Genomic DNA, 112,441 nt, shown 5'->3' with positions numbered 1-112,441 from the left:
GACACCATATATAAAACTGACATGATGACGGGGACAATGAATTTCGAGGCCGACCCGATGACCGTCCAGAGACCTGCAAACACTGTGCGCGCAACCATCATTCCCCGGAACAACAGTGTTTACACGTCGGTCGATTTCGATCGCGAGGGCAAGCAGATCGGTTTCTTCCATGTGCCTCAATCGCCGCACGACGATGCCTGGGGCACGGTCCGCGTTCCGCTCGCCGTCATCAAGAACGGTGACGGTCCGACGGTCCTGATCGAGGGTGGCAACCACGGCGACGAATATGAGGGGCCGATCGCGCTCGGCGAGCTTCTGCGCGAGATCGATCCACGGGATATTGCCGGACGCATCATTGCGATTCCGGCCATCAACATTCGGGCCGTCGAGGCCGGCACCCGCACCTCCCCGGTCGACGGGTTGAATTTCAACCGCAGTTTCCCGGGCGATTTCAACGGCACGCTGACAAGCCAGATCGCGGCTTACGTGCATGACGTCCTGTTTCCGATGGCCGACTACTTCCTGGATCTCCATTCCGGCGGTTCGTCCCTGATGATCCTGCCGAGCGCGATCATCGAGCCCTCCCCGACCGCGCAAGGGCATCGCAAGAACATCAAGGCGACGCTCGCCTTCGGGGCGCCGACCGTTGTCATGGTCGACAATCTCGGTGAAACCCGGACCTCGACCGCGTCCGCCAACCACCAGGGGCTGATCGTCATCGGCAGTGAGATGGCCGGCGGCGGCCTTGTCAGTCCGGATGCGCTGGCCATCTGCCGTAGGGGCATCCGCAATGTGCTGAAACATGCAGGCGTTCTGAATGGCGCGCCTGACATCGCCCCTGGCGCCAACGCGCGCGTGCTCAAGGTTCCCGGAAGCGAAGGCTATCTGCTTTCCGAGGAGGACGGTGTCTTCGAACCCTTGAGCCCGCTCGGCAGTGCCGTCAGCAAAGGCGACCTTGCCGGACGCATTCACTTCCTCCACACGCCGTCACGCGCGCCCATCGATCTCCTTCACCCCATCGACGGCATCGTTTTCGCCAAGCGTCAGCCCGGCCGCGTGCGTCCGGGGAATTGCTGCTTCGTGCTTGCCAACGAATATCCGGAGGCACTGACCGATGAGCCATGAGGACATCATGGCGGCTGCCCGGCGCATTGCCCCCTTCATACGGCGAACCCCGGTCGTCAAGCTCGACCATGCCACGGGCGCAAACCTTCAAAATGATGTCTATTTGAAACTGGAATGCCTCCAGGTGAGCGGCTCCTTCAAGATTCGGGGCGCCACGAACCGGGTTAAAACGCTCGAGCCAAGCCGGATCGAAAACGGACTGATCGCCGCATCCGGTGGCAATCACGGCCTGGCCACCGCCTATGTGGCTGCCCGGGCCGGCGTTCCCGCCACCATCTACCTGCCGAACAATGCAAGCCCGCTGAAGGCGGAAAAGCTGCGCAAATGTGGGGCTGACGTTCGCTTCGAAGGCAATGTCTGGGATGAAGCGCATGAGGCGGCATTGGCCGAGGCAAAGGCGAGCGCCGCCTTCTACATGCATCCCTTCGCCGATGCGCAGATCGTGTCCGGTCAGGGAACCGTGGCGCTGGAGATGGTCGATCAAATTCCCGATGCCGACATCTACATCGTCGCGATCGGCGGTGGCGGGCTCATCAGCGGCATGTCCGAAGTCCTGAAGCACGCCAAACCCGAAGCCAGGATCATCGGTGTCGAGCCGACCGGTTCACCGACCCTTCACGCCTCCCTGGCTGCCGGCCGTGTGGTTCGCTTGCCCGAGATAACGACGAAGGTGGCGACCATGGCCTGCGGCCGCACGGACGAAAGCATCTACGAGATCGTCGCCAAGCACGTCGACGACATTGTCCTTGTCGAGGATGCGGACATGCAGAAGGCCGCTGAATTGCTCTGGTTCGAATTCGGCATCGCCGCCGACCTCAGCGGCGCGGCATCGCTGGCCGCCTTGATGAGCGGCGCTTTCAAGCCACCGCGCGGCGCCCGCATCGCCGGGCTTGTCTGTGGCGCCGGTGTCGAGGGCCTGAATGGCTGAGGTTGAGCAAGGCCGGTCCACGCAGACGCGGCCCTGACATGAATACGGCACGAGTGCCGCGAAATACCGCCGGAATGCCTGTCACTGGGACGGTCGTCGTGCGGGACATGAAAAAGAGGCGAAGAATCGTCCTGTCGCAACAAGAGGAGAACTGAAACATGCGCATTTCCCTGAAAGCATCCATTGCTCTGCTCGCACTCGCCATCGCGACGCCCTCGCTTGCCGCGGAAAAGGTTTTGGGGCTTGCGGCAATCGACCTGCAGAACTCCTTCTTCGTCCGCATGAAGGAAGCGGGCGACGTGGCTGCCGCCGACTATGGGGTGAAATCCACTTGGCAGAGCGCCGAGGGCAGTCTGGAAAAACAGGTCAGCATCATCGAGAATTTCATCAATCAAGGCGTCAGCGCGATCCTGATCGATCCGATCGACAAGAACGCGGTCATTCCGGTCATCCAGAAAGCCACCGCCGCCGGCATTCCGGTGATCACCATGGGCAACAAGGTCGAGGCCGGCTCGAACTACTCGACGCTCTATCCGGACTACGACAACATGTCGATGGTTGCCCGCGCGCTCGGCAAGTCGCTTGGCGGCAAGGGCGAAGTCGCCCTGCTCGTCGGTTCGCGTGGCAACTTCGTGTCCGACACGCGCGAAAAAGGCTTTGTCGAAACCCTGAAAAAGGAGTTTCCGGACATCAAGGTTGTCGGCATCGAGCCGACCGGCTGGGACGCAGCCAAGGCAACCAATGCCGCCCAGACCTGGCTCACCACCTATCCGGATCTGAAGGCCATCGGCTGCATCTCCGACAGCCTTTGCCTGGCCGCCGATTCCGTTGCCAGCTCGATGGGAACTCAGTTGCTCTACGGCGGCTATGACGGCGACGCCGAGATGAAGCCGCTGATCGACGACGGCAAGATGGTGATGGACGTGCTGACCGGCGCCTATCGTGTCGGCTACTGGAACATCGCCGTTGCCGCTCGTCTGGCCAACGGCGAAAAGCTGCCGCAGGATCTCTACATGCCGACCTATTTCGTGACCTCGGATGCGACGGCCGCGAAGCTCAAGGCGGATGGCCTCACCTTCGAATACATCAACACCGACAAAGAGGCGGTGGAAGCCAAGAACTATACCGAGCAACTCGGTCCCAAGGTTCCGGCGACCGCCATGACCCTGGCAAAGTAACAGCCTAGAGCGGCTCAAGCGCCGGATGACGTATCATCCGGCGTCCCCTTTTCCTGACGATCGCCGTCGCCGCTCCGTGGTGACCGCGCATGATGCTCGATAAGAGGACCGACCCATGTTCCAGTCCTGGACCTCTCCGTTACTGCGGCGCAACGAACCGGTTCTCATCGCGGTGCTGCTGGTCGCCATCGCCGTCTTCGGCTGGATCGATCCGCGTTTTCTGTCGACCGGCAATCTTGTCAGCATCGCGCAGCAGAGTGCGGTCATCGCCCTCATCTCTTTTGCCATGACGGCCGTGATCATCGCGCGCGGCATTGATATTTCCGTCGGCAGCAATCTTGCCTGTTCCGGCATCGCCGCGGGTCTTGCCTACACGGCAACCGGCTCGGCGAGCTTGAGCCTTCTCGCCGCGATCGGTGGCGGTGCCGCAATCGGTCTGCTCAATGGAACGTTGATCGGCTTTGCCGGCATCTCCCCATTCATCGCAACGCTCGCCACCATGGCGTTTGCGCGCGGCCTGGCGCTCAGCCTCTCCGGCGCATCCAGCATCGCGGTCGCCGATCCGGTCCTGCTTTTCGCGGGACGCGAGACGATCGGCCTCCTGCCGGTCTCCGTCATCATCGCCGCCATCTGCCTGGGCCTCTGGTGGTTCGTGCTCAATCGTACGGTCTACGGACGCTGGATCTATGCGGTCGGCGGCAATGCGGGCGCGGCGCGGGCCTCACTGGTTCCCGTCGACCTCGTGCGCATCTCCGTCTACCTGATTGCCGGTGCGACGGCCGGGCTCGGCGCGATACTCACCATCGGTCGTCTCGGTTCGGCACAGCCGCTTGCCGGCACCGGGCTCGAATTTACAGCCATTACAGCCGCGATCATCGGCGGCACGAAACTGTCCGGCGGCCAGGGCTCCATCTGGGGAACGGCGATCGGGGCGCTGCTGCTGGGCGTCATCAACACCGGCCTGTCCTTCCTGCAGGTGCCGCAGATCCTGATCTATTTCGTGACCGCGAGCCTCATTCTGGTGGCCGTTCTTACCAGCCAGCCGGAGAGTGTCGCCGCCCTGTTCAAGACCGGTGGCCGCAAGTCCACCCCGTCGCCCCGCAACATCGCCGCAACACCGGTCGGCAAACACAGCATCGCCTTGCGCGGGCTTGGCAAGTCTTTTCCGGGCGTCAAAGCACTCGACGGTGTCAGCTTTGCCGTCTCGGCCGGTGAGGTGGTGGGACTTGCCGGCGAGAACGGGGCCGGGAAATCGACGCTGGTGAAGTGCATTTCCGGTCTGCATCGCCCGGACGAGGGTGAGATCATCATCGACGGCAACGCCGTCCAGTTCCACTCCCCCAGCGACGCCAGGGGCATCAGCGTCATCCATCAGCATTTCAGCCTTTCGCCGGACCTGACGGTGGCCGAGAATCTCTTCATCGGCCGCGAACCGCATACCCGCCTGGGATTTCTCGACCGGGCTCGGATGCGGCGCGATGCAAAATCCATCATGGACGAGCTGTCGCTCGATATCGACATTGGCGCGGAGCTGCGAACACTTTCCGTCGGGCACCGGCAGATGGTGGAAATTGCCCGTGCCGTTCTGTCCGATGCCTGGTTCTTCATCATGGACGAGCCGACCAGCGCGCTCTCCAACCGCGAGCGCGACCAGCTCTACGACCTGATCGACAGGCTGAGAGCTCGCGGCGCCGGCATCCTCTACATCTCGCACAAGATGGAAGAGATCTTCAGCCAGTGCGACCGCGTCGTCGTTCTGCGTGACGGGCGCTTCATCGGCGAGCGCCAGACCCGCCAGACCAGCGAGGCCGAGATCGTCTCGATGATGGTCGGGCGCGATGTCGGCGACATCTTCCCCTATCTCGAAGCGCAAGTCGGCGAAACCGCGATCGAAATCAGCAACATCTCCGATGGCAAGCTCTTGAAGTCGGCCACGCTCAGCGTGTGCAGGGGCGAAATCGTCGCGCTCGCCGGCCTGATGGGAAGCGGCCGCTCCGAGGTGCTCAGGCTGATTGCCGGCCTCGAGACCATGCATGGCGGCACGCTCAGAATTTTCGGCGGGCAGCAGACCGGCGGCGACACCAAGGCCGCCAATCGCGCCGGCATCGTCTACATACCGGAAGACCGGCACCTGGAAGGATTCGTCGGCACGATGTCGATCAGGGACAACCTGTCCCTCGCCTGGATTCGCGACAACAGTCACTTCGGCCTGCTGAGACCTCGCCGCATCCTGGCACTCGCCCGCGATCTCATCGGCTCACTCGGCGTGCGGCCGGCCCAGCCCGACAAAATGACCATCGAGCTTTCGGGCGGCAATCAGCAGAAGGTCGTCATCGGCAAATGGCTTGCCACCAAACCGAAGATCATCCTGCTCGACGAGCCGACACGGGGCGTCGACGTCGGCGCGAAGTCCGAACTCCATCACCTGATCGCAAGATTGAAGGCCGAGGGCGCGGCGATCCTCATGGTGTCGAGCGAGTTGCCCGAGGTTCTCGGCGTTGCCGACCGCATCGTCGTCATGCGCGAAGGCCACTCTGTCGGCACGCTGGCTCGTGGGGCGACGGAAGAAGACGTGATGACGCTGGCCTTCGGTGATCGCACGATCACGCCACCAGCCTGCGCACCCCGGCCAGCATCCAACCTTGCACCATGCCTGTAAGGAGAACCCTTTGAGCAAGCTGAAGATCGCCATCGTCGGTGCCGGCTACATGGGTCTCCTGCATGCGCAGGTGGTTGCCGCGAGCCCTGTCGCGGAACTGTCGGCATTCGTTGATCCGAATGCTGCCACGGGGAGCAAGGCCGCGTCGGATTTCGGTGCCCGGCATTTCCGCGATGCCGCCACCGCGCTGGCCGCCAATGCCGCCGACGCCTATATCGTGGCGGCACCCGACGCGCTGCATGAAGACGTCTGCCGCACGCTGCTCGATGCCGGCAAGCCGGTGCTGCTCGAAAAACCGATGGCTCACGATCTTTCCGCTGCCAAGGCGATTGCCAGAGCGGCGGAGAGAAACGGCGCGCGCCTGTTGGTCGGCCACATCCTGCGGTTCGACCCGCGCTATTGCGAGGCCGCGGCAGCGGTGAAATCCGGGCGGATCGGCGAGCCGATCCACGGCAGCAGCGGCCGTTTCACCAATCGCGAAGTCGGTCTTCGCATGAACGGAAACTCGAGCGTCTGCTTCTACCTCGGCGTGCACGACGTCGATGCGCTGCAATGGATCTCAGGTTCGGACATCATCGCCGTCTACTCTCGGCCCGTCGCCAAGCTCATGCCTTCGCTCGGGGTTCGCTCCGAAGACGCGATCTTCTCCACCGTCGAGCTGTCGAACGGAATGAGCGGACAGCTCTATTTCGGCTGGACGCTGCCACCGACCGTTCCGACCGGCATCTGGGCACGCACGGAAATCATCGGCACGGAAGGCATGATCGACCTCGACGTGCGCGACCACGGTCTACGCATCCTGTCGCGTGGACAGTGGTCGCAACCCGACGCCCTGCACTGGCCGACCGTCAATGGCCGTATCACCGGGGATCTCTTCGAGGAGGTCCACCATTTCATTTCGGCGGTTCGCGACGACACCCCTTTCGTGATGCCGGTCGGCGACGCCCTGCGCGCCGTCGCCGTCAATGATGCCATCCTGCGCAGCGTCAAATCAGGCCTGCGCGAACCGGTCGAAGATTGGCACATCCGATGAGAGGATCCTCATGACCCGCCAACAGAACATCTGGTGCAGGCGCTTTCTCGACCTCTCGCCGTTGATCCTGCTGGTCATCCTGCTGGCGATCTTCGCGCTCATCGACGCCCGCATCGTTTCAACCGCCAGCCTCATCAACATCGTCGCCCAGGCGACCCCGATCGCCATCCTGGCGCTTGGGGCTCTGATCGTTCTGCTGACGGCGGGCATCGACCTGTCCGCCGGCGTCGGCGTCGCCTTCTGCGCCGTCTTCATCGCCAGCCTGATCGACGGCGGCGCCGGCCTGCCGCTTGCCCTGCTCGTCGGCTTTGCCGTGATGGTGGTGATCGGCCTCGCGAACGGCGCCGTTATCGCATTGTTGAAGATACCGCCCTTCGTGACGACACTGGCCACAATGGTCGCGCTGCAGGGCGCAACGCTTGCGGTTGCCTCCAAAGGCGTCCTGATGCTGAAGGATCCGACGCTTCGCGCGGTCGGCATCGAGCGCAGCTTCGGCATTCCCAATGTCATCTTCGCAACACTGCTGATCGTCGCCGTAGCAGCAATCCTGATGCGGCACAGCCGTTTCGGGCTGCGTACCTATGCGCTCGGGTCGGATGCCGGGGCCGCGGAACTTGCCGGCATCCCGGTGACGAAACACACGATCCTCGTCTATTGCGCCTCCAGTATCTTCGTCTTCCTGACGGCTGTGATCATGATCAGCCGGGTGCCTGTCGTGACGCCCAATATCGGTGGTACCTCGCTGCTTCTGGACGCGATCGCCGCTGCCGTGCTCGGCGGCACCAGTATCTTCGGCGGACGGGGAACGGTGTGGGGCGCGGTCGTCGGCGCCCTGATCGTCAGCCTGCTGACGACGGCGCTTCGGGTGTTCGGCACGGACCCGTCCAGCCTCGAACTCTACAAGGGGGCAATCATCATGGTCGCTCTCCTGGCCGATTCCGGCATGACCTACGCCAAGGCCCGGCTTGTCGAGGCAGCACGATGAGCGAGCCAGTTCCGGCATTGCCGATCCCGCCTGGGTCCAGCTTTGCGCTGATGACCTCGCCGGATACGGAAAGACACGCGACAGCCGGCGTGCATAAACCCGTCGTCATTCTGCCGCTCGGCGCTGTCGAGCAACATGGCCCCCATCTGCCGCTCGGCGTCGATTGCTGGCTTGCGGAAGCGGTTGCGCTCGCCGCGGCGGAAGGACAGGCCTCCATGCGTGTCGCCGAACCTTTCGCCTATGGCTCGTCCGAGCATCATCGCTCCTTCTCCGGCACCATGAGCCTCAGCCCGCAGACCTTCATCGCCGTTCTCGTCGATCTCTGCACCTGCCTTGCCGAAGACGGCTTCCTGCCGGTCATGCTGAACGGCCATGGCGGAAACCGCGCCGCGATCCAGGTGGCGATCACCACCCTTGGCCAGCGTGGCATCGTCACCGCGGGTTTCTCGTATTTCGATCTCATCGCCGACGTGGCGGCGGAGGCCCTGCCCGATGCCGCTACAGGCACCGGTCACGCTTGCGCGCTTGAAACCTCGTTGATGATGCATGTGCTTGGCGACAGCGTTCGCCGCGATCTCATCCCGCCGGGCGGCACCCCGCCATCCTGGCCGGATCCTCACCTTTACGCCGCGCCTGCCGTCACCGTCTGGCGCCGTTTCGAAGCCATCCGCGGCAACGGCGTCATCGGTACGCCGTCGCAGGCGGGCGCGGAGGCCGGCAGCAGACTTTTCATCGCAGCCGTGGAACGCAGCCGCGCCGCCATTTTGAACATCCAATCCGAATTCGGCCAAAGGAACGCATGATGACAGTCCATTTCAAATCTTCTCTCGAAGGCCCCAACCTGCGCGGCATGGCGATCGTCTCGGAGCCGGAAGCAGCCGCCCGCATCGGCATCAACCGTATCGGCGGCGAGTGGATTGCCGGCAGCTCCGGCAAGTTCCTGAAAATCGACAGTCCGTCGACGGGCGAGCACCTCGGCTATCTCTCACTTTCCACCCGCGCCGATGTCGGCCGCGCGGTGAAAGCCGCCGAAGGCGCACGCGAGGCCATGCGCAAGATGGGAACCTTCGCACGCGCTCAACTGTGCATGCGCATCGCCGACGCGATCGACAGGCGCGCCGAGGAACTCGCGCGCCTGCTCTGCCTGGAACAGGGTAAACCCTTCCACAGCGAGGCAAAGGCCGAAGCATCGGCGGCAGCTCTCGGTTTCCGCAATGCGGCAGAGCAGATGAAGTGGCTGGAGACGGCGGCGTTTCCGCTTGCCGATGCCAACAAGCGCGCCTTCAGCTTCCTGCAGCCGAAGGGTGTCTTTGCCATCATCACACCTTGGAATTTCCCGCTCGCCCTGCCCTGCCTCTATTATCTCGGACCGGCCATCGCAACGGGCAACACCGTCGTCTGGGTGCCGGCGCCGACGACGTCGCTGATTGCCACGGCACTTGTCGAATGCTTCATCGAGGCGGGCCTGCCGGACGGCGCCATCAATCTCGTTCTGGGTGACGGTGCGGAGGTGGGCGACGAGGCGGTCGTTCATCCGGGCACCCATGCCATCGGCTTCACCGGCAGTTCTGTCACAGGCGCGACGATCGCCCGGCGTGGAGCGGGCAAGCCGCTTCTGCTCGAAATGGGCGGCAACGGTCCGACCATCGTGCTGGCCGATGCCGATATCGACATGGCCGCCGCCCAGGTCGGGGCCGGCTGCTTTGCCAATGCCGGGCAGATCTGCACGGCCACCGAACGCGTGCTGGTGCATAAATCCGTCCATGACCGTTTCATAGAAGGTCTCGTGAAAGCGGCCGCGCAGGTGAAAATGGGCGACCCTTTCGATCCCGCGACGACGATGGGTCCGATCAACAATGCGGTGGCCGTCGACAAGGTACTCAGCCACATCGCGGACGCCCGCGCGCGTGGCGCCGAGATCGTCACCGGCGGCAATGTGGCGTCGGGTTTTGCCACCAATCTCTATTTCGAGCCGTCGATCGTCACAGGACTGACCCGGGAAAGCCTGCTCAATGTCGAGGAATCCTTCGGGCCGATCGCACCCGTGCTGATCTTCGAGACCGATGAGGAGGCGATGGAACTTGCGGCGTCCAGCCCCTACGGCCTGTCGGCCGCGGTCTTCACCAGCACCATCAAGAACGCCTTTGCCTTTGCTGAAAGCCTGAAGGTCGGCATCGTCAACATCAACGAGATGAGCTGTTATTGGGAGCCGCATATTCCTGCCGGCGGCGCCGCCGGGACGCAGAGCGGCCTCGGCCGCACCGGGGGTCGGCACACGCTGATGGAAATGTGCGACCTGAAGACGATTACCGTGGATATCACCCGCTGACTCCAAGGCCCGCGCCTTGTGCGCGGGCTTGCCCTCGAGCTGTCAGGTGGACCGGCGCAGGCTGTCGGCCATTTTCTCGCCAATCATGATCGAGGTGAGATTGGTGTTTGCCTGGCAATCGAGCGGCATGATCGACGCATCGATAACCCGCAGTCCTTCCAAACCGTAGACCCGGCATTCCGGATCGACCACGGCCTCGCCGGGCCTTCCCATGCAACAGCCTCCGATCCCATGCTGCGCATCGGAAGACTGCGCCAGCAGGAAATTGTCGACCTCCTCGTCGCTTGCCGTTTCGAGCCATGACAAAGGCAGATCGGAATCCCCCAGCAGGACGCGCTCGGCGATCGCCTGGATCGGCGCCTGCCGGGCAATCTCGCCAAGGTGGCGATAGGCGATACGCATGCGCTGGAGATCCATTGGATCGTCCAGCATGTTCTCTTCCACGAGCGGCTGGTCGAAAGGGTTGGCGGAACGCAGTTGCACGGTGCCGCGGCTCTTGGCCTCCATCAGGATCAGATTGACCATCGCCTCGCCGAACTGGGCGCTGTCGGACTCCACGCCGATGCCGCCATGGTTCATGGCGACGTAGAGAATGTCGTCGCGCTCAGCGCCCGGCACGCCCGAACTCATCCGCACACAGCAGTTGGTATGCCGCGCGTCGACATCGGTCGCCTTGAATCCCGGCTTCAGCTTCAGTTCGATGCGGCAATAAGGATGGTCGAAGAAACCTTCGCCGACCGGCAGGTCGGCAAGCACCTCGATGTCCTTTCGTTTCAAGAGAGCCGCAGGACCGATGCCCGAGCGCTGCAGGATGACCGGAGAGTGGATGGCGCCGGCCGAGACGATGACCAGCGGCGCCTCGAATTTGCGAACTAGCCCGGCCACGATGGCCAAAACGCCGATCGCTTTCCTGCCATCGAAAAGCACCTTGTCCACCGTCGCCTGCCCGATGATGGTAAGGTTCGGCCGGTCGCGGGCAGCTTCCAGATAGCCGTCATTGACCGACACGCGCTTGCCGGCTCGACTGTTGATGGGATAGGTGCAAGCCCCTTCGGCATCCGGAGCATTGAGATCGTCATGCCAGGGATGGCCGAGAGCCATCGCGCTTTGGCGCATGGCCTTGTCGACGCTGCCCCAGCTTTCGACAGGCGCGCGGTAGATCGGAATCGGGCCGCCGCTGCCGTGAAAATTGGCCGCGATCGGGTCATCCTCCAGGCGGCAGAAGAAGGGCAGCACGTCGGCTCCCGACCAGCCCTTGCATCCGATTTCCTCCCAGCGGTCGAATGCATGGAGCACACCGCGAATGGCAATCTGCCCATTGACGGCCGTCGAACCGCCAAGCCCCTTGCCGCGCCAGTAGACCCGGTGTTCCTGCCGCTTCGTGCGACGAGCCATCAGGTCGGGATACATGTATTGTTGCTGAAAATGGTCGGGAAGAAGCAGGTTGAAGGGATTTGGGCTCGCCATCTCGGCAGGTTGCTCGCCGCTCCGGTAGTCCGGCCCCGCTTCCAGCAAAAGCACGTTCGTGGCAGCATCTTCGGTTAGCCGGGCAGCAAGAACAGCTCCGGCTGCGCCGGCTCCGATAACGATGACATCAAAGGGCATGCCGCACTCCCTACATCCGATCAATGCACGGCTGACTCGACCGCGACATCATGTTGATTTCATTTGCGCACGATCATCTGCTGGCATTCAGGCTCAGCGATGTACGCCGGAACCAACCACCTTAGCCGCGCTGCACGACTGCAAGATCATCATGATTTGTTTTATATGTAAATATGATTTCGTATATGAACTCCCATCTACTCCATATGGCGCGACGAACCCCGGTGCTCTCCGTCACTGCCGGCGATTCTCACACCGTCATCGTCCATCGCCTTTTGATAGCGATCGGCTCTCGACAAAAGCGGTATTTGGCGTGCTGCCCCTTCCGAGTCGCGCCCAGGGAACAACTGCTTCCATGGAAAGTTAGTCCATGGCTACACCGCCGGTGAGCTTTCATGACAATCCAAGGGAGACAAATCATGGCGACTGCAAAAAGAGCGACGACAAAAGGACTGGAGGCTTTGTTCCTCGATGGGCTGAAGGACATTTACTACGCTGAAAAGAAAATACTCAAAGCCTTGCCGAAGATGGCAAAGGGCGCCGAATCCGAGGAGGTGGCCGCGGCCTTTGAGAAACATCGCATGGAAACCGAAGGCCAGGTCGATCGGCTCGAGCAAGTGTTCGAACTTATGGACAAACCGGCCCGCGGCAAGACCTGTCCGGCGATCGACGGCATTCTTGAGGAAGGGTCGGAAATTCTCGACGAATACAAGGGTGACCCGGCGCTGGATGCAGGACTGGTCGGCGCGGCACAGGCCGTCGAGCACTATGAAATCGCGCGTTATGGCACGTTGGTCGCGTGGGCTGAACAGCTTGGCAAGAGCGACGTGGTCAAGCTCCTCAACGAGACATTGAAAGAGGAGGTCGCGACGGACGAAGCGCTTTCCGGGCTGGGCGAAGGCGGTGTCAATGAGCGCGCCCTGCAGCAAGCTGCCTGACTGGGCGTCGTCGCGCCGGCGCCAAGCCGCCGGGCGACTTCGCGACCCGGCCTCGCGCCCTCTTCGTCGGTACCCTTCAGATGCAATCAGACCCACCCCGATACTTCGGGGTGGGTCTGCTGAAATCACACGCGATCAGCGGTTTTTGTGGCTTTGTTCGCCAGCTTTCACATGCTGTTCGTGGGTTCCACCACGCATGCCGGATCCATCGCCCTGCTGCCGTTGACCACCACCAGAGGCCTGCTGTTGCTGACGGTTTTTGTTGTCGGCGTTCTTGTGGCTCTGCTGGCCTGCCTTCACGTGCTGTTCGTGGCTACCACCTTGATTAGGCATTGTTCTTCTCCTTCACAATCCGCGAGGCGACAACCGCCTCGATTGCCTAAGACGAGTCAGGCGCGAACGTTCCCTCACGTAATATTTTGTGAAGACCATCAGACAAAGCCCACGGCGTTCGAAGGCGCCCGAGATGGATGCCGGATTTATTTCTGGCGTTGGCAACGAGTTCATCTTGGCCGTGACCGACGTTGCCGGCGGATCTCATGCCTGTGCCCACCAGGAGGAAAATGCATGTCATTCCGATCCGAGAGATTTACAACCACTTTGACCTATAGCGACGATGAAAGAGCGCAGTCCGCCGCAGCGCTCTATCAATACAACATCGCACAGACCGGGATCGACGACCGAGCTGATATCGGAGCGGAGCTTCGCGACCAGTCAGGAAAGACCTGGGGCGGGCTTTGGGGCAGGACGGAGCTTGGGCTCCTGTTTCTCGACATGTTCTTCCTGCCTGAGCAGTTGCGTGGCCAATCCTTTGGCTCACAACTTCTCACGACGATCGAGGAAGAAGCCATCCGGCGGGGCTGCAAGAAGGCCGTCGTGGAGACGAGCAGTTTCCAGGCGCCGCTATTCTACATGCAGCACGGGTTCGAGGAATTCGGCAAAGTCGAATTCGGGATCCCTGGACATGCCCGAGTCTTCCTTCGGAAAGATCTGCTGTAAGTCTTGGGACAGGGCGCACGGATGGCCATCGGCTAGTTGTTTCAAACGCCAGATGCTCTGGAACAAATCGACGAGTGCGGAGTTAAACGCGTCGCGACGCGCAGTCTTGCAGCGACGTGTCGAATAGAGTGCATCCCGCCGGAGAGGCAATGTGCGTACTGGACATTTCAGAAAGCCGATTATCATTCAACCTGGCCGGATAGACCGCGACAGGGTTGTGGTTTCGGTGTCGGACGCAGCCGAAGTGCTGCTGCGGGACTGGCCAAAGCCGACATCCGAGAGGCGTCTTGCCGCGATCAGAGCGTGCCTTGCCGTCATGCGAGGCGAAAAGCCTACAAAGACCGCACGACAGGCGTTCATCGTTGCGGCCAAGGACGCCAAGATTCTGCTGAGCGAGCAAGTCTGACCGTGGTGGGTCGCCTCGCCGGTGCCTGCAAGTGCGACTCTGCCGAGATTGGTTCGAAAGGGAGAAATCATGATCAAGGTTTCAAGTCCCACGCCTGCCGCGGCCAGAAGCGAAGTGCAGGCAGGAGCAACGCAGGACAAAACGCCGGGGTTCGATCCCGCCATTGCCCCGCTTGAGACAGACGCCGAAGCCGCGGACACGCAAAATCCGGTCGCTGGGACAAGTCCGCCGCGCACTCGCCCAAATTTCGAAAACGATGCCAGCTTTGCCAATGCCATGCGCCCGGTCGAAGGCGAGCCGGAACTGCGGCCCGGCGGCAACTGGCCGGTGTTGGTAATTGCAGCTGTCGTTTTGATAGCAGCCGTGGTTTTCCTGACGGCAAGCATGCTGCGCTGAGAATGATCCCGACGATGCGGCTCCACGACCTATTCCTGGAGGTCTGGTGCGCCCTTCATGCCTGAGAGTTCGGTCATTGGGCACAGCAGCCGCGGTCGCGCGGGATCGGAGATGTCGAGCTTGTCCCAAGGGATGCGGTATAGACCGTCGCGGCGGCGCAATCGGAAAAGATCCAGCACCGCCACACCTATGGCCGAGGCCGAAAGACGCTCGAAAGCGGCGTAGACCCCGACGTGGAATTCGGTGACGACGAAATCGTCACCGTCCCGTTCGGCGCGGATCTCCTCGATATAGCCGACATTCTTGCCGCGTTGCGAGAGTACGCGTCGCCCTGACAGATGCTCGAGATTGACCGTGGTCATCATCAAGCTCCCGGAATGCGCCCGATGACATGGTCGCGCAACCAGTCCTGCCAGGCGAAGATCGACGTTTCTCGCACGTCGATGTCGAACTCGATATCGATGCCGATATCTTTCACCTTCTGCCAGGCGATCCGATGCGGCTCGCCATGTTGCCTGCCACCCAGCTTGACCGCGAGCCGCGCTATCCAGCGCCCAGGCCGTGCGCCGAGACGACGCGCCAGGGTGATGGAGCCGAGCTCGATCGCAATGATCCGAGGCGGCTTGCCGGGCCGCAACTCCGCCACCAACCCGTCGACCTTGCCGATCTTGACCTGCTCGCGGTCGACCACCTGCTTGTCCAGGAGATCACGCAGCAACTTCATCATGTGCCTCCGAATATCTGCAGCGGGATGGTCACCACCGCCAGTACGAAGCCGAGCGCGATGATGAAGATGACGGCGGCATTCGACAAAATGCCATTGCGATGCTCGCCGACATAACGTTTGTCGTTCAGCAGAAACAGGAAAGGAACGACCGTCAGCGGCAGGCTGGCTGCCGTCAGCGCCATGGAGAAGATGGTGAGCCTCAGCGGATCGAGACCAAGCGCGATGGGAATAGCCGCCAAAAGCAATGATATCGTGTAGGTGGCGCTGAAACCCGGATCGTCGCGCGGCTTGCGATCCTCGCCCCAATTCCAGCCGAAACCCTGGGCCACAAGATAGGCCTGTTGCAACCCGACCTCTAGTGCGGCGCCGAAGCAGGCAATGCCGAGGGAGGCAACAAACAGCACGAAGCCCCAGAAGCCGAATATAGGTATCAGCATCAACGGCAACTGGTGATAGTCATCCACTTGGGTGACGCCATGCGTGGCGAGCACGAGAGCGGCCACGATCAACACGCCGATCGAGATGGTCCCCCCGAAAGTCATGCCCAACCCCGCTATGGCCCGATTGGCTCCGAGATAGCTTTTGTCCCACCGGTCCTCGATGGCCCCCGAGGAATAGAACATGAAGAGGTAGGGCGATATCGAGGCGCCGAGAATGCTGACCGCCATGAACCAGTAATTGGCGGCATCGTGGACCGGCAGCGAAGGCACGGCGCCCCTTGCGACTGCCGTCCAATCGGGTCTCAGCATCACCGCTCCGACGACGAAACACAGCGTCACCAGACCGAGAATAGATACGCCCTTCTCGATGAAGCCGAACGTGCCTTTCCAAAGCAGCAGCCACGCCAACAAAGCCACCGGCAGTGCCCACCACTGGAAGCCTATGCCGGTGGCAAATTCGAGTGCAATGGCGACGCCGCCGATCTCGGCGGACAGCACCAGGAAATTGACCAGCAGGGCGGCAAGCAACGGCCATAGAAAGACGTTGAAGCCGAATCTCTCGCGGATACCGTCGGAGATTGTGTGATGGCTCACGGCCGCGAACCGGCCGGACATTTCGACAAGGAAGATGATGCAGATGGTGCCGAGCACCACCGCCCAGATCAACTGGAAGCCAAACATCGCGCCTGCCTGCGCCGCCGTCGCCATGGACCCAACTTCGAGGAAGCCGCCGACGCTGGTGACGACGCCGAGGGATATTTCCATGAGCTTCTTCATGGCTTTGGCGCGAAATAGTTGGCGTAGGCGGTAGCGAGCGAACGCGACGCCAGCCGTAGATCCTGTTGCGCATCTTGGACTTCCGGCCGGTCGCCCGCCTGCAATCCGGCCTCTGCACGTGCCACCGCGACCGACAAATCGTTGACTGCCTTCGTCAGCGAAGCTTGCTCGGCGGGTTCACTGGTTTCGGCGGACCGGATTTGCGCCCCGGCATCGGCAAGCGTCTTGCCGATCGATTGCAGCGTACCCGCCGTGTATGCGGTCGGCGCCGCCCCTGCCGCCCAGGCGTCCAGCGCCATCAACACGGTCTGCGATGCGGAGGCCGCTGTTCGTGATTGCTGCTCGATCTGATCGGAAGATGAGCATGCCGACAACATCATCGACAGCAAGCACAAGCAGTCGAGCCTGAGATAGCGGCGTCTAACGATCAAATCAGGCGTTTGGTGCGCCACCGAATAGTCTCCCCCGACCCAACAAAACCGTGGCCGGCGTAAATCTGATCTAGAGCATTCGTCGGGTCCGTCAACGACCGCGCCCGCCGATCCGGAGCACGAGGCGGCGAGCCAGGTCCCGATCGGTTTCAATTGCCGCATCAGCGTAAGCTGAAGGTCAGGCGGGGCGATCCCCGTTCGGAGCGTCTTGGATTCTGTATTCGTGAATGAGGCCGAGAACCTGAGTTCTGACTGTGTCGCGCGCGTCGGGCTGGATGAAAAACATCAGCCGTTCGACCGCTTCAACGACTGCTTCGGGCAGATCCGAACCCGCATCGGTGAATTCGCTGCCATGCTCGTACATGTTGTCCGTCAGTTTCTTGTCGAGGTCGGAAAGGATGCCCATCATCCACACTCCAGATCCGTGCTGTATCGAACTCACTTCGGCACCGTCACCGCGACGTCGCCTCGCCTGTTGCTGCCGGCCGTCGATCACTGCTGCCCCGGCATTTCCGTGTTTTCCCTGGGATTTTTCTGGACGCCGGCAGCCGGGGCGGTATCCGCGGGGGCATTGCCGCCCTGGTTCTGCTCCGGCGCGCGTTTCAGCGGCGAGGTCTGCCAGCCCATATCGACGTAGAAAAAGCCCACGACGAAACCGACAATGATGACCGCCGCTATCACCAGCGAGATTATTGCGTTGCGTCGCTCCATAGGCCTAGCCACCACTTGGCTTGGGAGATGCCGGCTGGGTTGGCTGCGTACCTTGCTGGTCGCCGCCGGTGCTGGTCTGCGGCGTCGGGTTGGTGTCCGTCGTGGGATTCTTGTCGACGGGCTGGCTGTTCGTAGTATCCGTCTTGGACTTGGCTGGATCGGCATTGTCGTTGCACCCCGCCAAGGCGAGCAATGCCGCTGACATCAAGAACACTCCCCTCATGCTGATTTCTCCTGGCTGAGTCCGGGCGAAGCCGCCTGCCAATGACCTATCCGGTCGAACCGCACCGAGAGCCCCTGTTTGACCGCGCTTCTAGCCAGCAAATGGTCTAGCTCGGCGTCTTCGATCGGACTTCGTACGACTTGGCGAATGGCCTTGCAGGCAAGTTCCGTCGAGACGAAATCATATCTCCTGCTCCTGGCGACGACATATTGTTCGACCAGCATTTTCACGCGCCTGAGCGCGATTTCTTCGGCGTATTGCATTTTATTCCTCCTGCGCCCCGAACTGCCGAACGGGTTTGTTGTTCCCTCCTGGATCTCAAAACATCACCGTCGCCATCACGAAAAGCCCGCGCCTCCCGGACAGGGCACGCGCGGGCTGGACCAGGCTGAGGGGACCCGATCATGCAGCATCAAAAAGGGGGAGCAACGACGCTGCACGGACATCGAACTCGCATCGACCTGAGTTGTTCCACCTCTCCACGCCGCATCGTTCATGGCTCGGATGGCCGCGCATCAACCCGCACGGAACAATCAACCCCGATAGTGGTTCGGCCGAAGCGAGGTTCGGAGGACGTGATGAAGAATGAAAAGTTGGCCGTGGTGACGGGCGCCTCAAGCGGCATCGGCAAGGAACTCGCCAAACTGTGCGCAAGGGACGGCTACCATCTGATCATAGCCGCTGACGAACCTGCGATCCGGCAGGCCGCCGAGGCGCTCGGTTCGCATGGTGTGACTGTCGAAGCCATCGAGGCCGATCTGGCGACCGAGGAAGGTGTCGATCGTTTGATCGCCGGGATCGGCGATCGCGATGTCGACCTGTTGTTCCTGAATGCCGGACGTGGGCTCGGCCGTGGTTTCGTCGATCAGGATTGGAAAAAAATCCGCCGCATCATCGACACCAACATCACCGGGACCGTCTATCTCGCGCATCAACTCGGAGCCAGGATGGCACGCCGCGGCCGAGGCCGCATCCTCTTCACAGGATCGATCGCTGGTTTCATGCCCGGCACTTTCCAGGCGGTCTACAACGGCACCAAGGCATTCATCGATTCCTTCTCGATCGCACTGCGTCATGAGTTGCAGGACACAGGGGTCACAGTCACCGTGCTGATGCCCGGGGCAACGCAGACGCGGTTCTTCGAACGCGCCGAAATGATGGATACCAAGGTCGGCACCGATGAAAAGGACAATCCCGCCGATGTCGCCAAAGCAGGCTACGAGGCGATGATGGACGGTGAGGAACAAATCATCAGCGGTTGGAAGAACAAGCTGCAGGTCGCCGCAGCGCATGTGACGCCGGCAGGCACGCTGGCCGAACAGCATCGCAAGATGGCCGAGCCGGGTTCAGCGTCCAAAGACTGACCTTCGGCCTTCAAGCAAACCAAAAAAAGTCCGGCAGAGTCTTCTGCCGACCTTCTCCAAGCAGGAGCACCATCATGAAAGCGCTCACATGGCACGGCAAAGGCGATATTCGATGCGACCAGGTGGCTGATCCCACCATCGAGGATGATCGCGACGTCATCATCAAAGTCACCTGTTGCGCCATATGTGGCTCGGACTTGCATCTGATGAACGGATATATGCCGACGATGAAGTCGGGCGATGTGCTCGGACACGAGACGATGGGCGAGGTCGTGGAAGTCGGCAGCGGCCATTCGAAGTTTAGAAAGGGCGACCGCATCGTGGTGCCTTTCAACATCTCATGCGGCGAGTGCTGGTTTTGCCAGAAGGGGCTGTTCTCGCTTTGCGACAGGTCCAATCCCAATGCCAAGCAGGCTGCCGAAGTGATGGGACAATCCCCGGCTGGCCTGTTCGGCTATTCGCATCTGGTGGGCGGCTATTGGGGAGGGCAAGCCGAATATCTGCGCGTTCCTTTCGCCGACGTCGGTCCGATAAAGGTGCCCGAGGGAATGGACGACGAACAGGTGCTGTTCCTCTCCGACATCTTTCCCACCGGCTATATGGCAGCTGAAAACGCCGGCATTGAGCCAGGCGAAACCGTCGCCATCTGGGGTTGCGGTCCGGTTGGTCAGTTCGCCATCCAGAGCGCATGGATGCTCGGCGCCGGCCGCGTCATTGCCATAGACAAGGTGCCGGAGCGGCTGGTGATGGCTCGCGAGCACGGCAAGGCCGAGACGCTCGACTTCAGCAATTCCGATATCTACGACGCTTTGATGGCGATGACCGATGGCCGCGGTCCGGATCGCTGCATAGACTGTGTCGGGACCGAGTCGGATCCCGCCGCCAGTGCCGACTCCATGCTCGACAAGGTCAAGGCTGCCGTCTATCTCGGCACCGATAGGCCGCATGTACTGCGCGAAGCAATCTACTCCTGTCGCAAAGGCGGCACCATCTCGGTGCCCGGCGTCTATATCGGCCTCGTCGATCATATTCCGTTCGGCGCCGCCATGAACAAAGGACTGACCTTCCGGATGGGTCAGACGCACACGCAACGCTATCTCGAACCGCTCCTCGCCATGGTGCAGAAGGGCGACATTGATCCCTCCTTCGTGATCACGCACCGGGCAGACCTCGAAGCGGGACCGGACCTCTACAAGACGTTCCGTGACAAGCAGGATGGCTGCATCAAGGTGGTAATGCGACCGCATGGCTGAGATGTCGGCATCTCGCGCGGGGTCCACCTTGCGCGGATTCCCGCCAAGGATAGCACCGACGCTGCCGAGGCACCTGGAACTTTCGACCGTGGCGGCGGTTGACCCGCAGAATAAACTCAGGGCGACGAGACTGTCGTGCCCGCCCGCTGCGAAGGAAGCTATCGCCATGAGCAATGAGAATTCCACATCCAAACCCAGCGTCCGGTCTCCGAACGCCGATGCTCTGCCGCACCCGAGACGGGACGCCAGTGACACGGATGCCGGTGCCAAGCCGCTGACGCCGAAAACCGCCGGCACGTCCCGGCCATCGGCCCCGCCGCTGGACAATCCGGTTGCCAATCGAAACGCGGGGCGGCCGCGTCAGGCGAGCACCACGCCTAGGCCGACGGACAAGCCCCTGGACTGATCGAAACCGGCCTCTTGAATTCATAACGAGTGTTTGTCGGGACGAAGCGATGCCAGGTCGGCCAGGGTGTTGAGAAGTGCAGCGTCGCCTGCCGGCTTCGGCACGAATTTGCAGTTTCGGAAGGGTGTGGGAACGTCGCGCGGCCCAAATCCGGTCATGAAGGCGAAGGGGATGCCGCGAGCCAGCAATGTTTCGGCCACGGGCAGACTTGTTTCACCGTTCAATTGAATGTCCAGCAGCGCCACGTCGGCTTTGCCTGCATCGATAAGCTGACGAGCCGCGGCGGCCGACGAGACCGGGCCAATCACCGGATAACCCGCCGCACGCAGGCGTGACGCGATGTCTTCGGCGATCAGCCATTCGTCCTCGACCACCAGAACGCGCGGCTTGTCGTCGCTCACGGCGCCTCCTTGTGGTTTGCCGGAAACGCGATCTGGACGCTGAGGCCGTCCTTGTGGAACGCGGTTTCGACGTGGCCGCCGAGCCTGTAACCGATTTCTCCCTGCAATAGGGTCAGGCCAAAGCCGTTGTCCAACGGCGCCTTTACAAGAGGGCCGTCCTTTTCTCGCCAGCCAAATGTGAAACTGTCGTCCTCGATCGACCATTGCACACTGACCTTGCCATCGGTTTTTGACAAAGCGCCGTATTTGGCCGCGTTGGTGGCCAGTTCATGAATGGCCATACTCAGGGAAAGCCCCTGTTGCGGACCTAGTTTGACATCCTCGCCATCGAGTTCGATCCGCTCGATGCCGAATGGTTCGAGCTCCTGCTGGAGCAATTCCCTGACCGAGGCTTCCTTCCATCTCTCCCGGGTAAGCAGGCCGTAGGCCCGCGACATGGCATGCAGGCGACCGATCAGCGCGTCCGCGAACTCCTCCTTCGTATCAGAACTTTCCCGCGTGCGGCTTGCAATGCTGGCAATCACCGCAAGCATGTTCTTGACCCGGTGGTTGAGTTCCGAGATGAGCACCTGTTGATGCTCTTCCGCCTGTGCCAGCGTGGTGACATCGACAAGTGTCACCACCACGCCCTGGATCCTGTTTCCCTTGTCGCGATAGGGATTGATGCGGACCATGTGGAACAGGCCCCTGGCATCGCGTGCCAGATGGTGATTCAGGATCTCGCCCGTCTCGAACACCTTGTCGATGTGCTGCTTCAACTCGGGATAGTCGAGTTGGCTCGACAGATCCGTCAGCGGCCGGCCGACATCGGAGGGGCGCAGGCTGAAGAAGGATGACGCCGCCGGCGTGAAGGTGCGGACTACAAGGCTGCGGTCGAGGAAAATAGTCGCGATGTCGGTGCTTTCGAACAGGTTGCGCAGATCGCCGTTGGCGTGGTCGAGCTCTTCTATCTTGGCCGTCAACTCGGCGTTGATCGTGTTGAGCTCCTCGTTGAGCGACTGCATCTCCTCCTTCGAGGCTTCGAGTTCCTCATTGGTGGATTGCGCCTCCTCATTGACGGAGACGAGTTCCTCGTTCGACGATTTGACCTCCTCCAGCGCGGTCTCGTATTCCTCGATCGTCGATTGCAGGCGCTCTCTGGTGTCGCGCAGTTCCCTCTCGAGATCGGCGGTGGTGTCACTGTCACGGCTGCCGCCACCTTCGTTGGACCGGGCCTGGGTCGGCCCCGACGGTTCGAACAGGACGAGATAAAGCGGCTCGCCATTGCCGCGTTCGGCGAGGGGCTCGATCGTCAGCCTGATCGGCTGGACCCGTTCGTCGTCTTCCTCCACGGTCAGGTTTTCCCGCACCACTGTGCGGCGTGTGGTCGTCGCTTCGCGCAGTGCGGCGCGGAGGTCCAGCCGCAGCCCACGCCTTGCCATCGTCAGCAACTGCCGGCTGGGAATCCCTTGTGACGCTTCGAGATATCTGCCGGTCCTGGCCGAATAATAGACGACATCGCCGTCGGCGTTGACCAGGACATGCGGCGGCGCGAATCGTTCCAGCACCTGCGCCTCGACCGCCTGCCGCATGGGATAGCCGACAAGTCCCTTCTTCGAGACGGCGCTTTCCGATGGGAAGAGGTTGGAATGGCTTTCCCCGAGCAGGGCCGGCAGTCTGATGTGCGGTGAGGCATGCTCCCGCGCCTGGAAGATGCGATGTTTCTTGTCGATGGTGGCGAACAGATCGTCGTGCTGCCCGACGCTTTCTGAGGTGCCGAGGAAAAGGTAACCGCCCGGCTTCAGCGCATAATGGAAGACAGGGATGACGCGGCTTTGGATGATCGGGCCGAAATAGATCAGCAGATTGCGGCAGGAGACCAAGTCCATGCGCGAGAAGGGTGGATCGCGAATGACGCTGTGCGGCGAGAAGATGCACAGTTCGCGTATCTCATTGCTGAGGACATAGCTTTCGCCATCGCCGTTGAAAAACCGCTGTTTGCGTTCGGGAGAAAGACCTTGCAGCAAGGCTTCCGGATAGCGTGCCGCCCGCGCCACCGCCAGCGCCGGCTCGTCTATGTCGGTGGCGAATATCTGGACGCGCGGAACGACCGTAAGCGTCTCCATGTGTTCGCGCAGCAGCATGCCGATGGAGAACACCTCCTCGCCCGTGGCGCATCCGGGAACCCAGACCCGGACAGTGTCGCTGGCTGTCTTGCCTTCGAACAGTTGTGGTACGATTTTTCGCTCGAGCAACTCGAAGGCATCGGGGTCGCGAAAGAAGTTGGTGACATTGATCAGCAAATCGCGAAAAAGGTTCATCACCTCGCGAGCATCCTTTTTCAGCCAGTCTATATAGCCGCTGATGGAATGGACCTGGGCGATCTGCATGCGTCGCTTCACGCGGCGCAGGAACGTCTTGGTCTTATAGCCCGAGAAGTCATGGCCGGAGTGGCTGCGCAGAATGGCGTAGATTTGTTCTCGCACCTTGTCGATGTCGGGCGTTTCATCGCCATCGTCTTCCGCCAACCCGTCCAGCGTGTCGAAGCCGCGGGCGAAAGCCTCCAGCTTCGCCCCGATCTCCTCGGCAGTCACTGCGACATCGACGAGCCCACTGGCAATAGCGCTCTGCGGCATGTCGGGATTGCGCGGCCCGTAGCCGTCCGGCGCTTGCGCGACGATAAACCCGCCCCGCTCCTTGATGGCCTTGGCGCCCAGGGTTCCATCGGAATCACCGCCCGACAGGATAACGCCGACGGCATATTCGCCCTGGTCTTCACCCAGTGCGCTGAAGAAGATATCGATGGGCTTGCGCTCCTGGGTAAGCCCATTGGGCCGACGCAGGTGCAGCACCCCCGATTCAATGGCCAATGTCACGTTTTGCGGCATCACATAGACGTGGTCAGGTTGAACCACCGTGCCATCCTCGACCACCGAAACAGGCATCTCGGTGTAGCGGCTGACAACCTCATGCAACAGACTCTCCCTGTTGGGGCTGAGATGCGTGATGATGACGAACGCCATGCCGGGCTGGCCGGTCACGCCCTTGAAAAGGCCCTCCATCGCGGGAATGCCGCCCGCGGACGCGCCTATGCCCACGATGGGAAATCTAGTCGATCGGGCAGTCACGGCATGTCCCCCTTTCGCCGACCCGACATGAAGTCTCCTCAAGGCCGGATCGAACAGGACACAACCATATAGCGCGCAAGACGGATGGAACAAGACGTCAGGGATGACGTTGAACCCGATATCAATGGTGGTTCAATGGCAAAACGATCTGCTGACATAAAACTCCCGACGCCGGTGGTATCAGGAGCGCCTGGATCGCTCGAAGGTTCCCATGCGGGGCCCGTCCCGGATCGCATGCTGACGCTTGCGAAACGGTTGCAGGCGGCCTCGGATGACAGAATTCGCAAAGCAAATCCTCTGCATTCTAATCTCCGTTCCAAGAAAGGATGACGACGTGCGCGACCTGCGGGGGCTGCATATTCTGATAGTCGAAGACGAATGGACGATGGCGGGAGATCTTGCGCGGTTTTTCAGCAATATGGGCGCCATAATCCTTGGTCCCGCTGCAACCGTCGAACAGGCTTCCAAACACACCGGGACGGCCGAAGCTGCAATCCTCGACGTCAATCTCAATGGCCGACGCGTGTTTCCAATCGCCGATGAGTTGATGCGCCGGGGTGTCCCCTTCGTGTTCTTCAGTGGCGATGACGACATCGCCATTCCCGATCATCTCCGCTACGCCAGCAATTTGCGGAAATCCTCGGGCAGCCAGGCGGTGTTCAACGCACTCTTTCCCCCGCAGGCATCCGGGCGGGCGACCCCCGGACCGGACCCGTCCGACGACGTCTTCGCGCTTTTGCCCAAACTGCGACTTGCGGCGCGCCTTTTGCTGGGAGACGTCGACGCATCGGATCGGCTCGTCGAGAGGACGCTCGAGCAAGCGATCCGGGATGTCGACCGCAGACAGCTTGGTCAATCCACTGAAAACTGGCTCAACGGCATCATGCGAGAGATGGCGAAAACCCGCGGCGCAAAACTGATGCATTAGTTTTACCTTCCAAGGCCTCTCAGGCTGAAGTTCCAAGCCCCGGGGGCGTCATTGTTCACCACATCTCGAAAACTTGGCCGTACAGATAGGCCGCTTGACCGGCGTCATCAGCCCTTCTGATTGCGCTCGACGAATTTGTTGAAACGGCTGGCTTTCCCCTCACCGGTCTTGGCCTGATACAGAAAGGCCAGATCATTCTCGTCGAATATCCGGAAGAACTCGTCCCATTCGATGGGCTCGAATGCTTCCTCGGGCTCGCCGAAGTCGATCCGCAGTATACCGCCCTCGCCTTTGGTGCGCACCACCGCCGGCCGGCCGTCCCGCTCCTCGGCCCATTTGCGAATTTCGTCATGGTTGGTGGTCGTTTGCGACTGAGACATTGAAATCTCCTTTGATCGGCGTTGCCACATGGGACGCGCGGGCTGTCGGGCGTCCTAACAGCACAAGGGCGTCAATGTTCCAGCACAGCGCGGTGATCGCGGCGCCGGCTCCCAACGAAGCCGGCCAAAGGAACTTTGTTGAAGCAAAGGGAACAAACCTTTTGCCGAAAAGTTCGGGGCGCCGAGGTTACTTGTCTGAGGAGTCGTCGTGAAACGCATATTGGTTACAGGAGGCTGCGGCTTCATCGGCCGGCATGTCGCACAGGAACTCGTCGAGCAGGATTATTCGGTTCGCATCCTCGATGCCTTGCTGGAGCAGGTGCATGCGGGCGAAGCCGTCGCGCTTCCCGCCGGGACCGAGCTGATCAAGGGCGATGTCCGGGACCGGGAGGCGGTCGCCAATGCGCTGGAAGGCGTTGACGCGGTCATTCATCTGGCGGCGGAAGTCGGCGTCGGACAATCGATGTACGAGATCGCGCGCTATGTCGGCGCCAATGATCTCGGCACCGCAACGCTGCTCGAGGCGCTGATCAAGCACCCGGTCGAACGGATCGTCGTCGCCTCGTCGATGAGCGTCTATGGCGAAGGGCTCTATGCAACGCCAGACGGCCGGCGTATCGACAATGCTCGGCGCAAGGCAAGCGACATCAGGAGCGGGCAATGGAACCCGCTGTCGCCAGGTGGAGACGCCCTCTCGCCGCTGCCGACGGACGAAGAAAAGCCGGTCGATCTCGCCTCCATCTATGCGCTGACAAAATACGCCCAGGAACGCGCCGTGCTGATCTTCGGCGAGGCCTATGGCATCGATGCGGTCGCGCTGCGCCTGTTCAATGTCTTCGGCGCCGGCCAGGCGTTGTCGAATCCCTATACCGGCGTGCTGGCCAACTTCGCTTCGCGTCTCGCCAACGGCCAACGGCCAATGATCTTCGAGGATGGCGAACAGAAGCGCGATTTCGTCCATGTGCAGGACGTCGCCCGCGCCTTTCGCCTTGCTCTGCAGCAACGCCAGGCAAAGGGTCATGTCATCAACATCGGCAGCGGCCGCGCCTACGCGATCAGCGAAGTCGCGCGATTGCTGGCCGAGGCCATGGGGACACCGAACCGCTCGCCGGAACTGCTCGGCAAAGCCCGCTCCGGCGATATCCGCAACTGCTTCGCTGATATTTCCAAGGCCCGTGAGCTGCTCGGTTTCGAGCCGGTGCGGCAACTGGAGAATTCGCTCGGCGAGTTCGTTTCCTGGGTGCGTAACACGTCCGCCGTCGACCGCGGCGCCGACATGAAGCGCGAGCTCGAAGAACGCGGGTTGGTCTCATGAACACACGCAATCGACGCGACGCGCCGGTCGCCATCATCGGCGGCAGCGGCTTCATAGGATCGAACCTCGCCGACAGCCTGTTGTCGGATGGCGAGCCGGTACTGGTGATCGACAATCTCAGCCGTCCGGGCGTCGAGCAGAACCTTGAATGGCTGGCGCAAAAACACGGCGGTCGCCTCACGGTGGAGACGGTCGACGTGCGAGACGCCAACGCCCTGGCGCCTGTCTTGATGGTTTCGAAGGCAATTTTCCATCTGGCCGCGCAAACCGCCGTCACCACAAGCCTGGTCCAGCCGGGCGAGGATTTCGACATCAACCTTCGGGGAACGTTCAACGTTCTGGAGGCGGCACGACTGAGCGGCGAGCGTATCCCGGTGATCTTCGCCAGCACCAACAAGGTCTATGGCAGCCTGCCTGACGTCGCGGTCCGCGAGGACGGCGATCGCTATGTGCCTTGCGACAGCGTCATCCAGGCGCACGGCATCAATGAGGCTCGGGGCCTGGACTTCTGCACGCCCTACGGTTGCTCCAAAGGCGCGGCGGATCAGTATGTGCTCGACTATGCCAAATCTTACGGCATGCCGACGGCGGTGCTGCGGATGAGCTGCATCTATGGACCGCGCCAGTTCGGAACCGAGGATCAGGGCTGGGTCGCGCACTTCCTGCTCAGCGCGCTGACGGGACGCCCGATCACCATTTACGGCGACGGCAGGCAAGTGCGCGATATCCTGCATGTCTCCGATGCCGTTGCCGCCTACAGGGCCGTGCTCGATCGCATCGAGACCATCAAAGGCCAAGCATTCAATCTTGGCGGCGGCCCGGAAAATGCGGTCAGCCTGCGCAGGCTGTTGAGCGAGATTCATAGCCTGACCGGCCATGAGCTTTCAATCCGCCATGATGGGGAACGCACCGGCGACCAGCCCTTCTTCGTCGCCGACACCCGCAAGATCAAAACCGCGCTTGGCTGGATGGCCCATGTTTCATGGCGCGAAGGCGTCCGCGACCTCGCCGACTGGCTGCAGCGCCATCGGCTCGAGCCTCCCCCTGAAGCCGTGAGGTACGTCGCATGAAAATCGCTTTGGTAAACCCATTCTGGACCTACGACGACAGCATCTATTTCGGCTGCCGCCAACCACATCTGCCGCTGGAACTCGGCTATTCGAAGGCCCTGCTCGAAGCCGCCGGACATGAGGTGCTGATGCTGGATGGGCAGTTGCAGAGGCTCGATAATTCCGGTCTCTGCGAGCGGGTGGCTGATTTCGCCCCGGCTATGACCGTCGTCAGTACCGCCCCGACCTATCTGTTCTGGCGCTGCGCACCGCCGGAATTGCGTGTGCCGGCCGATTTCCTCAACCGTCTCGCCGGGCGCGGTGGACGCACGGTCGCGGTCGGGCCGCACGGCTCGGCGACGCCTGCGCCGACCTTGCGCAAGCTCGGCGTCGACATCGTCGTGCGCGGCGAATGTGAAGAAGTCGTCGAGCAACTTGCCCGGCGCGATGATTGGAGCGCCGTGCCCTCAACCGCTTATCTGCGGGATGCCAGGGTGGTTTCGAACGGAGGCGTCCACGCCAGCTCGTTTGTCGATCATCCGCCACTCGAATGGCCAGCGGACTGGATCGCAGCCCATTCGCACCACCATCACAGGTTCGATGACAATCAGGTGGGGTTCGGTGCGGAAGTCGAGGCATCGCGCGGCTGTCCCTACAATTGCAGCTTCTGCGCCAAGATCGATTTCCGTGATGCCTATCGCCGTCGAAACCACGAAGCGGTGGTAGCGGAGATCGATCGGCTGATTGCCCAAGGTGTCGGCTACATCTACTTCATCGACGAGATCTTCCTGCCGCAAAAAGCGTTGCTGGAAGCCTTGGTCGATCGCGATGTGAAATTCGGCGTACAGACCCGCATCGATCTGTGGAAGCCCGAGCTGCTGGAATTGCTGGGCGCCGCAGGCTGCGTCTCCATCGAGGCCGGTCTCGAAAGCCTGACCGTCGAAGGTCGGGCAATGCTGGCCAAGCGCTGCCGGCTGGGTACCGAGGAACTCGCCGCGCTGCTGGTCGACGCCAGACGTCACGTTCCATTCGTTCAGGCCAATCTGATCGGCGTGGTCGAGGATGATCCCGCCCTGGTCGAGCACTGGCGAACCCACCTGATCGACCACGGCGTATGGGCCAACGAACCTGTGCCGCTTTATCCGTATCCGAGTTCGCCCAGCTACCGCGAGCTTTGGGGCGAACCCGACGACCTTGCTTGGGAACGCGCCCATGACCACTACCTCGCATCTTTCCAGAAATTCAGTGACATCCAGGAGAGGCGGCCGCGGCCGCTGGCGGAACTGGAGGCGACATGTTGCGGACACTGACGCCGCGCTCGCGGCGCATCCTGATGACCGTCGATGCCGTGGGCGGCGTATGGCGCTATGCCCTTGATCTGGCAGGGGAACTTGTGAACGGCGGCGACAGCGTGGTGCTTGCCGGCCTCGGTCCGCAACCGTCAAGGCAGCAGGCCGAGGAGGCGGAGGCTTTCACGACGCTGATCTGGTTGAATACGCCGCCGGATTGGATGACCAGCAGCGGCGGCGACCTCGACGCGCTGCCGCGGGAATTGCTTGCGCCCATGCGCGACCACGCCATTGACCTAGTCCATTTCAACGCGCCGACGCAGGCATCGGGATTCGATGCGCCATGCCCAGCCGTGGTGGTCTCCCATTCCTGCGTGACGACATGGTTCCACGCCGTCAGGAAACAGGCGGTGGATGGCGCATGGGCCTGGCAGAAGGAGCGCAACAGGCGCGGCTTGGATCGGGCCGACGCAGTCATCGTGCCGAGCCGCAGCCATGCCGACATGCTTGAGACCTGCTATGGCCCGATCGCGCGTCTGAGTGTGGTCGGAAATAGTGCAAGTCCGGTGCCGAAGACCGAAAAGCGCCAACCGCTCGTCTTCGCCGCTGCCCGCTGGTGGGACGAGGGCAAGAATGCGGCGGTGATCGACCAGGCCGCGTCGCTGACGCAATGGCCCGTTTTTGCCGCCGGTTCGATGCACGGTCCCAACGGCGGGCGTACCAGCTTCAGCTATGCTGTTCCTCTGGGAGCACTGCCGTCTCACGAGGTGCGCTCCTTGATGGCGCGCGCCGGCATTTTCGTGTCGCCATCAATCTATGAGCCATTCGGTCTGGCCGCGCTGGAAGCTGCCATGTCGGCGACGCCCCTGGTGCTTTCCGACATCGCAACCTATCGCGAACTATGGGACGGGGCCGCGATGTTCTTTGACGCGCGCAATTCGCACGACCTCGCTGCCTGCCTCAATCGTCTCTCCACTGATGCCGAGCTCAGGCGAGAGCTCGGTCAGGCAGCCATGCGACGAAGCCGCCGGTTTACACTGGCCAGGCAAGCGGCGGCCATGCGAGGCGTCTACGACAAGGCGGCCCTGGCCATGGCGGGGCGCTGACCATGCGCTTTCTGTTCTACACCCACTCGGTCGTTTCCGACTGGAACCACGGCAATGCCCATTTCCTGCGCGGTATCATGCGGGAACTGGTCGCGCGCCGGCACCAGGCGGTCGCGCTGGAGCCGTCCGACGGCTGGAGCCGTTCGAACCTGCTGGCTGAGAAGGGATCCTTCGCCATCGAACGCTTCCGCAAGGATTTCCCAGAACTAATGCCGGTGACCTATGATGCCGGGTTCGATCACGAGGCCTGGATCGCTGAGGCCGACGTTGTGATCGTTCATGAGTGGACGGATCCGGAGCTTGTCGCACGCATCGGCCGTGCCCGGGCCGCTGGCGGCAACTTCATCCTTCTGTTTCATGACACCCACCACCGGGCGGTATCGGCGACCGAGGCAATCTCGGCGCTGCGGTTGGAGCACTATGACGGCGTTCTCGCCTTTGGCGAGGCCTTGCGCGAGAGCTATCTGCGCGCCGGCTGGGGCAAGCGCGTCTTCACCTGGCATGAAGCCGCGGACGATCGCCTGTTCAAGCCACACCCGGAGATCCACCCCACGTCCGATCTGGTCTGGATTGGAAACTGGGGCGACGATGAGCGGACCGCCGAACTCAAGGAATTTCTGATCAAGCCGGTGCGCGATCTCGGTCTCGATGCCACCGTGCACGGCGTACGCTACCCCAAGCCCGCACTTGCGGATCTGGCCACCGCCGGACTGCGCTATGACGGATGGATCGCCAATGCCGACGTGCCGAAGGCGTTCGCCGCGCATCGTGTCACCGTCCACATCCCGCGGCGCCCCTATCGTGAGGGTTTGCCTGGAATTCCGACGATCCGCATGTTCGAGGCACTCGCCTGCGGCATTCCGCTGATTTCAGCACCATGGTCCGATGTCGAGCAGCTGTTCAGGCCCGGCGTCGACTTCCTGTTCGCCCACAATGGCTCGCAAATGCGGCAACACCTGCGGGCGGTGTTGGCCGATGCGGATTTCGCGGCTTCCCTGGTGACTTCGGGTCTCGAGACCATCCGCTCGCGGCACACCTGCCAGCACCGCGTCGACGAGTTGTTCGGCGTGCTCATGGAATGCACAACCGAACATACCATCAACAAGACCACCGCAAAGGAAGCCGCCGCATGAAGATGGCATTCTATGGATCGAGCCTCTTGTCGTCCTACTGGAACGGTGCCGCGACCTACTATCGCGGCTTGCTGAAGGCGCTTGCCCAACTGGGCTACGAAATCACCTTCTATGAGCCCGACGTCTACGACCGGCAGAAGAACCGCGACATCGAGGCCCCTGACTGGTGCACTGTGGTCGTTTATGAAGCGACCCAGCACGCGTTGATGCAGGTCGCGGCACGCGCCGCCAGCGCCGACATCGTCGTCAAGGCGAGTGGCGTCGGTTTCGAGGACGAGGCGCTGCTGCGCGCCGTTCTCGACCATGCCCGCAGCGACGCGCTGGTGGTATTCTGGGACGTGGACGCTCCGGCAACCCTTGCCCAGTTGCGCGACGAACCGGACCATCCGCTCCATGGCGCCCTGCAAGAAATCGACCTTGTGCTGACCTATGGCGGCGGCGACCCCGTCGTCTGGGCCTACCGTGCCATGGGGGCGAACGAATGCGTGCCGATTTACAATGCGCTCGATCCTCAAACGCATCACCCGGTCGCCAGCAATGCGCGTTTCGCTTGCGATCTGGCGTTCCTCGGCAACCGGCTGCCGGATCGTGAGGCGCGTGTCGAAGCATTCTTCCTCGATCCCGCAAGCCAGTTGCCGAAACAGCGCTTTCTGCTCGGTGGATCGGGCTGGGGGGACAAGCCGCTTCCCGCCAATGTCGGCTGGCTCGGTCACGTTGGCACCCGCGATCATAATGCCTTCAACGTCACTCCCAAGGCCGTGCTGAACATCAGTCGCGACAGCATGGCCGTAAACGGTTTTTCACCGGCCACGCGTGTCTTCGAGGCAGCCGGCGCCGGTGCCTGCCTCATCACCGATGCGTGGCTGGGCGTGGAACTGTTCCTGAAACCAGGCGAGGAGATCCTGGTGGCGCGCGACGGCGGCGATGTCGCCGAGATCATGCACTCGCTGACCTCCAGTCGCGCAAAAGCAATCGGCCAGGCCGCACTTTGCCGCGTGCTGGCCGACCATACCTACGCGCTGCGGGCGGACGTGGCCGATGCCGTCTTCAAACGTCATTTCGAGCAGGGGACCGTGGAGGCAGCGGAATGACCAAGCAATTGGACATCGTCTTTCTCGGCCTGTCGCTGTCCTCGTCCTGGGGAAACGGCCACGCCACGACGTTTCGAGGCCTGCTGAAAGGTCTGCACAAACTCGGCCACCGCGTGACCTTTCTGGAGCGCGACGTGCCGTGGTACGCCAACCACCGCGATCTGCGCGATCCGGATTTCTGCGCCTTGCGCTACTACGAAACCACAGCGGAATTGCAACGCGACTACGCCCGGTGCCTGGAGCAGGCCGACATCGTCGTCATCGGCTCCTTCGTGCCGGAAGGGCGCGTGGTCATCGACATCGTCGCTTCATTTTGCAAGGGGCGCTTCTGCTTCTACGACATCGACACGCCGGTAACCGTGGCGCAGCTTTCAGCCGATGATTGCGATTACCTGAGCTGGCGGCAGATTCCGTATTTCGACGTCTACTTCTCGTTCACCGGCGGGCCGATGCTTGGCCGTCTGGTGGAGGAGTTCGGCGCGCGCCGCGCCGAACCGCTCTACTGCTCGGTCGACCCGGAACGGCACCACCGGACCGGCGATCCGATCCGCTGGGATCTCGGCTATCTCGGCACCTACAGTGCCGACCGGCAGGCAACGCTGAACGCGCTGCTGCTCGAACCAGCACGGCATATGCCGGACCGCCGTTTCGTCGTAGCCGGCTCGCAATACCCATCCGACATCATCTGGCCGGACAATGTCGAACGCATCGAACATTTGCCGCCGGCCGATCATGCCGCGTTCTACAGCCGTCAGCGTTACACGCTGAACGTCACACGCAGTTCCATGATCGCTGCCGGATGGTCACCCAGTGTGCGCCTGTTCGAAGCGGCTGCTTGCGGCACGCCCATCATCAGCGATCGCTGGCCAGGGCTCGACAGCTTCTTTCCCGCATCGGCGATCCACAACGCCGGGGAAACGGACGATGTCATCGAAATCCTCTTCGGCGAGTCCGAGCGCACACGCCTCGCCATGGCCCGCCGGGCCCGCGAACGCGTCCTCGCATCCCACACCGGTGCGGCCAGAGCCCGCGAATTCGTGACGGCGTTGACACAGCCAAGGGCGGCGGCCCTCAATTTCGACATCGGAAGCGCAGCATGACCGGCATACAGGAGAAAACGACGATGCGACAAAAAAGAAACGCGCAAAGGGCAAAGGCAGTGCTTGTTGCCGGCGGTGCGGGATTCCTCGGTTCGCATCTTTGCGAAGCATTGCTCCGCGACGGCTGGCGCGTGATCTGCGCCGACAATTTCCTGACTGGGCGCATGGAAAACATCATCTCGATCATGGATCAGCCGGGTTTCCGATTGATCGAGCAGGACATCTGCCGGCCATTGGATCTCGGCGAGCCCGTGGATCGCATCTACAACCTGGCATGCGCTGCCTCGCCGCCGCGTTACCAGGCCGACCCGATACACACCACGCGAACCTGCGTGATCGGCACGCTCAACCTGCTCGAACTCGCTGTCCGATATGGCGCGCGGCTGCTACAGGCCTCGACGAGCGAAGTGTATGGCGATCCGGAGCAACATCCCCAGAGGGAGGACTATGTTGGCCATGTGAACTGCACCGGCCCACGCGCCTGCTACGACGAGGGCAAGCGCACCGCCGAAACGCTTTGCTTCGACTATCTTAGAGCCGGCAAAGCCGACGTGCGCGTCGCGCGCATCTTCAACACCTACGGTCCGAGAATGGATCCGGCGGACGGCCGCATCGTCTCAAACCTGATCATGCAGGCGTTAGAAAAACGTCCTCTGACGATCTTCGGCGACGGCTTGCAAACGCGGTCCTTCTGCTATGTCTCCGATCAGATCGATGGATTGAGGCGACTGATGGATATCGATCCCAATCCGGGCAAGCCGGTCAATCTGGGCAATCCCGGAGAATTCACCATCGTGCGACTGGCGGCACTGGTGAAGGCGATGACCGGCACCAAATCGGATTTGAGATTTCTGCCGCTGCCGCAAGACGATCCTCGGCGCAGGCAGCCCGATATTTCGCGTGCAAAAGCGCTGCTCGGCTGGACGCCGAAGGTGCCCCTCAATGAAGGGCTCAAGCTGACGATCGATTATTTCGCGGCGCTCGAAGGCAGTCGCATCGGCGATCAGATGACAGGCTTTGCCAAAAGAGCGAGGCCGGCATCCGGCGGGCTACAGAACCTTCCGGCGTGATGCGAGACGGCCGCCGAATCTTTCCCGAGATCGCGCGGAACATCCGCCCCAGCTTGTGGTTCGGTGGGAGGACCAGATACGGAGGATCATCCTCATGCAACCCAAGCGACCCACGAGGGATATCGACCAGATGGCCGAACGCGAGACGGCTGCCTATCTGCGGCGCGCCTCGATCACCTATCTCGAGTGCTGCGTCAGCTTGATGATGACGCATCTGCAGCGCGAGGAAGTGGCCGCTATTCTCGAGAAGGAAGCAGACATGCTGCGAAGGCTGGACTGATCGGAACGATCATATCAGGCATTCGTCCAGGAATCCTATCAGTCGCATCCTATATCGGTCTGCCGTCGCGGCGAGCCTTGCTTTTTCCCGGCCATTTTCGGATTGCGCAGCCGTGCTCCAGAGCCCGAGCTGGAATGCCAAATAGCACGGTTCGAAAAAGCCGATGTGGCAGTTGTCGATGGCAAGCTTCATTCCTTGGACCAGGGTCCTCACATCGCTGTCGGATAGCCCGTACTCGACACGGGCGCCGGCAATGTCCCACTCTATTGGCTGGCAGCCGATCAAATCGTGTGCCCGGCAATGGTCGACGGCATCTGTCTTAAGCACCCTGCCGTCGGCGCGAACGAGAAACTCCCATGGTTGGAGCTTTCCATCGATTTCAACGCGCTGCAGCCCGCTCGCGGGGGCCTGTTTCGAGAGCCAACCGCGCAAGGCTGCCGCGCGTTTTTCGCCCAAGGCTTCCGACGTATTGGAAACAGCCATCTCCGCGAGTGCAAGCAATGATGCACCCGGTTCGCAAGTTCGAAGATTGAGCGCACGCCAGGCCAGGTAATTTGTGAACTCCGCGATCAGTCTTTCCCTGGGTAGCGGCGCCTGATCCATCGTGGTGCCGTCAATCCACCGTTCAACCAGAAAGCCATGGCAAAGCGCGACAACTTGCGATCCGAACTCGGCTTCATGCAACATCGTCGCGGTTCGTTTCTTGCGCCGTCCGGTTTCGCCGAGGCCCGCGAATTTGACGAGCCAGCGGTCACGCCCGGCGGACGCCAGGAATTTACGCCGCTCGGTACCGCGAGGGCTCGGCGGCCAGCGCCCTTCGTCGGCGTAGTGGGCGGCCCGCCACTCGCCGCCAGATAGCTCGGTCAGGCCTAATTCCGGCCTGCCGACCGCCTCGGCCACCCAATCGCGCAACGTGGGAATTTTCGAGCTTTCGGAGAAGGTGCATTCAAACGCCGTCGCCACATGCTTCGGACAGCGCGACCATGTCTCCCGAGCCTCCCGCGACGCTTCGATGCCCGGGCCGCCTGAATGGCTGGGAAACAGGTGAATGCGGTCCGTATCGATACCCAGTTCACGCAGCCACATGATAACGGCATGCATCGAACTGCCGGACAGGCCAGGACCCTCGTCGACAACGGCGAAACGCGCCGACGGATTGTTCATCCAAGTGGCGATCGACTGCGGATCGGCGTTGATATACCTGCGGAAGGGATGGCCGATCGGGCGAACGCTGAACGGTGCCGGCGCACCAATCGAGGCCGCCACCATAGCTGCCAGCCCGAGGCCGATGCTGCGGACGCCGATCACACATGTGTTCGCATCGAGACCCGACTTCTGCGCCGCGTCCAAATAGCTTTCGGGATAAAGCGCATAGTGCGCATAACCCTCGGCAGAGCCGGTCACAACCTCGGCCTTGCAGTCGAGCCCGGCCAGCTGTTTGAGAAGTCCCGGATCGATGCCACCGCCGACGCCGAAACCGCTTTGCCACGACTTCGCCACCTCTGCCGCAAGTCCGACCAACAACCTGGCGCCTTGCTGTTGTCGCGGCGAAAAGATGTCGATGCCGCTGGTTTGGAAATCGACATCGGCAAGCGCCTGAACCAGCTCCGACACGCTGATGAATAGTCCGACCAATGCAGCATGGCGTTGGACGCCATGAGACATCCGATCCAGGCTTTCGGCCATTTCGTTTGCTGCTTCCCGAAGCTGCTCTGCGCTCTCGGTCTGCCTGTGGTCGCCGTAGACGATCATCGATCGGTTTTCCAATGTTGCCGTGCGGCAACGCATCGAATGCAGCTTCGATCCATGCAGTCTCGCGCAATTTTTCGATGGGCGGAGGAACATTCCGGCACGCTGATGGTTCGGCGCCAGGAACTTACCTTTGAACAACATAGGGTGGCGGTTTCGTGGGATCGAAAAAGGTTCGTGTTGGTATCGTTGGGGTCGGCAACTGCGCATCCTCCCTGGTGCAGGGCCTCTCCTTTTATCGTCACGCGAAAAGCAACGAACCAATCCCTGGGCTGATGCATGCCGACCTAGGCGGCTATCATGTCGACGACATTGAGATTGTCTGCGCATTCGATGTCGCCAGGAGCAAGGTTGGCCGCGACGTCGCGGAAGCGATCTACGCCGCCCCGAACAACACGTTCCGCTTCGCCGACGCGCTGACAACCGGCGTTCGCGTCGAGCGCGGGCCGACGTTGGACGGGATCGGTAAATATCTGCGCGACGAGATTGAAGAAGCTCCGGATCCCGTAGCCAATGTCAGCGAGATCCTGCGCGACAGCAACGCTGACGTGCTGGTTTCCTACCTGCCGGTGGGTTCTGAGGAGGCAACTTGCTTCTATGCCGAATGCGCGCTCGAGGCCGGCTGCGCCTTCGTCAATTGCATACCAGTTTTCATCGCCTCACGCCCGGAATGGCGCCGGCGCTTTGAGCAGCGAGGACTGCCGCTGGTCGGCGACGATATCAAGAGCCAGGTCGGCGCGACCATCGTGCACCGGCTGCTGGCCAATCTCTTCCGCGAACGCGGCGTACGCATCGACCGCACCTATCAGCTGAATTTCGGCGGCAACACCGATTTTCTCAACATGCTGGAACGCGAGCGGCTGGAATCGAAGAAAATCTCGAAGACACAGTCCGTGGCCAGCCAGTTCGATGTTCCCCTGGAGCCAGGCAATATCCACGTTGGGCCCAGCGACCACGTACCGTGGCTGACCGATCGCAAGTGGGCCTATATAAGGGTGGAAGGCACGACTTTCGGCGGCGTGCCGCTCAACGCCGAGCTCAAGCTGGAAGTCTGGGATTCGCCCAACTCGGCCGGCGTGGTGATCGATGCGGTACGCTGCGCCAAACTGGCGCTCGATCGCGGCATGGCCGGAGCGCTGACCGGTCCCTGCAGTTATTTCATGAAGTCGCCTCCCGAACAGTTCACCGACGCCGAAGCGCGGCAGCGCACGCTTGCGTTCATCGCCGGCAAGGACGAGCCTTTGCTCGATGCCGCGGAATGACGACGACCTTCTTTCTGATCCGCCATGCGGCACACGACAATGTCGGCTCCTATCTGGCAGGCCGTATGGACGGCGTTTGCCTCGGGGATGCTGGTAAGGCGCAGGCAACGCAGCTTGGCTGCCGCATGGCCCGGGAGCCGATTGCAGCGATCTTGTGCAGCCCGCGCGAGCGGACCCGGGAGACGGCCCTGCCAATCGCGCTCGCCTGCGGCGTCGGGGAAATCGCGATCTGTGCCGAACTCGACGAGATCGACTTCGGCGACTGGTCGGGAAAGACCTTCGATGAGTTGAGCGGCAACGCCGGCTGGCGAGCCTGGAACGACCAGCGGCAGGAGGCCAGGACACCAAACGGCGAAACCATGCTGGATGTCCAGCAGCGCGTCGTCGCGGTGATGAACGCTGTCCACGAGCAGCATCAGAATCAGTGTGTCGCCCTGGTCAGCCACGCCGATGTGATCAAGGCCGCCGTTTGCAAAGTCCTTGGCTTGCCGGCCGGCGACTGCTTTCGCTTCGACATCGATCCCGCCTCGATCACCACGATCGTGTCGGGCGACTGGGGGGCGAAGCTGATCCGATTGAACGAAGTTGCCTGACGAGGATTTGCCGGATGCAGATGGTCATTTTCGGTCTTACCGTCACGTCTTCATGGGGTAACGGCCATGCCACCTTATGGAGGGGACTGATCAGAGCCCTCGCCCGGCGCGGCTGGTCCATCACCTTCTTCGAACGCGACACACCCTACTATGCCGGAACGCGCGATGTTGATCATCTGGACGGCGGCAACATCGTGCTCTATCCGGACTGGGAGGATATCCGCCGGGTCGCGGAGCAAACGATCAAACGATCGGATGTCGTTATCGTCACCTCTTATTGTCCCGATGCCGTGGACGCCTCGCGGCTGGCGCAGCAGGCAGGGCGCGGACTGCGGGTCTTCTACGATCTGGACACTCCGGTCACGCTTGCCCGCATCGAACAAGGTGAGCGTCCACCCTATTTCGGCCCCGAGGGTCTTGCCGATTTCGACCTCGTCCTGAGCTACACAGGCGGCTCGGCGGTCGACGCGCTGAAGGCGGTTCTGGGCGCGCGTCACGTGGTGCCGCTCTATGGGCATGTCGATCCGGATCAACACCGGCCGGCTACGCCGCGGGCCGAGTTCAAGGCCGATCTCTCCTATCTCGGAACCTACGCGCCCGATCGCCAGGCGGCCGTCGAGAATCTGCTGGTTCGCCCAGCTGCGCGCTTGGCGGACCAGCGCTTCATCATCGGCGGCGCACAATATCCGCAGGAATTCCCGTGGAGCGACAACATCTTCTTCGTCAGGCACCTTCCGCCGGCCGATCACCCGGCGTTTTTCTCATCCTCTCGTCTGACACTGAATGTGACCCGCGAGGCGATGGCGCAAAAGGGCTGGTGCCCTTCGGGCCGGTTGTTCGAAGCAGCGGCATGTGGAGTGCCTATCGTAACCGACACATGGCCGGGCCTAAGCAGCTTCTTCGAACCCGGCAGCGAGATCCTGCTGGCCCACGACACCGATGACGTGGTCGCGGCGCTCGCCTTACCCGCAGGAGAACTCGATGCTATCAAAACCCGTGCGCGCCAACGGGTTCTCGACGAACACACTTCTGGCCGGCGCGCGGCGGAGCTGGACCAGATTCTAAACGACGCCTTTCAAAGATCTCCCGGCGAACCGATGATGGAAGCAGTCTGATGTTGGGCATTGTGCCCGCTGCCGGGCGCGGCAGCCGCATTCAACCGCTCGGCTTCTCGAAAGAGCTGCTGCCGGTCGGCAGCCGGATCGATGGACAGACCGAGCGTCCCTGCGCCGTGAGCGAGTATCTGGTGCGGCGGATGGTGCACGCTGGCGTCGACAAGATCTGTTTCATCATTGGATCGGGCAAATCCGACATCCTCGAATATTACGCTGCCGGCTATGGTGAGGCCGCGGCTCTCTTCGTGGTGCAGCCCATTCCCGTTGGACTTTGCGATGCGATTTTTCGGGCAGCGCCTCTCGTCGCGTCCGATGAGGTCGTCCTGGTCGGCCTTCCCGACACGATCTGGTTTCCCGAGGACGGCTTCTGTCATTTGCCTGACGATCAGCTTTCATTTCTGCTCTTCCCGGTGGATCGTCCCGAATTCTTCGACGCCGTCGTTGTCGATGACCACGAGCGCGTGATCGAAATCCAGGTCAAGCAACAGGACGCCGCCACGAACTGGGTTTGGGGTGCGTTCAAGATGCCGGGCCAGATCCTGCATCAGCTTGCGGCACTCTGGCGTGAACGGGAATGCCGTGACGAATATATCGGCACGTTGGTCAACGCCTACCTTGCGGCCGGAGGTCAAGCCTCCGGCATCAAGGCTGGGTCCGCCTATGTCGATGTCGGCACTTTCAACGGCTATCGCACGGCCCTGCGGCTGCTCGAGGACGGCGCCGCACCCGTCCATCACCAACCCGCCACGATTATGCCAGGTGCCCGTTCGCATGTGCCTGTCGTTCCCGGCGAAGGAGCCTGATCATGCTGCATTCCCATGCCGAAATCCGCCGCCGTATCGATGCTCTCGGCCCATGGTTCCACAACATGGAACTGGCGGGTGTCGAAACCGCTCCCAACCATTTTCTCGGCAATTATCCGCTGATCAAATGGCGCAAATTCGCCGAGGCCATTCCCGCCGATCTGACAGGCAAGACGGTGTTGGATATTGGTTGCAATGCCGGTTTCTATTCCATCGAGATGAAACGGCGAGGTGCTGCCCGTGTCCTCGGCATCGATTTCGATGAGGCCTATCTGGCGCAGGCCCGCTTTGCCGCCGAGATCGCCGATTGCGAGATCGAATTCCAGAAACTTTCTGTCTACGACGTCGGCGCCCTGCGCGAAACATTCGATGTCGTGCTGTTCATGGGGGTGCTTTATCACTTGCGCCACCCCTTGCTCGCGCTCGACCTTATCCGTGAGCATGTCGCCGGTGACCTGATGATCTTCCAGTCCATGCAGCGCGGCAGCACAGATCTGCCCGAGATGGAAGAGAACTATCATTTCTGGACGCATGACCTGTTCGACAGGCCGGAATTTCCCAAGCTCCATTTCATCGAGCACCGCTATGCCGATGACCCGACCAACTGGTGGATACCCAACCGCGCCTGCACCGAAGCGATGCTGCGCAGCGCCGGTTTCGAGATCGTTCTGCACCCCGAACAGGAGGTCTATTTCTGCCGCACCGCCGGCGACGCGGCCAGTGGGGGGCCCGTCTACCCCTCGAAAGGACAGCGCCATGATTGAAGCCGCGATGATCTGGAACGAGCCCAACAACAAATCGCATTGGGATCCCGAGCTCGATCCCGATTGGAGCCGCTTCGCCAGGATGGCAATCCTGGCGGCGGACGCAATCGCCTCTGAAAACCCGGCTTTGACCAAAGTGCTCGGTGGCATCTCGCCGATAGATCCGGGGTTCATCACCCGCATGAAGGAGTTCGGCGTGCTGGACCATGTCGACGCCGTCGCCGTGCACGGCTTTCCCCTCGACTGGAATCTGTGGCAGATCCAGGAATGGCCGCAGAAGATCGGCGAGATCGCGACCGTCACCGATCTTCCCATCTGGGTCAGCGAAGTCGGCGTATCGACCTTCGGCGCCGAGGAAATCCAAGTCTGGGGGCTCAAGCGCACAGCTGAATTGCTGCTCGGCAATGCGCCACGCATCCAGTGGTACAGCCTCTACGATCTTCCGCGTGAATGGGAAGCAACGACGCGTCACCGCGAAGCCGAGGGCTCCTCTTACTATCGGCATTTCCATATGGGGCTGCTACGCCAGGACGGCACGCCAAAGCCCGCGCTGGAGGAATTCCTGCGCCATACACCCGCAATGGGCCTGGTGCAGTGGTTTCATTTCGAAGACCCGCGGCTGGACGATGCCGTCGCCTGGATGAAGCGGCTGGGTGTCACCAATATGCGTACCGGGCTTTCCTGGGCGGACAGTTTTCGGCCGAATGCGCTGGACTGGTTCGACAGGCAGATGGAAGCACTCGCCGATTTCGATGTGACGGTCACCTTCTGCTTCACACCTCAGCACCGCGGAATGATGCCCCACCACACCAGCCCGCCCCTGGTGCCGGAGGAGTTCGCTGAATTCTGTTCAACCATGATCCGCCGCTATGCGCCTGGCATGACATCCGCCTCGCTCCCCACGCAGCGGGCCTCGGCCGCGTGAAATGTCATGCTGCCCATGCATCAGATGCAGGACTTCGCGACGCCGTTGACAGGTGGAGATACGGCGCGGGGCAACGAGACTCGACCAGGCGAGACACTCACCGTCCTCAATGTCGCCTACCCTCTCGCGCCCGTCGGCCCCGACGCTGTCGGCGGTGCCGAACAGGTTCTGTCGATGCTCGATCGGGCACTGGTTCAGGCCGGTCATCGATCTATCGTCATTGGCTGCCGAGGCTCCAGAACGAGCGGCACGCTTGTGGAAATACCGGCCGAAAACGGCGTACTCGACGAGGCGGCGAAGAGCCGCGCGCAACAGGCCCATCGCGAGGCGATCGCGGCTGCCCGTGCCCGATGGCCCATCGACGTGGTTCATCTGCACGGCATAGATTTCGACGCTTATCTGCCCGACGATGGTCCGACCTTGGTGACCCTCCACCTGCCATTGGATTGGTATCCGGCCGCGGCATTGCGCCCGACGCGCGGTGACCTCTGGCTCCATGCGGTCTCGCCCACCCAGCAGAAAACCGCGCCATCAGACGCCCGGCTGACGGCGCCGATTCCGAACGGCGTTGACATCGAAGCACTGACCCTGCTGCAGTCGAAGCGCGACTTTGCCCTTGTTCTAAGCCGGGTTTGTCCGGAAAAGGGCGTCCACCTGGCGCTCGACGCAGCCAAACAGGCAGATGTGCAACTGGTCATCGGCGGCAAGGTCTATCCCTATGAAATGCATACGCGGTACTTTCGCGATGAGGTCCAACCTCGCCTCGATGGCCGCCGCCGCTTCCTTGGTCCGCTCGGCTTCATCGCCAAGCGACGCATTCTCAATGCAGCGCGCTGTCTGGTCATTCCGAGTCTCGCAGCCGAGACCAGCTCGCTTGTGGCCATGGAGGCCCTCGCCTGCGGTACCCCGGTGGTCGCCTTTCCAAATGGTGCGCTTCCCGATGTCATAGAGCACGGCAGAACGGGCTTTCTCGTCGACACGGTCGACGAGATGGCCCAAGCCATTCTTGCGGCGCCCAGCTTGGATGCCGAGACATGCAGGGCCGAAGCGCGACGGCGGTTTTCGCTGGAACGGATGATCTCGTCTTACATGGACGCCTATCAGGCGCTGGCACACCTTGGCAGTGGTCGCCGGCGCTTCGCGGCGACGCCGTGAGCTAAGCTGTGCTGCGCAGCGAAATCATCGGTGACCTCGCACAATTGGACGCCTTGACGCCGCACTGGTGGAAACTGTGGCAGCAGAGTCCCTCGGCGACGCCGTTTCAATCTCCCGCCTGGCTGGTGCCGTGGTGGCACGCATTCGCACCTGGTGAACTGGCGACGGTCGCGGTCTGGCGTGGCGACGATCTGGTCGGGCTGGCGCCATTCTATCTCGAGCATGGGATATCCGGTTCGAAGCTGCTTCCGGTCGGCATTTCGCTCAGCGATTATCTGGACATTCTGGCTGTCCCTGGGAGCAAAGCCGAGGTCGTCGACATTGTCGCCGAGTCGATCCTCTCGATCGGGTGGGCGCAATGGATCTTGTCGGACTTGCCGCAGGACAGCCTCTCCCTTGCGATGACGCATCCCGAGATGGATTGGCCGACCGCCCATGCCGCCTGCCCCGTGCTCGCCCTCGCCGGCGACGAAACGCTTGCAGGCTGCGTCCCCGCAAGACGCAGACGCCAGTTGCGTCGGGCGCGTCAAGCCGCATCAAGATGCGGCCGGATCGCGCTGTTGTCGGCAAGCGGCAGTCCGCAAACTTTCCTCGATCAATTGATCCGCCTGCACAATATGCGCTGGGCCGAACAAGGAGGCGGTGTGTTGGCCAACGCCGCCGTCGAGCAATTCCATCGGCTCTCACTTCCCTTGCTCGACGCTCACGGTCTGGTGCGATGCTGGCTGTTCGCGATCGATGGCGGAACCGTCGGCGCCTATTACGGATTTCACCACCGCGGCCGTGCCTATGCTTATCTCGGTGGTTTCGACCCTGCTTATGCCGAGGAGAGTCCAGGTGCGATCCTGATTGGCCACGCAATCGCGGAAGCGATCCGCGAAGATGCGCGCGAGTTCGATTTTCTGCGCGGCCAGGAGGCCTATAAATATGGCTGGGGCGCCGTCGACAGGTGGACGATGCGCAGGGTCTGGACGCGGAGTTGATGCATGAGTGTAACCGCACCGAAAGCCGCCCGGCGCACGACATCGGTCAGGCTGGCGGTTGAAGACTGCATGGCCGATGGCATTTGCGCCGAAGGTGTTCTCGTCAGGCTGGCGCTCCACCTGCCGCCCACAATTGGAGCGGCGGAATTGGCGGAGGTCGTGCTGAAGGTCCAGCCGGCGGATGCCGGCGACGCAGCAAGGCTGCGAAAGGTCGCCGGACTGCTGCGCTGCAAACCAGACGTCTTCGCCATGTTGCGGGCAACGGGTGGCGCCGTTCGGCATGAGCGCGATGAGGACGAGACGAATGTCGCTGTCGTCATGCGGCTGGCCTCCAGCTTCGATGCCGCGGCAGCGATTTCGGGAGCCGCGAGTGTCCAACTGGCATCCCTCGGCGATGAGGCAAGGCTCACAGTCACGACCAACGAAATCGTCGCATGGCTGGAAGCGCGAGAATTCACCGGAAGGGAACGGAGCATTCTCGACATCGGTTGCGGCATCGGCCGTTTCGAGCGCGCGCTGTGCAAATCCTTCAAGCGCATGGTCGGCATCGACATATCGCCGAGGATGATCTCCATCGCCTCCGAGCAATGCGCCGCACTCGGCAATGTCGAGTTGCGACAAACCTCCGGTCTCGATCTGTCCGAATTCGCCGACGCCAGTTTCGATTGCGTGCTGGCGGTGGACAGCTTTCCCTATCTGGTTCTGGCCGGCATGGCTGATCGGCATTTCGACGAAATTGCGCGCGTTCTGAAACGGCCGGGCTGGCTCGCCTTGCTGAACTATTCCTATCGCGGATCACTTCTCTCAGACCGCGATGATATCGGCCGTCTGGCGCAAGCTCATCAATTGCGGGTCCTCATCGACGGCGAGAAGCCGTTTCGGTCGTGGGATGGCAGCGCCTTTCTGCTCGCTGGGTGAAGCGGAACATTACAGCGCGATGCCAGTTCGGACGTCGAACAACGGGCACCGACGAGTGTACCCTATTTGAAGGAGGATAATCATGGCATCCGGCGGTAAAAAACAATTCGGCCGCAGCAGCCAGGCAAGAGTGCCGGCGCCGGCGCGATGACCTCCCTGGAGAGGGACAAGATCGAAGAAAACGCGGTCTTGTCGAATCGCAACAAGAAGCAGCATGGCCAGGAGCGCGGGCTGGACGGCAATCGGATCAAGCCCGATCAATATCAGGATCACGCCGCTGACCGATTGCCTAGGGATTGAACGCCACCGCCGCGCGTCCATGGCCCGGGACGACGAAGGAGCAGCAAGGAAATAAATCTGTGCAAGGGGCCGCTGGTGAGCTTCTTGGCGGCGGACACCGCCTTGTAATGCCAGGCGCTTATCACCACACTAGGATCAAGGGACCCGCTATCAAGAGAATGTGATGTCTCGTTCGAGCGACGATACCCCGGATCCGCATGTCGAGATGGCTGTGGATCAGGAGATTGCTTCCCTGCTGGCCGCCATAGAGCAGGAAAAAATTCCAGACCGCCTGACCAAGCTGGCGATCGAATTGCAGAACGCGCTCGTCGGGAAACGTCGGCGCGACGTGAAGAACTGACTATCTCCGGCCGTCGACCTCGACATCGAGCTGACCATCCGACAGCTGGTTTCGTCTTTCCATCAATGTCTGCAGCGAACTCTCCCCCAGGAATTCAAGGATGTTGGCGCGCGCACGGTTCAGGCGGCTTTTGACCGTCCCGACCGCGCAACCGCATATGTCGGCGGTTTCCTCGTAGCTCACTCCCAAAACACCGATCAGCATCAGGACCTCGCGTTGGTGTTCAGGCAGCCTTTGAATGGCGCCGTGAACTTCCTTGCTCTGAACGGTCCATTCCTGGGTGGCTTCCGAAATTGGTCTCGAAGACGCGCAGTCGAGCAAGCCTGGCGATTCCCGGGCAGCGATCTTGACCCGGGTATAATAAGTGTTGCGCATGATGGTGAAGAGCCACGACTTCATGCGCGTACCGGGTTCGAACTTGTCGATGTTGGCGAGACCCTTGGTCAGTGTCTCCTGCACGAGATCGTCGGCGTCGTCGGGGACGCGGCAGAAGGTGCGCGCGAATGCCCGCAGAGCAGGTATCAGGTCAACGATGGAAACTTCATTGGTTTCCTGGTCGGCCAAAAGGCAGCCTCCGGATGACAATGGTCCAGCTCCCAGAAGAAAGAGTGTGTGAACGCAGCCCCAGCTAAATGCATGGAAGTTTGGTTCGTTCCTCCTGCTGGAGGCAACTCTTCATAAATTCTGCGCAGGCGGAGATATCTGTCATCCGATTGGCGCGCACCATCGCCGCAGCAGTCACGGCTCCACCGACAGCGGTGTCTTCAGCGTCCATTTTTACGGGAACAAAGCCGCTCACCGGCAGTTTGATGGCTTGACCACTTCAACCTTCCGGTATCGATCGAGGACCTGTCATGGCCAAATCCGCTCGCCCCTCCGCTCGCCAATCGGCAAGTGGACTGGATCAGAATAGCGCGCGCGGAAATGGCGGCGAGTTGCACCAGATCGCGGGGGACGAAACGCCTGCGCTCACGACGGCGCTCGGAACGCCTGTCTCCGACGACCAAAACACATTGCGGATCGGTGAGCGCGGACCATCGCTGATCGAAGACTTTCACTTTCGCGAGAAGATTTTCCACTTCGACCACGAACGCATCCCGGAAAGGGTCGTTCATGCCCGCGGCTATGGCGCGCATGGTTTTTTCGAGACCTACGAGTCACTTGCCAAATACACACGTGCCGACATTTTCCAGCGAGTTGGCGAAAAGACGCCGGCATTTGTTCGTTTCTCGACTGTTGCCGGCAACAAGGGCTCGTTCGATCTCGCCCGCGACGTGCGCGGCTTCGCGGTCAAGCTCTACACCAAGGAGGGCAATTGGGATCTGGTCGGCAACAACATCCCGGTCTTCTTCATCCAGGACGCCATCAAGTTTCCCGATCTGATCCACGCCGCCAAACAGGAGCCGGACCGTGCCTTCCCGCAGGCACAGACGGCGCACGACAATTTCTGGGACTTCATCAGCCTGATGCCGGAATCGATGCACATGGTGATGTGGATCATGTCGGATCGCGCGATCCCGCGTTCCTTCCGCTTCATGCAAGGCTTTGGTGTGCACACGTTCCGCCTCGTCAACGCGAAGGACGAATCCACCTTCGTCAAGTTCATCTGGAAACCGAAGCTCGGCATGCAATCGGTGGTCTGGAACGAGGCGGTCAAGATCAATGGCGCCGACCCCGACTTCCATCGCCGCGATCTGTGGGAGGCCATACAGGCCGGCAATTTCCCGGAATGGGAGTTGACGGTGCAACTGTTCGATCAGGCATTTGCCGACAGTTTTGACTTCGATATCCTGGACGCAACGAAGATCATTCCGGAGGAGATCCTCGAGCCAATTCCAGTCGGTCGGCTGGTGCTCGACCGGATGCCGGACAATTTCTTCGCCGAGACCGAGCAGGTTGCATTCATGACGCAGAATGTGCCGCCCGGAATCGATTTTTCCAACGATCCGCTTCTGCAAGGCCGCAACTTCTCCTATCTCGATACCCAATTGAAGCGACTGGGCAGCCCGAACTTTACCCATCTGCCGATCAATGCGCCGAAGTGCCCGTTCGCCCATTTTCAACAGGATGGGCACATGGCCATGCGCAATCCGGCCGGTCGCGCCAATTATGAGCCGAACTCATGGGGACTGGGACCGCGCGAGGATCCGCAGCGTGGCTTCCGTTCTTTCGCCGATGCCGAGGAAGGGCAGAAAGTACGTCTGCGCGCGGAGAGCTTCGCCGATCACTACAGCCAGGCCCGGCAATTCTTCAACAGCCAGACACCACCGGAGCAGCGTCACATCGCGATGGCGCTGACATTTGAACTGAGCAAGGTCCAGGCGCCGGCGATCCGCGAGCGCATGGTTTCGCATTTGTTGAACATCGATGAAACGCTGGCGACCACGGTAGCCGACAAGCTCGGCATCCGTGACATGCCCCAACCTGCCGAAGCCGCCGTTTCACCGCGCGATGACTTGCCGCCGTCGCCGGCGCTCAGCATCATCCAAAACGGGCCTGACAGTTTCGAGGGCCGCAAAGTCGGTGTCATGCTTAGCGATGGAGCCGATGTCGCGCTGTTCGAGGAACTTCGTTCCGCCATCGAAGCGGAAGGCGCGGTGATGGAGGTGGTTGCGCCCAAGGTGGGCGGCGTCGAAGCCGCCGACGGCACTCACATCGAGGCAAGGCACATGATCGACGGCGGTCCGTCCGTGTTGTTCGACGCGGTGGTGCTGCTCCTCTCCGAGGCGGGCGCCGAGTTGCTGGTCAAGGAGGCCGCTGCGAAGGATTTCGTGTCTGACGCGTTTGCGCACTGCAAGTTCATCGGCTTCACCCCGGGGGCCGAGCCGCTCCTGGCCAAAGCAGGCGTCGCTCCCGATGCCGATGAGGGGCTGATAGCATTGGATACGGCAGCCTCGGTCGAGACATTTGTGCAGTCGTGCCGCAAACTGCGGCTCTGGGCAAGGGAGGCGGCTGTAAAGCTTTGACGCGATAACAGCCGGCAAGATGCCGGCTGCCGCAATCTGGGTGGTTCGCCTCCTAGCCTTCTGGCACGGCGCCCTATGATTAGCTGCTCTTTCTAGCTGCTTGTTCTCGCTGCTTTTTCAAAACTTCGTCGGTTCCGACCAGCTTCTTCGCTCCACCCGGAATTGCTGTGGATACGACCGCAGGCGGATCGCTGGCCGGAAAAGAATCCTCCAATCCTGCCTGTAACTGATCCTCGAGTGTTTGGGGTTCTTCGGAGCGGCCGTGCGTTCTGCGACTTTCTATGTTCTCCAGCGGCTGTTTCTTTTTTGGCGAATCGTTCGCGTCTCGAATCAAGGAATATAACTGCTCGATCGCTAATTCCTTGATAGTTTCGAAGTCCGCACGATCGTCTTTTGCTTCTTCGATGCGATTGACCATGGCTTTCTCGAACCGCTCAAGACTTTCACTCCCACAGGCATGGGAAAGACGCAGCAAAGCCTCGTGCAGCATTAACGGAGCGAAATGGGCCGACGCCTCAAGCCTGAGTTGTCTTAGACGATCCGGAGTGGCGGCCTGCAACTTTGACATGGACATCTCCTCTCCCACAAGCGTCTCAACGAGAATTGACCGCCGATGTTCCACCGCGCCTGAACATCCTTCCCGCCCGGCGAGCTACAGGAACCAGCTTGCCACCAGTCCCGCCGACGCCGCAAAAATCGCCAGGGTCGTCACGCCGCCCAGGATGTTCGTGCTTGTGCTGTTGACCTTGTCGCCCATGATTTTGCGGTTGTTGGTCATGATGAGGATGAGAAGCAGCAGAGGTGGCGTTGAAAATCCTTGCACAATGCCCGACCAGACCAGGGCCTTCATCGGGTTGAAGCCGAAGAAATTGAGGCCCACCGCCACCAGCGTTATGATCCCGATCACGATGTAGAATTTGGGAGCCTGGCGGGGTTTGGAATGCAGGCTATTCTTCCATCCCATCGCCTGAGCGAAATCGAAAGCGGCGCCAGCGGTCATGATCGGCACGGCCAGAAAGCCAACGCCAATTACACCGGCCGCAAACAGAATGCTGGCAGCGTCGCCGGCAAGCGGCCGCAGCGCTTCGGCCGCCTGTGCCGCTGTCTCGATCTGCGTCTGCCCGGCCTTGTAGAGCGTCGAACCTGTCGAAAGAATGATGAAATACATGATCAGATTGGAGAACGTCATGCCGATCAGGATGTCGCGGCGGGATCGGCGCAGTTCGCTCTCCGTGGCGCCTTTGCGCTCTTCGAGGCTCGTTCGACCCTTGGCTATCTCCTCCTCCACCTCCTGATTGGACTGCCACGTGTAAAGGTATGCGGAGAGCGTGGTCCCGATGATGGCCACGAGGATGGACAGGTATTCGCGGCTGAATTCGATTTTTGGCAATAGCGTGCCGCGCAGAACGGAGGCTGCATCCGGTTTGGCAAGCACCGCGGAGACCACATAGGCAAGCAGAGCCAGAGCCAGCCACCGGAACACATTTCGGATCAATTTATACGATCCGAACACCTGCAGGGCAAAAATGACCACCGCAACGGCAATGACGACCAAGGGAGCAGGCAGAGGAACGAACAGCACGATGGCCGCCGACATGGCGCCAAGATCTGCGGCTGCCTCGATCGTGTTGCCAATCAGCACGCCCACCAGCACGGACCATAGCAGCCAACGCGGATAGAAGTCCGATATGACCTTGAAAAGCCCGCGACCCGAAACCTGGCCTAGTTTGGATGAAAGATAGACGACGACATACATCATCGGCAGCGTGACAGGTGCCGTCCACAGCAGGTCAGGCCCGAACCGCGCTCCGGCGCTCGCGTAGGTACCGATGGCCGAGCAGTCGTCATCGGCCGCGCCGGTGATCAGACCAAGCCCGAGAGCCCGAACGACGCCGCCCTTTTTTTGCCCGCTTGCCCTTTGGCCCTCGTCAGGTGGCTTGTTCATTGAAGGCGCGTCTTTACCGAGGCCACGCAAGAAATCATGACGAACATTCCAATCGGACGGCGATGAAGCAGCCGTTTCAAGCTGCATTGAGATCGAGGCTCGAACCTCTGGTCAGGCTTTTTGTTCCTGGACCAGTCCCGGCCCGCGACGACGTTTCATCCGATGCGGGTTCTTTCGGCGGAGCCGGACATCCAAGCGAATGCTCCGCTCCACTGAAGAAGGGTGTCGGAGCCTGTCATTCAGGCGACTTGGCACAAAACTTTCCCCGAAAGAAAATCCCGCGGCGCCAAAGTCGAGTGTTCGGCCCAGCCCGTTCATCCGCTTGGTCAGCGGCTCGTACCGCCGCCGATCGCCATCCGTAAGCCGAGGCCGATGATGAGACAGCCGGCGAGCCGCTGCTGCCAAAGCCTTGCGCGAGGGTGCCGCATGACCCATGCGCCGGCCGCGCCCGATGCCAAGGCATAGGCTCCCAGCACCAGCACACCGGTTATCTTCTGTGTTGCGCCAAGCAGCACCAGCTGCAACGTGACGGAGCCCCTGTGCGGATCGACAAACTGCGGCAGGAACGCAACCATGAACATCAAAGGCCAGGGATTGCTCAGCGGCGGCGAGCGGCCGCAGGGCCTTGAGGTCACCTGTGGGAATGGTTGCCGAGGATGAAAGCAGCAGCCGGACACCCAGCCAGACGATGTAGGCCGCCCCGGCCCATCGAAGCAGATTGAACGCCAGGGGCGAGGCGTGGACAAGCGAGGACAGGCCGAATGCAATCAGCGGAAGCTGCACAAGTCCGGCGCCCAGCGTCATGCCGAGCACCGTGAACAGCGCCACGTCGCGCCCCTGTCCAATGCCGCGGGCCATCACCAGCATGCTGTCGGGACCTGGCGGCACCTGCATGAGAATGACGGTTCCGACAAAAGCTATCCACAATGAGGGATCGATGGGGCATCTCCGTTAGCGCTGCCGATGACATCAAAGCGGCCAGCCGTCATCCGGGTTCCGCGGCAAATGAAAATGTCCCATCGCGAAGAACCAGGCATGAACCGTCAGATGGAACGCGGTGCCAGTCCTGGAAGTTGAAAAAAGCCGGAGCCGTTCCTGAACCGGTTTTGGAGGCCTACCCGTGCATGAACCAATAAACGCCTTCCCGCTCCCGCTGGACACGTCTCCGATGGAGGCCAAGCTTGCCGATGAAATCCCCCGGGATGGAAACCGCTGGCAGTACGAGCCCAAATGGGACGGTTTTCGCTGCCTGGCTTTCAAGAGCGACGACACCGTTGACCTGCGCGCCAAATCCGGCAAGCCGCTCGGCCGCTATTTTCCGGAAATCACGGACATTTTGCGTGACCTCAAGCGCGGGCACTTCGTCATCGACGGCGAGATTGTCATTGAGGTTGACGGTGAGCTTTCCTTCGAGGCGCTGCAGATGCGCCTTCACCCGGCACAAAGCAGAATCCGCAAACTGAGTTCGCAGACGCCTGCCAGTCTGATCCTCTTCGACATGCTTGCCAGGCCGGGCGGCGAGGTCATCACGGGCAAGCCACTTGTGGAACGGCGGCGAGCGATCGAGGACTTGGTGACCTCCTCGAACAGTCCAGATCTTCGCCTGTCGAAGTGCACTTATGATGCAGCCACGGCGGCTCGATGGCTACACGGCTCCGGCCATGCATCGACCGACGGCATCATGGCCAAAGTGCTTGATGAGCATTATCTGTGCGGCGAACGTGCGATGGTGAAGGTAAAGCCGAGGCGCACCGCCGATTGCGTTGTCGGCGGTTTCCGTTATCTCGCGGACAGTCGTGAGGTTGGCTCGCTGCTCCTCGGCCTCTACAATGACGACGGCAAGCTCGATCACGTCGGCTTCACGTCGACCATTGCCAGGACCGACAGAGGAGCGCTCACGCGCCGGCTGGAAGGGCTGCGGTCAGAGCCCGGATTCACCGGCAAGGCGCCCGGCGGCCCGAGCCGCTGGAGCACGGAGCGCAGCGGACAATGGGAATCCTTGCAGCCTGAACTGGTGGTGGAGGTCCGCTTCGACCACGTTACCGGCAATCGGTTCCGCCACGGCACCAAACTGCTGCGCTGGCGCCCCGACAAGGCGCCACGGCAATGCACGTTTGAGCAGATCGAATAGACCGCTCCTGGAAGATCGCTTCCACGATTTATTGTGACGAAGGAACCAACTCGGGATTCACCGGTTCGGACACCATCCACCGGAGCTACCCCGACATGCCAAATGCAGCAGAAATTCTCATCGATACGCTCGTCGCCTGGGACGTGGAGGTGGTGTTCGGCTTGCCGGGAGACGGCATAAACGGCGTCATGGAAGCGTTGCGGACGCGGCGCGACAAGATTGCCTTCGTTCAGGTCCGGCATGAAGAGTCGGCTGCCTTCATGGCATGTGCGTATGCCAAGTGGACAGGAAAGCTGGGCGTGTGCCTTGCGACGTCCGGTCCCGGCGGAACACATCTTCTGACCGGCCTCTATGACGCCAAGCTCGACCAGGCTCCGGTGCTGGCGATTACGGGCATGCAGTTCCACGATCTGATCGAGACGTTCACGCAACAGGATGTCGATCTGACGCGCGTGTTCCACGATGTCTCCGTTTACAATGCACATGTCGCCGACGCCGCGCATATGGAAAACGTCGCCAGCCTTGCCTGCCGAGCCGCGCTGGCGCGCAAGGGCGTCGCCCATCTTTCGATTGCCAGCGACATCCAGGAGCAGGAGAGCGATCCGTCGAAGCGCTCCAAGCGCAATCGCCCGGCGCACACGCCGCAGGATATGTTCGCCGGTCACAGCGTACCGCTGGAGGTTGAGCTCGACAAAGCCGCCGCCATTCTCAATGACGCTTCGCGGGTTGCGATCCTGGCCGGACGCGGCGCCATCGGCGCGGCCGCCGAACTCGAACACACGGCGCGCCTGTTGCAGGCGCCTGTCGCGAAGGCCTTGCTGGGCAAGGCGGTGCTGCCGGACGACCATCCTTACACCACCGGCGGGATCGGCATTCTTGGAACCCTGGCTTCGCAAGAGGCGATGGAGAGCTGTGACGCGGTGCTGATTGTCGGTTCGACCTTTCCCTATATCGAATACTACCCGCAGCCCGGGCAGGCCCGTGGCGTCCAGATCGACAGCGATGCGCAGCGGATCGGCTTGCGCTTTCCGGTCGAGGCCGGCCTTGTCGGCGACGCGGCCGAGACATTGCGCGCGCTCAACCAACGTCTGACGCAGAAGCCCTCCGATGAATTCCTGCACCGTTCCCAGGAGACCTTGAGAAAATGGCGCGAGATGATGCGGCAGTCGGAAGACATGCAGGCGCAACCCTTGAAGCCACAAGCGATTGCCCGGGCGTTCGGACAAAGATTGGCCGACGACACAGTGCTGGCCACGGATTCCGGTCAGAACACGGAGTTGGCCGCACGCCATGTCGATCTTCGCAGCGGCCAGGCATTCGGGGTGTCCGGATCGCTGGCGTCGATGGCTTGCGGTCTCGCCTACGCCATCGCTGCCGGCATCGCGTTCCCCGGTCGACCGATTGCCGCCATCGTCGGGGATGGCGGCTTTGCCATGCAGCTTGGCGAATTCTCGACGGCGGTGCGCTACAAGATCCCGCTGAAGGTTCTGGTGATCAAGAACAACATGCTCAATCAGATCGCCTGGGAGCAGATGATGTTTCTGGGCAATCCGCAATTCGGTTGCGAATTGCAGCCGATCGATTTTGCCATGGCGGCGGAAGCAATGGGCGCAAAGGGTTTTCGCATCGAGCGGGCCGATCAGATCGAGACGGTTCTCGACCAGGCTTTCGCCACGCAAGGCCCAGTCGTGATCGAAGCGCTGGTAGATGCCTATGAGCCGCTGATGCCGCCCAAAATGCCGGCAGACTACGCCAAGAACTTCCGCCAGGCCCTGCCGCGGACGCCGGGACACGAACGCATAGAAGAAAACATCGCCCGGGAGCCGGCGAAATCGATGATGGACGCCTAGAGGCACGGAGGTGAGAACAGCGCCTCAGTGGCTTCAATCTGGATCTTTCCAGATGAACCGGAGCTCCGGTGCTCTTCCGGCTGACGGATGCGGATCATGAGCTTCGACGCGCTCTTTTCGACCTCGATCTGCTATGGCAACGGCGCCCCGCAAGCCGGTTGGACACTGGCGCTTCCCATCACGTTGCCGCTCCTGGCAGTCGTGTCGCTCTATACAGCGGGCGCCAGCCGACTGTGGCGACGGAGCGGACGCGGACGTCGCTTGCGATCACGGCAGGACTTCCAGTTTGCTGCCGGCTGGGCCGTCCTGGCGTTCGCCCTTGTAAGCCCGATCCATCCGTTGGGCGAACATGTGTTTGCGGCGCACATGATCGAGCATGAATTGCTGATGGCGGTCGCAGCGCCTCTGCTGGTTGCCTCCCGCCCGACAGCGGCGATGATGTGGGCACTGCCGGTACAGCTGCGCCAGATATTCGGAGCGGCCGGACATGCAAATACGCTTCGGGCGATCTGGTCGTTCATCAGCCGCCCTGTGGTCGCGACCGTCCTGCACGGAGCCGCGATATGGATTTGGCATGTCCCGGCGCTGTTCGAGGCTGCCCTCCAGCAGGGTTTCCTGCACTATGCCCAGCATGCGAGCTTCCTCGGTACCGGGCTTTTGTTCTGGTGGGTGCTGCTGCCTCGCCCTGGCCGCGAGCACGCTTGCGGCAATGCGGTGATGCATCTCTTCTTCACCTCGCTCCACACCGGGCTGCTCGGGGTTTTGCTCGTCGTCTCGCCAAAGCTGTGGTATCCGGCTAATGCCGTCGGCTCGGATCTGTGGGGGCTCAGCCCGCTCGAGGACCAGCAACTTGCAGGCTTGATCATGTGGATTCCCGCTGGCCTGATCTATGGCGGAGCCGCACTGCTCTCGGTCGCTTTCTGGATTCAAACGAGCAGCCGGCGGCATCAGGCTCCCCAGGAGTTGCGCATCGTCTAACCCGCACCGCTTCACGTCGGTTTTCACCGGGCGGTGTTGCCAAGCATCCTTTTTCAGCCAGCTGCGTTATGGCCTTGGCAACGATGGTGGATCCTTCATGGCGAGGTGCATGAGTCCGTTGGCCCGCTCTCGCAGGCGGACATGACCGCAAATGTCGCTTGCCTTTACATGTCCAACGCAAATCCTGACTGGCATTGTTCCGGGAAAGGCTGCGCAACCGCGTTTGAGGTGGGTCAGCGCAGCGTCGACGTTGCGGCGATCGGCAATCGGCCCTCCATGCACACGGTGCGAACGCCCGGAGAATCCTTGATCTGATCTGGTCTTTCAGCGCAGTCGCGGCGGCCACGTGGCTGCTTGTCATGCTGGTCTTGGCGGCAGCGCTTTTGCGTCGCCGCCTCTCCGAGACAACGCGCTCGCCGCTCGAGATCGATTCACATCAGGAGCGCCGATTTACCCGCGCTGTCGGCAGCGCCGTTGCGCTGACCGTTCTGGTGCTCGTCATGATGACGATAGCGAGTTTTTTCGCCGGCAAATCCATTGCTTCGCTGAGCGGAACGGAAACGCTTGCCGTGCGGATCACGGGGCACCAATGGTGGTGGGAGGTCCGGTATGCCGGTAATGATCCCTCGCAATCGATCGTCACGGCAAATGAAATCCATGTCCCGGTTGGCGAACCGGTCAAGGTCGAACTCGATTCGCTCGATGTTATTCATAGCTTCTGGGTGCCGAACCTTGCCGGTAAGCGCGATCTCATTCCGGGCCGGCCAAGCCAGCTTACCCTCATCGCCGATAAGCCCGGCATCTATCGTGGCCAGTGTGCCGAATTCTGCGGCTATCAGCACGCCCATATGGCCATCACCGTCATCGCAGAAAGCCGCGAAGCGTTCGACGCATGGCAATCCAGGCAAAACGCCGTCGCATCCGCGCCTGGCGGCGAGGAAGAACGCCGCGGCCAACAGGCATTTCTTTTCACCGGCTGTGCGCTCTGCCATACGATAAGAGGCACGCCTGCCAGCGGAACGGTCGGTCCTGATCTTACGCATCTCGCCAGCCGACGTGCACTGGCCGCAGATACGCTGGCCATGACCCCTGGCGCGCTCGCCGCCTGGATTGCCGATCCACAGTCGGTAAAGCCCGGCGCCAAGATGCCGCGCATTGCCCTTAGCGCCGACGATCTCAACGCGGTCGTCGCCTATCTCGGAAGCCTCGAATGAGCGGCTTTGGGAGAAAGCCGGCCGAGCATACCCAGGAGGGCCTGAAAGGCATCCGTGACACCGGCCTCGAAGAGGTGAGACTGCGCGCCTTTCTGGGGCATGCCTGGCGAACGCCGAAAGGTTTCTACGGCTGGCTGGTCACGGTCGATCACAAGCTGATCGGACGGCGCTATATCGTGACGGCTTTCCTGTTTCTCATCCTTGCGGGTCTATCAGCGCTCGCCATGCGTTTCCAGCTTGCCCAGCCTGAGGCCGGCCACATCGGCCCCGATCTCTACAACCAGCTGTTCACCATGCATGGCACGACGATGATGTTTCTGTTCGCCGTGCCGGTGATGGAAGCTTTCGCCATTTCCCTGGTGCCGCTGATGATCGGCACTCGCAATGTCGCCTTTCCGCGGCTCAATGCATTCAGCTACTGGGTCTATCTTTCCGGCGGGCTGATGATCTGGATCGCCTTCGCCTTCGAAACCGGTGCGGATGCCGGCTGGTTTTCCTACGTACCGCTCGCCGGACCCGAATATGGCATCGGCAAGCGCCCCGATTTTTGGGCGCAGATGGTGACCTACACTGAAGTGTCCGCGCTCGCGGTAGCGGTCGAGATCATCGCGACAGTGTTCAAACAACGTGCTCCCGGCATGTCGCTTGACCGCATCCCGCTCTATGTCTGGTCCGTCCTCGTCACGGCTTTCGTCATCCTGTTCGCCATGCCGGCCGTGATGGTCTCGAGCACAATGCTGATCCTGGACCGCCTGGTCGGCACGAAATTCTTCGATCCCGCTGCAGGCGGCGATGCACTGCTGTGGCAGAATCTGTTCTGGTTCTTCGGCCATCCCGAGGTCTACATCATCTTCATTCCGGCGACCGGCTTCGTCTCCGCGATCCTGCCGACCTTCGTTCGCCGCCCGATCTTTGGCTATCTCGGGATCGTCCTGTCGTTGATCGCGATCGGTTTTCTTTCCTTCGGCCTGTGGGTGCACCACATGTTCGCTACCGGCCTGCCGCAGCTCGGCGAAAGCTTCTTTACCGCTTCCTCGATGATGATCGCCATTCCGAGCGGCATTCAGATCTTCTGCTGGATTGCGACGATCTGGGGCGGCCGGCCGATCTTCGCCACGCCCATGCTTTTCGTGCTCGGCTTCATCTTCACCTTTGTGATCGGCGGCCTGACCGGGGTCATGGTCGCCTCGGTGCCGCTCGACCTGCAGGTACACGACACCTATTTCGTGGTTGCCCATTTCCACTATGTGCTGGTCGGGGGCGCCGTCTTCCCCCTGCTCGGCGCCGTTTACTACTGGTTTCCCAAGATCACCGGACGCATGCTGTCCGAGAGGCTCGGCCGCTGGAATTTCTGGCTCGTCTTCCTCGGGTTCAATCTCACCTTCTTCCCCATGCATATTTTCGGTCTGCAAGGCATGCCGCGCCGCGTTTATACGTATCCGCCGGCGAGCGGCTGGGGCGAGATGAACCTCTTCATCAGCCTCTCTTCACTGGTGGTGTTCGCCGGCTTTGCGCTTTTCTTCCTGAACCTCCTGCTCAGCCTTCGCAACGGCCGCATTGCCGGAGACAATCCCTGGGGCGCGAGCACGCTCGAATGGGCGACGACGTCGCCGCCGCCCTCCTACGATTTTTCGCGGCTGCCCGTGGTAACTCACCTCGAACCGCTTTGGGCCGAGCCCGATACGCTTCCCGTGGTCGAGGGTCTGCGTGTCGACGCACGCGAGGTGCTCGCCGGCACGGTCGCCGATGCGGTGCCGCAACTAAGGGTGCCATCGGCTGACAACTCCATCTGGCCGCTTCTGTCGGCCATTGCGGTGGGCGGTGCATTTCTCCGTTCGATATACACGCCATGGGCGGTGGTCTGGGGAGCGATCCCGGTTTCGATCGGCTTCATCTGTTGGTTCTGGCCGAAAGGCGAGCCGGAGGACGAGGAATGAGGCACCGTCCCGTCGCCGACGTCAGCCACCTGCCCACATATGATTTCGGGTCGGCGAGCCCGATGTGGTGGGGAACCCTTGCCTTCATTGCTCTCGAGGCAACAGGTTTTGCCTTGGCGATAGGCACCTACTTCTATTTGGCCGTGCTGGCCCGGCATTGGCCCATCGGAGCCCCGGCGCCAGATTTGCTGCCGGGCACGGCAGTGTTGATCATTCTGGTTGCGAGCGTCGTGCCCAACCACCTGATCGAGTTTTGGGCGCGTCGCCAGGATCTCGCGAAAGTTCGCCTTGGCATGGTCGTCATGTCGGTCGTCGGGATTCTTCCGCTGATCGTTCGCATCTGGGAATTTCCGGCTCTGCGGATTTCCTGGGATCAGAACGCTTACGGATCGATCGTGTGGTTCCTGCTTGGACTGCATACCACGCATCTTCTTACCGATGTCGGCGACACGATCGTCCTGGCAGTTCTCATGTTCACGCAAAAAGGCAAGGCGGGCCGCCGCTTCAGCGACGTCTCGGACAATGCGTTCTACTGGGACTTCGTCGTCGTCTCATGGGTCGTGCTCTATCTTGTTATCTATTGGGCTCCGAGGATGTGAGATGCAGGCGATCCGTACCGGCGTTTCCTGGGCAGGCCTGGTCAGCGGGCCAGTTGCATGGGCAATAGCCCTGCAGCTCGATTACTCCATTGCATCCTGGCAGTGCCATGCCGGCTTTCGTCCCACTGCCTTGTTCTCATTGATAGGCGCCGCTGTCGCCCTGGCAGGCACGCTCCTGTCGTGGCACGCCGTTCATGACCGCGGGCATGGTACGATCCCGCCCCGGAAGGCGCGCACGCGCGCGTTCCTTGCCAGGACTTCGGTGGGATCGGGGCGCTGTTCACGCTCATCTTGCTGGCGCAAGTGGTGGCAGGGCTGATCTTCAGCGGGTGCGAACTGTGACGACGCCAAAGACGCGGAGATTGGCCATCCGCCGCCGGTACGCGCTTTGGCCTGCCACGGGCATTCCATTCCCAGCCGTCATTTCTCGGGCGGTCGTCGTTGGCGCTTTGCACCGAGCTGCGGGCGAGCGAAATCCAGAGGTGTGAATATCTCACGCGAGCGGCCGACTGCATCGGCTGTCACACGTCCAATCCGAGCCGCCCCTTCGCTGGAGGCTATCGCGTGCCGACACCCTTCGGCGATGTATACTCGACCAACATCACACCAGATCTCGAAACGGGCATCGGACGCTAGTCCGCGGACGAGTTCGTGCGAGCCGTCCAGAAAGGTATCAGGCGCGACGGAGCCGATCTCTACCCCGCCATGCCCTATGACAGCTTCGCCGCAATGAGCCGCGAGGACGTGCTTGCGATCCGGGCCTATCTCCTTGCGCAGCCGCCGATTTCCCAGCCGCGGCCGCGAAACATTCTGCCTTTTCCATTCAACCAGCGCTGGACGGTTGCGCTGTGGAAGCTCACGAACCTCCAAAGCGGCAGTTTCACGCCTGATCGGAGCCGGACCGCCGCATGGAACAGGGGAGCCTACCTTGTCGAGGTGCTCGGCCACTGCGGTGCCTGCCACACGCCAAGGAATGCGACGTTCGGCATGGATGAAGACCACAAGCTTGCCGGCGGCACCGCCGGCATCTGGCAACATCACCAGCGACAAGATCGCAGGCGTCGGCGGCTGGGGCAACGAAGAGTTGTCTCGATTCCTCAAAACCGGCGTCGTGCCCGGGAAGGCCTACGCAGGCGGGCCGATGGCGGAAACGGTCATGAACAGCCTGCAGCATCTTTCCGACGACGACATCCAGGCTATTGTCGCCTATCTCAGGGACGTGCCCGCCCAACCGGGAGACGAGAAGCAGCCGCGTTTCACATGGGGTAACGCGGCCGCGGCCGCGGCCGACGGCGATGCTGGAACCGAAGGGATGACGCAAGGCAGCGGAACCGCAACCGGCGATGATCTCTATCGATCGCTCTTTTCGACGTGCCATGGGGCGAACGGAGGCGGATCATCAGACGGATCCTATCGGTCCTTGACCAGTAACAGCACCCCCGGCGCGGCCACGCCCGAGGATGTCGTCATGACCATCCTTGAAGGCGTAAAAGCTGGTGACGTGGCCGGGCGTCAATCGATGGCGGCCTTCGGCGGCTGGCTGGATGATGGCCAGGTGGCAGCTCTTGCAAATTACGTCACCGCGCGGTTCGGAAATCCCGACCTCAGCGTCACCGCGGCCGATGTACGCCAGATGCGGGCAGGAACGACAACCAGCCAGACAATCATCATTCTGGCGGTTCAATCACTTGTAGCGGGCGCCGCCGTGTTGATGCTTGGCCTGCTGCTTTTGCTGGCAAGACGCCTGCGCCGTAGGGCGACTTAAGCGAGCCTCATGTTCGCGCATAGAGATAGGCGGTAATGTCGCGCGCCTCTTGAGGCGACAGATTTGTATTGGGCATGGCCGTCTTCGGGTCAACGTCCCGCGCCCTGCTGATCCAGCGCATCATCGCATCCGGGGTGGCTCGCGACGGCCCGGTATATCCTCTTTCGACGACGCCTTGCAGGGACGGACCGACGGTGCCACGGGCGCCGGGCACTCCCGGGATTTCGTGACATCCGCCACAGCCGTTGCGGATCATTGCCGGGACGGCCCGGTCAGGGTCGCCCCCGATGGCCTGTGCAATGGTGGTTTCCCGGAGATTGTCGCCGCGGGCCAAGTTGATGGCGCAAACCACCGGAACAATGACGACCGCCGCGGATACGCCTGCCACCCAAGGCAGCGCGGATGGCATCAGCCTGACGGGTTGTCGGCTCATCCGCGCCTGCTGCCGCCGCAAGACGCGGCCCGGTGACCGCTGCAAGCGCCCTCAAAAGCCCGATCATCCCCGGATCTTGCTGTAGACAGCTCAACCATCGCGACGAAAATCATACCAGTGGGCCGAACACGAATGTGGCCAGCAGAACAAGGAAAATCACAGCGATAACTGCGATCGCCCACATGACGATCCTTCTTGTCCCCCGTTGCTCTTGCTTGCGAGAGATATCTTCTGACACAGTACGAAATCCTTGCTGCAAAATTCAACTGTTGGGCCGCGTCTTGGAATTGGCCGCGGCCCGGGCCTCACGCGCTTACCAGCCCTGCTGACCGTACCAGTCATCGATATCGCGCCGCACACGGTCCTTTTCGAGGCCATAACGCTCCTGGATCCTGCCTTCGAGTTGATCGCGCTTGCCGGCGATGCGGTCAAGGTCGTCATCCGTGAGTTTACCCCACTGCTCCTTGACCTTGCCTTTCACCTGTTTCCAGTTTCCTTCCACGCGGTTCCAGTCCATGACACCGTTCTCCTTCGGTTTGAAAACGTCTAACCTCGGAGAGCAAACGCAAATCAACGACGGATGTTCCTGGAACTCGACGCTCGTCTTGCTCTCACAGGCCACGACCCATTCCTTTACGCTCAGCCTGCGCCATCAATTGAGGTCGTCCTACTCGAAGGCGACGCCATGACCTTCGACCCAAGACGCCTCCAAACCTTCCGCAACAGTTCCGCCACCAAGCAGGCGCAAGCGCTTTTCATCCTGTCGCCGCCGTCCGTCTACAGGCACAGTTATCTTAAGCCAGCGTAGTCCGATGATGTCGCTTTCGGGAAACGGCGAAGCTGGTCTTAATGACCGACTTGAGGCGCAAAGCCGCCGTTCGGCTTGAGATAAATTCGGTCAGCGAAATGGCTGGATCAGCTTCCTGAATCGATTTGAGCGGACCGCTTCGTAACCTGTTGACAAATAATGATTATGTTAGTCTCTGAGGGTCAGTGCTTCCTGCACAAATCAATATGTTAGGGGCTGGACTGGAGCGGCGGCCTCATTTTGTAAAAATCCGGGCGTTGGCAGCTTAGCCAGCTAAGCAGCGACGCCACCTAAATAGGCGCTGATAACCGCTTCATTGCTCGCGAGATCGCTGCCTGGTCCCTCAAGAACAACGCGTCCAGCCTTGAGAACGTAGCCGTAGTCGGCGAATTTCAAGGCGACTTTGCTATTCTGCTCCACAAGCAGGATGGTCACGCCTTCACGATTGAGGCGCTGCACGATGTTCATGACTTCCTTGATCAGTTGCGGCGCCAGACCCATGGAAGGCTCGTCGAGCAACAGCACCTTGGGCGCGGCCATGAGGGCTCTGCCGATCGCCAGCATCTGCTGCTCGCCTCCCGAGAGGTTCCTTGCATCGCCATTCTGTCTGCGCGCAAGGATGGGGAAGAGCTCAAAAACATGATCCAGCCGCCTGCGGCGCTCGGCGTCGTCGGCAAGCGTAAACGAGCCCAGGTCAAGGTTCTCCTTGATCGTCATGTCGCCGAAAATACGCCTTCCCTCCGGGACGTGGACGAGCCCGCGATGCGGCAGGCGATGGGCAGGGACCTTGGTTATGTCCTCGCCCAGGAAGCGGACACATCCGGAGGATGCGGCAACGAGGCCGGACAGCGTGCGCAGCGTGGTGCTCTTGCCCGCACCATTCGCGCCAAGCAGGGCGACGATCTGGCCGCGTTTGACCGAAAGGCTGACACCATGAAGGGCTTCGATGCCGTCATAGCGCGCGACGATGCGGTCCGCGGAAAGAACGATTTCGGCGTCCATCATTCCTCCGTGCCGAGATAGGCTTCGATGACCCTGGGGTCTGTTCGCACGGCCTCCGGCGGTCCGTCGGCGATCTTCTGCCCATAGTCGAACACCACGATCTTCTCCGACACCTGCATGACCAGGCCCATATCGTGCTCGATCAGCAGGACGGTGACACCGGTTTCGTCACGGATGCGGCGGATCAGGTGCACAAGGTCCAGCTTCTCGCGCTCGTTCAGGCCGGCGGCGGGCTCGTCCAGCAGGATGAGCTCGGGCGTCGACGCCAGGGCTCTTGCGAGTTCGAGCCGCCGTTGTTCGCCATAGGAAAGACCACCGGCACGGCGATGCGCATGCTGCTCGATGCCGACAAAATCGAGCCAGCGCATGCCAGCCGCGCGGATCGCCTCCTCCTCGCGCCGCTGTGCCGGCAAGTGCAGGATCGCCGACATGATGCCGTGGCGGCTGCGGCAATGCTGGCCGGACATGGCGTTTTCCAGAACGGTCATTTCCTTGAACAGCCGGATGTTCTGGAACGTACGGGCGAGGCCGAGCGCGGTGATGCGATGCGGCGGCAAGCCGGTGATTGGCCGGCCGCCCAGACTGATCGAGCCGCCCTTCGGCTTGTAGAAGCCGGTCAGGCAATTGAAGAGTGATGTCTTGCCGGCCCCGTTCGGCCCGATAAGACTGTTGATGGCGCCTTTCTCAACTGAGAACGAAATGTCGTGAAGGACTTTCAGTCCTCCGAAACTGAGGCGCAGATCGCGGACTTCCAGCAGCGCCATGGTCAAACTCGCTTGTCCGGCCACAGCCCGTTCGGCCTGAAGAGCATGATTGCCAGCAGCGCAACCGCAGTCACCAGCGGACGATAGGTCCCCGCGCCGCGCAGCACCTCCGGAAGCAGGGCCACGAGAACAGCACCAAGGACGACGCCGGGAATGCGGCCCATGCCGCCCAGGACGACGCCGAGAAGGATGAGCAGCGATTGGTTGAAGGTGAAACTCTCCGGCGAGATGGCCGTCATCTTGGCTGCGTAGAGGCATCCGGCCACGGAAGCGATCACAGCGCCCATCATATAGGCTTGCAGCTTGGCCGTGACACGGTTGATGCCGATGCCAGCGGCGGCGTCCTCATCGTAGCGAACGTAGAACCAGGCTCGTCCCATTCGCGATCGCTCGACGCTCAGACAGACGAAGGCGGTGAGCAGCGCAAGCACCAGGAACGCATAGTAGAAGTGCTGCACCTGCATCAACCTGAAGCCGAATATCTCCGGGCGCTCGATGCCGATGAGTCCGCTCGCGCCACCGGTGATGTCGAGGTTGCGGGCGATGATGCGCACGATTTCGCCGAAGCCCAGCGTCACGATCGCCAGATAGTCGCTGCGCAATCTCAATGTCGGAGCCCCGATGATGATGCCAGCCACGCAGGCTGCCGCCATGGCGACCGGGATGGTGAGCCAGAAATTGAACCCGAATTCGGCGGTCAGGATGCCTGACGTGTACGCGCCGACCGCGAAGAAGGCGGCGTAGCCGAGGTCGAGCAGGCCTGCATAGCCGACGACAATGTTGAGGCCGAGGCACAGAACGACATAGAGCAGCGCCGTGGTTGCCACCTCCGTCACATAGCCGTTGGCGAATTGCGGCAACACCAGCGCGACGGCGAGTGCCGTCAGGCCGGGCAGCACGACGGACCAGCGCATCAATTGCGGTTGCACGGCGGTCGGCATGGTTCTGACTTCGTCGATCATCACACCCGCTCCACGACAGAGCGTCCAAGAAGGCCGGTCGGCTTGAACACAAGGAACAGGATCAGGGTCCCGAAAACGAAGACGTCACGCCACTCCGATCCGACGAAGGGCAAGGACGAACCGAAAGCCTCGAGCAGGCCGAGCAGCAAGCCCCCGAGCATGGCGCCCGGCACGCTGCCGATCCCGCCTATGACAGCGGCGGTGAAGGCCTTGAGCCCCATGATGAAGCCCATGAAAAAATGGACACTGCCATAATAGGCGCCGGCCATGACCCCACCGCCGGCAGCGAGCGCCGAGCCCATGAAAAACGTCAAGGCGATCACCCGGTCGACATCGATGCCCATCAGGCGGCTCGCCCCCATGTCGATGGACACGGCGCGCATCGCCTTGCCGTACATGGTGCGGGAGACAAAGGCCTGCATGCCTGCCATAAGAGCAATGGAGGCGGCCACCAGAACCATCTGCGTGTAGGTGATATGAACGGTGGAAATGTCGACACCGGCAAAACCGAGGTCGGTGTTGAAGGCGTAATGCCGCCCGCCGGTCAGGGCGAGTGCCGTGCCGTTCAACACCATCGAGGCACCAAGCGCCGTGATGAGGATGGAGAGGCGCGGCGCATTGCGCATCGGCCGATAGGCGAAGCGTTCAATGATGACGCCGAGCAAGCCGACAGCCAGCATCGACACAAGCAGGGCGCAGACCACGCCCAGCCAGCCATTGCCGACCCATATGCCGACAAAGGAGAACACGATGAGGCCGACGAAGGCGCCGTTCATGTAGATGTCGCCATGGGCGAAATTCAGGAGCTTGATGACGCCGAAGACCATGCTGTAGCCAAGCGCGATCAGGGCATAGAACGAGCCGACGATAAGACCGTTCACCAGTTGCTGAATAAGCAGGTCGAGCGTCATTGATGCTCCAGGGCAGAATTGAAAAAGTCTTGTCTGGGCGCAGCGTCGGCGCACCAGACAATCGGCGGTGACGCCGAGGCCGCCACAAGGCCTGCCTCGGCATCAATCCGGTTGGCCTTTATTCGACAGCCACCCACTTGCCGCCCTTTGCAATCACCGGGCGGAAGTTCGAGGTCTGGAGCGTGTTCTTGTCGGTGAACTTGATTTCACCGGCGAGGCCCTTGAAATCGCTCGCCTTGAGCGCCTCGATGATCGCTTTCTGATCCGCCGACTTGGCCCGCGTGATCGCATCGACGATCAGGTCGCCCACATCGTGGGAGAGCGCCGCATAGGCGCCGGCGTCGCGGCCATAGGTTTCCTTGTACTTGGCCTTGAAGTCGGCGGCGCCGGACAAGAGGTCGACAGTCGGCGGAGACAACAGGTACACGCCCTCACCGGCCGACCCGGCGATCTCCAGATATTCCGGTGAATTGTTGCCGTCGCCCAGCACGATGCCGCCCTGGAACCCGGCCTGCCGGAGCTGCTTGGTGAGCAGAGCGCCACCGGCATGGTAGGCGGTCCAGAAGACAGCATCGGCGCCGCTCGACTTGATCTTGGTGACGACCGCCGAATAGTCCTGCTCGCCGGCCGTGGTGGTCTCCTTGGCGGCAATTTCGCCGCCAGCGCTCTTGAAAGCTTCGGCGGTCAACTTGGCCAGGTCGGACGAATAGGCATCGCCTTCGTCCACGAACGCGAACTTCTTGTAGCCATTCTTCTTGAAGAGTTCGACGGCTGTCGTCGCCTGCATGTCGCCGGTCGAATTGGCGAGGAAGGCATTGCCCTGATTGGCGGCGACCAGCTTGGTCGAGTTCGCTCCGATGATGACGAACGGAATGCCGGCGTCACCATAGATCTTTAATGTCGGCAAGACGGCGCCCGAGCAGTAGCCGCCGACGATGGCGGTCACGCCTTCCGAGACAAGCTTGCTGCCTGCGGTCACCGCCTGTTGCGGATCGCAGGCGTCGTCGGCGGTGGTGATAGTGATCTTGTCGCCGTTTACGCCGCCCTTGGCGTTGACGGCATCGATCGCCATCTTCACGGCGTTCTCCATATCCTGCCCTTCACTGGCCAGTTGGCCAGTCATGGGGGCCACGATGCCGATCTTGATGTCGGCAGCCGCGGCCATCGTGGTCAGAGCCAGCCCGGCAAGGGCGGTGGCGCAAGCTAGCCTCTTGAAGGAAACAACCATCAATTCTCTCCATTTTCCCCTGTTGGTGCATCCAGGCGGCGTGCCCGAAATGCATTGTTTCGCCCCTCGGTTAGCTGCGGAGCGGTTATGTTGAGCAGGATCGCCAGCCGGCCACACGATTGTCACCGGCAAGGACTGACCCGGCAGATCAGTGACTGCCGCTTGAAGCCCGGGCATAGGCTCCCTGATAACGGTTCTCCTGGATGCTCTGCATGATCTCGGCCTCGCGGGCTTCCTGCGCCCGGACGGCCGCCAGCAAGGCCGCGGCACCGTCGATTGGAAATGCCACGACGCCATCCTCGTCGCCGACGACGATGTCGCCAGGACCGACGACCATGCCGCCTATGCAGACGGGAACATTTATGGCTCCCGGACCATCCTTGTAAGGTCCGAGATGGATGGCCGACCGCGCGAAACATGGGAACGGATTGCGGCCGATGGCACCGGCATCGCGAATGGCGCCGTCGATGACAATGCCTGCGGCGCCGCGCGAAGCCGCGACACTTGTCATGATTTCGCCGACCAGCGCGCGCCCCTCATAGCCACCGCCGTCCACGACAATGACGTCGCCGGGCTGCAGCAGATCGAGCGCACGATGGATGAACTGGTTGTCGCCGGGGCGGGTCCTGACCGTCAGCGCCCTCCCCGCCATGACGCCGCTCACCCGATGAAACGGCCGTAACCCGACAGCCCCGGGGACACGAGCGAGATTGTCGCTGATCAACGCCGTCGCAAGGGCGCGGAACGCGTCGATCAGTTCGCTTTCCTGAGATCCATCCGCCATCGCCTACACTCCTCGCCGTCGTCACTTTATGAATATAATATCCAATCACAATTAATTCAGTGGAGTCAACCGGCTTAAGATGGTTGGCAGAAAAAAGCCAAAAGTGGCTTAGGAACGGCAAACAGCTGCAGAACCGACCCAACAGATCCACTTATCCGGGGCTTGCAATGGCGTCGAAGTTCAAGATAGATTGGATAACATATCCATAAATGCGTATTGTGAAAAAGGGATTGGGTTGTGAAGCACGCAGGAAAAGTCGTGATCGTCACCGGGGCGGCACGAGGCCTGGGCCTTGCCTGCGCCGAGCGCTTTCATGCCGATGGCGCCAAGGTGGTGCTTGTCGACATACAGGCCGATCGCGGGCGCGAGCATGCCGAACGTCTTGGTGAGCGTGCCGCATGGCTATCGGCGGATCTCTCCGAATGCACGCAGGAAATGGCAGCTGATATTGTTGCCAAGGCCACGGAGCGATTCGGCGGCGTCGACGTCCTCATCAACAATGCCGGCATCATCCATCTGGACGATTTCGTCGACTTCCCCGAGGAGGCGTTCGACCTGGTTCAGCGGATCAATCTCAAGGCGCCCTTCCTGCTCGGGCAGGCCGCGGCAAGAGCCATGATCGCACAGGGACGCGGCGGCTCGATCATCAACATGTCCTCGATCAACGCCATTCTGGCCATCCCCAATTCCGTCGCCTATGCCGTGTCCAAGGGCGGCATCAAGCAATTGACCGCGGTGATGGCCGTCGGACTGATCCCGCACAATATCCGCGTCAATGCCATCGGCCCCGGCACCATCCTGACCGACATGGTCAAGAGCTCGGTCATGGCCAGCGAAGCGCAGCGCCAGACCATCCTGTCGCGCACGCCGAGCGGCCGCTGTGGCGAGCCATCGGAGATTGCCAGCGTCGCTTCCTTCCTGGCCAGCGACGACGCTTCCTACATTGTCGGCCAGACCATCTATCCGGACGGCGGCCGTCTGATCCTGAATTATACGGTGCCGGTGAAGGACTGACCGCCCATGGTTGTCGGTACGCCCCACATCAGTCTTGCGGGATCGGGCGCGCTGCTGCTCGATGGAATGCAGGGGGCTTTCAACGATGCCACCCAGGAACTGGTCTGGGCGGTAGCGAATGCCGCGCTGAGCCTCGAAGGGGTGCGCGAGGCCGTTCCCGGCATGAACAACCTGCTGGTGGTGTTTGACCCGCTCGCCACAGACGCCCACAGCGTCGGAGATCAACTGATGTCGCTCTGGTCCGCCACCGATGCCCACCCGGTGACCGGCACGCATCATACGATTCCCGTTCACTACGGCGGCGCGCGCGGCGAGGATCTCACCGGCTGGGCCGCGCATTGCGGCCTGTCTGTCGACGAGACCGTCAGGCGCCACGCGGCGGCCCGCTACACCGTCGCCGCCATCGGCGCCATGCCGGGTTTTCCCTATCTATCCGGTCTCGACCCGCTGCTTGCCTGGGCAAGGCGCAGCACGCCTCGCCTCAAAGTCGCTGAGGGCGCCGTCATCATTGGTGGCGCGCAGGCGGGAATCATGCCGATGACCGCGCCGTCCGGCTGGCACATCATCGGCCATACCGACGTGAAGCTGTTCAAGGCCGAAGCGGAATTGCCCGTGCTGCTCAGGCCCGGAGACAAGATTCGCTTCGCAATTGCAGGGATCGAGGCATGATCGAGATCCTCACCACCGGCCTGCCGAACACGGTCCAGGATCTCGGCCGGCCCGGTCATCTGGCGCTGGGGGTCAGCCATGGCGGCGCCATGGACAAGCAGGCACTGGCGATCGCCAATCTCATGCTGGGCAATGATCCTTCGGCCGCCGGGATCGAGGTCACGCTTCATCCGTTCCGGCTGCGCGCGCATATCGACACCGCCGTCGCCATCACCGGCGCTGATTGCGCCGTCAGCATCGGCGACCGGCCCTGCCCGCCCTGGTGGGCCATGACGATCCGCGCAGGCGAGACCCTTGTCCTCGAGGCACCGCGCGCCGGTGCTCGTTCCTACATCGCCTTTGCCGGCGGGATCGATCTGCCGCCCGTCATGGGGTCGCGCGCGACGGATGTGAAAGGCGGTTTCGGCGGGTTCGCTGGACGCGGCCTGTCGCGCGGTGACCGGCTTGCGCTCAAACCTGCGCAATGCCGCCTTCCCGCGGGCGGCATCGGCGCAGCGCTGGAGGAGCGACGAGGCGCGGCGGACGCCTTGGCCTCGGCAATCGAATTGCGGGTTCTGCCGGCCGCCGAGTTCGACGCCTTCACGCCGGAGGCCCAGGCGGCCTTCGCCGGCAGCGAATGGCGCATCACCAACGACGCCAACCGCATGGGATATCGCATTGCTGGAGAGACGCTTTCGCTCCTCTCACCGCTCGAATTGCTCTCGCACGGCATCGTACCAGGCACAGTCCAGGTGCCGCCGTCCGGCCAACCGATCATCCAACTTGCCGATGCCAACACTTGCGGCGGCTATCCGAAGATCGCTACGGTGATCGAAGCTGACCTCTGGCGGCTGGCGCAAGCGCCGGTCGGCGCGCGCCTGCGTTTCTCAGCGGTCTCGATAGAAGCGTCGACGGAAGCGCTTCGCGCGAACCGGCAGCAAAGTCACGACTTTATCGCCGCCCGAAACCTTATGGCCGGCGAGCAGAGGACTCCATGAAAATTCGCCCCTTCACCATCGAGATTGCCCAGTCTGAAATCGACGATTTGAAGAAGCGCATCTCGACCTGGCGCGAGCCGGACCAGTTGCAGGCGATAGGCTGGGCGCAGGGAACGGAGCACGAGGAACTGCGCCGACTAATGCAGCACTGGCGCACCGGCTTCGACTGGCGCAAGCAGGAAGCCGCCTGGAACATCCATCCGCACTACCAGACGGATATCGGCGGCGAAACCATCCATTTCATCCATGCGCGTGCCGCTGTGGCGACCAACAGAACGGTCATACTCACCCATGGCTGGCCAGGCAGCGTCTTCGAATTTCACAGGCTGATCCCGCTTCTGACCGATCCGCTTTCGCATGGCGGAAGACAGGAGGACGCCTTCAACGTCGTGGCCCCCTCGATTCCCGGCTATGGCTTTTCAAGCCGACCGACCAGGCCTGGTCTCAACCTGTTCACCGTCGCCGACCTTTGGGCCGAGTTGATGAGCCGTCTCGGCTACAAACGATATCTCGCGCAAGGTGGCGATCTGGGCGCCGGCGTGTCGACCTGCCTGGCGCACGCGTATCCAGACAGTCTCGCCGGCGTGCATCTGAACTTCATCCCCGGCTCATACTCACCTCCTCACGATCCAGGCCCGGATGGCGACCTGAGCTTGGAAGAACGCGCCTTCCTGGAACGGAAAGCCGGATGGGCGGATCTTCATGGCGCCTATGCTCATATTCAAGCGACGCGCCCGCAAACGCTTGCCTACGGGCTGACGGATTCGCCGGTCGGACTGGCGGCGTGGATGATCGAAAAATTCCGCGACTGGAGCGATTGCGATGGCGATCTGGCCAACGCCGCTTTTTCGCGCGACGACATGCTCGCCAACATCTCGCTCTACTGGTTCACCCGGACCGTCGCTTCGTCGATGCGGCTCTATTGGGAAACGCGCGCCCGTCCGCTTGCATTCGCGCCCGGCACGGCGATCAACGTCCCGCTTGCAGTGGCTTTGTTTCCCAAGGAATTGCCGATGCCGCCAAGGAGTTGGGTCGAGCGCGTCTTCAAGGACATCCGCCAGTGGACAGCGATGCCGCGCGGTGGTCATTTCGCAGCCCTCGAGCAGCCCGCTTTGCTTGCACAGGATCTAAGAGCCTTTGCCGGTGGTCTGGATTTTTAAAGGCAGCGTTTGCGCGCAGCCAAGCCCGAAGGCCAGAAATGACCAACACCACGATCACCATCGATGCCCTGCATGAGCGCGTCGATGCAATTTTCCGCAAGGCCGGACTGAACCCCATTCAGGCCAGCGCCATTACAAGGGTCATCGTCGCGGCGGAACGCGATGCCTGCAAGTCGCATGGCATCTACCGGATCGAAGGCGCCCTGCGGACGATCAAGGCCGGAAAGGTAAAACCGGACGCGCTGCCCGAGTTGCTGCCGCAAGACGCTCCCGCCCTCGTCAAAGTGGATGCGAAGCATGGTTTCGCCAACCCAGCCTTCGAACTGGGTCTGCCCGTGCTGATCGAGCGGGCACGGTCGTGCGGCATTGCCGCACTCGCGATCAACGATGCGGTGCATTTTTCCGCCCTTTGGGTGGATGTCGAAGCTTTGACACAGGCAGGCCTGACCGGCCTGGCCATGTGCCCGAGCTATGCCACCGTCGCTCCGACCGGTGGCAACGGACCGTTGCTGGGCACCAATCCTTTTGCCTTTGGCTGGCCGCGAGAAGAGCAGCCTCCCTACGTTTTCGACTTCGCGACCTCGGTTGCCGCGCGCGGCGAGATCGAGCTCCACCGCCGGGCCGGCAAGAAGCTGCCGGAAGGCTGGGCCATGGATTCGGACGGCAGGCCAACGACCGATCCCGAAGCTGCCTTGGCGGGCGCCATGCTTCCCTTCGGCGGGCACAAGGGCTCCGCCATCGCGACGATGATCGAGCTGCTCGCCGGGATCATGATCGGCGACCTGACCAGCCCCGAGGCGCTCGAGCTGCTTGGCACCACGACGCTTTATCCGTCGCACGGAGAGTTGGTCATCGCTTTCTCGCCGAAAGCCTTCGCCGCCGGCCGGCCCGGCAATCCGCTGGGCCGTGCTGAAGCGCTGTTCGAGGCGATCTTGGGCCAGGGTGCGCGCCTGCCCTCGCAAAGGCGGTTCCTAGCCCGCGAGACGTCGGAGCGCGACGGTATCGTCCTATCGCACCAGGAAATGGAACAACTCGATCGTTTTCTCGAACGAGGGCTCGACGCGGTCTGAATCGGTATCGCCAGGGCCAAGACCAATCACAGGAGGAGAAAAATGCGCTGGACGAAAACATTCACGGTCGTCGGCTGCCATGCCGAGGGCGAAGTCGGCAATGTGATCACCGGAGGCGTCAAGGACGTTCCGGGCAAGACCATGTTCGAAAAGAAGGAGTATCTCGAAGCGCATATGGACGACATTCGTGGGCTGCTCTTGTTCGAGCCGCGCGGTGCGCCCTACGTCAACGGCAACATCATCCTGCCGCCTTGCGATCGCTCGGCGGATCTCGGCTACGTCATAATTGAAAGCACGGAATACCCGCCCATGTCTGGCTCAAACACCATCTGCGTCGCCACAGTGGCGCTGGAAACGGGGATGGTGCCGATGAAGGAGCCTGAGACATTGCTGCGCATGGAAGCGCCGGCCGGCATGATCGAGGTGCGCTGTCTCTGCGAGAACGGCAAGGTGAAGCAGGTGGAGTTCACCAATGTACCGGCTTTTGCACTCCACCTCGACACGCATGTCGAGGTGGAAGGGCTCGGCACGATCACCGTCGACACCTCCTATGGCGGCATGACTTTCGCCCATGTCAATGCGCGCGCACTCGGCTTTTCCATAACACCCGACGAGGCCCACCAGATGTCGCTGATGGGCCAACGCATCAAGAAGGCGGTCAACGAACAGCTCGAGGTCGTGCATCCGGAGAACCCGAAGATCCGCGACGTGTCCAACGTGATTTTCGAAGGTCCGATCGAGCGCGTCGACGGGCGCGTGGAAAGCGTCAACGGCACGGTGTGCCTGCATGGCAGGCTCGACCGCTCGCCGACAGGCACCGGCACCACCGGGCGGCTGGCGGTAATGTCGGCAAAGGGGCAGATCGCCAAGGGCGAGCTGTTCCGCAACAGATCGATCATCGGGACCCATTTCGATTCCCGCGTGATCGCCAATACGCGCCTCGGCGATCGCGACGCTGTCGTGGTCACCATCGCCGGACAGGCCTGGATCACCAGCATCGGCCAATATGGCCTCGACCCGACAGACCCTTATCCACGCGGGCATCGCCTCAGCGACGTCTGGTTCTGAAACGGACGCGGCCGTGCTCAGGCCGCGAACGCTCTGACCCTGACGCCGCTCGCCTCCAGCCGTCGCCGAACGCGCGCGGCGATGGCGACGGCTGCCGGCGTGTCGCTGTGGACGCAGATCGAATCGATCGGCGTCTGCAGCATCTGCCCGGAAAGCGTCTCGATGGCGCCTTGCTTGACCATCCGCACGACCCGTTCTGCCGCCTTCTCGGCGTCGTGGATGACAGCGCCTTCCAGCTTGCGCGAGACAAGAAAGCCTTCCTCCGTATAGGCGCGGTCGGCAAAGATTTCGGACCTGACCGTCAGGCCCGCGTCGCGCGCGATCCTGTCCTGGAAGCCGAGCGCAATGGACAGGCAGATCAGGCCGGGATCGACGGCCTTGACCGCGCGCGTCACCGCTTCGGCAACGCCACGGTCGGTCTGGGTAAGGTTGCCCAGCGCGCCATGCGCCTTCACATAGCGGATCGGGTGGCCGGCATAGGCGGAAAGCGCCTGCGCCGCGCCGATCTGGTAGGCGACCAGCCTTTCGATCTCATCCATGGAATGCGGGATGATGCGGCGTCCGAACCCCCACAGATCGGCAAAGCTCGGATGCGCGCCAACGGCGACGCCCTTGTCGCGCGCCATCGAGAACGTGGCCGCCATGATCTCGGGGTCGCCGGCATGAAAGCCGCAGGCCACATTGGCTGAACTGACGATGTCGAGGATCGCCGCATCGTCGCCGAGCCTGTAGGCTCCAAAACCCTCGCCCATGTCGGAATTGATATCGACCTGCAATCCTTGGGCCGCCATGGCGCTTTCCTCAGTGGTTCGAACCGTCGCCTTGCTTCACACCAGCTCGTAGAGCGGCGTCCCGTAGCCGACGACCGCTCCGTCCTCGATCAGCGCTGCACCCAGCACACCGTCTGCCGGCGCAACGATTGCCTTCAGGCATGGGCCGACCTGCAGGACGCCGACCGTCTCGGCCTTGCGAACCGTCTGGCCAGGTTCGGCGATCGGACGACCGGTCGTTGGGTGATCGAGACGGAACACGCCGACGCCGGGCGCGCGCACGCCCTTGAAGACCGTTTCGGCCTTCAGGGCTTCGACCGGGGGTGTCGAGGCAACAACGGATTGCATGTGCAAGCGCAACGAAAACCCGGCCTCCGACACTTCGATCTCGCCGATGCCGGCGCTAGCGCACCAGGCGGCCAGCCTTTCGATCTCCTCAACCGTCATCGCCGCCTCGTCCCTGGAGCAGACCGCCTTCAATGAGACGTTCGAGATGATGGATATCGAAGCCGCCGGCAGCGAAGCCGGGCTCGTCCATCAGGAGGCCGTGCAGCGGCGCGTTGGTGGCGATGCCGACGGCCTCCATCTCGCCCAGCGCGCCACTCATGCGCCGGATCGCCTCGGCTCGCGTCACGCCATGCGCCAGCAGCTTGGCCACCAATGAATCGTAGTGCGGCGGCACGGTGTAGCCGGAGTAGAGATGCGATTCGACGCGGATTCCGGGACCTCCGGGCGGCGTCCAGCGCTCGACCCGGCCCGGATGCGGGCGAAAGCTGTATGAATCTTCAGCGTTGATGCGGCATTCGACGGCGTGGCCCTGGATGCGGATGTCTTCCTGGCTGAACGACAGGGGTTCGCCCCGGGCGATGCGGATCTGCTCGCGCACGATATCGATGCCGGTGACAAGTTCCGTGACGGGATGCTCCACCTGCACGCGGGTGTTCATCTCGATGAAAGAGAAGCGCCCGTCCTCGTAGAGGAATTCGAATGTGCCCGCGCCTGTATAGCCGATGGTCAGGCATGCCTGGGCACACAGCTCGCCGATCTCGGCAACCGCCTCGCGGGCGATGCCGGGCGCCGGCGCCTCCTCGATGATCTTCTGGTGGCGGCGCTGCATGGAGCAATCCCGCTCGCCGAGCCAGACCGCCCTACCATGCTTGTCCGCCAGAATCTGGATCTCGATATGGCGCGGATGCTCGAGGAATTTTTCCAGATAGACTTGCGGGTTGCCGAAGGCCCGGTCCGCCTCTTTCACCGCCATTGAAACGGCTTCCATCAGGGCGTGCTGCTCGCGCACGATGCGCATGCCGCGCCCGCCGCCGCCGCCCGCTGCCTTGACGATGACCGGATAGCCGATGGCCTCGGCAATGGCGCGCACTGCCTGCTCGTCCTGCGGCAGCGCCCCCTCCGAGCCCGCAACGCAGGGAACGCCGGCGGCGATCATCGTGCGCTTGGCGGAGACCTTGTCGCCCATGGTGCGGATCGCCGCCGCCGACGGCCCGATGAAGGCAAGGCCGGCATTCTCGACAGCCTCGGCGAAGGCGGCGTTTTCCGAGAGGAAGCCGTAGCCCGGATGGATCGCGCCCGCGCCGGTGAGTTGCGCGGCCGCGATGATCTCGGCGATGTTGAGATAGCTCTCCGTCGCGGCCGCCGGTCCGATGCAGATCGCCCTGTCCGCCAGCGCGACATGTCGAAGGCTCGCATCCGCTTCCGAGTGCGCCGCCACCGTCTTCAATCCGAGGTCGCGGCAGGCGCGCAGGATGCGCAGCGCGATTTCACCACGATTGGCGATGAGGACGGTGTCGAACATCGCCTCAGCCCAAATCTTCGAGAACGAACAGCACATCGCCGGACTGCACCGCGGCATGGTCGTCGAACGCGATCTGGACGATCCGCCCAGCGCGATCGGATTCCACGACATTGAACGTCTTCATGGCTTCGAGGACACCAACCTTCTGCCCTTCCACGACCACATCGCCAACCGAAGCGAGCGGCGGTTCACCTTCGGTGCCGGAGCGGTAGAACACGCCCGTCAGCGGCGCGCGGATCGAATAGCGTGCGATGGGCGGAGATGTCGAAGCCGGATTTGTGAAGACGGCAGGGACGGCGGCTGGCCCCGACTGCGACGCAGATTGCGCTTGCGACGCGGATTGCGCCGGCGCCATCTGCCTGGACATGCGGATGCGAACGCCATTGCGCTCGATCTCCAGTTCGGCAATGGGCGAACGCGAGACAAATTCGATCAGCTTCTGGACGAAGTCGAGATCCATCGCCGACCCTATCGCAGCGCTTCGACAGCCTTGGCGATTCGCCCGATCGCTTTTTCGATCAGATCCATCGACGTGGCTATGGAAATGCGGAAATGCGGCGACAGCCCGTAGGCAGAGCCCTGCACCACCGCGACCCGCGCCTGATCGAGCAGGTAAAGCGAGAAATCATCGTCGCTGCCGATGGGAGTGCCGTCGGGGCGACGACGGCCGATCAGGGCCGAGCAATTGGGATAGAGATAGAAGGCGCCCTCGGGCGTCTGGCAGGTAAGGCCGGGAATCTTGCGCAGCAGCTCCAGAGCGCGGTCGCGCCGAGCCTGGAATTCGAGCGCCCGAGGGCGAAGAAAGTCCTGGGGACCTTCCAGTGCGGCAATGGTCGCGGCCTGCGAGATGGATGACGGGTTCGACGTGCTTTGGCTCTGCACGGTGGCCATGGCGCGGATCAGCGGTTCCGGCCCGCCGGCATAGCCGATCCGCCAGCCGGTCATGGCATAGGCCTTCGACACGCCATTCACTGTCAGCGTACGGTCCTTCAGCCTCGGCTCGACGCCGGCGATGGTATGGAAGGTACGTCCATCGAACAGGATATGCTCGTAGATGTCGTCGGTCAGAACGTGCACATGCGGGTGATCGAGCAACACCCCGGCCAGGCCGGCAAGTTCGTCGGGGCTGTAGACGGCGCCAGTCGGATTGGAAGGCGTGTTGAGCAGCAGCCATTTGGTGCGCCCGGTGATCGCGGCTCGCAGGGCTTGCGGTGTCAGTTTGAAGCCCTGCGCCTCCGTGCAAGGAACGACCACGGGCTTGCCTTCGCCGAGCAGGACGATGTCGGTGTAGGAAACCCAATAGGGCGCGGGGACGACCACCTCGTCACCGGGGGCCAGCGTTGCCAGCAGGGCGTTGTAGATGATCTGCTTTGCGCCACCCGCGACGCTGATTTGCGAAGGCTTGTAGTCGAGGCCGTTCTCGCGCCTGAATTTCCCGGCCACCGCCTTCTTCAGCGCGGCGGTGCCGTCGACCGCCGTATAGCGCGTTTCACCCCTGCGCATCGCCTCGTAGGCCGCCTCGACGATGTGCGGAGGCGTTGGAAAATCCGGCTCGCCGGCGCTCAGGCTGATGACGTCGATGCCGGCCGAGCGCATTTCGATTGCCCGCGCGGTGACCGCCATGCTGGGGCTTGGCTTGATGACGTCAAGACGGGGAGCGATGAGGCCCACGGGAAATCCTCGTCATGGCTGCCGCGACGTTGCCGGGCAGGTGATATCTGGGGAAAATTGGATAATGTATTCTGATTTTCGCGTCAAACCCCTTTTTCTGCATCGAAGACCGGGTTATGTCTCATTCCAGTGGTGGGTCGATAGAGGAAAGTATCCAATCCTTCATCGCCGCGTATGACATTCGAGATAGGGAACACGATTGGAATGGGCACAAACTATGATGTGGTGATCGTCGGCGGCGGCGTTGTCGGCAGCTCGATCGCCTATTTCCTGTCAGCCAATCCGGATTTCGATGGCAGTATTGCGGTGATCGAGCGGGACCCCTACTACACGGCCTCCTCGTCTTCCTTGTCGACCAGCGCCATCCGCCAGCAGTTCGGCACGGCGCCCAACATTGCCATGTCGAAGTTCAGCATCGACTTCCTGCGCCAGGTAAAGACGCGGCTTGCCATCGGCGACGAGTTGGCCGACATCGGCCTGCATGAGCCCGGTTACCTCGTGCTGGCGACACCCGAGCGGGCAGACGCGCAGCGTGCCAAGAACCGCGTTCAGCGCGGCATGGGCGTCGACGCCGAACTGATCGAGCAGGTTGATCTGGCACGACGCTTCCCGTGGCTCAACACGGACGATCTCGCCCTTGGCTCGCTCGGCCTTGGCAGCGAAGGCTGGTTCGACGGCCCCGGCCTGATGCAGGCCTTTCGCCGCAAGGCGCGCACGCAGGGCGTGGACTATCTTGCCGCGACGGTGACCGGACTGACCATGGCGTCTCCCCAAAAGGTCGGCGAAGTGGTGCTCGACAATGGCGACCGGCTTGCCGCCGGCACGGTGATCAACGCGGCCGGACCGTGGAGCGCGGGCATCGCCAAGATGGCCGGCGCCGAACTGCCGGTTGTCCCGAGCAAGCGCTGCGTCTTCGTCTTCGAAACGCCGGCAAGGATCGAAAACTGCCCCTTCGTCTTCGACACGAGCGGCTTCTGGCTGCGGCCGGAAGGCCAGCTCTTCCTGTGCGGTATTCCGCCGGTGCGCGAGAACGAGCCGGACGATTTTGAACTGGATGTGGATTACGACCTGTTCGACGAGTTGATCTGGCCGGCGCTCGCCCATCGTGTGCCCGGGTTTGAGCAATTGCGGATGTTGCGCGCCTGGGCGGGGCTCTACGAATACAACACCTTCGACCACAGCGGTATCATCGGCCGGCATCCCGAGGTTTCGAACTTTGTCCTGGCCACCGGCTTCAGCGGCCACGGCATGATGCATGCAGCGGCGACCGGGTCGGGCGTCAGTGATCTCATTGCCTATGGCGAGTACCGCTCTGTCGACCTGTCGGCCTTCCGCTACGAACGGATCGCTGGCAATCAACCTATCGAGGAACATGTCTACTGAAGCGAAACGGGCGACATGGCATCGCGGTGACAACGGTGCTATGCGTCCACTTCTTCAATCAACACGGCGCCAGTCAACAAACACGGCGGCCGCCTCAGGCTGATTCATGCTCGTACAGAAGAAAACCATCTCGACCCAGGTCGCCGATGCCATCAGGCAGAAGATCCTGATCGGCGAATACGAGGCCAACTTTCAGTTGCGGCAGGAGCATCTGGCCACCGAGTTCGGCGTCAGCCGAATTCCGGTGCGAGAGGCGCTGCATCAGCTTCATTCGGAAGGCTTCGTCACGCTGGTTTCCCACAAGGGCGCCGTCGTCACCTCCATTTCCCTGGACGAGATCCTCGAGCTCTACGAATTGCGGGCCCGGATCGAAACATGGCTACTGGCCCTCGCCATTCCAAGGATGACGGAGGCCGACCTCGCGCTGGCCCGCGAGCGCGCAAAGCAGCACCAGGAGCAGGGCAAGACCGGCGAGTATTCGAACCAGCTCAACTGGAACTTCCACGCCGCGCTCTACGCGCCGTCCGGCCGCAAGGCGACGATCGAACTGGTCGGGCGCATCTATCAGCAGCTGGAACGCTACACGCGCATGATGGTGACGCTCACCGAGATCCAGGCCCAGTCCGACCGCGACCACTGGCAGCTCATCGACCTATGCGAAGCCAAAGATACGCTGCGCGCCGTCGGCCTTTTGGAAATGCATATCATCACCAGCGGCAAATTCCTGGTCGACCGGCTTGAGGAATTGCGGGGCAGCTGATCAGTCGCCCCGTCTCCTTGTCCAGCCCCAATCCTTCGCGCGAAGATCATTTGCCGGGCAGATTGGTCGCCCTCGTCAGCAGGATCACGCCCGCCTTGTCGGCCGTATCGTAATAGGTGAAGCCGGTGCGGTTTTCCCGGCGCCCGCGCATCAGCACGGGAAGCCCGTCGTCCTGCGCCTTGGCCTCGGCTGCATCCGCATCGCGAACCTCAAAGCCGATATGGAAGACGCCTTCACCCTTGCTGTCGAGATGAATCCGCTGCGGTGAAGGATCGCCGTTCGGCTCGCACAGCTGCAGCTGAACGTTCGGCAAGTTGCAAATCCGGTATTGCATCGCCTTGAAACCCTCGGGGCTTGGGACCTGGAGTTCTTCGTATTCGGCCAGCGGCGGATAGGACTCCCATGGCCCGATGCCGATGGAGTCATAATAGGCCTGCGCCTTGTCGATATCGTGCACGACGATGCAGATGTGATGCAGCTTGTCGAAATTGCCCATGTCGTCACTCCCCATTCTTCTCACTCCTTGATCGGGACCGTATAGTTCAGAACGCGGCGCCCCCCGTCGGGGTAGATCGTCTCGCCGGTGATGTAGGAAGCGTCGTCGCTGGCTAGGAATGCCACGACCGAGGCGATCTCGGCTGCCGTGCCGAGGCGCCCGAGAGGTGTCCGCGAAAGGACCGCCCGTCGCATTTCTTCCGAGTCGATGAATGTCCCGTCCATGACCATGTCCGTGGCGATGGTGCCCGGCCCGACACCGACCACGCGGATGCCGTGGGGGGCGAAGGCGACGGCCGCGGTGCTGGTGACCTGGTTCATGCCGCCCTTGGAGATCGCGTAGGTGGCGACACGTGGGTTGGCGAGGCCCGAATTGATCGACGACATGTTGATGATGACGCCGCCTCCACCTTGCGCGATCATCTGGCGGGCTGCGGCCTGGGTGCCCATGAACGCACCTTTGAGATTGACGGCGAGAACCCTGTCGTAGTCCGCCTCTGTGATGTCGAGAAAGTCCTGGACCGGAGCGATGCCGGCATTGTTGACCATGATGTCGACACGGCCGAACTTCGCCACCGCCGCTGCAATCAGCCCATCGACCTGGTCCTTCTTGCTGACATCCGTGACGACCGCCAGGACGCTGTCGGTGGTACCGATTTCAGCGGCACATTTTTTTAACTCCACGGCATCGATGTCGCCGAGCACGAGCTTCGCGCCTTCGGCCAAAAAGCGTTCCGCGCAAGCGCGTCCGATGCCGCGCGCCGCGCCTGTGACAACCGCCACCTTGCCTGCCTGTCTCATGTCCAATCCTTCGATCATTTGTAAGTCGGCCACCGTCTCAGGGAGCATGGGCCGAGCTTGGCTAGGAATGGGGTTTCTCCCACCGAAGCCTAGCCTAGCGGATAACGAAGGGATTGGCGGTCTTGCCGGCGGTGTCTATCCACACCGTCTTGGTCTGCAGATAGGAATTGATGGCATCCTGCCCGCTTTCGCGCCCGATACCGCTCCTCTTGTAGCCGCCGAAGGGCGCCATGTAGGAGACGGCACGGTATGAGTTGATCCAGACCATCCCCGCTTCCATCGCGGCCGCGCCGCGCAGCGCCCTGCCCATGTCGCTGGTCCATATTCCCGCCGCCAGCCCATAGGGGCTGTCATTGGCAATGGCGAAGGCCTCGTCCTCGTCGTCAAAGGGGATGACGGACAGGATCGGCCCGAACACCTCCTCACGCGCGATCCGCATGGTGTTGTTCACGCCGGTGAAGATGGTGGGCTCGACGAACCAGCCCTCGGCCAGTTCACCCGAGGCCGGCTTGCCGCCGCCCAGCACGCAAAGCGCACCCTCGCGGCGCGCGATGCCGAGATAGGACAGCACCTTCTCGCGCTGGGCTTGCGTGGTGATCGGCCCGACCTGCGTCTCTTGCAGCGCCGGATTGCCCAATCGAGCGCTGGCCGCCAGCGTTATGACGCCTACCACGAACCGGTCGTGGATTTTGCGATGCACCAGCAGCCGCGAACCCGCGATGCAGGTCTGGCCGCTGGCCGCGAAGATGCCTGAGATCGCGCCGTTGACCGCGCTCTCGATATCGGCGTCGTCGAAGACGATGTTGGCCGATTTGCCGCCGAGCTCCAGCGTGACGACTTTTAGCTGTTCGGCAGCCGCCCGATAGACCGCGATCCCGCCAGGCTCACCACCGGTGAAGGCGATCTTGGCGACGTCGGGATGAGAGACGAGTGGCGCGCCGACATCAAGCGGCATGCCGGTAACGGTGTTGACCACGCCGGGCGGGAAGCCTGCCCGCGCAAACAGTTTCACGAACTCCAGCGTCGAGGCCGAGGCGTGTTCCGACGGCTTGATGACGACAGTGTTGCCTGCCGCCAGCAGCGGCGCGAGCTTCCATGTCAGGAGTAAAAGCGGCGAATTCCAGGGCACGATCGCTGCAATGACACCCAGCGGCTCGTGGCGGGTGAAAGCGAACATGCCAGCCTTGTCGATCGGCAGCACCGACCCTTCGATCTTGTCGGCAAGACCGCCGAAATAGCGGAACCATTCCGGGATATAGCGCAGCTGTGCCGTCATTTCGGTGAGCAGCTTGCCATTGTCGCGCGTCTCGATGGCGGCAATACGATCTGCGTTCTCGGCGATCAGATCGGCCAGCCGCACGAGCAGCTTGCCCCGCGCGGTCGGCGTGATGCCGGCCCATTCCTTCGACCGGAATGCTGCCTTCGCGGACGCCACGGCGGCGTCCACCTGGCTCGCTCCTCCACGCGGGATCAGCGCCCAGGGCCTGCCGGTGAACGGATCATGGCTCTCGAATGTATCGGCTGTCGATTGCAACCGACCGCCGACCGTGTTCTGGAAACTGACCAGCGCCATATCGGTCCTCAACAGGTGGCAAAGCCCAGATGGGCGCGAAAGCGGTTCTTGACCTCGACCGCGTCGCGCGGCGGCAGCGAGCGCGGCAGGTTCTCGGCGGTGATTTTCAGCACGAAAAGGCGCGGACCGTCGGCCGGGCGCCGAAGTTCTCCACAGAGCATGTCGACCTCCTCCAGCGTACGCAGCTCGGCGGTCTTCGAAAAACCGCAAGCGGCCGCGACCTTGTCGAAACCAATGCCCTTGCCGGTATGGCTGGACTGCATGCCGGTCTCGCCGAAATGCTGATTGTCGAGCACGATCAGGTCGAGATTTTTCGGCCGCGCCACCGAGATCGTCGCCAGCGAACCGAACGCCATCAGCTGTTCGCCATCTCCGGTGATCACCATGACCCGCTTGTCGGGTTGGGCTTGGGCAAGCCCGAGGCCGATCAGCGCAGCACCCCCCATGGCGCCCCACAGATAATAGTTGTCGTTGCGGTCACCGGCAGCATGCACGTCGTAGCTCGGCGAGCCTAGACCGGTCACGACCAGGGCTCCGTCGCGGGCGTCAAGCAGCTTCTTCACCGCAACCCGGCGGTCCATCGTCGGTAAATTCATGTCGCTCACCACTTCTTCTTGCCGAGCAGCCGCTGCCCGATCAGCACGGCAATCTGCTGGTCGGCGTCGAAGGCCATCAAGGCTGCCTGCGCCACCGTCTCCACCAGGTCGGGACCGGTTTCGGCGCGCAGCACCCTGAGCCCTATCGCCTTCAGCGACGCCTCCGTCGCCTGCCCCATCGGCACCTGCCACGGGTTGAACTCGGCCCATTCGCCCCGCATCGTCACCAGGACGAGCAAGGGGAAGCGCGCCTGCACGGGAAGCGACAGCATGTTGATGCAATTGCCGACACCGGAGGATTGCATGAGCACGACGCTCCGCTTGCCACCGAGCCAGGAGCCTGCTGCGATGGCGATGCCCTCCTCCTCCGTCGTCAGCACATTGGTGACGACTTCGGGATCCTCACTGAAAAGGCGGATCAATGTGGTATGACCGGCATCCGGCACATAGGACATGTGGCTGATGCCGGCAGCCTTGAGCACCTCATAGACCTGATCCGGCCACTGCCTTTCAGACACGGTCGGAGCGGCGGCAAGCGCTGCTGCTTCCGGAGGTTTTGCTTGTATGCTCGCCGTCACCTTGCATCTCCGAGATATTGGACTGGCATTAGACTAGCGCGCTTGACCGATGCAATCTTCGTCTCTTTCTCGTGATCAGATATAATGGTATTCGATAGCTCATGGAGTTATCGCAGCTACGCACCCTCATCCACGTCGCCGAACTCGGCAGCCTCAGCAAGGCCGCCGACCGGCTGCACATTGCGCAGCCGGCGCTCAGCCGGCAGGTGCGCATGCTGGAGGAGGAATTGGGCTTTGCCCTTTTCCTGCGCCATGGACGCGGCATGGTGCTGTCCGAGCAGGGCAAGGAGGTGCTGGCGCACGCCATGCGCGTGATGGCCGAGATCGACGAGATCCGCGCCACGGCCACGCCCGCCGATGCGCCGCTGACCGGCGAAGTGGCCATCGGCCTGCCGCCCACCGTTGCCGACATTATTTCGCTGCCGCTGGCGGCCGCCTTCGGCAAGGCCCATCCCAAGGCGAAGCTCAGACTTGTCAGCGCCTACACCGGCTATCTGCTGGACTGGATGCACCGCGGCGAGGTGGACGTCGCGGTGCTCTATGACCCGCGCATGGCGCGTTCGCTGCGCTCGCGCCCGCTGCTCCTGGAAAACCTCTTCCTGATCGGACCGCCGGATGCGGGATTTTCAACTGTGCGCGCCGTATCGTTCGCCTCGCTCGCCGGCAAGCGCCTGCTGCTGCCCAGCATCAAGCACGGGCTGCGCATCATCGTCGAACGCTGCGCCACGGATGCCGGCATCACGCTCGATGTCGGCATCGAAGCGGACTCCTATTCGGCGCTGAAGGACCTGGTGCGCAACGGCCATGGCTGGACGATCCTGCCGCTCGCTCCCATCCATGCCGACGTGACTGCCGGGCTGCTCACCGCCGCGCCATTGATCGATCCGGTGCCCGTGCGCCGCCTGATCCTTGCCTACCCGGCGGACCGGCCTGCCTCGCGGCTGGCGCGGTTTGCCGGACAAGCGATAGAGGACATCGCCAAGGATCTTGTCGGGCGGGCCGTCTGGGTCGGCCAACTTCTCGGCCCTCCACCATAAGCATTCGAATTGCGTTATATCTGCTCACGTCCGCTCTGCATTGCTGACAGGGCATGGAGGCGCGATAGTGAGGCCCGCAGCAAGACGAAAACCCGGACAAACCTCATGGAAGCCTATCAGGACATTCGCGATGCCGTCGCCAGGCTGTGCACGCGCTTTCCCGGAGAATACTGGCGCGCACTCGACAGGGACATGGCCTATCCCGGCGACTTCGTCGCAGCGTTGACGCAGGCCGGTTGGCTCTCGATCCTGATCCCGGAGGCATATGGTGGCTCGGGCCTGCCGCTTTCGGCCGCCGCTGCCGTGCTGGAGGAAATTCAGCGCGCCGGCTGCAATGGCGGCGCCTGCCATGCCCAGATGTACACGATGGGCACGCTTCTTCGCCACGGCTCGGAAGCGCAGAAGCAGCGATACCTACCAAAGATCTCCACGGGAGAACTGCGCCTGCAGGCATTCGGCGTCACGGAACCGACCAGCGGGACCGACACGGGGGCGCTCAAGACCACTGCTCGCCTCGACGGCGATCATTTCGTGGTCAAGGGCCAGAAGATCTGGACCAGCCGCGCCGAGCATTCGGATCTGATGCTGCTGCTGGCGCGGACCACGCCGCTGAAGGACGGCATGAAAAAGACCGACGGCCTCTCCGTCCTCATCGTCGACATGCGCGAAGCCGTCGGCAACGGCCTCACAATCCGGCCGATCCGCACCATGATGAACCATGCCACCACCGAGGTCTTCTTCGACGATCTGCGCGTACCCGCCGAAAACCTGATCGGCGAAGAGGGGAAGGGATTCCGCTACATCCTCTCGGGCATGAACGCCGAGCGCATCCTGATATCAGCCGAATGCGTCGGCGACGCGAAATGGTTCATCGAAAAGGCAAGCACCTACGCAAAGGAGCGGCATGTGTTTGGCCGGGCGATCGGCCAGAACCAGGGCATCCAGTTTCCGATCGCAAGGGCCTACGCCAACATGCGCGCGGCCGAACTGATGGTGCGCGAGGCGCTGAACCTCTACGAGGCCGGCAAGAACCCCGGATCCGAAGCGAACATGGCCAAGATGCTGGCGGCCGACGCTTCGAACGAAGCCGCCAATGTCTGCATCCAGACTTATGGCGGGTTCGGTTTCGCGGAAGAGTACGATGTCGAGCGCAAGTTCCGCGAGACGCGTCTCTATCAGGTCGCGCCGATCTCGACCAACCTCATCCTGTCATACCTTTCCGAGCACGTGCTTGGACTGCCGCGTTCCTACTAGGAGTCGTCCGTGAACGTCCTCATCGTCTATGCACACCCGGAAGCAAAATCCTTCAACGGCGCCATGAAGGATCTGGCCGTGGAAACCTTGACCCGCGCAGGCCACGATGTAGTCGTCAGCGACCTCTATGCGATGGGCTTCAATCCTGTCGCAGGGCCGGGCGACGTATCGGGCGAGCGTAACGATCCGGACTTCTTCAGCCTGCCGCGCGAACAGACCGCCGCCTACGAGGCCGGCGCACTGTCGGCCGATATCAGTGCAGAGATCGAAAAGGTGAAGCGGGCGGACTTCGTGCTGTTCCAGTTCCCGGTCTGGTGGTTCGGAATGCCAGCAATGCTCAAGGGCTGGGCCGATCGCGTCTTCGCGCGCGGTTTCGCCTATCTGCCGGGCCGCAAATACGACACCGGCATGTTCAGGGGAAAGCTCGCCATGGTGGCCGCCACCACGGGCACGTCGGCCGACACCTACGCGCCCGATGGCATCGACGGCGACATCCTCACGGTGCTGTGGCCGATCCACAATGGTCTGCTGCGCTATTCCGGCTTCGACGTGCTGCCGCCCTTCGTCGCCTACATGCCGGGCCGCGTCGGCGACGATGGCCGCAAGGCCTATCTGGACGCCTACCGCAAGAGGCTCGAGGACATTGATGGCACGCCGCATCTGTTCTTCCACGCAGCCGAGGACTACGGCAAGAACGAGCGGCTGAAGCCTGGCGTGCTGGCGCGCTCGGGAGTGCAGCGCAATGTCTGACGCCCGCCCGCTGGAGGGCCTGTTTGTCGTTTCGATCGAGCAGGCCGTCGCCGCTCCGCTCTGCACGGTCCGCCTTGCCGATGCCGGCGCACGCGTCGTGAAGATCGAGCGCCCGGAAGGCGAAACCGCGCGTCACTACGATTCCGCAGTGGAAGGCATGTCGGCTTACTTCGTCTGGCTCAACCGCGGCAAGGAGAGCGCGGTGCTCGACCTGAAGACTAAGCACGACCTGGCTCTCCTGCACCGGATGGTCGCTCGCGCCGACGTCCTCGTGCAGAATCTCGTGCCGGGCGCCATCGACAGGCTCGGCCTCTCGGCCGATACAATTGCGAAAGAGTTTCCTCGGCTGATCGCCATCAACATCGTCGGTTACGGACAGGACACGCCCTATGCGGCCATGCGCGCCTACGACATGCTGGTGCAGGCGGAAAGCGGCATCTGCGCCGTCACCGGCACAGCGGACACGCCGAGTAAGATCGGGGTTTCCGCCGCCGATATCGCCACCGGCATGAATGCCTATGCAGCGATCCTCGAAGCCTTGTTGGCGCGCCAGAAGACCGGGCGCGGCCGCATTGTCGAGGTTGCCATGTTCGACGCCATGGCCGATTGGATGACCGTGCCGCTGCTGCACTACGAATATGCGGGCCGCGAGACGCAGAGATATGGCCTGGCGCACGCTTCGATCTACCCGTATCGACCTTATGCCTGTCGGGATGGCAGCGTGGTCGTGTCCATCCAGCAGAACAATGAATGGAAGCGCTTCTGCACGCTCGTGCTGCAAAGGCAGGATCTGTTCGCCGACGAACGCTTCGCCACCAATACCTGGCGGGTTGCCAACCGCACGGCGCTCGACGCCGAGATCGAACCGATCTTCGCGGCAATCGACTGCGACGAGGCCATAGACCGTCTCGACGAGGCGCAGATCGCCTGGGGCCGGGTGAGTGCAATGCGCGACCTGCCGCACCACAAGGCGCTCCGCCGGACGGAGGTGGCACTGCCGGACGGCAAGCGCATCGCAGTACCCAAGCCGGCAGGGCGGCCGGAGGGATTTGCAACGGTTCCAAGCGTCCCCGCGCTTGGCGCCGATACGGACCGGATCCGGTCCGAATTCGCCGCCTGACGAGGACCTCATGAGCCTGGACACAAGCACACTGCAGGAATGGGTTGGACGCACGCACGAGGTCGAGGATGTTGTGACCCCGCGCCTGCTGGCCAGCTTTGGCGCCACGCTTGGGGACCACGCGGCGCAGACTGCCGAGGGCGCGGCCGCGCCCGGACTGCATTGGTGCCTGGCGCCCGACATTGCCGCCATGCGAGAACTCGGACCTGACGGGCACCCGGCCAAAGGCGGCTTCCTGCCGCCGGTGCCGCTTCCGCGTCGCATGTGGGCTGCCAGCGACGTGCGTTTCATGGCGCCGATCCGCTCTGGCGACCGCATCCGCCGCCGCTCGACATTGGCCGCCATCGAGGAGAAGCAGGGCCGCACCGGCCCGCTCACCTTCGTCACGGTCCGGCACGACATTGCCAACGAATCCGGTCCGGTCATCGAGGAGGACCAGATCATCGTCTATCGCCGCGCCGAAGCCGCTGCTGCGTCCCCTGCCCCGCCGGCCAATTCGCCCCTGGCCGCATCGCACGAGCGCACGATCGACATCGATCCCGTGCTGCTCTTTCGATATTCCGCGCTGACGTTCAACGGGCACCGCATCCACTACGACACGCCCTATGCCACGGGGGTCGAGCACTATCCCGGGCTCGTCATCCATGGCCCGCTGCAGGCGACGCTGCTGATGAACTTCGCCGCCGCCATTGTCGGTCAGTCGCCGCGCCGTTTCTCATTCCGCGGCGTCCATCCGGCGAGCGGCCCACAGCGCCTGCTTCTGAGCGCAACATCCCCAGGCCAGGACGGCATGGCTCTCGAGCTGCGGTCGGCCGACGGCCATGCAACAGTGAAAGCCACGGCGCAATGGTGAGCTTCGTCACGCCTGTCGTACCGCTCTTCGTGCCGGGCTCGCGGCCGGAACGGTTTGACAAGGCCGACAGCAGCGGCGCGGACGCGGTCATTCTCGACCTCGAGGATGCCGTCGCCCCTGGCGACAAGGACCGCGCTCGCGAAGCGGTTCTCGCCAATGCGGCCACGCTGAAATCCGCGGTCGTGGTCCGCATCAACGCCGCCGGCACGCCCTGGCACGAAGCGGACATCGACGCCGTGCGGCGCCTCGACGGCGTCTCCGTCATGCTGCCCAAGGCCGAACATCCGGAAGACATTGCCGATATGGCCAGGCACATGGCACGCAGCGTTTCCGTCATCGCGCTGGTCGAGAGCGCCGTCGGTCTCGCCAACTTGCCGGACATATTGGCCATGACCAACGTCGTTGCCGTCGCCTTCGGCTCGGTCGACTTCTCGCTCGATCTCGGTTGCGCGCATGATCGACTGACCTTGCTTGCGGCCCGCAACGAAATCGTCTGGCGCTCGCGCGCGGCTGGCCGTGCCGCGCCGATCGACGGCGTAACGACCGACCTGAACAGTCCCGAAATCACCGAGGATGACGCCCGCCACGCCATGAAGATGGGTTTTGGCGGCAAGATGGCCATCCATCCGAGGCAGATCGAGCCGATTCGCAATGGCTTTCGCCCGAGCGATAATGACATCACATGGGCACGCGACATCATTGGCGCGGCCTCATCAGGCGAAGCCAGCCTGGTGAATGGCGAGATGGTGGATCGACCTGTCATCGAGCGCGCAAGGCAGGTCCTGCGCCGGGCCGCTTTGGTCTAAAGGGCATGCAGGGGAGGAGCAACGGATGAGCCTGGACACCGCCGATTGGCCGACCGCCAGGCTCTGCGCCTTCATTGCCGAACTCGACTTCGAACAGATCCCGCCGCGCGTCGTTCATTTCGCGCAAGGACTGATGATCGACTGGCTCGGCTCGGCGCTGGCCGGCAAGGGCGCGCACCAGGTCGAGATGATCGACGGCTTTGCGCGTGCCATGGGGCCGGCGGACGGCCCAAGCACCATCATCCCGACGCGGCGGCGCACAAGCCCCTACTTCGCAGCGATGGTCAATGCGGCGGCCTCCCATGTCGTGGAACAGGACGACGTTCACAACGGCTCGGTCTTTCACCCGGCGGCGGTGATCTTTCCGGCCGTTTTGGCGGTTGCGGAGGCTGAGGGGAAGACCGGCCGCGAAGTGCTGACTGCCTGCATCGCCGGCTATGAAGTGGGCATCCGCGTGGGAGAATTCCTCGGACGCTCGCACTACGAGATATTCCACACCACCGGCACGGCTGGCGCAGTGGCAGCAGCCGCGGCGGTCGGCAGATTGATCGGGTTGGACGCAGCCGGGCTCAACCATGCTGTCGGCTCGGCCGGTACGCAGGCGGCAGGTCTCTGGGAATTTCTGCGTGACGCTGCCGATTCCAAGCAACTCCATACCGCGCGAGCGGCCGCCAACGGTCTGTTCGCTGCCTATCTGGCGCGCGATGGCTTCAAGGGCGCCGCGCGGATCCTCGAAGGCCAGCAAGGAATGGCTGCCGGAATGTCCAGCGACGCCGATCCGGCCCGCCTGACGGACGGGCTCGGCAGCCGTTGGGCAACCGAGGAGACCTCCTTCAAATGGCACGCAGCCTGCCGGCACACTCATCCGGCCGCCGACGCGCTGCAGTCTCTCATGCGCCGCGAAGGGCTCGGTCCGGACGACATCACCGGCGTGGTGACCCATGTCCATCAGGGAGCCATCGATGTCCTGGGCGCGGTGGTCACTCCGCAAACCGTCCACCAGGCGAAGTTCTCCATGGGCACGGTTTTGGGGCTGATCGCTGTTCACGGCGTCGCTGACCTCGATGCTTTCGAACACCATGCACTTGCCGACACCCGCGTCGCCCGTTTCCGCGCGAAGGTGCATATGGAACGCGACGCCGAGGTCGACACCCTTTATCCCAAGCAGTGGGTCGGCAAGGTGAGCGTCACGACGGTTGACGGCCGCAAATTCAATGCCCGCGTCGACGAGCCCAAGGGAGATCCCGGCAACACCCTTTCGAAACAGGAACTGGAAGCCAAGGCCATACGCCTCGCCGAATTCCGAGGCGGCGCCACCGCTGACGAGATGCGTCGCTGCATAGCCCGCATCTGGAGGCTCGGTCAGCCCGGGAGCACGGCGGAAATATTTGCTGAGAGTTAGCCCGCTGTCGCGCCGAAGGACTGCACCCGCCCGAAACGGATGGAACGAGCGCATTGCGGGCAGTTCGATTCCTTTCGCGCCGCCCTATGTTGTAAAGCAGTTTGATCGGCAGTCCTCGGGAGCCCATCATAAATCAATGAATTCAACGAGATCGACGGAGACTCGCCAACCTGATTTTGGCTAACCGAGGCAAATAAAAAACGATAACTTATTGATAAATAGCGATAATGGTGGGCCCGGAGGATGTCTCAAAATCATTGATTTCAATGAGTTTTTCGTGGGCCAAAACCGAAAATCCTCCCGTATGGTTCCGTATACTCCCGTGAGGCCATATGGTTTACTTTAACTAACCAAGTCTGCCCTCGCTCTACCTGTTGTCCTCGGGGCGGGGGATGCCGTGTACATCGCAGAGATTCGGATCGACAACTTTCCCTTATTTGGGGCAGGTGATCAGGCCTTCGTGCTCCCTACAACCACCTGAGCGAGCTTCAAACCGTGATTGCTAGGGACGGAACCGGCGGATCTTCGAAAAATCTCAGGGGCAGGCAAGTCTTCGAAGCCCCCCCGCATGCTTGGGCGCCTCAAGCTCCACTATGTCGCACCGACCCGCCCGACCCACTGCTGTGTCAGGCGATGCGCAAGGTGTATTCGGCGAGGGACGTCGAGACACTTGCGGCTCGCGGCTGGACGATTATCGAGTGCTGCGCTCCCGCCCAGGCGTAGCAACATTGGCTTAGGGGGACACTGTGGCTGATCAGCTCTTCGTTATAGGCAACGGCTTTGATTTGCATCATGGGATACCTTCCCGTTACAGCGACTTCGGGCGCAACGTTGAGGGCATCGACCGGAAGGTTTCTGAGCTGATCCGCGACTATCTGTTCGTCGATAAGGATTTCTGGAATTGTTTCGAAGAGCGCTTGGCAACCTTCGACTCGGACCACGTCATCGACTATGCGGAGAACTTTCTCGTCTCCTACGGTGCAGAGGACTGGAGCGATGCCGACCATCACAACTTCGAATATGAGATCGAGCAGATCGTGGATGGCCTTTCTCGAACAATGCGCAAGCACTTCGCAGATTGGATAAGAGGCCTGCCAATTCCGTTGCCAGGTACGGTCCCATTGGTCAATTGCATCGAACGGCGCGCTAAGTTCCTAAACTTTAATTACACGCCCACATTGCAGTCGCTCTACGGCGTTCACCCTGGCCAAGTGCTGCATATTCACGGCAGCGCGGTTGATCCCGATTCCTTGATTGTCCTCGGGCATGGATGGGAAAGGCAGGCGGACGAAATGCTGTTAAGGCAGGTGGATGAAGACACCGACACTCGCATTGTTGGAGGCTACCGCCTCATTGACGACTATTTCGCCGGCACCTTCAAACCAACTGAAAAAATCCTTGCCCAAAACCAGGCCTTCTTCGACGGTCTTGTGGGCGTAAGCGATGTCTTTATCTTAGGTCACTCCCTCGCCGATGTTGACGCGCTTTATATCGCCGAGATCGCGAACAAAGTGCCTGTGACGGCACGGTGGACGATAAGCTGCTACAACACACCAGAGACGGAGCGAAATCGCTTTTCCGGCTACGGAGTGAATGCAGAACTAGTCCGTTTTGCACCATTGTCGACCATATAAGGTCCAAGCCGCGTCAACGCGGAGGTCGACCACTGCGATCAGGTCAGCTCACGAAGTACGGACGCGATCGACGCCCGATATGGTCCTTAAGTCTCGGGATGTCTTCAGGGACTTACCTCGGATTTCAGTAGACGACGCTGCCTGAACGGCGAAATGCGGCGCATTACGGTTCGGCAGCCTTCGAGGCGATTGTGGACCGGCAGGTCTGCGGTATTGGAAGAGAATAAGCTACCATGCGTGTCGCTAGTGATGAGTACCAACTTTTATCTGACGATAGGACACCGTGGACCACTTTACCCGGGCTTGCGGGCCGACTTAGACTTCGCGCTAGCCGAATAGCGTTCGACAAGGAAAGCGCGCAGCGTTTCGGCGGACGCGCGGGCGGCAAAAGGCTTGAAGCGGTCATCCTTCTTAGGATCTCCGTGATCCATGACCCCCTTCATGACTATCCATTCCGGAACGTCCAGGCTGCGGGCCGCTAAAGCAAGCGCTGCCGCCTCCATCTCGAGGCCGACAACGCTCCGAACGCCCATGTGTTTCAGATTGTCCCAAGTCACACTGTTCTTCACCACCATGTTTCCGCTCGCCATCGGGCCAACTTTGATGGCGAACGGTAGTCGGTCCGGCGGATCAATTTCGGTTGTAATCGAGCGCTCGACCTCATCCCGCCCCGCATCCAGGAGCCTAAACGACGTCCCGGCTCTTGCGATGACGCACTGAGCTACAAGAGCTTCCACGAGGGTCTTCCACTCGCCGTGTGCGAAGTACCTGTCCTTCGCTGGATGTGCCTGTGGGTCATCGCCGGCATACAGGCGTGCTAAAAACCAAGACCGCACATCACGCGGCGAAGGGGTAACGAAGCTAGGTAGTGATCGGGCCTCCAGTGCCTCGGCAGCATCCTGCCAGGATTTTGAGATAGCGCGGTGGCGGTGGTCCCCGACGAAGGCCTCCGTTTCCTGTTTGCCCTCGTCATGTTGGTAAGTGAATTCCGACACAACTACGTCCCCGAGAGCTACTTCTTTCGGATTTCCCGCGCAGACGCCGCACATGACGAGACAGCCAGGTTTCAACGTGACGGCCAGCACCGCTGCCAGCTGTCCGGTTTCAATTCCCCCCATTCGCTGCGGTCTGGCCAATACCACCGTGAACAATGGCACGCCATCGCGCTGAAACACCCCACGCCTGCAGGCCTTCGCCGCCGGAAGCGCGAGGTCAACCCACTGCTGGACACCGTCACCACCCAATGGAGCCGCGCTAAATGCTAGTTCCGCCGCTCCGAACTCCTCCTTTAGCGCCGTTATCAGCAGAACGTCAGTGGCATTGTGCAATGAATTCGGAATTGGACGGGATTTGCGTGTCAGCCTGAACGTTCCCGTGCTGCGCCGGCTGGTCCAGTAGGTACCACTGAGTTCTGGACCTTCTGCATAGTAGCGGAGGATTGCCGCCCCTTTGTATGACGCTGACGCGTCCGCAAGCGCGGCCCGGGGTTCGACTTCATACATGTAATAGAGAACGGCATCACCGACCGCACTCCAAGCCGGCTGGACAAGAATAGTATGCGAGTCCGACCGATCGGACCGCACAATCATGCTGAACTCTGATCCGTTTTGGCGGATTTCCGCATCGGCAACGAGGACGTCAAGCTTGCCATCACGCGTCCAGTGGATTGCCATGTCCCACGCGCCGTTGACGTGCGGGAACGGCTTCGGCTCAGACAGTTCGTCCGAGGCATTCTGATTGCCGTCACTCATGATTCTCCCCTGATTTCTCGCCCGCGCTCGAAGACGGCAATGCCGTAGGTGGAACTAACTACTCCTGAGGCGAGCACGCCGGGGAGCGCCGAGCCGAACAGCGCCGCCATATATCGTCCACCAACGCGCCGTTGTGGATCTCCCCCGATACCCAAGACGATCGGCGGTGAAAAATACTGCGAGGTGCGGAAGAGTCGAAGATCAGGCGAAAGCACGTGAAAGCCGTCATGAAACTCGCTGGTGAGGTCGGAAATTGCAATTAGAGTGTCGAGCGTATTACCCTCAATATCTGGGGCCTCGACCGAACGCAGCGGGGTGATCGGCAGGATCGTTGGATCACAGCTGATCAACACGCCGATGCCCGAGAACGATGAACTGGCACCAGCGCGCACGGCGATCAATAGGTCATGGAGCCTTTCGCTCAAGACCGTTGCGCAGCTGTTTGCCGCATTTTCCATATCCGCATTAGCATTACAGTTGTGCATGGCACCAAAGCCTGAATCTGCGCCTGTTGAGTAGCTGACGTGGCGGCATTGCTACGCCATGAGAGAGGTATCAGCTAGATGTTCTGTCACTCCGGCTCCTCAGAGCCAATCGCATCAGCTGTCTTAGCGGCATAATCGTCTTCATCCGCCTGATCTGCCTCAATCATCGAGGGCACTCAGGTGAGATCAATGGGATGATGGGTTGCGCCGACCGAGTGAAGGCAAGCGGAAACTCCACCTTGGGGTTGCTTACGTTCCAGCCGCCTTTCGGTCAGCACAGTGATTTCGTCGAGTGTCAGCGGGCCTGTCGCTTCGCAAAGTACGCGGCGCACAGCTTCGAACAGCGTTTCACGTCGCGGGCTATGCACGTCCCGCACTGCTGGGCGCATTGCGACGGAGGAAACGTTCCGCCGCCTGATTGTTCTCTGGGCTAGCCCAAATCACGCCGTTGTCAGACGGCGCCGTCAGCAAGACGGTCGAACACGGTAGCCCAGCAGCGTCGAATTTTCGGGCGATGAAGTCGCTCTCCCCGCGGTCGTGGCTCGACATGATCAACTGGTAACCGTTGAGCTCGACCATATTGCGCATGACATCGATAAACGCAGCGGTGTGGATGATGTCATTGTGCTGCAAGGGATCGTCCAGCAAGAGCGCTCGCCACCGCGACCATGGATAGGCCGTACTGGCCGCACAGAGGATGCTGAACCCGTTGGCTGCGAGTTGTCCCTCGCTTAGTACGACCTGCGGCGGAAGTCCCTTCTGGGACTCTATGGCGTTCTCGACCCTCTCTCGGTATCGCAGGGCCATGCCGAAGCTCGTCGCGTCGACCCGAGTGTCAGCCTTGAACTGTATACTCTCGCCTGGCGTGCTCAACATCGCTTCGTTGAAGTCGTCGATAACGATATTGAGGGGATCGAGCACGCGGCTCGAGAAGTCGTCGGCTTGAGCTTGCAGTTCTTCAGAGTAGCGGTTCACGGCTGCTCGAGCGCCTTTGGTAAGCCTGACCGCAGCGCGCGCATCAGTGAGCATAGCATTGAGTTCGCCAAGGTGTTTCGGCGGATCGCCTGCGCCTTCAGATCCCCCAGCCACATGCATCGACGAAACGATCTCCTTGATCTCACGCTGCAGAAGCGTGTCTTCATTCTCTCTAGCAAGCGCCATCTGACGCTCACTAATTGACGTCAAAGTCCCGATCGTTGCGTCCATGGCCGCGAGGCCGCGCTCATATGCGGCGGGGCTCGGGGTGTCGGCAAGACCAGCCTGTGACCAGCGCCGTTGCATTTGCCGCGCCGACTGCTCGGCGCTGGCCCTCGTTGCTTCGGCGATCGCGAGCGCGCGCGTTAGCGCATCAAAGGCGGTCTGCTCACCTTGGGTGTTCGCGATCGCGACAGTGGCTTCCTCGGAAAGCCGGCCGAGTCGTTCGCGGGCCGTTTCCAACTGCTGGCGCTGGCCGGTCAATTGGCGTCTGAGATCGACCACCAATACATCCGACAGGTTTCGGGCCGCGATTCGCTCAGTGCACGCGAGGTCTTCGGCGCGAAGTTGTGCTAGGCGTGTAGCGAGTTGGCTCTCCCGCGAGATCAGGTCTTCAAGATCGGCACCAACGGAAGACCTCTGGTCCAAGGCGGCTGCCGCGCCCGCCGCAAGCGGCTCGAGACCTGCTTCAGCAGCAATCAGCGCAGAGGCATAGTCACGGGCGCGCTGGGCTGCCATCGCAACGATGTCGCTGTCCGGCGGGATAGCGAGAACCAGTGCGATTGCCGACTTCGCGTCGCTCGCGGCGTTGCCGGCCGCAGTGGCGGTATCTTGCATCTCAAGGGGCGCGGCAACTAGAGCGCGCAACGCGACGATGCGGGCGTTCAGCTCCGCCTCCTTTGCCCGCAGCGCTTCCAAAGCCTCGTCAGCACGAGCCAGTCGGTCATCGCTCGAGGATGCTGCAGCATCGGCAAGCGCCTTCAGCACGCCGGGGTCAAACTTGGTACGGCAGACGGGGCAGTCGGTGTCATCTTGGTGGATATGGCTGGCGAGTTTTGATAAGGCCGCGCTCATGGCTGTCGCATGGCGATCCGCCTCGGCCCTCGACTGTATCGCAATGGCAATCTGCGATCCGAGGTCGGCAAATTGCGCCTCCAGCGGCTCAAGTTCGGTGGCGGCCGTCTCAGCCGCCGTCTGCGCATTTTCCAAAGCCGATGCGGCGATACCGGATTCCGCCTCGAGGCGGAGGTAATCGGGCACTGAATCGTTGAGCGTCTTGGCGGAGCCAGCGAGACTGCGCAGACGTGCCACCTCAGCAGCCGCGTCCGAATGCTGTTTTATTGCGATGTCCGCGGCCCTGAGAGTGGCTCGGTGCACGGCGATGGCATCCGTCAATGCGCCGTGTTCTGTGGATGCAGTAACGATGAGTTCTGCCAACTGCGCACGACGCGACAGATCCGTTAAAGCCGCCTCAAATGTTGCAATGGTTTGTTCAATCGACGCGAGGGCAGCGGTCTGGGCTGAGACGACCTTTCTGGCGGCCTCTGCGAGCGGCATGGCTCGATCCAGTCGTTCTTGCGCGCCGGTCACGTCATTGCGAAGGCGGACAAGCGTGGGATGATCGGACTGTGCGTCACCGTTGGTCACGGCAAACTGTGCGGGTAGCGAGGCCATCGCCTCCAGAACAGATTTCCGATCGACCGTCGAACGCAGTGCCTCGCCGATGTGATCGGCGAGACCTGCCAAGCGGCTGCCCACCTCTTCTCCGGAAAGCACTTGGCTAGGATCGATTGCAAGTCGCTTGAGGTCCGCCTCCAGTCCATCTATCCGCTCGGCGATTTCGGCGGACGTCAGCACACCGGTGGCGCGGGCGCCTGACCGCAGGCGCTCAAGACGCCCCATCCAACCTTGCCAATCCGCGATCTGACGTTCGAGTTGCGTAATGGCGCCCTGTTCGCTTTCAATACGGCGAGTAAAAGCCGAAACGGTGGCTCTTCCGCGCAGACCGGCGCGGATGCGTTCGAGACGCTCGATGCCGCTTGGTCCTTTGAGCGCATCCCACTGCTCATGCGAATCCCGGCTCGTGAAGCGCTGCTGGGCTGCTTGGCCCAAGAAGTGGGTCAGGGCGAGGTAAGCTCCAAGATCGTCGATCGTTCGCCGGTCAGGCCGTGCCAACTGAGCGAGGATGTCAGTCATAGATGTTGCGCTCGCAGCGCCCCGCACTATGGGCTTACCATCTGAGAAGGTTAGAGAAACGTGGTGCGCTCCCGGCTCAGCGCCGCGACGTGTCAAATAGTCTTTTTCGGTGAGTTTCCTCCGGCCCTTTTGCAAGTATGGCTCAAATCGACGGATCTTGCCGGTGAGCCCCCACTCAATCGCGTCGAAGAAACTGCTCTTTCCAAGGCCGTTCGTGCCGGTCAGCAGCACAAGGCCCGGGGCTGCGGGAATGTCCACCTCGAAATCGCCAAAGGTACGAAAATCATGGATCGTGATCCGCGAAAGGAAGATCTCTTTCATGCCTGTCCCCTCCGCTCCCAAGTCTTGACGAGCGCCGCCACGATCTCGTCAGGACTCTTCTTTTCGTCCAGCGCGATGCGCTCCCATCCGTCGGCAGTCGATCGCGGCAGACCCGGGGTTGTTGCGCCACTGCTCAGGGCATCGAGAGCGGCATCTTCGAACTCATCCTCGTCATGTATCCAGGGGCGCGCGAGGAATGTTCGCTTCAAGAAATCCGAGAAGCTCTCGTCATCGCGTTGCGGATCCTCCGGCCTGAGCCAGGCGAGCTTCCGCGCCACGCGATCATCCCGCTCGACCATCAAAGCCAATGCGCGCCAGGCGTCCTGCCGTTCGCTCGAACGCGGCCCCAGAAGCATCAACTGAAGGTCGAGCGTCTCATTTGTGTCAAGGAAGGAGCGCGCCACGACGCATTGATTGCGATACCGTCGCAAGGTTTCGCGGACGGATTCCAAGGTTGGCACATCGGGCAATACGCCGATGATGATGTTGAACCGATCGATCCGGATTGCATGGCTTTCGGTCGGCAGGTCGGTCGGACTCAGCGAAGTCGACGCCGATGAACCACCCTGGAAGGATGTACCCGCCAACGAGGCCCGATCTTCGACTTCAAGATTGAGCGCCGCCGCGGCCTTTCGCAGTCGCCCAGCAAAATCCTGCAGTGCTGGTGATAGCGTCAATCCTTCAGTCATGCCGCCGCGCCCTTCTCGATCGCCCTGTTCAAGTCCTCAAAGTGCTTGGCTTCAGCGGCCGCCAACAGTGTCCTCAGCTGTGCAATTCCAACTGCCACGGTCTCCGAGAACTCGCGGCTGATTGACAGTAGCACAGGACCCCCGCCGTCTGTCTCACTGAGCGAGGGCTGGTCCGTTTCGGTCAGCGCGAAGGCGCGATCGGCGATCTTAGCGACCTCGACAGGGCCCTTGACGATCAGAACGACGAAGTGCGTGCGCCACATGAAGCTGGCTGCAGACACCGACATGTCGCTGCCGTTGATGAGATCTGCAGCGCACCCATGACCGGTCCACTCCGGGTCGCCCCCGCGTTGGCGGGCGAGATTACCCGGACCGTTCGCTATGGGGACAGTCGTCTGCCAGGCCGCCGCTATAGCGACTGCCACCGCAGTGCCGCGAACGATGGCCGGGAACTTTAATGGTCCAACCAGCACCTGCGCAGCGTCGTGTTCGTTCGGATCATCGACGGCGCAGACCATGAGTCGGAAGAAACGGTTGAGCAGTTCCAGATCATCAGTGAAAGCGGCCCGCCAATCGGCCCAAGTGTGCGCCATGGCGGCACGCAGGTCGTCCGCAATCGCGAGGCCGATCAATCGGCCGGGGTCTGCAAGATTGGCAAAATACGGTTGCAGATGGGCATCGAGCTTCTCAAGCAGGTATGCATCGAGCGAACGATGAATTCGCCGGGCAAGGATTGCGGGATCCAATGCTATCGGATCCTGTGCCGCGCCTCCCGGGTTGCCGGCGATGATCGCTGGCATCTGCATGCCTTCGGCATGAAGGGAATCGATACTCAGGGCGCGAACGTATGGGCTCCAAACCGCTGGCATGGCATGGAGGCGAACGTTCCTACTATGGCATGCAACACGGAGGATTGCGTCCGTAACTGCACCGAGCGCATCCGGCGCGTCGGATAAAATGATCTCAAATGCTTGGTCATTGCGCCAGGCACTGACCAATTGCTGTGCGGAAACAGCGCCAGACCACCGAACTCGGTCGGCTTCGCGCCGAACTTGGACCGAAATGGGAAACTGGTGGGCCGCCAGGCGCTGCAGCCGCGGCGAGTGCGGGATTTCGGCTTTGCGGGCCGCATCCGAAAACAGCTTCCGGGCCGACCGAGACAGCTTTGGTACGATCGTGGCATCGCCGTGGCGATCTAGCCACTCCTCGTGAGTTGCTTCGTAGGTCGCAAGATGAGCGGCAAATGGTCCTCTGACAACTGCGCGTAGAGGTCCACGCCTGATGATCACCGCGTCTGCCGCGACGGCCTCCCCAGCGCAATCGAGCCAGAAATCGGCGTGCTCCGCGCCAGGATCTGGCGCCTCCGTTCGGGTCAGAGCCGCACATTGCAGATGTCTGAAGGAGCGTTGCACGTCAGCCACGCAGGCCTTGATGGTTGCGTAGGCTGCGAGCCGATTGAGCGCGGAGGTAGAAACCTCGAACATTTCCGGATGCCGTGTCTGTAGCGTCAACTTCACGCCTAGCCGCAGCTGCTGCGCCACGGCAGCGATCAGGCCGCTTTCTGTCATTTTGGCCAACAGCTCATTGTCATAAGCGTCGATGAAATCAAAGCGCGCGCCCGCTGCGTCGGCCGCGCGTGCGCGTGCGTCAATCGCTGCAAGAGCATCGCCCAGCTCTGCGGCGCCAGGATGTTGCGTGATCATCCGGATCATGGCTGCATGATCGAAGTTGGCGGCGCCGGCGGCCACGAAGTCGATCAAGCCGCCATCGCCATTGCCGCTTATGAAAAACCGAGGGGCCGGCCTGCCTTCGAACTCCGCGACCGGCACCCCAGCATCTGACCAGTAGCTGGCGCTCTGGATGCCCGCGATAGTTTCTCGTGGCTCTAGCCCGAAACCGACCGCCAGGAGCACCATGTTGAAGCGCTCGCGAGGCTCGGCGCCGGCAGGAGGTATTGGTGCATCCAGATTGGTGAAGACGAGCTCATAGCCATCAGCGGTAACGGCGATGGACTTTACATCGTGCCGGAGTCGTCTTGTGAGGCGTCCACCCATTCGAACAGCAATATCCTCGAAGCCAAGCAGCACATCGTCGCGAACCGCGCGGCAGGATCCAGACTCCCAGTCCAGGATTGGGAGGTCAGCGATCGGGTCGCTGGTATCAGGCGCAGGCCAGTCATAGATGTGTGGATCGAGGCGTCGTCGCCCGGTCGTCGACTGAAGCGGCATAAGCTCGGCGGCACTTTCGAACAGGACAACGCTGGACGATGATACCAAGGCCGCCGCTGAGGCCGCCGCGACGCCCGCAGCTCCTCCTCCGATGACTGCAATTCTTGGGTTACTGTTTAGGTATCCCTGCTCCTTGAGTGCATGGATCAACGACAAGGCGCGGACCTGCTGCGAGTAAAAGGTTATTCGCCGGTCGAAACAGCCGATCACGAACAGGTTCGGTCTGTCGCGAACAGCTGCGCCGGCGAGGATGTCTTGAGGAAGCAACGGCTCAACCAACCTGCAGCGCCATATTGGGACTCAACCACGCGCGCCTTGGTGCTACGCCCCTTCGGCGACCCTGCAATTCCAACGATCTGCCCCCCGTCTATGCGCGCAAGCTGCGCGCTGCGCAAACATTTCGCGCTGTTTGCATGAGCTTAGCTTTGCTAACGCAAGCTAACTATAGATTTAGTAACAGTTTACAAGCGGTCATGAACAAATACGCCATCTAAGTTCAAGGGCAACGCCGTATCGATGCTCGCGATGTCGTTTGGCGCAAGCGAGCCGCCCGCCCGAACTCAAATGACCGGGTTCGGGAACTAGCTCCGGCGGGCTCGATGGCCGATTTCGGGCGCAAAGCGGTCATGCGCGGAGGGGTGCCGTCGTCGAGCAGAGCACGTTTGGCCTTGCATGCATGTGATCGCCGGCTGCTTCTTAAAAACTCTTCAAACTGGCCATAATCAGAGATTGCCGTAGGAAGCGCGTTATGTGCCATTTCCCGGCAGATTGAATTAAGACCATTCCATAATGCATCTGACACGTCTTGAGCTTTATAAACGGGTCTGCGACAGGCCGCTCAGTAAGGTCGCCCGGAGCTGGGAATTTCTGGCACGGCACTAGCCGCTACAAGCGAGATACGCTTCCAGTCCGAATACCTCCTGGCCCAAGCAGTTCGCAAGTCTCGCTGCCTGATCAGCACTCCACCAATCCGCGTGCAGGCGTTGCAACAGATTCTTCAAAGAAATTCATTGGCTCTTAGCACCCCCAAACCGCTGGGAATGGTAAGCAAACATAAATTTGTTGGAACTGTAGCATCTGGTGAGAACGCCAAATGACAAAGTCAGCAGGAGTGCTCAGTCTTTCAATGTGGCTTGATACTGACCAATGATGACACTGGTCGGTCGCCTACGAACGGCAGCGCATCTTGATCGCCTTCGAAGCCTGGGCCTTTGCGCGCGTGCGGACACGCAAGCCGGCGGCTATCTGGTCACCTTGCGGTAAAGGGGCAGATCACAATGGGCACGAACAATCCGCCGCTTTCGCCCGAGGACGTCGAACGCTTCGGGCCTGATCCCCTTACCCGCTTCCGCACCAATCTGGCGTCGGTTGAAGAGCGCATCACGCTTGCTTGCGCACGGGCCGGGCGCGACCGAGCCTCCGTGCGTTTGCTGCCGATCACCAAGACGGTGCCGGCCCAAATCCTGCGATATGCCTTCGAGGTCGGCATCAGCACCTTCGGCGAAAACAAAATCCAGGAGGCGCTGTCAAAGTGCGAGGCGCTTCACGATCTCGCCATCGACTGGAGCATCGTCGGACATCTGCAGACCAACAAGGCCAAATATCTGCCCCGCTTCGCGCGTGAGTTTCATGCGCTCGACAGCCTGCAGCTCGCCGACCTTCTGAACACGCGGCTGGAGCGCGAAGATCGCTTCCTCGACGTCTATGTGCAGGTCAACACGTCTGGCGAGGACAGCAAGTTCGGCCTCCATCCGAACGCACTGCTGCCCTTCGTGGAGAGGCTCGATCAGCTTCCCCGTCTCCGGCCAAGCGGGTTGATGACACTTGCGCTGTTTTCCTCCGACATGGCCAAGGTGCGGCCTTGCTTCATTCTGCTGCGCCGGCTGCGGGACGAAGCCGTGAAGCACAACGCCGCGCTGACCGGGCTCTCCATGGGTATGACCGGAGACTTCGAGGAGGCCATCGAGGAAGGCGCCACTGTCGTGCGCGTCGGTCAGGCCATCTTCGGCAAGCGGCCGACGCCAGACGGCCACTACCTACTGGCCGGGTTTCGCTTCCACCGACCAAGGAATTGAAACCATGATTTTCGCAAACGGTCCGTCTGCTCTTCCGATAATCCCCGCCGGTCGTTCCGGCCGGCCAGATTTACGCGTCAGGGAAACGGGTCAGCCGGCTGCTCGCGGCTGAGGTCGCTTCCCGCGGTCTGCAAGCCCACGCAATCGCGCGACGCAAGCGACTTTCTGAGCGTCCCGCGCAAGCTTATAGTCACTTGGGCGGATTTCGACATGGCCGCCGCGCACCTATGGCTACGACCTGCATTGAGGATCAGGGCAAGCTGTCCCGAATTCCATCGGGGCACAGCACGCCGCCGATGTCCAGGGCGTGTTCGCGGTCCGCTCAATCACCGTGATGGATGTCGCCGCACTCTGCCGGAACGATTCTGGTTTCCGCTCTGGAGCTGGCGAACGCCATGGCCGTCCTAGGTGAGCAAGTCCCTCGGATATTTCAGGTGAACCTGGCCCAGCTCTACGAGCGCGTGATCCAGGACGCAATGGATGGCCTGGTCCTCCTCGAACACGGCGAGGCAGTATGAGATGAGCAACGTCGGCCTGATCATCGGGACCGTCACGCGCCGCAACTTCGCCGAGACGATCACGTTCATTCGGCAAGCCGAGAATCCGAGCGATGAGGACCTGGATTCCGGGACTACATGAATCCACCCGACGCGGAGCCATGCAAAGGGTTAACCGTGAGCGAAGAGGACAGGTCCAAACAGCCCAAGAGGCAGAAGGCCTTCGAGACGCAGTCGCGAAGTCGATGTGCGAGTGAGCAAAACCTAGGCTTGCTGACCATCGCAAAGCTCGCCGGTTGGTCAAAAGGAGACGATGTGGTCGTAGTTGAGAGCTATACTCAGATTGGAGCAGATGCGCGATCAGTGGCCCGAAGGAGCCCTTCGGTATGCAAATGGTCAAACGGCAGAAGCAACCTCAACGCGAAAGCTGCCAGGGCATAGAGGCCGCGCCAGCGGATCGCCCCCTTCCGGTTCTACCGCACATTGAGGCGCGACAGGTCGTGCGAACTGTTCGCCGATCGCAATTGCGAGAAATCGTCCCGCTATCGGACACGACCATTTTCGAAATGGAACAGCGAGGCGAGTTCCCCCGACGGTTCAATCTGACCCCCCGCTGCGTCGTTTGGGACCTAGGAGAAGTCGAAGCCTGGATTCAGGAACGGCGGAACGCGTCCTTTGCTGGTTCGATCGAACTGGCCCCGGCACCAGACGTGCGGTCGCGGAAAACGAGGCCGGTCAAATCGGATCGAGGATGACGGCTGCCCCGGAAATCGGCTGCAGCGTGGGTGCGTGTTTATTGCCAGCCGCCCACGCTTCAATCATGTCGGCCCATTCCTGCAGCATGTGGCGCCGCTGCGGTTCGTATTCAGCCTTGTTATAAACGCCGCGGGAGGAGCGACTGTCTTCGTGTGCAAGGCATTTTTCGATCCAGTCGCGATTGAATCCGATCTCGTTTAGGAGCGTGGAGCCGGTCCGCCGTAGATCGTGCACCGTAAACGGAGCAAGCGGCAGATTTTGTTGTTTTGCGCGGTCCACAATCGCCATCGTAATCCGATTGAAGGTCGCGCGCGACATGGGTTCGTCAGCGTCATAGCGAGATGGAAGCACATATCGAGAGTTCGCAGCGCAAGTCTTGAGCGCAATCATGATGTCGAGGGACTGGCGGGACAGGTAGACGTTATGTGGCTTCTTCCGCTTCATTCGCCCTTTGGGAATGCTCCATACCGAGTTCTCGAAGTCGACCTCATCCCACGTAGCGTCCAGAAGCTCACTCTTCCGAACCATCGTGAGCAGGATCAGCTTTAGGCCCAGCCGAAGAGTCGGCAAAGTCGGCACATTCTCCAACTCTTTCAGCATGATTCGAATTTCTACGGGTGACAACGCCCGGTCTTTCGCTTCGAAGGTGGCTATCGAAGATGGCCCAACCTCGTCCGCCGGATTGGCGATCTTCTCGCCGTGCAGAATGACATAACCATAGACCTGCTTAACAATATCCCGGACATGAATGGCGGTTGCTGGTGCGCCACGGTCCCGCACCTTTGCGCATAGCGCCCGCAAATCGCCCGATGTTATTTCTGTGAGGAGCCTTTTGTCCCAAATCGGCAAGATGTCTCGATCGAAGACGGCTTTTCGCATGGAGCGCGTGCTGTCCGCCATCTTCGCCTCTTTAAACCATCTTCTGCCGGCATCGCCAAACGTGCCCGTCTCAGACAGGCGCCTCTTGTAACGCTGCTTTTCCTGGGCTGGTGATTTGCCGGCTGCCACCATTTTTCGTGCGGCAAGACAGCGGTCACGCGCCTCTGCTAGCGAGATGCCTCCCTCACCATAGCGGCCAAGCGTCACTGTCTCTCGCCGACCATTCACTCGGTAGTCGTATCGGAACGATATCTGCCCTGTGGGAGCCACGGTCGCGTACATACCGTCACGATCAGTGACTTTGTATATTTTCTCTTTTGATTTCAGCTTCTTAAGTGCGATGTCTGTGAGCATAGGAGGAGACGGACGGGCGCATCTAGGATTGTGAAATGCCTAATTTTACCGTCATTCGTTTTACCGTCAAGGCTCTGGGAGAGCCCATTGGATCCAATGCCTTACCTCGAAATATGCCAACATGCTTGAGGCCGGCGCACTGACGGCATCAGTCTGCAGCGAAAATGACGCGAAAAGGAATGCCGTCAGATATACCGTCAAATGATTCCGCTTAGGGGCGATAGTCAGCGATAGGCGTAGCGAGAAAAGCAGATAAGATTCGGAGTCTTAATGAAGTTTCTTCGATAGTCGCCGAATGCTGGCGAACGACCGACCTTTATTCCCACTCGATTGTTCCCGGCGGCTTCGACGTCACGTCGTAGACGACACGGTTGATGCCGCGGACTTCGTTGATGATGCGGGTGGCGGCGGCGCCGAGGAAGGCCATGTCGTAGTGGTAGAAATCCGCCGTCATGCCGTCGACCGAGGTGACGGCACGCAGCGCGCAGACGAACTCGTAGGTGCGGCCATCGCCCATCACGCCGACCGTCTGCACCGGCAGCAGCACGGCAAAGGCCTGCCAGATGGCGTCGTACAGGCCGGCCTTGCGGATCTCGTCGAGATAGATGGCGTCGGCCTCGCGCAGGATCTCCAGCTTTTCGCGGGTGATCCCGCCTGGGCAGCGGATGGCGAGGCCCGGGCCGGGGAATGGATGGCGGCCGATAAAGCTTTCGGGCAGGCCGAGCTCCTTGCCGAGCGCCCTCACCTCGTCCTTGAACAGTTCGCGCAGCGGCTCGACCAGCTGCATGTTCATGCGCGCGGGCAGGCCGCCGACATTGTGGTGCGACTTGATCGTCACCGACGGGCCGCCGGTGAAGGAGACGCTTTCAATGACGTCGGGATAGAGCGTGCCCTGCGCCAGGAATTCGGCGCCGCCGAGTTTCTTGGCCTCTTCCTCGAACACCTCGATGAACAGCCGGCCGATGGTCTTGCGTTTTTTTTCCGGGTCCGACTCGCCCTCGAGGGCGTCGATGAAACGGTCCGAAGCGTTCACCAGAATGAGCGGCAAATTGTAATGCTCGCGGAACATCGCCACCACGCCCGCGGCCTCGTCCTTGCGCATCAGGCCGTGGTCGACAAGGATGCAGGTCAGCTGGTCGCCGACCGCTTCGTGGATCAACAGCGCCGCAACGGAAGAATCGACGCCGCCCGACAGCGCGCAGATGACCTTGCCCTTGCCGACCTGCTTGCGGATCGTCTCGACCGCGTGCTCGCGGTAGGCGCGCATGGTCCAGTCGCCCTCGATGCCGGCGATGTTGTGGACGAAATTCCTGAGCAGCCGGGCGCCGTCGGGCGTATGCACCACCTCGGGATGGAACATGATGCCGTACATCTTGCGCTCGATGTTGCCGAAGATGGCGAAGGGCGAGCCCTCGGACTTGCCAAACACTTCGAAGCCCTTGGGCAAGGAGATGACGCGGTCGCCATGGCTCATCCACACCTGATGGCGCTGGCCGGGCGCCCACAGGCCCTCGAACAGCGGGCTGTCCTTTTGTATCTCGACGAAGGCGCGGCCGAACTCGCGATGGTCGGAGCTTTCGGCGACGCCGCCCATCTGCACGCACATGGCCATCTGGCCGTAGCAGATGCCGAGCACCGGCACGCCGGAATCGAAGACGATCTGCGGCGCGCGCGGGCTGCCGATATCGCCGGTAGAAGCCGGGCCGCCGGAGAGGATCACGGCTTTCGGATTGATGCGCTTGAATGCCGCTTCGGCCGACTGGAACGGCACGATCTCGGAAAACACGCCGGCCTCGCGGATGCGGCGGGCGATGAGCTGGGTGAACTGGCTGCCGAAATCGACAATCAGGACGGTGTCGGGATGATTGGCTGTTTTCATGGCGAGCGTTTAGAGAAAGAAACGAGTCGACGCAATGGGTTGCTTAGCCCGACTTTCAGGCTGTTCCGGCATCTTCATGGGGTGGTTCCGTCCGGAGGGCGCCGTCGCCGATCGCCTGTTCGAGCCGCATGACGGCGTCGGCCAGCTTCTCGTCGATGACTTCAAGATATTCGGTCCAGTCGCCGACATGCCTGAGATCCGCCGCCCCGTCGGAAATGCCGCGCAGACCGATCAGCGGAATGTCGAACAGCTGGCAGGCGCGCAGGCAGGCGAAGGTCTCCATGTCGACCATGTCGGCGGCAACAGCATCATAGGCCGCGCCAGTGATGATCGCGCCGCCGGTCGACAGGGTCGCCTGCTTGATGTCCGGTATCTTGAAGGGCAATGGCACGGTTACCGGCAGGTCGAGGAAGGGGGTGGCGCCCTTCTCGAAGCCGAGCGGCGAAGCGTCGATGTCACGGTAGCTGACCGAAACCGCCTGGTAGATTTCCGTCTGCTGCAGCGTCCGGCTGCCGGCTGAACCGAGCGAAACAACGAGATCCGGCAGTGCTTTTTGCGATTTCAGCCAGGAGAGTTCAGCACCCAGCCTGACGCCGGCCTCGACCGGACCGACACCGGTCATCAGCGGCGTGAACAGCTGCTTGAGGTGCGGGCCGTATTCGGCCTGCGCCGCCATAACGAAGAGGACGTCCTTGCCCGACAGGCGCGACACTTTACCGGTCATGATCTATTCCTCTCTACCCAATCACCTACACTGGAGGTCAGAACGGCGACGTGCCCTCACCGGCGCCCAGCCCTCCGCTATGGCTCCGGGCGTTCGTTGCTCGGAAAGCCCATTTGGGGGCTTTCCGTCCGCTTCGCGGACGGCTCCTCACCCTTCTATGCCATCACGCCCGACCACCGTCATCATGGTGCCGGTCATGGTGGCGATCAGCTTGGCCTCGCCGTCGGCGGCAAAGGCGTAGGCCTGGCCGTCGGCGACGATGATGGTGCGGCCTGGCTTGGTCACCGAGCCGCGGAACAGGAAGCGCTCGCCCCTGCCCGGCGCCAGGAGGTTGACCTTGAACTCGATGGTCAGCACGCCGGAATTTTCCGGCATCAGCGAAAAGGCGGCATAGCCGCAGGCCGAGTCCAGCGCCGTCGAAATGACACCGGCATGGAGGAAGCCGTGCTGCTGGGTCAATGCCGCCGAATAGGGCATCTCGATCTCGATGATACCGGGCGTCACCAGCGTCAGTTCGGCGCCGATCGTGGCCATCGCCTTCTGACGCGCGAAGGAGGTCCTGACGCGATCCTCATAGTCCGGGGCGGGTACGATCTTTGCTGCCATTGCCGCTGCCTTCCTTTACGCGGATAAGCTTATTGCAGAGGCATGGACGGCAGGCAAATGCTTTTGCTGCACTGCACAATCGACCTGGCCTGCCGGCCGGCGCAACGCATCCGTCGGGAATTGGATTCAGGCCGATCTGCGTAACGCACAGAGATAAAACCCATCGGTGCCGCTGAGCGCCGGCGACAGCGAGATGTCGCCTTCGGCGCCGATACGTGCGGCTGCCTCATGGCCGGGAAAACGGCTGTCCCAGAGCTGGCGGTGGTCGACGGAAACAAAGCCGCTGTTACGGTTCCGAAAGGCCGCGATCTGCTCACCGTTTTCCTCATCAAACACCGAGCAGGTGATGTAGACCAGCAGGCCGCCTGGTTTGACATAGACTTTGGCCGCATCGAGGATCGCCGACTGCTCGCCCTTGCGTGCATCGAGCTGCCTTTGCGTCAGCCGCCATTTGGCATCGGGACGGCGCCGCCAGGTGCCGCTGCCGGTGCAAGGCGCGTCGACCAGCACGATGTCCATGTGGTTGCCGAGCGGCGCGAGTTCGGCCGGCTTGGTGACGATCTGGACATTGCGGTTTTCAGAGCGGCGGATGCGGTCGAAGATGGGCGCCAGCCGTGCTTTTTCGGCATCATGGGCAAAGATCTGGCCGCGATTTTCCATCGAAGCCGACAGTGCCAGCGTCTTGCCGCCGGCGCCGGCGCAAAAATCCAGCACCTGCATGCCGGCTTCGGCCCCGGCAAGGGCGGCCGCGATCTGCGAGCCTTCGTCCTGGACCTCGAACCAGCCCTTCTGGAAAGCCGGCTCGGCCTGCACGTTCGGGTGCCGGCCGTCGCCGTCGATCGGCGGGATGCGGATGCCGTGTGGCGCGATTGCCGAGGGTTTCGCGCCGGTTCCCGTCAGTTCGGCCAGTACCTTGTCGCGGTTGGCCTGCAAGGTGTTGACCCTGAGGTCGAGCGGCGGGCGCGTTGCAAGCGCGGCGCCCTCGTCGGCCCAGGTCGAGCCAAAGGCTCGCTCGAAAAGCGGCGCGCACCAGTCCGGAACATCCGCCCGCACCGCGGCCGGCGCATCGTCAAGCCGGCGTTCGGCGATGGCCTGAAGCTCGGCGGCGGTCAGCAGCGGCGGTGCGAACTTGTCGCCATCGAGCGCCTCGTTGAGCGATTGTGCCGTCTGGCGCCATTCGAGCAGCAGCGCGCCGAAGCCGATGGCGCGCGGCGTGTCCTGCCCCAGCAGCCAGCCGGCGGAACGCTTGTGGCGCAAGGCGTCATAGACGATGTTGCCGATCGCCGCACGGTCGCCGCCGCCGGCGAAGCGATGCGACAGGCCCCAATCCTTCAGCGCGTCCGCCACCGGCCGGTGGCGCCGGCCGATGTCTTCCAGCACTTCGATGGCCGCAGCCAGTCGTCCGCCCAGTCGCATGGTCTTGTTCCGTCACGCAGAAAATTATTCCGGCCCTGCTCTAGAGCGCGCAACCGGCGCGCACAAGCAGGTCGGCCTGCACAACCGCTCTGCTTTCCAAGTTTTCTGGTTGCGAATACTCTTCCGGTTGTGATTCGCGGCGCGCAAAGGTGGACCGGCGGATCGACACGAGGAGAGGGCAATGAAGACTTATCTGGCGGAAGTTCTAGGCACATTTCTATTGGTGTTCATCGGTACGGCTTCTGTGGTGACGGGCGGCTTCGGCGGCGCGCTGCCGCTCGGCCAGGAAGGCATCGGTCTGGCGTTCGGCATCGGCCTCATCGCGGCGGCCTATGCGATCGGCCCCATTTCGGGCGCGCATCTCAATCCGGCGGTGACGCTCGGCGTCTTCCTTGCCGGCCGGCTGCCGGCCAAGGACGTGATCCCCTACTGGATCGCGCAGGTCATCGGCGGCGTCCTTGCTTCGCTGGCGTTGTGGATCATCGTTTCCGGCCAGGTTGGCGGACACACCACCGGCTTCGGCGCCAATGGCTGGGATGTGACGAAATGGGGTGTCAGCTCGGCATTCCTGTGGGAAGTGATCGGCACCTTCACCTTCGTCACCGTGATCCTTGGCGTCACGGCGGAAAAGCACTCGACGGCGTTCGCCGGACTGGTCATCGGCCTGACGCTGGCAGGATTGCACTTCGCCATCATCCCGGTGACCGGCACCTCGCTCAACCCGGCCCGCTCGATCGGTCCGGCACTGTTTTCGGGAACTGCCGCGATCGGCCAGCTCTGGCTGTTCATCGTTGCACCGCTGATCGGCGGCGCCATTGCCGGTGTCGTCGCCAAGGCGCGCATCTTCGAGAAGGACTGAGCTCTTCGGAAGGCTGAATATGAAAAGGGGGGGGGGGCCGGGCCCCCCCCGGGGGGGGGGGGGGGTTTAAAAAAAAGAAGTATAATAAACAAAAAAAGCATAAAAAATGTAGGGCGGATAATGGGAAATTTTTTAGGAAAGGGGAAGGTTGGGG

Annotated in this window: 108 protein-coding genes and 1 pseudogene; 63 read left to right on the top strand and 46 right to left on the bottom strand. The window is 61.8% G+C overall.

Features of this window, described 5'->3' with window-relative positions:
- The first annotated feature begins 21 nt into the window (after nt 1-21).
- The 8 genes from AC0L2U_RS21755 to AC0L2U_RS21720 all read left to right on the top strand — a co-directional run bounded on the left by AC0L2U_RS21755 (nt 22) and on the right by AC0L2U_RS21720 (nt 10,237).
- Nucleotides 22-1,125, top strand: a complete 1,104-nt coding sequence (locus AC0L2U_RS21755; RefSeq protein WP_245486661.1) for a succinylglutamate desuccinylase/aspartoacylase family protein — start codon at nt 22-24, stop codon at nt 1,123-1,125.
- On the top strand, nt 1,115-2,053 hold the full coding sequence (locus tag AC0L2U_RS21750) for a threonine ammonia-lyase (protein WP_473602648.1): 939 nt from the start codon (nt 1,115-1,117) through the stop codon (nt 2,051-2,053). The genes AC0L2U_RS21755 and AC0L2U_RS21750 overlap by 11 nt, the downstream gene beginning before the upstream one ends.
- Before the next feature lie 158 nt (nt 2,054-2,211).
- Nucleotides 2,212-3,231 (top strand): sugar ABC transporter substrate-binding protein, encoded by a 1,020-nt coding sequence (locus AC0L2U_RS21745; protein WP_013530435.1) that lies wholly within the window; start codon nt 2,212-2,214, stop codon nt 3,229-3,231.
- Between the two features lie 115 nt (nt 3,232-3,346).
- Nucleotides 3,347-5,890, top strand: coding sequence for an ATP-binding cassette domain-containing protein (locus AC0L2U_RS21740; protein ID WP_127809675.1), 2,544 nt, complete (start codon nt 3,347-3,349; stop codon nt 5,888-5,890).
- A gap of 10 nt (nt 5,891-5,900) precedes the next feature.
- Nucleotides 5,901-6,923: a Gfo/Idh/MocA family protein gene (locus AC0L2U_RS21735; RefSeq protein WP_127809674.1), complete on the top strand. Its 1,023-nt coding sequence runs from the start codon at nt 5,901-5,903 to the stop codon at nt 6,921-6,923.
- A 10-nt stretch (nt 6,924-6,933) separates the two neighbouring features.
- A complete protein-coding gene (locus AC0L2U_RS21730; protein WP_023809451.1) occupies nt 6,934-7,908 on the top strand; it encodes an ABC transporter permease in 975 nt (324 codons plus the stop codon).
- Nucleotides 7,905-8,711, top strand: a complete 807-nt coding sequence (locus tag AC0L2U_RS21725; RefSeq protein ID WP_127271522.1) for a creatininase family protein — start codon at nt 7,905-7,907, stop codon at nt 8,709-8,711. The genes AC0L2U_RS21730 and AC0L2U_RS21725 overlap by 4 nt, the downstream gene beginning before the upstream one ends.
- A complete protein-coding gene (locus AC0L2U_RS21720) occupies nt 8,711-10,237 on the top strand; it encodes an aldehyde dehydrogenase family protein (RefSeq protein ID WP_127395838.1) in 1,527 nt (508 codons plus the stop codon). Before AC0L2U_RS21725 ends, AC0L2U_RS21720 begins: the two co-directional genes overlap by 1 nt.
- A 42-nt stretch (nt 10,238-10,279) precedes the next feature.
- On the opposite strand, the gene AC0L2U_RS21715 is transcribed toward AC0L2U_RS21720, so the two are convergent.
- Nucleotides 10,280-11,842, bottom strand: a complete 1,563-nt coding sequence (locus AC0L2U_RS21715; protein ID WP_127380972.1) for a GMC family oxidoreductase — start codon at nt 11,840-11,842, stop codon at nt 10,280-10,282.
- Nucleotides 11,843-12,261: 419 nt separating this feature from the next.
- Here AC0L2U_RS21715 and AC0L2U_RS21710 point away from each other — a divergent pair, with 419 nt between their 5' ends.
- Nucleotides 12,262-12,780, top strand: coding sequence for a YciE/YciF ferroxidase family protein (locus AC0L2U_RS21710; RefSeq protein WP_127268257.1), 519 nt, complete (start codon nt 12,262-12,264; stop codon nt 12,778-12,780).
- A gap of 135 nt (nt 12,781-12,915) precedes the next feature.
- Here AC0L2U_RS21710 and AC0L2U_RS21705 read toward each other — a convergent pair whose 3' ends face one another.
- Nucleotides 12,916-13,113, bottom strand: coding sequence for a hypothetical protein (locus AC0L2U_RS21705; protein ID WP_127268256.1), 198 nt, complete (start codon nt 13,111-13,113; stop codon nt 12,916-12,918).
- 234 nt (nt 13,114-13,347) lie between these two features.
- Between AC0L2U_RS21705 and AC0L2U_RS21700 the strand changes: the two genes are divergently transcribed.
- From AC0L2U_RS21700 to AC0L2U_RS21690, 3 genes are all read left to right on the top strand, one after another.
- Nucleotides 13,348-13,779, top strand: coding sequence for a GNAT family N-acetyltransferase (locus AC0L2U_RS21700; protein ID WP_128288822.1), 432 nt, complete (start codon nt 13,348-13,350; stop codon nt 13,777-13,779).
- Nucleotides 13,780-13,930: 151 nt separating this feature from the next.
- Entirely contained in the window at nt 13,931-14,185 is a 255-nt protein-coding gene (locus AC0L2U_RS21695; RefSeq protein WP_127809672.1) for a DUF982 domain-containing protein, read from the top strand.
- Nucleotides 14,186-14,254: 69 nt separating this feature from the next.
- Nucleotides 14,255-14,581, top strand: a complete 327-nt coding sequence (locus tag AC0L2U_RS21690; protein ID WP_127809671.1) for a hypothetical protein — start codon at nt 14,255-14,257, stop codon at nt 14,579-14,581.
- Nucleotides 14,582-14,610: 29 nt separating this feature from the next.
- Here the strand turns inward: AC0L2U_RS21690 and AC0L2U_RS21685 are convergent, their stop codons facing one another.
- The 8 genes from AC0L2U_RS21685 to AC0L2U_RS21650 form a co-directional block, all read right to left on the bottom strand.
- Entirely contained in the window at nt 14,611-14,943 is a 333-nt protein-coding gene (locus tag AC0L2U_RS21685; protein WP_127809670.1) for a hypothetical protein, read from the bottom strand.
- 2 nt (nt 14,944-14,945) lie between these two features.
- Complete coding sequence (locus tag AC0L2U_RS21680; RefSeq protein WP_127809669.1) at nt 14,946-15,305, bottom strand: hypothetical protein; 360 nt, start codon at nt 15,303-15,305, stop codon at nt 14,946-14,948.
- The gene (locus tag AC0L2U_RS21675; RefSeq protein ID WP_367226945.1) at nt 15,305-16,525 is read right to left on the bottom strand and encodes an NRAMP family divalent metal transporter; all 1,221 of its coding nucleotides are present in this window, start codon (nt 16,523-16,525) and stop codon (nt 15,305-15,307) included. Before AC0L2U_RS21675 ends, AC0L2U_RS21680 begins: the two co-directional genes overlap by 1 nt.
- Complete coding sequence (locus tag AC0L2U_RS21670) at nt 16,522-16,905, bottom strand: hypothetical protein (RefSeq protein ID WP_245481900.1); 384 nt, start codon at nt 16,903-16,905, stop codon at nt 16,522-16,524. Before AC0L2U_RS21670 ends, AC0L2U_RS21675 begins: the two co-directional genes overlap by 4 nt.
- Before the next feature lie 229 nt (nt 16,906-17,134).
- Nucleotides 17,135-17,365 (bottom strand): hypothetical protein, encoded by a 231-nt coding sequence (locus AC0L2U_RS21665; RefSeq protein WP_127395836.1) that lies wholly within the window; start codon nt 17,363-17,365, stop codon nt 17,135-17,137.
- An 83-nt stretch (nt 17,366-17,448) separates the two neighbouring features.
- The gene (locus tag AC0L2U_RS21660; protein ID WP_013533184.1) at nt 17,449-17,667 is read right to left on the bottom strand and encodes a hypothetical protein; all 219 of its coding nucleotides are present in this window, start codon (nt 17,665-17,667) and stop codon (nt 17,449-17,451) included.
- Between the two features lie 4 nt (nt 17,668-17,671).
- Nucleotides 17,672-17,890, bottom strand: a complete 219-nt coding sequence (locus AC0L2U_RS21655; protein WP_127395837.1) for a hypothetical protein — start codon at nt 17,888-17,890, stop codon at nt 17,672-17,674.
- The gene (locus tag AC0L2U_RS21650) at nt 17,887-18,153 is read right to left on the bottom strand and encodes a hypothetical protein (RefSeq protein ID WP_027036323.1); all 267 of its coding nucleotides are present in this window, start codon (nt 18,151-18,153) and stop codon (nt 17,887-17,889) included. The genes AC0L2U_RS21655 and AC0L2U_RS21650 overlap by 4 nt, the downstream gene beginning before the upstream one ends.
- A 315-nt stretch (nt 18,154-18,468) precedes the next feature.
- On the opposite strand from AC0L2U_RS21650, the gene AC0L2U_RS21645 reads away from it, so the two are divergent.
- Together AC0L2U_RS21645 and AC0L2U_RS21640 are read left to right on the top strand one after the other, a co-directional pair.
- Nucleotides 18,469-19,254, top strand: coding sequence for an SDR family NAD(P)-dependent oxidoreductase (locus tag AC0L2U_RS21645; RefSeq protein ID WP_128288818.1), 786 nt, complete (start codon nt 18,469-18,471; stop codon nt 19,252-19,254).
- Between the two features lie 74 nt (nt 19,255-19,328).
- On the top strand, nt 19,329-20,507 hold the full coding sequence (locus AC0L2U_RS21640; RefSeq protein ID WP_128288817.1) for a zinc-dependent alcohol dehydrogenase: 1,179 nt from the start codon (nt 19,329-19,331) through the stop codon (nt 20,505-20,507).
- Between the two features lie 426 nt (nt 20,508-20,933).
- Here the strand turns inward: AC0L2U_RS21640 and AC0L2U_RS21635 are convergent, their stop codons facing one another.
- Nucleotides 20,934-21,314 (bottom strand): response regulator, encoded by a 381-nt coding sequence (locus AC0L2U_RS21635; protein ID WP_127272254.1) that lies wholly within the window; start codon nt 21,312-21,314, stop codon nt 20,934-20,936.
- The gene (locus AC0L2U_RS21630; protein ID WP_128288816.1) at nt 21,311-24,421 is read right to left on the bottom strand and encodes a CheR family methyltransferase; all 3,111 of its coding nucleotides are present in this window, start codon (nt 24,419-24,421) and stop codon (nt 21,311-21,313) included. The genes AC0L2U_RS21635 and AC0L2U_RS21630 overlap by 4 nt, the downstream gene beginning before the upstream one ends.
- A 334-nt stretch (nt 24,422-24,755) precedes the next feature.
- On the opposite strand from AC0L2U_RS21630, the gene AC0L2U_RS21625 reads away from it, so the two are divergent.
- On the top strand, nt 24,756-25,349 hold the full coding sequence (locus tag AC0L2U_RS21625; RefSeq protein WP_164895670.1) for a response regulator: 594 nt from the start codon (nt 24,756-24,758) through the stop codon (nt 25,347-25,349).
- Nucleotides 25,350-25,456: 107 nt separating this feature from the next.
- On the opposite strand, the gene AC0L2U_RS21620 is transcribed toward AC0L2U_RS21625, so the two are convergent.
- Complete coding sequence (locus AC0L2U_RS21620) at nt 25,457-25,729, bottom strand: hypothetical protein (RefSeq protein WP_023809470.1); 273 nt, start codon at nt 25,727-25,729, stop codon at nt 25,457-25,459.
- Nucleotides 25,730-25,937: 208 nt separating this feature from the next.
- Between AC0L2U_RS21620 and AC0L2U_RS21615 the strand changes: the two genes are divergently transcribed.
- The 9 genes from AC0L2U_RS21615 (at nt 25,938) to AC0L2U_RS21575 (ending at nt 35,162) form a co-directional block, all read left to right on the top strand.
- The gene (locus tag AC0L2U_RS21615; RefSeq protein WP_127809664.1) at nt 25,938-27,044 is read left to right on the top strand and encodes an NAD-dependent epimerase/dehydratase family protein; all 1,107 of its coding nucleotides are present in this window, start codon (nt 25,938-25,940) and stop codon (nt 27,042-27,044) included.
- On the top strand, nt 27,041-28,114 hold the full coding sequence (locus AC0L2U_RS21610) for an NAD-dependent epimerase/dehydratase family protein (RefSeq protein ID WP_128288173.1): 1,074 nt from the start codon (nt 27,041-27,043) through the stop codon (nt 28,112-28,114). The genes AC0L2U_RS21615 and AC0L2U_RS21610 overlap by 4 nt, the downstream gene beginning before the upstream one ends.
- The gene (locus tag AC0L2U_RS21605; RefSeq protein ID WP_127320997.1) at nt 28,111-29,403 is read left to right on the top strand and encodes a TIGR04295 family B12-binding domain-containing radical SAM protein; all 1,293 of its coding nucleotides are present in this window, start codon (nt 28,111-28,113) and stop codon (nt 29,401-29,403) included. Before AC0L2U_RS21610 ends, AC0L2U_RS21605 begins: the two co-directional genes overlap by 4 nt.
- The gene (locus AC0L2U_RS21600) at nt 29,388-30,488 is read left to right on the top strand and encodes a glycosyltransferase family 4 protein (RefSeq protein WP_473564124.1); all 1,101 of its coding nucleotides are present in this window, start codon (nt 29,388-29,390) and stop codon (nt 30,486-30,488) included. The genes AC0L2U_RS21605 and AC0L2U_RS21600 overlap by 16 nt, the downstream gene beginning before the upstream one ends.
- Before the next feature lie 2 nt (nt 30,489-30,490).
- Nucleotides 30,491-31,621: a CgeB family protein gene (locus AC0L2U_RS21595; protein ID WP_128288171.1), complete on the top strand. Its 1,131-nt coding sequence runs from the start codon at nt 30,491-30,493 to the stop codon at nt 31,619-31,621.
- Nucleotides 31,618-32,712, top strand: a complete 1,095-nt coding sequence (locus tag AC0L2U_RS21590; protein WP_127809661.1) for a CgeB family protein — start codon at nt 31,618-31,620, stop codon at nt 32,710-32,712. The genes AC0L2U_RS21595 and AC0L2U_RS21590 overlap by 4 nt, the downstream gene beginning before the upstream one ends.
- Nucleotides 32,709-33,812: a CgeB family protein gene (locus AC0L2U_RS21585; protein WP_473602647.1), complete on the top strand. Its 1,104-nt coding sequence runs from the start codon at nt 32,709-32,711 to the stop codon at nt 33,810-33,812. Before AC0L2U_RS21590 ends, AC0L2U_RS21585 begins: the two co-directional genes overlap by 4 nt.
- Before the next feature lie 23 nt (nt 33,813-33,835).
- Nucleotides 33,836-34,882, top strand: coding sequence for a UDP-glucuronic acid decarboxylase family protein (locus tag AC0L2U_RS21580; protein WP_127398875.1), 1,047 nt, complete (start codon nt 33,836-33,838; stop codon nt 34,880-34,882).
- A 94-nt stretch (nt 34,883-34,976) separates the two neighbouring features.
- A complete protein-coding gene (locus tag AC0L2U_RS21575; protein WP_127809659.1) occupies nt 34,977-35,162 on the top strand; it encodes a hypothetical protein in 186 nt (61 codons plus the stop codon).
- Between the two features lie 9 nt (nt 35,163-35,171).
- Here the strand turns inward: AC0L2U_RS21575 and AC0L2U_RS21570 are convergent, their stop codons facing one another.
- Nucleotides 35,172-36,914 (bottom strand): hypothetical protein, encoded by a 1,743-nt coding sequence (locus AC0L2U_RS21570; RefSeq protein ID WP_127399008.1) that lies wholly within the window; start codon nt 36,912-36,914, stop codon nt 35,172-35,174.
- A gap of 155 nt (nt 36,915-37,069) precedes the next feature.
- Here AC0L2U_RS21570 and AC0L2U_RS21565 point away from each other — a divergent pair, with 155 nt between their 5' ends.
- The 10 genes from AC0L2U_RS21565 to AC0L2U_RS21520 all read left to right on the top strand — a co-directional run bounded on the left by AC0L2U_RS21565 (nt 37,070) and on the right by AC0L2U_RS21520 (nt 46,069).
- Nucleotides 37,070-38,173 carry an inositol-3-phosphate synthase gene (locus tag AC0L2U_RS21565; protein WP_127809658.1) on the top strand — a complete coding sequence of 368 codons (1,104 nt, stop codon included), beginning with the start codon at nt 37,070-37,072 and terminating at the stop codon, nt 38,171-38,173.
- A complete protein-coding gene (locus AC0L2U_RS21560) occupies nt 38,170-38,766 on the top strand; it encodes a histidine phosphatase family protein (protein WP_127320166.1) in 597 nt (198 codons plus the stop codon). Before AC0L2U_RS21565 ends, AC0L2U_RS21560 begins: the two co-directional genes overlap by 4 nt.
- Before the next feature lie 14 nt (nt 38,767-38,780).
- Nucleotides 38,781-39,881: a CgeB family protein gene (locus AC0L2U_RS21555; RefSeq protein ID WP_127398006.1), complete on the top strand. Its 1,101-nt coding sequence runs from the start codon at nt 38,781-38,783 to the stop codon at nt 39,879-39,881.
- A complete protein-coding gene (locus tag AC0L2U_RS21550; protein ID WP_473564125.1) occupies nt 39,881-40,684 on the top strand; it encodes a sugar phosphate nucleotidyltransferase in 804 nt (267 codons plus the stop codon). The genes AC0L2U_RS21555 and AC0L2U_RS21550 overlap by 1 nt, the downstream gene beginning before the upstream one ends.
- 2 nt (nt 40,685-40,686) lie before the next feature.
- Nucleotides 40,687-41,448 carry a TIGR04290 family methyltransferase gene (locus AC0L2U_RS21545; RefSeq protein WP_473602645.1) on the top strand — a complete coding sequence of 254 codons (762 nt, stop codon included), beginning with the start codon at nt 40,687-40,689 and terminating at the stop codon, nt 41,446-41,448.
- Nucleotides 41,441-42,373 (top strand): glycoside hydrolase 5 family protein, encoded by a 933-nt coding sequence (locus AC0L2U_RS21540; protein WP_127380957.1) that lies wholly within the window; start codon nt 41,441-41,443, stop codon nt 42,371-42,373. Before AC0L2U_RS21545 ends, AC0L2U_RS21540 begins: the two co-directional genes overlap by 8 nt.
- A gap of 6 nt (nt 42,374-42,379) precedes the next feature.
- Entirely contained in the window at nt 42,380-43,528 is a 1,149-nt protein-coding gene (locus AC0L2U_RS21535; RefSeq protein ID WP_473602644.1) for a glycosyltransferase, read from the top strand.
- 8 nt (nt 43,529-43,536) lie between these two features.
- Nucleotides 43,537-44,511 carry a GNAT family N-acetyltransferase gene (locus tag AC0L2U_RS21530; protein WP_473602643.1) on the top strand — a complete coding sequence of 325 codons (975 nt, stop codon included), beginning with the start codon at nt 43,537-43,539 and terminating at the stop codon, nt 44,509-44,511.
- A gap of 3 nt (nt 44,512-44,514) precedes the next feature.
- Nucleotides 44,515-45,429 (top strand): class I SAM-dependent methyltransferase, encoded by a 915-nt coding sequence (locus tag AC0L2U_RS21525; protein ID WP_473602642.1) that lies wholly within the window; start codon nt 44,515-44,517, stop codon nt 45,427-45,429.
- Nucleotides 45,430-45,892: 463 nt separating this feature from the next.
- On the top strand, nt 45,893-46,069 hold the full coding sequence (locus AC0L2U_RS21520) for a hypothetical protein (RefSeq protein ID WP_127809653.1): 177 nt from the start codon (nt 45,893-45,895) through the stop codon (nt 46,067-46,069).
- Here the strand turns inward: AC0L2U_RS21520 and AC0L2U_RS21515 are convergent, their stop codons facing one another.
- Nucleotides 46,070-46,633 carry a sigma-70 family RNA polymerase sigma factor gene (locus AC0L2U_RS21515; protein ID WP_127326434.1) on the bottom strand — a complete coding sequence of 188 codons (564 nt, stop codon included), beginning with the start codon at nt 46,631-46,633 and terminating at the stop codon, nt 46,070-46,072.
- 290 nt (nt 46,634-46,923) lie between these two features.
- On the opposite strand from AC0L2U_RS21515, the gene katE reads away from it, so the two are divergent.
- Nucleotides 46,924-49,035 carry a catalase gene (gene katE, locus AC0L2U_RS21510; RefSeq protein WP_127809652.1) on the top strand — a complete coding sequence of 704 codons (2,112 nt, stop codon included), beginning with the start codon at nt 46,924-46,926 and terminating at the stop codon, nt 49,033-49,035.
- A gap of 79 nt (nt 49,036-49,114) precedes the next feature.
- On the opposite strand, the gene AC0L2U_RS21505 is transcribed toward katE, so the two are convergent.
- The 3 genes from AC0L2U_RS21505 to AC0L2U_RS21495 form a co-directional block, all read right to left on the bottom strand.
- Complete coding sequence (locus AC0L2U_RS21505) at nt 49,115-49,603, bottom strand: hypothetical protein (RefSeq protein WP_127397664.1); 489 nt, start codon at nt 49,601-49,603, stop codon at nt 49,115-49,117.
- Nucleotides 49,604-49,687: 84 nt separating this feature from the next.
- Entirely contained in the window at nt 49,688-51,067 is a 1,380-nt protein-coding gene (locus AC0L2U_RS21500) for an Nramp family divalent metal transporter (RefSeq protein ID WP_473602641.1), read from the bottom strand.
- Nucleotides 51,068-51,091: 24 nt separating this feature from the next.
- Complete coding sequence (locus AC0L2U_RS21495; protein WP_473602640.1) at nt 51,092-51,874, bottom strand: LysE family translocator; 783 nt, start codon at nt 51,872-51,874, stop codon at nt 51,092-51,094.
- Between the two features lie 226 nt (nt 51,875-52,100).
- Between AC0L2U_RS21495 and AC0L2U_RS21490 the strand changes: the two genes are divergently transcribed.
- From AC0L2U_RS21490 to AC0L2U_RS21455, 8 genes and pseudogenes are all read left to right on the top strand, one after another.
- Entirely contained in the window at nt 52,101-53,111 is a 1,011-nt protein-coding gene (locus AC0L2U_RS21490; protein ID WP_473602639.1) for an ATP-dependent DNA ligase, read from the top strand.
- A 95-nt stretch (nt 53,112-53,206) separates the two neighbouring features.
- On the top strand, nt 53,207-54,961 hold the full coding sequence (locus AC0L2U_RS21485) for a thiamine pyrophosphate-dependent enzyme (protein WP_128288155.1): 1,755 nt from the start codon (nt 53,207-53,209) through the stop codon (nt 54,959-54,961).
- Nucleotides 54,962-55,057: 96 nt separating this feature from the next.
- A complete protein-coding gene (locus AC0L2U_RS21480) occupies nt 55,058-55,939 on the top strand; it encodes a cytochrome c oxidase assembly protein (RefSeq protein ID WP_292335222.1) in 882 nt (293 codons plus the stop codon).
- 299 nt (nt 55,940-56,238) lie between these two features.
- Nucleotides 56,239-56,826 (top strand): annotated as a pseudogene (gene coxB, locus AC0L2U_RS21475) (cytochrome c oxidase subunit II); the annotation flags it as partial.
- Nucleotides 56,803-57,153: a c-type cytochrome gene (locus AC0L2U_RS21470; protein WP_281040165.1), complete on the top strand. Its 351-nt coding sequence runs from the start codon at nt 56,803-56,805 to the stop codon at nt 57,151-57,153. The pseudogene coxB and the gene AC0L2U_RS21470, both read left to right, overlap by 24 nt.
- Nucleotides 57,150-59,090 carry a cytochrome c oxidase subunit I gene (gene ctaD / locus AC0L2U_RS21465; RefSeq protein WP_128288153.1) on the top strand — a complete coding sequence of 647 codons (1,941 nt, stop codon included), beginning with the start codon at nt 57,150-57,152 and terminating at the stop codon, nt 59,088-59,090. The genes AC0L2U_RS21470 and ctaD overlap by 4 nt, the downstream gene beginning before the upstream one ends.
- Nucleotides 59,087-59,689 carry a cytochrome c oxidase subunit 3 gene (locus AC0L2U_RS21460; RefSeq protein ID WP_128288175.1) on the top strand — a complete coding sequence of 201 codons (603 nt, stop codon included), beginning with the start codon at nt 59,087-59,089 and terminating at the stop codon, nt 59,687-59,689. Before ctaD ends, AC0L2U_RS21460 begins: the two co-directional genes overlap by 4 nt.
- A 1,006-nt stretch (nt 59,690-60,695) precedes the next feature.
- On the top strand, nt 60,696-61,454 hold the full coding sequence (locus AC0L2U_RS21455; protein WP_473602638.1) for a c-type cytochrome: 759 nt from the start codon (nt 60,696-60,698) through the stop codon (nt 61,452-61,454).
- Nucleotides 61,455-61,461: 7 nt separating this feature from the next.
- Here the strand turns inward: AC0L2U_RS21455 and AC0L2U_RS21450 are convergent, their stop codons facing one another.
- From AC0L2U_RS21450 to AC0L2U_RS21415, 8 genes are all read right to left on the bottom strand, one after another.
- Nucleotides 61,462-61,887, bottom strand: a complete 426-nt coding sequence (locus AC0L2U_RS21450; RefSeq protein WP_473602637.1) for a c-type cytochrome — start codon at nt 61,885-61,887, stop codon at nt 61,462-61,464.
- Nucleotides 61,888-62,200: 313 nt separating this feature from the next.
- Complete coding sequence (locus AC0L2U_RS21445; RefSeq protein ID WP_128288151.1) at nt 62,201-62,404, bottom strand: CsbD family protein; 204 nt, start codon at nt 62,402-62,404, stop codon at nt 62,201-62,203.
- A gap of 564 nt (nt 62,405-62,968) precedes the next feature.
- Nucleotides 62,969-63,697: an ABC transporter ATP-binding protein gene (locus AC0L2U_RS21440; RefSeq protein ID WP_127266690.1), complete on the bottom strand. Its 729-nt coding sequence runs from the start codon at nt 63,695-63,697 to the stop codon at nt 62,969-62,971.
- Nucleotides 63,697-64,461, bottom strand: a complete 765-nt coding sequence (locus tag AC0L2U_RS21435; RefSeq protein ID WP_127398881.1) for an ABC transporter ATP-binding protein — start codon at nt 64,459-64,461, stop codon at nt 63,697-63,699. The genes AC0L2U_RS21440 and AC0L2U_RS21435 overlap by 1 nt, the downstream gene beginning before the upstream one ends.
- 2 nt (nt 64,462-64,463) lie before the next feature.
- Nucleotides 64,464-65,423: a branched-chain amino acid ABC transporter permease gene (locus AC0L2U_RS21430; RefSeq protein WP_245466214.1), complete on the bottom strand. Its 960-nt coding sequence runs from the start codon at nt 65,421-65,423 to the stop codon at nt 64,464-64,466.
- On the bottom strand, nt 65,423-66,334 hold the full coding sequence (locus AC0L2U_RS21425; protein ID WP_023809510.1) for a branched-chain amino acid ABC transporter permease: 912 nt from the start codon (nt 66,332-66,334) through the stop codon (nt 65,423-65,425). Before AC0L2U_RS21425 ends, AC0L2U_RS21430 begins: the two co-directional genes overlap by 1 nt.
- Before the next feature lie 118 nt (nt 66,335-66,452).
- Nucleotides 66,453-67,562: a branched-chain amino acid ABC transporter substrate-binding protein gene (locus tag AC0L2U_RS21420; protein ID WP_127326424.1), complete on the bottom strand. Its 1,110-nt coding sequence runs from the start codon at nt 67,560-67,562 to the stop codon at nt 66,453-66,455.
- Between the two features lie 148 nt (nt 67,563-67,710).
- The gene (locus AC0L2U_RS21415) at nt 67,711-68,346 is read right to left on the bottom strand and encodes an RraA family protein (RefSeq protein ID WP_127396967.1); all 636 of its coding nucleotides are present in this window, start codon (nt 68,344-68,346) and stop codon (nt 67,711-67,713) included.
- Between the two features lie 237 nt (nt 68,347-68,583).
- Here AC0L2U_RS21415 and AC0L2U_RS21410 point away from each other — a divergent pair, with 237 nt between their 5' ends.
- From AC0L2U_RS21410 to AC0L2U_RS21385, 6 genes are read left to right on the top strand one after another with little or no spacing between them, the layout of a single operon-like run.
- On the top strand, nt 68,584-69,360 hold the full coding sequence (locus tag AC0L2U_RS21410) for an SDR family NAD(P)-dependent oxidoreductase (protein ID WP_164873809.1): 777 nt from the start codon (nt 68,584-68,586) through the stop codon (nt 69,358-69,360).
- Between the two features lie 6 nt (nt 69,361-69,366).
- A complete protein-coding gene (gene pxpB, locus AC0L2U_RS21405) occupies nt 69,367-70,029 on the top strand; it encodes a 5-oxoprolinase subunit PxpB (RefSeq protein ID WP_127322232.1) in 663 nt (220 codons plus the stop codon).
- Nucleotides 70,026-71,006 carry a 5-oxoprolinase subunit C family protein gene (locus AC0L2U_RS21400; RefSeq protein WP_128288150.1) on the top strand — a complete coding sequence of 327 codons (981 nt, stop codon included), beginning with the start codon at nt 70,026-70,028 and terminating at the stop codon, nt 71,004-71,006. Before pxpB ends, AC0L2U_RS21400 begins: the two co-directional genes overlap by 4 nt.
- The gene (locus AC0L2U_RS21395) at nt 71,003-72,166 is read left to right on the top strand and encodes an epoxide hydrolase family protein (protein ID WP_128288149.1); all 1,164 of its coding nucleotides are present in this window, start codon (nt 71,003-71,005) and stop codon (nt 72,164-72,166) included. Before AC0L2U_RS21400 ends, AC0L2U_RS21395 begins: the two co-directional genes overlap by 4 nt.
- A gap of 38 nt (nt 72,167-72,204) precedes the next feature.
- A complete protein-coding gene (locus AC0L2U_RS21390) occupies nt 72,205-73,236 on the top strand; it encodes an Ldh family oxidoreductase (protein ID WP_473602670.1) in 1,032 nt (343 codons plus the stop codon).
- A gap of 42 nt (nt 73,237-73,278) precedes the next feature.
- Entirely contained in the window at nt 73,279-74,304 is a 1,026-nt protein-coding gene (locus AC0L2U_RS21385) for a proline racemase family protein (protein WP_127809642.1), read from the top strand.
- Between the two features lie 17 nt (nt 74,305-74,321).
- Here AC0L2U_RS21385 and AC0L2U_RS21380 read toward each other — a convergent pair whose 3' ends face one another.
- From AC0L2U_RS21380 to AC0L2U_RS21360, 5 genes are read right to left on the bottom strand one after another with little or no spacing between them, the layout of a single operon-like run.
- Entirely contained in the window at nt 74,322-75,095 is a 774-nt protein-coding gene (locus tag AC0L2U_RS21380) for a LamB/YcsF family protein (RefSeq protein WP_127809641.1), read from the bottom strand.
- Between the two features lie 36 nt (nt 75,096-75,131).
- Entirely contained in the window at nt 75,132-75,521 is a 390-nt protein-coding gene (locus tag AC0L2U_RS21375) for an acetyl-CoA carboxylase biotin carboxyl carrier protein (protein ID WP_473602636.1), read from the bottom strand.
- Complete coding sequence (gene accC / locus AC0L2U_RS21370; RefSeq protein ID WP_127809639.1) at nt 75,511-76,884, bottom strand: acetyl-CoA carboxylase biotin carboxylase subunit; 1,374 nt, start codon at nt 76,882-76,884, stop codon at nt 75,511-75,513. The genes AC0L2U_RS21375 and accC overlap by 11 nt, the downstream gene beginning before the upstream one ends.
- Before the next feature lie 4 nt (nt 76,885-76,888).
- Nucleotides 76,889-77,344 (bottom strand): acetyl-CoA carboxylase biotin carboxyl carrier protein, encoded by a 456-nt coding sequence (locus AC0L2U_RS21365; RefSeq protein WP_127809638.1) that lies wholly within the window; start codon nt 77,342-77,344, stop codon nt 76,889-76,891.
- 8 nt (nt 77,345-77,352) lie between these two features.
- On the bottom strand, nt 77,353-78,555 hold the full coding sequence (locus tag AC0L2U_RS21360; RefSeq protein WP_127269418.1) for a pyridoxal phosphate-dependent aminotransferase: 1,203 nt from the start codon (nt 78,553-78,555) through the stop codon (nt 77,353-77,355).
- A gap of 204 nt (nt 78,556-78,759) precedes the next feature.
- Here AC0L2U_RS21360 and AC0L2U_RS21355 point away from each other — a divergent pair, with 204 nt between their 5' ends.
- Nucleotides 78,760-79,938, top strand: coding sequence for an NAD(P)/FAD-dependent oxidoreductase (locus AC0L2U_RS21355; protein WP_127809637.1), 1,179 nt, complete (start codon nt 78,760-78,762; stop codon nt 79,936-79,938).
- A 106-nt stretch (nt 79,939-80,044) separates the two neighbouring features.
- The gene (locus AC0L2U_RS21350) at nt 80,045-80,698 is read left to right on the top strand and encodes a GntR family transcriptional regulator (RefSeq protein WP_023809526.1); all 654 of its coding nucleotides are present in this window, start codon (nt 80,045-80,047) and stop codon (nt 80,696-80,698) included.
- Nucleotides 80,699-80,744: 46 nt separating this feature from the next.
- On the opposite strand, the gene AC0L2U_RS21345 is transcribed toward AC0L2U_RS21350, so the two are convergent.
- The 5 genes from AC0L2U_RS21345 to AC0L2U_RS21325 all read right to left on the bottom strand — a co-directional run bounded on the left by AC0L2U_RS21345 (nt 80,745) and on the right by AC0L2U_RS21325 (nt 84,681).
- Nucleotides 80,745-81,209, bottom strand: a complete 465-nt coding sequence (locus AC0L2U_RS21345) for a VOC family protein (RefSeq protein WP_245463670.1) — start codon at nt 81,207-81,209, stop codon at nt 80,745-80,747.
- Nucleotides 81,210-81,214: 5 nt separating this feature from the next.
- Nucleotides 81,215-81,994: an SDR family NAD(P)-dependent oxidoreductase gene (locus AC0L2U_RS21340; protein ID WP_024503240.1), complete on the bottom strand. Its 780-nt coding sequence runs from the start codon at nt 81,992-81,994 to the stop codon at nt 81,215-81,217.
- Nucleotides 81,995-82,088: 94 nt separating this feature from the next.
- The gene (locus AC0L2U_RS21335; RefSeq protein ID WP_473602635.1) at nt 82,089-83,567 is read right to left on the bottom strand and encodes an aldehyde dehydrogenase; all 1,479 of its coding nucleotides are present in this window, start codon (nt 83,565-83,567) and stop codon (nt 82,089-82,091) included.
- A gap of 8 nt (nt 83,568-83,575) precedes the next feature.
- A complete protein-coding gene (locus AC0L2U_RS21330) occupies nt 83,576-84,163 on the bottom strand; it encodes a thiamine pyrophosphate-dependent enzyme (RefSeq protein WP_127269711.1) in 588 nt (195 codons plus the stop codon).
- A 5-nt stretch (nt 84,164-84,168) separates the two neighbouring features.
- Nucleotides 84,169-84,681: a thiamine pyrophosphate-binding protein gene (locus tag AC0L2U_RS21325; protein ID WP_164748823.1), complete on the bottom strand. Its 513-nt coding sequence runs from the start codon at nt 84,679-84,681 to the stop codon at nt 84,169-84,171.
- A 161-nt stretch (nt 84,682-84,842) separates the two neighbouring features.
- On the opposite strand from AC0L2U_RS21325, the gene AC0L2U_RS21320 reads away from it, so the two are divergent.
- The 8 genes from AC0L2U_RS21320 (at nt 84,843) to AC0L2U_RS21285 (ending at nt 93,597) form a co-directional block, all read left to right on the top strand.
- The gene (locus AC0L2U_RS21320) at nt 84,843-85,778 is read left to right on the top strand and encodes a LysR family transcriptional regulator (RefSeq protein ID WP_127267891.1); all 936 of its coding nucleotides are present in this window, start codon (nt 84,843-84,845) and stop codon (nt 85,776-85,778) included.
- Nucleotides 85,779-85,883: 105 nt separating this feature from the next.
- Nucleotides 85,884-87,032 carry an acyl-CoA dehydrogenase family protein gene (locus tag AC0L2U_RS21315; protein WP_127809635.1) on the top strand — a complete coding sequence of 383 codons (1,149 nt, stop codon included), beginning with the start codon at nt 85,884-85,886 and terminating at the stop codon, nt 87,030-87,032.
- A 9-nt stretch (nt 87,033-87,041) separates the two neighbouring features.
- Entirely contained in the window at nt 87,042-87,782 is a 741-nt protein-coding gene (locus AC0L2U_RS21310) for an NAD(P)H-dependent oxidoreductase (RefSeq protein ID WP_127318279.1), read from the top strand.
- The gene (locus AC0L2U_RS21305; RefSeq protein WP_473602634.1) at nt 87,775-88,902 is read left to right on the top strand and encodes a CaiB/BaiF CoA transferase family protein; all 1,128 of its coding nucleotides are present in this window, start codon (nt 87,775-87,777) and stop codon (nt 88,900-88,902) included. The genes AC0L2U_RS21310 and AC0L2U_RS21305 overlap by 8 nt, the downstream gene beginning before the upstream one ends.
- Nucleotides 88,903-88,912: 10 nt before the next feature.
- Nucleotides 88,913-89,755 carry an HTD2 family dehydratase gene (locus AC0L2U_RS21300; RefSeq protein WP_473602633.1) on the top strand — a complete coding sequence of 281 codons (843 nt, stop codon included), beginning with the start codon at nt 88,913-88,915 and terminating at the stop codon, nt 89,753-89,755.
- Nucleotides 89,749-90,561 (top strand): HpcH/HpaI aldolase/citrate lyase family protein, encoded by an 813-nt coding sequence (locus AC0L2U_RS21295; protein ID WP_473602631.1) that lies wholly within the window; start codon nt 89,749-89,751, stop codon nt 90,559-90,561. Before AC0L2U_RS21300 ends, AC0L2U_RS21295 begins: the two co-directional genes overlap by 7 nt.
- A 25-nt stretch (nt 90,562-90,586) precedes the next feature.
- Complete coding sequence (locus tag AC0L2U_RS21290) at nt 90,587-91,963, top strand: MmgE/PrpD family protein (protein WP_473602630.1); 1,377 nt, start codon at nt 90,587-90,589, stop codon at nt 91,961-91,963.
- A 746-nt stretch (nt 91,964-92,709) separates the two neighbouring features.
- On the top strand, nt 92,710-93,597 hold the full coding sequence (locus AC0L2U_RS21285; protein WP_473602629.1) for a bacteriophage abortive infection AbiH family protein: 888 nt from the start codon (nt 92,710-92,712) through the stop codon (nt 93,595-93,597).
- Between the two features lie 293 nt (nt 93,598-93,890).
- Here AC0L2U_RS21285 and AC0L2U_RS21280 read toward each other — a convergent pair whose 3' ends face one another.
- The 5 genes from AC0L2U_RS21280 to AC0L2U_RS21260 form a co-directional block, all read right to left on the bottom strand.
- Nucleotides 93,891-95,348 (bottom strand): Cap15 family cyclic dinucleotide receptor domain-containing protein, encoded by a 1,458-nt coding sequence (locus AC0L2U_RS21280; RefSeq protein ID WP_473602628.1) that lies wholly within the window; start codon nt 95,346-95,348, stop codon nt 93,891-93,893.
- Nucleotides 95,345-95,833, bottom strand: coding sequence for a hypothetical protein (locus tag AC0L2U_RS21275; RefSeq protein WP_473602627.1), 489 nt, complete (start codon nt 95,831-95,833; stop codon nt 95,345-95,347). The genes AC0L2U_RS21280 and AC0L2U_RS21275 overlap by 4 nt, the downstream gene beginning before the upstream one ends.
- Before the next feature lie 360 nt (nt 95,834-96,193).
- Nucleotides 96,194-99,325 carry an AAA family ATPase gene (locus AC0L2U_RS21270; protein ID WP_473602626.1) on the bottom strand — a complete coding sequence of 1,044 codons (3,132 nt, stop codon included), beginning with the start codon at nt 99,323-99,325 and terminating at the stop codon, nt 96,194-96,196.
- Nucleotides 99,322-100,014 carry an ABC-three component system middle component 1 gene (locus AC0L2U_RS21265; RefSeq protein WP_473602625.1) on the bottom strand — a complete coding sequence of 231 codons (693 nt, stop codon included), beginning with the start codon at nt 100,012-100,014 and terminating at the stop codon, nt 99,322-99,324. Before AC0L2U_RS21265 ends, AC0L2U_RS21270 begins: the two co-directional genes overlap by 4 nt.
- A complete protein-coding gene (locus tag AC0L2U_RS21260) occupies nt 100,011-102,521 on the bottom strand; it encodes an ABC-three component system protein (protein ID WP_473602624.1) in 2,511 nt (836 codons plus the stop codon). Before AC0L2U_RS21260 ends, AC0L2U_RS21265 begins: the two co-directional genes overlap by 4 nt.
- 998 nt (nt 102,522-103,519) lie before the next feature.
- Here AC0L2U_RS21260 and AC0L2U_RS21255 point away from each other — a divergent pair.
- From AC0L2U_RS21255 to AC0L2U_RS21245, 3 genes are all read left to right on the top strand, one after another.
- Nucleotides 103,520-104,317 (top strand): YggS family pyridoxal phosphate-dependent enzyme, encoded by a 798-nt coding sequence (locus AC0L2U_RS21255; protein ID WP_473602623.1) that lies wholly within the window; start codon nt 103,520-103,522, stop codon nt 104,315-104,317.
- A 480-nt stretch (nt 104,318-104,797) separates the two neighbouring features.
- On the top strand, nt 104,798-104,956 hold the full coding sequence (locus AC0L2U_RS21250; RefSeq protein ID WP_473602621.1) for a hypothetical protein: 159 nt from the start codon (nt 104,798-104,800) through the stop codon (nt 104,954-104,956).
- A gap of 244 nt (nt 104,957-105,200) precedes the next feature.
- Nucleotides 105,201-105,569 (top strand): helix-turn-helix transcriptional regulator, encoded by a 369-nt coding sequence (locus tag AC0L2U_RS21245; protein ID WP_473602620.1) that lies wholly within the window; start codon nt 105,201-105,203, stop codon nt 105,567-105,569.
- Here AC0L2U_RS21245 and AC0L2U_RS21240 read toward each other — a convergent pair.
- The 5 genes from AC0L2U_RS21240 to AC0L2U_RS21220 form a co-directional block, all read right to left on the bottom strand.
- Nucleotides 105,550-106,803 carry a tyrosine-type recombinase/integrase gene (locus tag AC0L2U_RS21240; RefSeq protein WP_473602619.1) on the bottom strand — a complete coding sequence of 418 codons (1,254 nt, stop codon included), beginning with the start codon at nt 106,801-106,803 and terminating at the stop codon, nt 105,550-105,552. The two genes, AC0L2U_RS21245 and AC0L2U_RS21240, sit on opposite strands and share 20 nt — an antisense overlap.
- Nucleotides 106,804-107,119: 316 nt before the next feature.
- Complete coding sequence (gene guaA, locus AC0L2U_RS21235) at nt 107,120-108,682, bottom strand: glutamine-hydrolyzing GMP synthase (RefSeq protein WP_023809008.1); 1,563 nt, start codon at nt 108,680-108,682, stop codon at nt 107,120-107,122.
- 55 nt (nt 108,683-108,737) lie between these two features.
- Nucleotides 108,738-109,406, bottom strand: coding sequence for a 5'-methylthioadenosine/S-adenosylhomocysteine nucleosidase (locus AC0L2U_RS21230; RefSeq protein ID WP_127807752.1), 669 nt, complete (start codon nt 109,404-109,406; stop codon nt 108,738-108,740).
- A 147-nt stretch (nt 109,407-109,553) separates the two neighbouring features.
- Nucleotides 109,554-110,012 carry a PaaI family thioesterase gene (locus tag AC0L2U_RS21225; RefSeq protein ID WP_013530371.1) on the bottom strand — a complete coding sequence of 153 codons (459 nt, stop codon included), beginning with the start codon at nt 110,010-110,012 and terminating at the stop codon, nt 109,554-109,556.
- Between the two features lie 126 nt (nt 110,013-110,138).
- Entirely contained in the window at nt 110,139-111,428 is a 1,290-nt protein-coding gene (locus tag AC0L2U_RS21220) for an RsmB/NOP family class I SAM-dependent RNA methyltransferase (RefSeq protein WP_473602618.1), read from the bottom strand.
- Between the two features lie 181 nt (nt 111,429-111,609).
- Between AC0L2U_RS21220 and AC0L2U_RS21215 the strand changes: the two genes are divergently transcribed.
- On the top strand, nt 111,610-112,287 hold the full coding sequence (locus AC0L2U_RS21215) for an MIP family channel protein (protein ID WP_013530368.1): 678 nt from the start codon (nt 111,610-111,612) through the stop codon (nt 112,285-112,287).
- Nucleotides 112,288-112,441: the final 154 nt, after the last annotated feature.

This window comes from Mesorhizobium sp. WSM4808, assembly GCF_055811675.1.
Note: the sequence above shows the minus strand (reverse complement) of the source record. Positions and strands in the feature narration are given on the sequence as shown.

What these genes read in the sequence shown, in the direction of transcription:
- AC0L2U_RS21755 (WP_245486661.1), top strand. Translation starts at nt 22, where the DNA reads ATGATGACGGGGACAATGAATTTCGAGGCCGACCCGATGACCGTCCAG.
- AC0L2U_RS21750 (WP_473602648.1), top strand. Translation starts at nt 1,115, where the DNA reads ATGAGCCATGAGGACATCATGGCGGCTGCCCGGCGCATTGCCCCCTTC.
- AC0L2U_RS21745 (WP_013530435.1), top strand. Translation starts at nt 2,212, where the DNA reads ATGCGCATTTCCCTGAAAGCATCCATTGCTCTGCTCGCACTCGCCATC.
- AC0L2U_RS21740 (WP_127809675.1), top strand. Translation starts at nt 3,347, where the DNA reads ATGTTCCAGTCCTGGACCTCTCCGTTACTGCGGCGCAACGAACCGGTT.
- AC0L2U_RS21730 (WP_023809451.1), top strand. Translation starts at nt 6,934, where the DNA reads ATGACCCGCCAACAGAACATCTGGTGCAGGCGCTTTCTCGACCTCTCG.
- AC0L2U_RS21725 (WP_127271522.1), top strand. Translation starts at nt 7,905, where the DNA reads ATGAGCGAGCCAGTTCCGGCATTGCCGATCCCGCCTGGGTCCAGCTTT.
- AC0L2U_RS21720 (WP_127395838.1), top strand. Translation starts at nt 8,711, where the DNA reads ATGACAGTCCATTTCAAATCTTCTCTCGAAGGCCCCAACCTGCGCGGC.
- AC0L2U_RS21715 (WP_127380972.1), bottom strand. Translation starts at nt 11,842, where the DNA reads ATGCCCTTTGATGTCATCGTTATCGGAGCCGGCGCAGCCGGAGCTGTT.
- AC0L2U_RS21710 (WP_127268257.1), top strand. Translation starts at nt 12,262, where the DNA reads ATGGCGACTGCAAAAAGAGCGACGACAAAAGGACTGGAGGCTTTGTTC.
- AC0L2U_RS21705 (WP_127268256.1), bottom strand. Translation starts at nt 13,113, where the DNA reads ATGCCTAATCAAGGTGGTAGCCACGAACAGCACGTGAAGGCAGGCCAG.
- AC0L2U_RS21700 (WP_128288822.1), top strand. Translation starts at nt 13,348, where the DNA reads ATGTCATTCCGATCCGAGAGATTTACAACCACTTTGACCTATAGCGAC.
- AC0L2U_RS21690 (WP_127809671.1), top strand. Translation starts at nt 14,255, where the DNA reads ATGATCAAGGTTTCAAGTCCCACGCCTGCCGCGGCCAGAAGCGAAGTG.
- AC0L2U_RS21685 (WP_127809670.1), bottom strand. Translation starts at nt 14,943, where the DNA reads ATGACCACGGTCAATCTCGAGCATCTGTCAGGGCGACGCGTACTCTCG.
- AC0L2U_RS21680 (WP_127809669.1), bottom strand. Translation starts at nt 15,305, where the DNA reads ATGAAGTTGCTGCGTGATCTCCTGGACAAGCAGGTGGTCGACCGCGAG.
- AC0L2U_RS21675 (WP_367226945.1), bottom strand. Translation starts at nt 16,525, where the DNA reads ATGAAGAAGCTCATGGAAATATCCCTCGGCGTCGTCACCAGCGTCGGC.
- AC0L2U_RS21670 (WP_245481900.1), bottom strand. Translation starts at nt 16,905, where the DNA reads ATGATGTTGTCGGCATGCTCATCTTCCGATCAGATCGAGCAGCAATCA.
- AC0L2U_RS21665 (WP_127395836.1), bottom strand. Translation starts at nt 17,365, where the DNA reads ATGATGGGCATCCTTTCCGACCTCGACAAGAAACTGACGGACAACATG.
- AC0L2U_RS21660 (WP_013533184.1), bottom strand. Translation starts at nt 17,667, where the DNA reads ATGGAGCGACGCAACGCAATAATCTCGCTGGTGATAGCGGCGGTCATC.
- AC0L2U_RS21655 (WP_127395837.1), bottom strand. Translation starts at nt 17,890, where the DNA reads ATGAGGGGAGTGTTCTTGATGTCAGCGGCATTGCTCGCCTTGGCGGGG.
- AC0L2U_RS21650 (WP_027036323.1), bottom strand. Translation starts at nt 18,153, where the DNA reads ATGCAATACGCCGAAGAAATCGCGCTCAGGCGCGTGAAAATGCTGGTC.
- AC0L2U_RS21645 (WP_128288818.1), top strand. Translation starts at nt 18,469, where the DNA reads ATGAAGAATGAAAAGTTGGCCGTGGTGACGGGCGCCTCAAGCGGCATC.
- AC0L2U_RS21640 (WP_128288817.1), top strand. Translation starts at nt 19,329, where the DNA reads ATGAAAGCGCTCACATGGCACGGCAAAGGCGATATTCGATGCGACCAG.
- AC0L2U_RS21620 (WP_023809470.1), bottom strand. Translation starts at nt 25,729, where the DNA reads ATGTCTCAGTCGCAAACGACCACCAACCATGACGAAATTCGCAAATGG.
- AC0L2U_RS21610 (WP_128288173.1), top strand. Translation starts at nt 27,041, where the DNA reads ATGAACACACGCAATCGACGCGACGCGCCGGTCGCCATCATCGGCGGC.
- AC0L2U_RS21605 (WP_127320997.1), top strand. Translation starts at nt 28,111, where the DNA reads ATGAAAATCGCTTTGGTAAACCCATTCTGGACCTACGACGACAGCATC.
- AC0L2U_RS21600 (WP_473564124.1), top strand. Translation starts at nt 29,388, where the DNA reads ATGTTGCGGACACTGACGCCGCGCTCGCGGCGCATCCTGATGACCGTC.
- AC0L2U_RS21595 (WP_128288171.1), top strand. Translation starts at nt 30,491, where the DNA reads ATGCGCTTTCTGTTCTACACCCACTCGGTCGTTTCCGACTGGAACCAC.
- AC0L2U_RS21590 (WP_127809661.1), top strand. Translation starts at nt 31,618, where the DNA reads ATGAAGATGGCATTCTATGGATCGAGCCTCTTGTCGTCCTACTGGAAC.
- AC0L2U_RS21585 (WP_473602647.1), top strand. Translation starts at nt 32,709, where the DNA reads ATGACCAAGCAATTGGACATCGTCTTTCTCGGCCTGTCGCTGTCCTCG.
- AC0L2U_RS21580 (WP_127398875.1), top strand. Translation starts at nt 33,836, where the DNA reads ATGCGACAAAAAAGAAACGCGCAAAGGGCAAAGGCAGTGCTTGTTGCC.
- AC0L2U_RS21575 (WP_127809659.1), top strand. Translation starts at nt 34,977, where the DNA reads ATGCAACCCAAGCGACCCACGAGGGATATCGACCAGATGGCCGAACGC.
- AC0L2U_RS21570 (WP_127399008.1), bottom strand. Translation starts at nt 36,914, where the DNA reads ATGATCGTCTACGGCGACCACAGGCAGACCGAGAGCGCAGAGCAGCTT.
- AC0L2U_RS21560 (WP_127320166.1), top strand. Translation starts at nt 38,170, where the DNA reads ATGACGACGACCTTCTTTCTGATCCGCCATGCGGCACACGACAATGTC.
- AC0L2U_RS21555 (WP_127398006.1), top strand. Translation starts at nt 38,781, where the DNA reads ATGCAGATGGTCATTTTCGGTCTTACCGTCACGTCTTCATGGGGTAAC.
- AC0L2U_RS21550 (WP_473564125.1), top strand. Translation starts at nt 39,881, where the DNA reads ATGTTGGGCATTGTGCCCGCTGCCGGGCGCGGCAGCCGCATTCAACCG.
- AC0L2U_RS21545 (WP_473602645.1), top strand. Translation starts at nt 40,687, where the DNA reads ATGCTGCATTCCCATGCCGAAATCCGCCGCCGTATCGATGCTCTCGGC.
- AC0L2U_RS21540 (WP_127380957.1), top strand. Translation starts at nt 41,441, where the DNA reads ATGATTGAAGCCGCGATGATCTGGAACGAGCCCAACAACAAATCGCAT.
- AC0L2U_RS21535 (WP_473602644.1), top strand. Translation starts at nt 42,380, where the DNA reads ATGCTGCCCATGCATCAGATGCAGGACTTCGCGACGCCGTTGACAGGT.
- AC0L2U_RS21525 (WP_473602642.1), top strand. Translation starts at nt 44,515, where the DNA reads ATGAGTGTAACCGCACCGAAAGCCGCCCGGCGCACGACATCGGTCAGG.
- AC0L2U_RS21520 (WP_127809653.1), top strand. Translation starts at nt 45,893, where the DNA reads ATGTCTCGTTCGAGCGACGATACCCCGGATCCGCATGTCGAGATGGCT.
- katE (WP_127809652.1), top strand. Translation starts at nt 46,924, where the DNA reads ATGGCCAAATCCGCTCGCCCCTCCGCTCGCCAATCGGCAAGTGGACTG.
- AC0L2U_RS21505 (WP_127397664.1), bottom strand. Translation starts at nt 49,603, where the DNA reads ATGTCAAAGTTGCAGGCCGCCACTCCGGATCGTCTAAGACAACTCAGG.
- AC0L2U_RS21500 (WP_473602641.1), bottom strand. Translation starts at nt 51,067, where the DNA reads ATGCAGCTTGAAACGGCTGCTTCATCGCCGTCCGATTGGAATGTTCGT.
- AC0L2U_RS21495 (WP_473602640.1), bottom strand. Translation starts at nt 51,874, where the DNA reads ATGCAGGTGCCGCCAGGTCCCGACAGCATGCTGGTGATGGCCCGCGGC.
- AC0L2U_RS21485 (WP_128288155.1), top strand. Translation starts at nt 53,207, where the DNA reads ATGCCAAATGCAGCAGAAATTCTCATCGATACGCTCGTCGCCTGGGAC.
- AC0L2U_RS21480 (WP_292335222.1), top strand. Translation starts at nt 55,058, where the DNA reads ATGAGCTTCGACGCGCTCTTTTCGACCTCGATCTGCTATGGCAACGGC.
- ctaD (WP_128288153.1), top strand. Translation starts at nt 57,150, where the DNA reads ATGAGCGGCTTTGGGAGAAAGCCGGCCGAGCATACCCAGGAGGGCCTG.
- AC0L2U_RS21460 (WP_128288175.1), top strand. Translation starts at nt 59,087, where the DNA reads ATGAGGCACCGTCCCGTCGCCGACGTCAGCCACCTGCCCACATATGAT.
- AC0L2U_RS21450 (WP_473602637.1), bottom strand. Translation starts at nt 61,887, where the DNA reads ATGAGCCGACAACCCGTCAGGCTGATGCCATCCGCGCTGCCTTGGGTG.
- AC0L2U_RS21445 (WP_128288151.1), bottom strand. Translation starts at nt 62,404, where the DNA reads ATGGACTGGAACCGCGTGGAAGGAAACTGGAAACAGGTGAAAGGCAAG.
- AC0L2U_RS21440 (WP_127266690.1), bottom strand. Translation starts at nt 63,697, where the DNA reads ATGGACGCCGAAATCGTTCTTTCCGCGGACCGCATCGTCGCGCGCTAT.
- AC0L2U_RS21435 (WP_127398881.1), bottom strand. Translation starts at nt 64,461, where the DNA reads ATGGCGCTGCTGGAAGTCCGCGATCTGCGCCTCAGTTTCGGAGGACTG.
- AC0L2U_RS21430 (WP_245466214.1), bottom strand. Translation starts at nt 65,423, where the DNA reads ATGATCGACGAAGTCAGAACCATGCCGACCGCCGTGCAACCGCAATTG.
- AC0L2U_RS21425 (WP_023809510.1), bottom strand. Translation starts at nt 66,334, where the DNA reads ATGACGCTCGACCTGCTTATTCAGCAACTGGTGAACGGTCTTATCGTC.
- AC0L2U_RS21420 (WP_127326424.1), bottom strand. Translation starts at nt 67,562, where the DNA reads ATGGTTGTTTCCTTCAAGAGGCTAGCTTGCGCCACCGCCCTTGCCGGG.
- AC0L2U_RS21415 (WP_127396967.1), bottom strand. Translation starts at nt 68,346, where the DNA reads ATGGCGGATGGATCTCAGGAAAGCGAACTGATCGACGCGTTCCGCGCC.
- pxpB (WP_127322232.1), top strand. Translation starts at nt 69,367, where the DNA reads ATGGTTGTCGGTACGCCCCACATCAGTCTTGCGGGATCGGGCGCGCTG.
- AC0L2U_RS21400 (WP_128288150.1), top strand. Translation starts at nt 70,026, where the DNA reads ATGATCGAGATCCTCACCACCGGCCTGCCGAACACGGTCCAGGATCTC.
- AC0L2U_RS21395 (WP_128288149.1), top strand. Translation starts at nt 71,003, where the DNA reads ATGAAAATTCGCCCCTTCACCATCGAGATTGCCCAGTCTGAAATCGAC.
- AC0L2U_RS21390 (WP_473602670.1), top strand. Translation starts at nt 72,205, where the DNA reads ATGACCAACACCACGATCACCATCGATGCCCTGCATGAGCGCGTCGAT.
- AC0L2U_RS21385 (WP_127809642.1), top strand. Translation starts at nt 73,279, where the DNA reads ATGCGCTGGACGAAAACATTCACGGTCGTCGGCTGCCATGCCGAGGGC.
- AC0L2U_RS21380 (WP_127809641.1), bottom strand. Translation starts at nt 75,095, where the DNA reads ATGGCGGCCCAAGGATTGCAGGTCGATATCAATTCCGACATGGGCGAG.
- AC0L2U_RS21375 (WP_473602636.1), bottom strand. Translation starts at nt 75,521, where the DNA reads ATGACGGTTGAGGAGATCGAAAGGCTGGCCGCCTGGTGCGCTAGCGCC.
- accC (WP_127809639.1), bottom strand. Translation starts at nt 76,884, where the DNA reads ATGTTCGACACCGTCCTCATCGCCAATCGTGGTGAAATCGCGCTGCGC.
- AC0L2U_RS21365 (WP_127809638.1), bottom strand. Translation starts at nt 77,344, where the DNA reads ATGGATCTCGACTTCGTCCAGAAGCTGATCGAATTTGTCTCGCGTTCG.
- AC0L2U_RS21355 (WP_127809637.1), top strand. Translation starts at nt 78,760, where the DNA reads ATGGGCACAAACTATGATGTGGTGATCGTCGGCGGCGGCGTTGTCGGC.
- AC0L2U_RS21350 (WP_023809526.1), top strand. Translation starts at nt 80,045, where the DNA reads ATGCTCGTACAGAAGAAAACCATCTCGACCCAGGTCGCCGATGCCATC.
- AC0L2U_RS21345 (WP_245463670.1), bottom strand. Translation starts at nt 81,209, where the DNA reads ATGGGGAGTGACGACATGGGCAATTTCGACAAGCTGCATCACATCTGC.
- AC0L2U_RS21340 (WP_024503240.1), bottom strand. Translation starts at nt 81,994, where the DNA reads ATGAGACAGGCAGGCAAGGTGGCGGTTGTCACAGGCGCGGCGCGCGGC.
- AC0L2U_RS21335 (WP_473602635.1), bottom strand. Translation starts at nt 83,567, where the DNA reads ATGGCGCTGGTCAGTTTCCAGAACACGGTCGGCGGTCGGTTGCAATCG.
- AC0L2U_RS21330 (WP_127269711.1), bottom strand. Translation starts at nt 84,163, where the DNA reads ATGAATTTACCGACGATGGACCGCCGGGTTGCGGTGAAGAAGCTGCTT.
- AC0L2U_RS21320 (WP_127267891.1), top strand. Translation starts at nt 84,843, where the DNA reads ATGGAGTTATCGCAGCTACGCACCCTCATCCACGTCGCCGAACTCGGC.
- AC0L2U_RS21315 (WP_127809635.1), top strand. Translation starts at nt 85,884, where the DNA reads ATGGAAGCCTATCAGGACATTCGCGATGCCGTCGCCAGGCTGTGCACG.
- AC0L2U_RS21305 (WP_473602634.1), top strand. Translation starts at nt 87,775, where the DNA reads ATGTCTGACGCCCGCCCGCTGGAGGGCCTGTTTGTCGTTTCGATCGAG.
- AC0L2U_RS21300 (WP_473602633.1), top strand. Translation starts at nt 88,913, where the DNA reads ATGAGCCTGGACACAAGCACACTGCAGGAATGGGTTGGACGCACGCAC.
- AC0L2U_RS21295 (WP_473602631.1), top strand. Translation starts at nt 89,749, where the DNA reads ATGGTGAGCTTCGTCACGCCTGTCGTACCGCTCTTCGTGCCGGGCTCG.
- AC0L2U_RS21290 (WP_473602630.1), top strand. Translation starts at nt 90,587, where the DNA reads ATGAGCCTGGACACCGCCGATTGGCCGACCGCCAGGCTCTGCGCCTTC.
- AC0L2U_RS21280 (WP_473602628.1), bottom strand. Translation starts at nt 95,348, where the DNA reads ATGAGTGACGGCAATCAGAATGCCTCGGACGAACTGTCTGAGCCGAAG.
- AC0L2U_RS21275 (WP_473602627.1), bottom strand. Translation starts at nt 95,833, where the DNA reads ATGCACAACTGTAATGCTAATGCGGATATGGAAAATGCGGCAAACAGC.
- AC0L2U_RS21270 (WP_473602626.1), bottom strand. Translation starts at nt 99,325, where the DNA reads ATGAAAGAGATCTTCCTTTCGCGGATCACGATCCATGATTTTCGTACC.
- AC0L2U_RS21265 (WP_473602625.1), bottom strand. Translation starts at nt 100,014, where the DNA reads ATGACTGAAGGATTGACGCTATCACCAGCACTGCAGGATTTTGCTGGG.
- AC0L2U_RS21255 (WP_473602623.1), top strand. Translation starts at nt 103,520, where the DNA reads ATGGGCACGAACAATCCGCCGCTTTCGCCCGAGGACGTCGAACGCTTC.
- AC0L2U_RS21250 (WP_473602621.1), top strand. Translation starts at nt 104,798, where the DNA reads ATGGCCTGGTCCTCCTCGAACACGGCGAGGCAGTATGAGATGAGCAAC.
- AC0L2U_RS21245 (WP_473602620.1), top strand. Translation starts at nt 105,201, where the DNA reads ATGCAAATGGTCAAACGGCAGAAGCAACCTCAACGCGAAAGCTGCCAG.
- AC0L2U_RS21240 (WP_473602619.1), bottom strand. Translation starts at nt 106,803, where the DNA reads ATGCTCACAGACATCGCACTTAAGAAGCTGAAATCAAAAGAGAAAATA.
- guaA (WP_023809008.1), bottom strand. Translation starts at nt 108,682, where the DNA reads ATGAAAACAGCCAATCATCCCGACACCGTCCTGATTGTCGATTTCGGC.
- AC0L2U_RS21230 (WP_127807752.1), bottom strand. Translation starts at nt 109,406, where the DNA reads ATGACCGGTAAAGTGTCGCGCCTGTCGGGCAAGGACGTCCTCTTCGTT.
- AC0L2U_RS21225 (WP_013530371.1), bottom strand. Translation starts at nt 110,012, where the DNA reads ATGGCAGCAAAGATCGTACCCGCCCCGGACTATGAGGATCGCGTCAGG.
- AC0L2U_RS21220 (WP_473602618.1), bottom strand. Translation starts at nt 111,428, where the DNA reads ATGCGACTGGGCGGACGACTGGCTGCGGCCATCGAAGTGCTGGAAGAC.
- AC0L2U_RS21215 (WP_013530368.1), top strand. Translation starts at nt 111,610, where the DNA reads ATGAAGACTTATCTGGCGGAAGTTCTAGGCACATTTCTATTGGTGTTC.